The organism is Sphingomonas soli NBRC 100801 (genome assembly GCF_001591025.1).
GTDB lineage: Bacteria > Pseudomonadota > Alphaproteobacteria > Sphingomonadales > Sphingomonadaceae > Sphingomonas > Sphingomonas soli.
Window position 1 is genome coordinate 1 of record NZ_BCTZ01000020.1, and the last position, 107,883, is coordinate 107,883.

The following is a 107,883-nucleotide window of genomic DNA, read 5'->3' on the forward strand; positions in this document are numbered from 1 at the left end:
AATCGATTTGGCGTGATCCGAAAGCGCTTCGCTGGTGCTGACTGCGGCACCCGCCTGCCCCGATGCGCGCGTCGCAATTTCCGCCGCGGCCTCGACTTCCTGGCGAGCATCCTCGATCGCCCGGATCAGGCCCGCTGCGGTCTGCGCCGCTTCGCGCATCGCGACGGCGGACTGCTCGGCCGCGGCGGCGACTTCGCTCGCCTTGCCCAGCATGCCGCGAGCGGAAGCCGAGGTGTGGACCGCCTGCACCCGCAGCGCATCGCCCTCGCGCGATGCACGCTCGACGGTGGCGCCGATCGAGTCGCGGAAATCGGCGGTGAGCAGGTCGCGCGCGGTCTGCGCGCTATACTCGCGGTACATGTTATAGATCTCGACCGTGATATCGCCTTCAAGCGCGGACAGCCGCATCAGCGTGTCGATCAGCGTGGGCAACCTGGGATCGTCGGTGCCCAGACGGCGCATCAGCACCTCAAGCGCGGCGCGGTCGCTCGCGCTGATCATCGACAGCAGCGCCATCGGCGGCACGCTCTTGGCATAGGCCGCAGCGACCGATCTCTCGATCGACTCGATCCAGGCCGTGCCCGAAGTGTCGAGGAAGCGATTCTTGAGGAAAACCGCGCCCACATCGATCATCTTCTGGGTGTCGTCGGGTGCCCAATTGCTTTCATCGGCGAAGCAGCGCAGCCATTGCTGCCAGTAAGCCTCTGAAACCGCGTGAATCTCCGGCTCCAGAATGTTCCACGCCTCGCGGCTGCTGGCAATCAGCGATCCTTCGAAATCAAAGATTCGCAGCCGCGACCGAACGTCGATGCGGGCGGTCATCGCGCCGGGCGCCGGGCTGGTATTGGAAGCGCTATTCGTCACTGGTGTCCCCTTCGCACGAGCGGCAAACCACTCGATCCGTTGCGGAAAGCTATGCGCCGAACTGGTTAAGACGCGGTTAGCCAAAGCGCGTTGGCGAGCATCCCGGCTTGCATCCATCGAGCGCGTGACTAAGGAAGCGGCAACACGCCCGAAAGGAACGCCGTTTTGGCCGATATCCGAAACCCATCGCGACCCTTGTCGCCGCACCTCACCATCTGGAAGTGGGGGCCTGGAATGGCCGTCTCGATCCTCCACCGCGCCACCGGCAGCGGCATGGCGACTCTGGGAACGATCCTCTTCGTCTGGTGGCTGGTGGCGCTCGCGTCCGGCCCGGCTTCGTATGAAGCGTTCCTGTCGTGGTTCACCGGTTCCTGGGCGCCGCTCGGCTATATCGTCGGCGTAGGGATGAGCTGGGCATTCTTTCAACACATGGCATCGGGCGTGCGCCACCTGTTCCTCGATCAGGGCACGAATTTCGAGCTGAAGGGCAACAAGCGCACCGCAGTCTCGACCTTCATCGTCTCGGCCATCGCCACGGCAGCCTTCTGGATCTGGATTCTGGAGAAGAGCAATGGGTAACGGCACCAGCATCGGTCGCGTGCGCGGGCTCGGCTCAGCGCATGAAGGCACGCATCATTGGTGGCACCAGCGGCTGACCGCAGGATCGAACCTGATCCTCGTCCTCTGGTTCGTGCTGAGCATCGCGCTGCTCCCCGCTTATGATTGGGAGACGATTCACGCATGGGTCTCGCAGACCAGCGTCGCGGTTCCGCTGATCCTGCTCATCGTCTCGACCTTCTATCACTTCCGCCTGGGCCTCCAGGTGGTGATCGAGGACTATCAGCATGACGAGACTCGCATCGTCGCGTTGGTCGCCCTGAATTTCTTCACCCTCGCCGCCTCCGCGACCGCGATCTTCGCGGTGCTCAAGACTGCGTTCACTGCCGGAGCGATCTAATGGCCACGGCCGCTTACAAGATTATCGATCATACCTATGACGCCGTAATCGTCGGCGCGGGCGGCTCCGGCCTGCGCGCCACGATGGGTTGCGCCGAAGCGGGCCTCAAGACCGCGTGCATCACCAAGGTTTTCCCGACCCGGAGCCATACGGTGGCGGCACAGGGCGGTATCGCCGCCTCGCTCGGCAACAACACGCCGGACCATTGGTCGTGGCACATGTACGATACCGTCAAGGGTTCCGACTGGCTCGGCGATCAGGACGCGATCGAGTACATGGTCCGCGAAGCTCCCGCAGCGGTCTATGAGCTCGAGCATGCCGGCGTGCCATTCAGCCGCAACGAGAACGGCACCATCTATCAGCGCCCGTTCGGCGGCCATATGCAGAATATGGGCGAAGGCCCCCCCGTACAGCGCACCTGCGCGGCTGCTGACCGTACCGGCCACGCGATGCTCCACGCTCTCTATCAGCAGAGCCTGAAGTATGACGCGGACTTCTACATCGAGTATTTCGCGCTCGATCTGATCATGGAAAATGGTCAGTGCCGCGGCGTTATCGCGCTGTGCATGGAAGACGGCTCGATCCATCGCTTCCGCAGCCATGCGGTGGTGCTCGCCACCGGCGGCGGCGGCCGCATCTATCAGTCGGCCACCTCGGCGCACACCTGCACCGGCGACGGCAACGGCATGGCCCTGCGCGCAGGGATCGCGCTGCAGGACATGGAGTTCGTTCAGTTCCACCCGACCGGCATCTACGGCGCAGGCGTGCTCATCACCGAAGGTGCACGCGGCGAAGGCGGATACCTGACCAATTCCGAGGGCGAGCGCTTCATGGAGCGCTATGCCCCCTCGGCCAAGGACCTCGCCTCGCGCGACGTCGTCTCGCGCTCGATGGCGATGGAAATCCGCGAAGGCCGCGGCGTGGGCAAGGAGAAGGATCATATCTTCCTTCACCTCAACCATATCGATCCGAAGATCCTGGCAGAGCGCCTGCCCGGCATCACCGAGACCGGCAAGGTCTTTGCCGGCGTCGATCTGACCCGCCAGCCGCTACCGGTGGTTCCAACCGTCCATTACAATATGGGCGGCGTCCCGACCAATTATCACGGCGAAGTCGTCATCAATAAGGATGGCAACCCGGATACGGTTGTCCCCGGCCTGTTCGCGGTTGGCGAAGCGGCCTGCGTTTCGGTGCACGGCGCAAACCGCCTTGGCTCCAACTCGCTGATCGACCTGGTGGTGTTCGGCCGTGCGACGGGCCTGCGCCTGAAGGAGATCCTGAAGCCCGGCACGCCCCACAACGCGTTGCCCGCAAACTCGGAAGAGCTCTCGCTCACGCGTCTCGACTATTTCCGCAACGCCAAGGGCTCCGCGCCGACCGCGCAGATCCGCGCGGACATGCAGAAGACGATGCAGCGCAACTGCGCCGTGTTCCGCGACAGCGCGCTGCTGGCCGAAGGCGTCGAGAAGATCGGCAAGGTCTATCAGAGCTTCCAGGACGTGGGCATCACCGATCGCTCGCTGATCTGGAACACCGATCTGGTAGAGACGCTCGAGCTCGACAATCTGATCAGCCAGGCTGTCGTCACCATGGAATGCGCCGCCAACCGCAAGGAATCGCGCGGCGCTCACATGCACGAAGACTTCCCGGATCGCGACGACGCGACGTGGATGAAGCACACCGTCGCCAACTTCGAAGGCTGGGGCGGCAAGGGCGGCAAGACCCAGATCGATTACCGCCCGGTGCATGATTACACGCTCACCGACGCAATCGAGTATATCAAGCCGAAGAAGCGGGTTTACTGAGGGCGGGCTTGGCCCCGCCGGGGGAGATGGCGTAATGAGATGGGGATTGATCACGTCGTGTCTGGGCGTCGCGATCCCCGCTCTAGCCGTACCTATCGCTTTAATATCGGCTCCTCCAGCCTGCGCCGATTCGTGGATGCCACCGTCCACCCAGACATACTTCTCGCGAAATCAGGCCTGCCGCCTCACCGTCGTTCCGCGCGAGATTGATACCCAGCTCAAATATTTCGAGGACAAGTTGGCCGGCGCGGACAAAGCCGGGCAGCGGCGAGGCGGCATTCAAGCATCAAACGCCACGCTTGAACGCCGCAGTGCCGACGGCAAATGGACGACGGTATGGACGCGCCTGCTCGTTAACGACGTCGCGCCAGCCTCTGCCCTAATCAGCGACGATGGCCGTTACGTCGTCACCTTCGACAATTGGCATTCGATCGGATGGGGAGACGATTCCATCGTCATCTACGATGTCGCGGGAGGCGGTGAGCGCCGGCTTTCGGTGGAGAAGCTGCTGGGCGGACCTTATTTCGAGGCGCTCCCGCATTCGGTCAGTTCCGTGCAATGGAGCAATGACGCGCGCTTTGAAGGCGGGCAATTGGTGATCGATATCCTGGTGCCGAATGGTGAACCATTTGGGACGCACCAAACCGTCAAACTCATCATCGATCCCGAAACCGGAAGAGCATCGCGGCGAAACGCCGCTGCATGGCGAAAGGCGCATGCTGCTGCGGGAAGCGTGAACGAAGCGACACGTCGCTACGAAGCAAAGGTTCGTGCCGACCGCGCTGCGCCGTTGCTCGGCGCAAAGGAAGAGTCCGACTCGCACGACTATCTTCGGGAAGCTTTCTGGCGCGTCGACCCCGACTGGATCAACGCGTACCCCGCCACCAACGTGCTGCGTTCGCCGAGCGCACCCGACTTTGCCGCTTCGGTTCAGTGGGTGAAAGATGCGCTACGTGAGGAGCATGACGTCATCATGTTTGCCGGCATTGATGAAAGCGCACTTCTGACACTGTTAGAGCGTGAGCTTTCCAGCCTTCCGGCCCGATCGCTGGGCACGACCCGAGTGTATGTGGCCGTATCCTCAGCTGCACGTGCGCGCGTGGAGGCTATGTTCGCCGGTAAAGGTGGCAAGCTGATACTGCTCGACCCGGCCAAGGGAATCCCGCAACGTCCAGAACGCTTGCCACGATCCGATGGCTCGCTGCCTTCCATATATGACTTTCGCGAGGACTAAAGGTCCCGCAATTGAACGCCCCCGGCCCTCCCGCGCTTGACACCACCCAAACACGCGCGAGACTGCGTTAACTAATCCGGGGGGCCGTTTTACCATGCGTAGCCTGTTTGCGTTGCTTGCCGCGTCCCTCCTCGCGCTGCCCGCTACCGCGCAGGTCGCGCCCGCGGACAAATCGGCGAAGTGGCCTGGCATCGTCACCGGCTACGGCCCGGTTGAAGGCTTTCCAGCCGGTCCCGAGCTTCAGCGCGGGCGCACCGCAAAATGGATGCTGGAAGACAGCCGTCGCATGAGCAAAGCGCTTGCCGCGCTCGCGCCGCAGCGCAAGGGCGTGGTGGACGCCTATGTGATCTCGGTGGGACTGGACAGTGACCCGGTGTTTGGCCGCGAAGCGCGTGAAGCGGGCAAGGTGCTGGCGCGCCGTTACGATGCAGCGGGGCGTACGCTCGTTCTCGCTGGAAGCGACGGCTCGGGGGCAAGCAATCTGCCCAATGGGAGCCTTACCAGCCTCACCCTCGGCCTCGCCCGCGTCGCCGAATTGATGGACAAGAACCAGGACGTGCTGGTGCTCTACACCACCAGCCACGGCGCGAAGGTCGGCATCGCCTATCATGACGGCAATAATGGCTATGGCATCCTTGCGCCCGAACGGCTCGCCGCCCTGCTGGATGAGCTCGGCATCAAGAATCGCGTGCTGATCCTGTCGGCCTGCTATTCCGGCATCTTCGTGCCCGCTCTGCAAAGCGATACGACTGCGCTCTTCACCGCTGCATCGTCGGATCGCCCCTCCTTTGGATGCCGGGCGGAGAATGACTGGACTTTCTTCGGCGACGCCATGATCAACCGTGCGCTGCGCAAGCCGCTGCCGCTCGACAACGCATCCGCGGAAGCGCGCGCCCTGATCGACGAATGGGAAGGCGGGGCGAGCCTGCCCCCGTCGAACCCGCAGGTCAGCATCGGCGGTAAGGTCTCGACCTGGCTGACCCCGCTGGAGGCCCGCATGCCGAAGCTGGCGACCCAACCCGTGGGCGCACCGGCCACCGACGCACTCAAGGGCGGATAGCGCCGTGGCCGACCGCCAGGAAACGCTGATCGAGCGGCTGATCCCGGGCGACCTGGAGCATCAGATCCCCGCCGCGGTACAAAAGGTCCTCCCGGGCGGTTTTCGCAATCGCCTGGTCCAGCTCTTCCTCGGCGCATTGATTACCTTCGGCTTTGCCTTTGTCGTGCGGCGCATGGTGGAAAAGCGTGAGGCATTGGCGCGAGGCCGACGCGCAGAACCGATTCCTCCGCCAATTTTGGCGGAACCTCCGCAGCTTGCGCCAGTTGCGCAGGCCATGACCGAACCAGTCCCCAGCCTCAGCGCACCCGAGCCCAGCGCCAGCCCTGCCTATTCCAGCGCGCTTTCGGGCCGCGCCACGCGTTATCCTTTGCTCGACAAACCGCACATCAACCTCGGTGGCAGCGTCGATCAGGATATGTACCGCAGCTTCCGCGACCAACTCGCGCGCGCGCCGCACGACGGCCCGCTCGTCGTCGCGATCTCGACGCTGGGCGGCGATCCAGAGATCGCGCGGCTGATGGGCGACGAACTTCGCCTGATGCGCGAATATAGCGGGCGCGAAATGCTGTTCCTGGGCAAGGTAGCAGTCTATTCGGCCGGGGCTACCTTCATGGCCAGCTTCCCCGTGGACAAGCGCTTCCTCACGCGTGGATCGCGGCTGATGCTGCACGAGCGCCAGATGACGGCGACGGTCGAACTGTCCGGTCCGCTCAGGATGCAGGTCGCAAGCCTCAAGGCAAAGTTGCACGAGATCGAGGAATCGGTGCGCATTGAGGAAGAAGGCTTCCGCGCGATCGTCACGGGCTCCCGCGTGCCGTTTGAGGAAGTCTGCAAGCGTGCCCCGGCCAACTGGTATATCGAGGCCGAGGAAGCGCGCTCCCTCGGGCTGGTGCTGGACGTAATCTGAGCCTGAGGGGGCTTTGTAGCGGCTAGGCGGTCGCGCCGCCGTCGATGTCGATCGTCGTACCGGTGATGAAAGACGCATCGTCACTCGCGAGGAAGGATGCGACCGCGGCAACCTCGTCCGGGCGGCCATATCGGCCCAACGGAATATTAGGCAGCATGATCTGTGCGAGATCACCATCGACCGGGTTCATATCGGTGTTGATCGGGCCGGGCTGGATCACGTTCACCAGAATGCCGCGTGGTGCCAGATCGCGCGCCCATCCACGGGCCAATCCCTGTACTGCGGACTTGCTGGCGGCATAGGCGGCCATGCCGGTGAACATGGAAACATCGCCCGCAACGCTGCCGACGATCACGATTCGGCCGCCATCCGGCAGGTGAGGAACGGCGGCGATCGTGCCCGCAGCCACACCATCGACATTCACCGACTGAACGCGATGGAAATCCTCATAACCGCCCTGATCGACAGGGGTGCCGCCGAACACACCTGCATTGTGCACCAATATATCGATCCCGCCCAATTCTGCTGCGGCTTCGTCGACGGCGCGCTTGACCGCATCCGGATCAGCCGCGTCAGCCTGGATCGCCTTCCCCTTCACGCCTTCGGCCTCGATCGCGGCGACACTGGCCGTGGCGGCCTCGCTATTGCCTGCATAGGTTATCACGACATCGGCACCATCCGCCGCCAGCCGCCTTGCGATCGCGGCGCCGATCCCGCGCGAGCCGCCGGTTACCAAAGCGCGCTTTCCTGAGAGTTTCTTGGGCATGGAATCTAAATCTCCCGTTCCCGCCCAATGCGAATCGCGGGCCGCCGGAACAGGCGAGTATCTGGCCCCTGGCATCTATAGTTCAATGGTTCCGAACTATGGAAATGATAAAGCGTTTCTATATGGGGGCCATGGATCGCTTGCTGCACCCGAACCTCAAGGACGTCAGTCTTGCCGCCGCGCTGCACGCGCTCGCGGATCCGCTCCGCCTGGAAATGATCCAGCGACTCAGCGAAACGGATTGCCTCAGTTCGGGGGCCGCTTGCCCGAACGACACGCCCAAAAGCACGATCTCGAATCATTTTGCGGTCTTGCGGGCCGCGGGGCTGGTCGAAACAACCGCCGATGGCCGCGAGCGGCGCAACCGGCTTCGGCGCGCCGATTTCGACGCCCGCTTCCCCGGCTTGCTCGATACTGTGCTCGCCAACCGAAGCTGAGACGCCTTACAGGCTTGCGCTGCGGATGCGAAAGGCATAGCCCGCGCTCGATAACTGGTTGCCACAAGGACCGTTGGTAATGGCCGAATTCGCCCTGCCCAAGAACAGCAAGATCCAGAAGAACGGCAAGGAGCATAAAGCCGGCCCCGGCGCCAAGCGCACCAAGACGTTCAAGATCTATCGCTACGATCCCGATACCGGCGAGAATCCGCGCTACGACAAGTTCGAGATCGATCTCGACGAATGCGGCCCGATGGTCCTCGACGCACTCATCAAGATCAAGTCGGAGGTCGATTCGACGCTAACCTTCCGCCGTTCCTGCCGCGAGGGCATCTGCGGATCCTGCTCGATGAACATGGACGGCCGCAACGGACTCGCGTGCACCACCGCGATCGAGGATATCAAGGGCGACATCCGCATCACGCCGCTGCCGCACATGGACGTGATCAAGGATCTGGTCCCCGATTTCACGCACTTCTACGCGCAGTACAGCTCGATCAAGCCGTGGCTGCAAACCGTCAGCACCACGCCTTCGGGCAAGGAGCGCCTGCAGAGCCCCGAACAGCGCGAAAAGCTCGACGGCCTCTATGAGTGCATCCTGTGCGCCTGCTGCTCGACCTCGTGCCCAAGCTATTGGTGGAACTCCGACAAGTTCCTGGGCCCCGCGATTCTGCTCCAGGCGTATCGCTGGCTCGCCGACAGCCGCGACGAGATGACCGGTGAGCGGCTCGATCAGCTTGAGGATCCCTTCCGCCTCTATCGCTGCCACACGATCATGAACTGCGCGAACGTCTGCCCGAAGGGGCTTAACCCGGCCAAGGCGATCGCCGAGATCAAGAAGATGGAAGCCGGGCGGACGCTTTGAGCGACCACCGGTTCGTATTCGAGGACGATCCCGATCTTCCCGGCTGGAAGCGCTGGTCGCTGACCGATCAGACTCGGTTCAATTCGGTCTTCGGCCCGTTGTCGGTTCTGGTCGAGGATGGCATTGCCCGCGTCCGCTTCTCGCCGCAACATATCCATTCAAACCTGCGCGGCGACGTTCATGGCGGCGCGTTGCTCGCATTCATGGACATGGCTTTGTTCGCTGCGGGCCGCAGCTTCGGCGTGCTGACCGCAGGCACTGCCGCGACGCTCGACCTCTCGGCGCAGTTCATAGCGGGTGCGCCGGTGCCAACCGGGGCGATCGAGGCCCGGATGGAGCTGCTACGCGAGACGCGGCGCTTCCTCTTCATGCGCGGACTGATCGTGCAGGGAGGCGCGACCATCGCCAACTTCTCCGGCACGGTTCGCAAACCGGCGTCATGAGCCGGGTTCTCGAACGCTATCGCGAGTTGGTGGCAGCGAATGAGCTGCGCCCCGACGCCGAACAGGAAGCAGCGGCGCACCGCCTGAACATCCTTGCGTCACAACTCGAAGCGGTGCCGAAAAAGGGCAGCATCCTGTGGCGCGCGCTGGGCCGGACTCCCGAATCTCCGCGCGGCGTCTATCTTTGGGGCGGGGTCGGACGCGGCAAATCCATGCTGATGGACCTGCTGTTCGAATGCGTTGAAATCCGCCGGAAGCGCCGCGTCCATTTCCACGAGTTCATGCTCGAGGTTCACGCCCGCCTCAACGAGGAGCGCAAGAAAAACACCGCCGATCCCGTCATCGCGGTTGCCGCAGCGATGGTCGAGGATATCCGCCTGCTCGCCTTTGACGAGATGGTGGTCAACAACGCTGCAGACGCGATGATTCTGTCGCGCCTGTTCACCGAGATGATGCGTCACGGTCTGACCATCGTCGCCACATCGAACCGGGTGCCTGGCGATCTCTACAAGGACGGGCTCAACCGAGAGCTCTTCCTGCCCTTCATCGCGCTGATCGAAGAGCGGATGGACGTGCTGGCTCTGAACGGACCCGTGGATTACCGGCTCGATCGCCTCGGCAGCATGGACACTTGGCTCGTTCCCAACGGCCCGGAAGCGACGAATCAGCTTTCCGCCGCTTTCTTCCGGCTGACCGATTACCCGCCCGAAGACCGCGCGCATGTTCCGGCGTGCGACCTTCCCGTTCAGGGCGGCCGCGAGATTCATGTGCCGAAATGCCTGAAAGGCGTCGCCGTCTTTTCGTTCAAGCGGCTGTGCGGCGACGCCCGCGGCGCGGCGGACTATCTCGCCATCGCCCGGCGCTTTCACACGGTGATCGTTGTCGGCATTCCCCGCCTCGGCCCCGAGAACCGAAACGAGGCCGCTCGCTTCGTCACGCTGATCGACGCGCTCTATGAGCACAAGGTCAAGCTGCTGGCCGCCGCCGACGCCCAGCCCGAGCACCTCTATGAGAGCGGCGACGGCCGCTTCGAATTTGATCGCACCGTCAGCCGCCTGATGGAAATGCGCTCCGACGAATATCTGGCGGAAGGACATGGCGAACGCTGAGCGGGCAATAGGGCACCAATCCCTTTTATTGCTTTTGCGAATTATTTGCAAATATAGACGGGCACTTGCATCCTTCTGAGGTTGCGGACCGCGCACAATCGGCCTAAGCCGCCCGCGAAAATCGCGGCGGGTGCGTCCGCGCGCGTGCTCTGAGCCAGCAAGGGAGATACCATTGGCCCGCAAGAAGATCGCGCTTATCGGCGCCGGTAACATCGGCGGCACGCTCGCCCATCTCGCAGCACTGAAGGGCCTGGGCGACATCGTCTTGTTTGACGTGGTCGAGGGCATTCCCCAGGGCAAGGCGCTCGACCTGTCGCAGTGCGGCCCGGTCGAAGGCTTTGACGCCAAGATCACCGGCACCAATGATTATGCCGATATTGCAGGCGCGGACGTGATCATCGTCACCGCCGGCGTTGCCCGCAAGCCCGGCATGAGCCGTGACGACCTGCTCGGCATCAACCTGAAGGTGATGAAGGCCGTCGGCGAAGGCATCGCCGCCAACGCACCTGACGCATTCGTGATCTGCATCACCAACCCGCTCGACGCGATGGTCTGGGCGCTGCGCGAATTCTCAGGGCTCCCGCACCAGAAGGTCGTCGGCATGGCCGGCGTGCTCGATTCGGCGCGCTTCAGCCACTTCATCGCAGACGAGTTCAACGTCTCGGTCAAGGATGTGAACACCTTCGTGCTCGGCGGCCACGGCGACACGATGGTCCCCGTCCTCGAATATTCGACGATCTCGGGCATTCCGGTCGCCGACCTTATCGAAATGGGCCTGTCGACCAAGGAGCGCATCGACGCGATCGTGCAGCGCACCCGTTCGGGCGGCGGCGAGATCGTCGGCCTGCTCAAGACCGGCTCGGCATTCTATGCGCCCGCCACCTCGGCGATCGCGATGGCCGAAGCCTATCTCTACGACCAGAAGCGCATCCTCCCGGCAGCCGCGCACCTCACCGGCCAATATGGTGTCGACAACCTCTATGTCGGCGTGCCGGTCCTGTTCGGTGCCGGCGGCGTCGAGAAGGTGATCGAGGTCAAGCTCTCGGACGAAGCCAAGGGCAATCTCCAGGTCTCGGTTGACGCGGTCAAGGAACTGCTCGTGGCCTGCAAGGGTATCGATTCGAGCCTGAATTAAGTGAGATGAAATGAACCACCCCGGCGAAGGCCGGGCCCAGTTGCGGAGCGCCCGCGTTGGAAGATCAAGGCTTCGTCTATATTATGGCAAGCCGGCGAAACGGGACGATCTATATCGGCTCGGCGCATGCTCTTCCGAAGCGCGCATGGGAGCATCGCAACGGCGTCGTCGAAGGAATCAAGAAGAAATACGGCTGCAACCTGCTGGTCTGGTACGAAGCGCATGAAAGCCTCGATGCGGCCAGGCTTCGCGAACGGCAGATGAAGGAATGGAGGCGGGCCTGGAAGATCCGCGAGATCGAAGGCCTCAATCCCGAGTGGAACGATTTGTACAACGCGGTGGCTCGCCCCTGAGCGCATCGCAACTGGGCCCCGGCCTCCGCCGGGGTGGTTGCTAAAGGAACGGGAACGAGAATGAGCATCCTCGTCAACAAGAACACCAAGGTCATCACCCAGGGCATGACCGGCGAGACCGGCAGCTTCCATACCAAGGCGGCGCTCGATTACGGCACGCAGATGGTCGGCGGCGTCACCCCGGGCAAGGGCGGCACCGAGCATCTCGGCCTGCCGGTGTTCGACACCGTTGCCGAAGCCAAGTCGAAGACCGGCGCCGACGCCAGCGTGATCTACGTGCCCCCCCCCTTCGCAGCCGATTCGATCCTCGAGGCGATCGACGCCGAGATCCCGCTGATCGTCGCGATCACCGAAGGCATTCCCGTGCTCGACATGGTCCGCGTGAAGCGCGCGCTTTCGGGCTCCAAGTCGCGCCTGATCGGCCCGAACTGCCCCGGCGTGCTGACCCCGGGCGAGTGCAAGATCGGCATCATGCCGGGCAACATCTTCTCCAAGGGTTCGGTCGGCGTGGTCTCGCGCTCGGGCACGCTCACCTATGAGGCGGTGTTCCAGACGACCAATGCGGGCCTCGGCCAGACCACCGCAGTCGGCATCGGCGGCGATCCGGTCAACGGCACCAACTTCATCGACGTGCTTGAGCTGTTCCTGGCCGACGACGCGACCAAGTCGATCATCATGATCGGCGAAATCGGCGGCGATGCGGAGGAGCAGGCTGCGCAGTTCCTGATTGATGAGGCCAAGCGTGGTCGCAAGAAGCCGATGGCCGGCTTCATCGCAGGCCGCACGGCGCCTCCGGGCCGCCGCATGGGCCATGCCGGTGCGATCGTCTCGGGCGGCAAGGGCGACGCCGAGAGCAAGATCGCAGCGATGGAAGCCGCCGGCATCCGCGTTTCGGCCAGCCCCTCGCTGCTCGGCGAGACGCTGCTGGAAGTTCTGAAGGGTTAACCCCAATTATCTATAGCCGTGGTCCCGGCGAGAGCCGGGATGATACGCGGCAGATACCCCGGCCCTTCTCCGGGGTGACGAAGGAAGAACGTGATGGGCTATGAGGGCCTCGACTTTGACGACATCGCCGGCGGCGTAAGCCCCGCCTTCGTCGAGACGCTGTACAAGCGCTACAAGGCCGATCCGGGCTCCATTGAGGCCGGTTGGCGAACCTGGTTCGAGGGTCTCGAAAATACGGCGCAGGGCCCGAGCTGGAAGCAGGCCAACTGGCCGTTGACGGAAACGGACGCGCTCACGGCCGCGCTCGATCCCACGCAGATGGAGCCTGCGCCGAAGCCCGCAAAGGGCGGCGCGCCCGCACCTGCGGCCAAGGCCGCGGTTTCCGAAGCCGATATCGCAAAGGCGGCCGGCGATTCGATCCGTGCGATGCTGCTGATCCGCACGTATCGCGTGCGCGGGCATCTTGCCGCCAATCTCGATCCGCTGGGCCTGGCCCGGCAGGACCTGCCCGAGGATCTCAAGACCGAGTATCACGGCTTCACCGACGATCAGATCGATACGCCGATCTATTTGGGCGGCGTGCTTGGTCTGCAATGGGGCACTGTCCGCGAGATCGTCGACATCCTTCGCCGCAATTACTGCGGCAATGTCGGCCTCGAATATATGCACATTGCGGACGTCGAGGAGCGCCGCTTCCTCCAGGACCGGATGGAAGGCAAGGACAAGGCGATCACCTTCACCGCCGATGGCAAGAAGGCGATTCTGTCCAAGGTGATCGAGGCGGAGCAGTGGGAACGCTTCTGCGCCAAGAAATATGTCGGCACCAAGCGCTTTGGCCTCGATGGCGGCGAAGCGATGATCCCGGCGATGGAAGCGATCATCAAATATGGCGGCCAGCAGGGCGTCCGCGAGATCGTGTATGGCATGGCCCATCGCGGCCGCCTGAACATGCTCGCCAACGTCATGTCAAAGCCGTTCCGCGTTATCTTCCACGAATTTGGCGGCGGTTCGTCCAACCCCGATGACGTGGCCGGTTCGGGCGACGTGAAATATCACCTCGGCACCAGCACGGACCGCGAGTTTGACGGCGTCAACGTCCATATGTCGCTGGTCGCAAATCCGTCGCACCTCGAAGCCGCCGACCCGGTCGTGCTCGGCAAGGTGCGCGCGCTGCAGACCGTCCGCGGCGATCTGGAGAAGCACGAGCAGGTACTGCCGGTGCTGATCCATGGCGACGCGGCCTTTGCGGGCCAGGGCATCGTCTGGGAATGCCTCGGTTTCTCGGGCATCCGCGGCTATAATACCGGCGGCTGCATCCACTTCGTCATCAATAACCAGATCGGCTTCACCACCAGCCCGCAATTCGCGCGCTCCTCGCCCTATCCGAGCGACGTGGCGAAGGGCGTGATGGCGCCGATCCTGCACGTCAATGGCGACGATCCCGAAGCCGTCACCTTCGCCTGCAAGGTCGCGATCGAATATCGCCAGACCTTCAAGCGCGACATTGTGATCGACATGTGGTGCTATCGCCGCAACGGCCATAACGAAGGCGACGAGCCGAGCTTCACCCAGCCGCTGATGTACGCCAAGATCAAAAACCATCCCGGCGTCAGCGAAGTCTATGCCCAGCGCCTGATCGCGCAGGGTGTGATCGACGATGGCTTTGCCGCCCAGAAGGTCGCCCAGTTCACCGAGCTGCTCGAAGGCGAGTTCGAAGCGGGCAAATCCTATCTGGCAAACAAGGCGGACTGGTTCGCCGGCCGCTGGTCGGGCCTGAGCGCTCCCGGCGACGCCGAAAGCGCCCGCCGCAGCGTCGAGACCGGGATCGAGAAGAAATTGTTCGACAGCCTCGGTCGCACCCTCACCGAGGTTCCGGGCGATCTGGCGATCCACAAGACGCTGGGGCGCGTGCTCGATGCGAAGCGCGAGATGTTCAAGTCGGGCACGAATTTCGACTGGGCGACCGGCGAGGCGCTGGCCTTCGGCTCGCTGCTCTCGGAAGGCTATGGCGTCCGCCTGTCGGGCCAGGATTCGGGCCGCGGCACGTTCAGCCAGCGCCACGCCGTCTGGATCGATCAGATGGACGAGCACAGGTACGTACCGCTCCAGACGATCCCGCACGGCAATTTCGAAGTGCTCGATTCGCCGCTTTCCGAATATGGCGTGCTCGGCTTCGAGTATGGCTATGCCGGCGCCGACCCCAAGACGCTGGTGCTTTGGGAAGCGCAGTTCGGCGATTTCGCCAATGGCGCGCAGATCATGATCGATCAGTTCGTCGCCTCGGGCGAGGCCAAGTGGCTGCGCGCCAACGGGCTCGTGATGCTGCTGCCGCATGGCTATGAAGGCCAGGGGCCCGAACATAGCTCGGCCCGCCCGGAGCGCTTCCTCCAGCTCTGCGCGCAGGACAATATGCAGGTGGTCAACATCACGACCCCGGCGAATTATTTCCACCTTCTGCGTCGCCAGATGCACCGCAATTTCCGTAAACCGCTGGTGCAAATGACGCCGAAGTCGCTGCTCCGCCACAAGATGGCGGTGAGCACGGCTGCGGAGTTCCAAGGCGACAGCCAGTTCCGCCGTATCCTCTCCGATCCCTCGGCCCCCGCCGACAAGGACGTGAAGCGCCTGGTGCTCTGCACCGGCAAGGTCGCCTATGACCTGATCGAGGCGCGCGACGCGGCGGGCGACAAGAACACCGCGATCGTCCGCATCGAGCAGCTCTATCCCTTCCCGGGCGACCCGCTGACGGTCCGCCTCAAGCGCATGACCAATGTGGAAGAAGTGGTCTGGGCGCAGGAGGAACCGAAGAACAATGGCTATTGGTTCTTCGTCGAATCGCTGATCGAACAGTGCCTGATCGATGCCGATGTCGCGCCGAAGCGTCCGCGCTATGCCGGCCGCGCCGCCGCCGCATCGCCCGCAACGGGCCTGATGAAGCGCCACCAGATGGAACAGGCCGCGCTCGTCGCCGACGCGCTCGGCCATAATGTCCGCGAAGAAATCCGCCGTACTCGGAAGGCCTGAAAATGAGCGACGTAACCGTGCCCGTGCTGGGCGAATCGATCACCGAAGCGACGCTGGGCGAATGGCTCAAGCAGCCGGGCGATCCCGTGAAGGCCGATGAGCCGATCGCCTCGCTCGAAACCGACAAGGTTTCGGTCGAGGTCCCCTCCCCCGTCGCGGGCGTGATGGGCGATCATCTGGTCCAGGTCGGCGACACCGTCTCGGTCGGCGCCGTGATCGCTACGGTCACAGAGGGCGCGGCCGCTGCTGCCCCTGCCTCCGCTCCAGCTGCGCCTGCGCCCGCCACGGACGGCACGCAAACCGGCCCGGGCGAACAGGTTCGCGAAGTCGAGGCTGCCGCGCTTTCGCCGTCGGTGCGCCGCGCCGTGCTGGAGCATGGCGTCGATCCCGCGACCGTGCAGGGCACCGGCAAGGACGGCCGCATCACCAAGGAAGACGTGGTCGCCGCCGCCAGCAGCAAGCCGGCTGCCCCCGCGCCGGCACCTGCACCCGCCGCATCGCCCGTCCCCGCCTCCACGGCCGGTGGCCGCAAGGAAGAGCGCGTGCGTATGACGCGCCTGCGCCAGACCATCGCGACCCGCCTCAAGGATGCGCAGAACACCGCCGCGCTCCTCACCACCTTCAACGATGTCGACATGACCGCGGTCATGGAAGCGCGCGCCAAGTACAAGGATCTGTTCGAGAAGAAGCACGGCGTCCGCCTCGGCTTCATGGGCTTCTTCGTGAAGGCCGCCGTAATGGCGCTCAAAGACATCCCCGCCGTCAATGCTAGCATCGAAGGCGACGAGATCGTCTATCACGATTACGCCGATATCTCGGTCGCGGTCTCAGCACCGCAGGGTCTCGTCGTCCCGGTCATCCGCGACGCGCAGGACCTCTCGGTCGCCGGCATCGAAAAGACGATCGGCGATTTCGGCAAGCGCGCCAAGGAAGGCACGCTCAAGATGGACGAGATGAAGGGCGGCACCTTCACCATCTCGAACGGCGGCGTGTTCGGCTCGCTGATGTCGACTCCGATCATCAATCCGCCCCAGTCGGCAGTGCTCGGCCTGCATCGCATCGAGGAACGCCCGGTCGTCCGCGACGGCCAGATCGTGATCCGCCCGATGATGTACCTGGCACTCAGCTACGACCACCGCCTGATCGACGGCCGGGAAGCGGTCACCTTCCTCGTCGCGCTAAAGAACGCGATCGAAGACCCGACCCGTCTGCTGATCGACCTGTGATTTAACCCGTCACCCCAGCGAAAGCTGGGGTCTCGCGCGGCACACGAGCGTTTTCCGCCGCATGAGATGCCAGCTTTTGCTGGCATGACGTTGGAGAAGAAAAATGGCTGAATACGACTTCGACGTCCTGGTGATCGGTGCCGGCCCCGGCGGCTATGTCGCCGCGATCCGCGCGGCGCAGCTCGGGCTCAAGACCGCCTGTGCGGAATCGCGCGAGACGCTGGGCGGCACCTGCCTCAACGTTGGCTGCATCCCGTCCAAGGCGCTGCTCCACGCTTCCGAGCTGTTCGAGGAAGCCGCCAGCGGCAAGCTCGCCAAGCTGGGCGTCAAGACTGCCGGCGTCGAGCTCGATCTCGAAGCGATGCAGGGCCAGCGCAAGGACGCGGTCAAGGGCCTGACCGGCGGCATCGAGTTCCTGTTCAAGAAGAACAAGGTCGAGTGGCTGAAGGGCCGCGCGTCATTCACCGGCAAGGACACCGTCGAAGTCGCCGGCCGCACCGTGCGGGCGAAGAACATCGTCATCGCCACCGGCTCGTCGGTCACCCCGCTGCCGGGCGTCGAGGTCGATAATGACAAGCAGGTGATCGTCGATTCGACCGGCGCGCTCGAGCTCAACAAGGTCCCCGGCCACCTCGTCGTGATCGGCGGCGGCGTGATCGGGCTCGAGCTCGGCTCGGTCTGGCGCCGTGTCGGCGCCAAGGTCACCGTGGTCGAATATCTCGATCAATTGCTCCCCGGCATGGACGGCGACATCCGCAAGGAAGCGAGCCGCCTGTTCAAGAAGCAGGGCATGGAATTGAAGCTCGGCACCAAGGTGACCGGTGCCACCGTCAACGGCGGCAAGGCCACCCTGACGCTCGAGCCCGCCAAGGGCGGTGCTGCGGAAACCCTTGAGGCAGACGCCGTGCTCGTCTCGATCGGCCGCCGTCCCAACACCGATGGCCTCAACCTCGAAGCCGCCGGCCTGACCACCAACCAGCGTGGCCAGATCGAGATCGATCACAGCTTCAAGACCGCCACGCCGGGCATCTGGGCGATCGGCGACGTCGTCCCCGGCCCGATGCTCGCGCACAAGGCCGAGGATGAGGGCATCGCGGTGGCAGAGAACATCGCCGGCCTCACCGGCATCGTGAACCACGATGTCATCCCGAGCGTCGTCTATACCTGGCCAGAAATCGCCGGCGTCGGGCTGACCGAAGAGCAGGCCAGGGAACGCGGCGAGGTCAAGGTCGGCAAGTTCCCGATGGCTGCCAACAGCCGCGCCAAAACCAACCACGAGCCCGATGGCTGGGTGAAGGTGATTGCCGACGCCAAGACCGATCGTGTGCTCGGCGCCTGGATGATCGCCGTGCCCGCCGGCACGATGATCGCGCAGGTCGCACAGGCGATGGAATTCGGCGCGACCAGCGAAGACATCGCCTATACCTGCCACGCGCATCCGACGCACAGCGAGGCGATCAAGGAAGCCTCGATGGCGGTTCTCGGGAAACCCATCCACGTCTAGTTCGTCCCGTCATCCGGGCGAAAGCCCGGATCTCAGGCATTTCGGAGCGGGACGGAGCCGCATGAAGTCCCGGTTTTCGCCGGGATGACGGCTGAGCCGCGATCGTTGCCCGGCTCTTCCATGCGTGTTATGCATATAACACACAGGGAGAGATAACATGCGTCATTTCATCATCGCCATCGCGGCGGTCACGCTCGCCACCCCCGCCTTCGCGCAGGATGTGTCGCGAATGGACACCATCGTCCGCGCCGACGCGGACAAGGGCGAGTTCATGGGTTCCGTGCTCGTCGCGAAGGACGGCAAGATCCTGCTCGACAAGGGGTACGGGTCCGCGAATCTCGAATGGAAGATCCCCAATGACGGCGACACCAAGTTCCGCCTGGGTTCGGTCACCAAGCAATTCACCGCCGTCGCGATCATGCTGCTCGTGGAGCGCGGCAAGGTAACGCTCGATGCGCCGGTGAAGACCTATCTGCCCGACGCGCCCGCCGCGTGGGACAAGGTCACCGTCTTCCATCTGCTCACCCACAGCTCGGGCATCCCCAATCTCACGGCGTTCGACGATTTCCAGAAGACCAAGACGCTTCCCGCCACGCTTCCGTCGCTCATCGCTCGTTTCAGCGGCAAACCGCTCGAATTCGCGCCGGGCGAGAAGATGAGCTATTCGAATTCGGGATATATCCTGCTCACGCAGATCATCGAGCAAGCGGGCGGACAGCCCTATATTGCCTTTGTCGGGGACAATATCCTCAAGCCGCTGGGCATGGCGGATACCGGTTATGACAGCCATGCGCAGGTCCTGCCGCGCCGCGCGTCGGGCTACGCGCCGTCCGCCAAGGGTGTGGTCAACGCCGACTATGTGGATATGTCGGTGCCCCAGGGCGCAGGCGCGCTCTATTCCACCACGCGCGATCTGCTCAAATGGGAACAGGGCCTGTTTGGCGGCAAATTGCTCAAGCCCGAATCGCTCAAGATGCTGACCACACCGTTCAAGAACGATTACGCGCTGGGCGTTTCCGTCGGCACGAAGGATGGGCAGACGCTGATATCGCATGGCGGCGGGATCGAAGGGTTCAATACCTGGCTCGGCTATGATCCGTCATCGAAGCTGACCGTCGTCGTGCTGGGCAATCTCAACGGCGGCGCGCCGACGCGGCTCGGCCAGTCACTGATGACGCTCGCACGCGGCGGCACGGTGACGCTCTCCAGCGAGCGCAAGGCGATCACGCTCGCCCCTGCATCGCTCCAGACCTATGTTGGCACCTATGACGTCAGCCCAAGCTTCGGCTTCGTCACCCGCGTCGAAGGCGGAAAGCTGATTGTCCAGGCGACGCGGCAAGGTCCGCTCGAGCTACATGCCGAAAGCCCGGATCATTTCTTCTTCAAGGAAGTCGACGCCCAGATCGTCTTTACCCGCGACGCTTCGGGCAAGGTCGATGGCGCAGTGCTCCACCAGAACGGTCGAGAGATGAAGGCTCCGAAGACCAAATAGGTCCGCGGATGGGTCGGGCGCGCGTTATCCGGCGCGCACGCGGCGCAATGCGTAGGTGAGCACTGCGGCCGCCACCGGCGCCGCCCAGAGCGCGTTCCAGCTCCAGCGGAACTGGCTGGCGGCGCCCATCACCACGCCGGCGACGAAGCCCAGCCACAGCGTCAGATAAGGCACCCAGCCCCAGCGGTCCTTGTCACCCATCAGCGCATTCGCCGCCTTCTGGCCGACACGCACCAGCGTTCCGCTGAGATAGGTCACTCCGAATGCGGGGGCGCCGTCGCGATTGAACACGCCGTTTTCGCATCCCATCGCCATGGCGAGAAATACCAGCACCAACGGCCCGGGATGGAGCGTCGCGAGCACCGCGGCGACGGTGAGCAGCAGGGTCACCACCACCATGGTGGCCTCGCGGGCATTCGCGGCGTAAGCGCGCGAAACCACGGCGGCGAGCATCACGCCGCAGACGAAGCTCATTATCAGCGCGAGCGCCATGCTCGCTTCATACATGCCGCCGCCGCCCAGCCCGACCCCGAGCCGCGTCGAATTGCCGCTCATAAAGCTTGCGAAGAAGCCGCCCAGGCTGGTGAAGGCGATCGCATCAACGAAGCCTGCAAGCGCGGCCAGGAGGATGGCAATGGCGATGAGCGGCGGCGGTGTGCGATCCATTTCCGCCTTCTAGCGTTTGACGGGGGCACGCCAAAGCCTGAAAAGCAGGCGATGGACCCTATTGCCGCAGCCGAACGTCTCGGACCCATCCTGCCCTGGCTCGACTTGTTCGGCATCGCCGTATTCGCGGCGACGGGTGCGCTCGCGGCGGCCCGGCGCGGGCAGACCCTCGTCACGCTCACCTTCTTCGCGCTGATCACCGGCGTTGGCGGCGGCACGACGCGCGATCTGCTGATCGGCGCGCCGGTATTCTGGGTCCATGATCCCAGCGTCGCGGGGCTTTGCCTGGGTATCGCGCTGGCGATGTGGTTCACCCCGCATCGCTGGTGGACGAGCAACGTGTTCGACTGGCTCGACGCCGCAGGCCTCGCCGCCTATGCCGCATTCGGCGCGGCCAAGGCGCTCAGCTATGGCATTCCGCCGATTCCGGCAGTGCTGATGGGCACGCTGACCGCCTGCGCGGGCGGCATCATCCGCGATTTGCTCGCGGGCGAACCTTCGATCCTGATGCGCCCTGAGCTATATGTGACCGCCGGAGCCTTGGCCGCCGTCCTCCAGGTCGCGCTGACGCTTGCCGGCATGCCGACCTTCATCGCCGGGCTGATCGCGGCCACCGCCGGTTTCTCGCTGCGCGGCGCCGCCATTTACTGGAAGCTCGGCCTGCCAGCGTATCGCACGCCCACCTAGCGGCTTCAGTTCAGCAGCCAGTCGATCGCGCTTTTGCGGTCGTCGAATATGCCGATATCTGGCCGCACCTCGCGCAGGCGCTGCGCCTGCAGCCGCGTCAGCGCGGTGCCGACGACGAACGCAATCTTGCGCGCCCAGATCTGGCGCACCGTGGGGTTCGCGAAGGTCTGCTGCAGCAATTCGATCGTCGCAGGCGGCACCACGGGCACGTCGCTGGTGTCGTAGAGCGTCAGGTGCTGGCCGATATCATCGCCGAAGGAGCGCACCGCTTCGCGCACCTGCTCGCCGAGCCAGCTTGCATCTTCCGGGGTGACAAACCCGCCGATGCGCACCTCGATCAGCTTGTGAGCGCGATCGACGCGGATACTCTGCTCGACTTCCATGCCCCGGCGCTACTGCAATCTGTTTGAGAAATGGTTGCGACATCCGCCCGGGCAGAGTCAGTCGCGCACCACCCCCACATCGCTGAACTTGCGCGGCTCCACCGGCGGCACGCTCGGCTCGTTCAGTTCGGCCTGCCAGATGCCCACGTCGATCCAGCGGCCATGCTTGAACCCCACTTCGCGGTACACGCCCGCACGGCGGAAGCCGACCGATTCGTGCAACTTGATCGATCCTTCGTTGGGCAGCGCGATCGCGCCGATCGCATGAACGAACCCCTGCGCACGCAGCGTATCGATCAGCGCGTCGTAGAGCAGCCGCCCTGCCCCCTGCCCCTGCGCCACATCGGCCATATAGATGGAGGTCTCGCAGACATAGCGGTACGCTGGCCGGTCGCGGAACCGCGTGGCATAGGCATAGCCGATCACCCCGCCGGTCGGATCGCCGTTCGTCGCGACGATCCAGGGATACAGCCCCTCGCTCGCGCCCATTCGCGTGCGCATCGCGCGCGCGTCGGGCGGCTCGGTCTCGAACGAGACGGTCCCCGTCAGCACGTGCGGCGCATAGATCGCCGCGATCGCACCCGCATCTTCCGGCGTCGCCGCCCGTATCGCGATCATCCGGTGATCTTCGCCAGGAGCAGCTCGAACAGGCTGCGGTCCTCGGCCCGGACCGCGACCGGGCCAAGCCCCGCGCATTCCAGGCAGCGCGCCTGCACCGAGCCGCCCCGCGCCATCCGTCGCGCATCACCGAGCGCCTGCATCACCGTCGCGCGTTGACCGGTCGCGATCCGCGCAAAGGCATCCTCGCCGCCCGGCGCATCGGTCCAGTCATTGTCCTTCCGCTCCTCGCGGGTCATGTCGTTGAAGAACTTGACCCAGCCCGAAGGCTCCTTCTCCAGATATACCGGCCGGACCTTGGCAGGATCCAGCTTGGCGCGCCGCGCGGCTTCCTCGATCGCTGCCGCAAGCCCGCCAAACCGGTCCACTAGACCCAATTGGTGCGCGACGCCGCCAATCCAGACGCGCCCCTGCCCGATCTCATCCACCCGTTGCGGCGTCATCTTGCGCGCGCCCGCGACCAGACTGATGAAGCGCTGATAGCCCTGCTCAATCGCCGATTGCAGGATACGATCGGTCACCGCGTTGGTCCCGCCCATCACGTTGGGCTGGCCCGAAAGCGGCGTGGTCTGCACGCCGTCGGTGGTCACGCCGATCTTGGCTAGGCTCTTCTCGAAGGTCGGCAGCACGCCGAATATGCCGATCGAACCGGTGATCGTGTCCGGTTCTGCAAAGATCGTGTCGCCCGCCGTCGATACCCAATAGCCGCCGCTCGCGGCCAGGCTGCCCATCGAGACCACCACCGGTAGCCCCTGCTCCTTGGCCTGGAGCACCGCCTGGCGAATCTGCTCGGAAGCCATTGCCGATCCGCCCGGCGAATCGACGCGCACCACAAGCGCTTTCAGGTTCCTTGTGGCCAACCCCTTCAGCAGCAGCGCGGATACGGTGTCGCCACCCGCCGTTCCCGGCCCGGCCTTGCCATCGACGATCTCCCCCGCAACCGTGATCACGCCGATTTCGTCGCCCCCGCGCGGTACCGGATTGGCCGCGACGAAATCGGCGAACCGGATCGCGTTGAAATTGCCCGCCGGCTTGCCCGATGGCGCGCCGGCGATTTCCGCCACGCGTTTGCCAAAGGCCAGCCGGTCACCCAATTTGTCCACCAGCCCCGCCGCCAGATTGGCCTGCGAGATATCGCCGCGCGCCGCCGCCACGGCTTCGTCGGGCTTGCTCAGGAAGTCCGCCAGCTTTGCCTTGGGCCGCGCCTTCGCAATCGCCGCCTTCCATTGGTCGAAGAGCGATCCGTACAGCGCCTCGTTCGCTTCGCGCGCCTCGGGCGACATGCCGGTCAACATGTAGGGCTCGACCGCCGACTTGAACTTGCCGACCTTGTAGATGTGCGCGTTGACGCCGAGCTTGTCGATCAGGCCCTTGTAGTAAAGGCTGGTGCCGCCCGGTCCGGCAAACAGCGCCCCGCCCATCGGATGCACCCAGATCTCGCTGGCATTGGCCGCGATCGCATAGGCGTCGTCGCTATAGCCGGTGGCATAGGCCAGTACCGGCTTGTTCGCCGCGCGCACCTTGCCCACCGCTTCGGCGACCTCGCTCACCGCAGCCGGATAGCCGCCCAGGAAGCGGTCCATATCGAGCACGACGGCCTTTACCCGGTCATCGGTCCGCGCCACGTCGAGCGCGCGCAGCACGTCGCGCAGGCGCAGTTCCTTCGTCACGCTGCCGGTGCCGCCGATGCCGGCAAAGGGATCGGGCTCGCGTGGCTGCTCGGCCAGCACGCCGTCAAACGCCACGACGAGCGCTCCATCGCGCACGCCTGCGCTGTTAGGCTTGTGCGACAGCGCCGCGAACAGCGCCGTGAAGAACAAGAGCATGAAGACCAGGACGAGGAAGTCCTTGATCCCCACCAGGATATTCCAGGCGCCACGAACCAGCTTCACTTCGGTCTCCTCGTCCCGGCAGAGGCCGGTCCTGCCGTCATAGCGGCCAGTGTCCTGTCCCGGCAATACGGATGCGGGTGCTGCATTTCCCTTTCCGGGCCGAACGTTCTAACCGCGCCGTCATGTCTTCCTCCATCCCGTCCACTGCCGTCACCGCCCCCGCGCCCGCCACCCTGAAGGCCGAGCTGCGCGCGCTGGCCTGGCTCGCCGGGCCGCTGGTCGGCGCGAACCTGCTCCAGATGGCCGTCTCCGCAGTCGATGTGATCTTCGTCGCGCGACTTGGCACGGTCGAGCTTGCCGCCGCGACGCTCGGCGTCTTCCTGTTCAACATCCTGCTCTATTCGCTGATCGGCCTCACCAGCGCCGCTGCACCGATCATCGCCGCCGAGCTCGGCCGCCGCGCCCATGCAGTGCGCGAAGTGCGCCGCAGCTTTCGCATGGCCTTGTGGGTCGCCGCCGCGGGATCGGTCCCGGTCATTCTGATCCTCGCGCATGGCGAGACGTTGCTGCTGCTCGCCGGGCAGAATCCCGAGGTCGCCGACCGCGCGGGAGCCTTCCTCGACATCATCCTGTTCGCGGTCGTGCCCGGCGTGGCGGCGGGCGTGATGCGCACGACCGCTGCGGCGCTCGGCCGGCCCTTCTGGGTCTTTGGCGTCACGGCGGTGGCGCTCGGCGTCGCCGTCCTGACAAACTGGCTGCTGGTCTTCGGCAATTGGGGCTTCCCCGCACTCGGGCTCGAAGGGTCGGCGCTCGCCAGCGTGATCACGATGACGGCGATGATGCTCGCTTACGCGTTGATCCTCGTCACCGATCGCCGCCTGCGGCGTTTCCGCCTGTTCGGTCGCTGGTGGCGCACCGAATGGTCGCGATTCCGCGACATTATCCGGATCGGGACGCCGATCATGTTCACCTGGTTCTTCGAAGGTGCGCTGTTCGGCGGTGCTGCCGTCCTGATGGGGCTGATCGGCGTGGCGGAGGTCGCGGCGCACGCCGTCGCACTCAACATCGCCGCCGTCGCCTTCCAGATCCCCTTCGGCATCGCCCAGGCGGCTACGATCCGCGTCGGCATGGCCTATGGTGCCGCCGATCACGCATGGATCGCGCGCGCCGGGCGCGCCGCCCTGTTCCTCGGCATCGGCGTGATGGCCGTCACCGCCACCGCGATCTGGCTCAGCCCCAGGCTGCTGATTTCGGCCTATATCGATGTGAACGCGCCGGAGAATGCCCGGGTCGTGGCGCTGGCGATGCAATATCTCGTGCTCGCCGCGATCTTCCAGCTTGTAGATGGCGCGCAGGCGGTCGGCGCCGGGATCCTGCGCGGGCTCCAGGATACGCGCGTACCGATGGTCATCGCCGGGCTAGGTTATTGGATCGGCGGCTTCGGCACGGCGATCGCGCTTGGCTTTGGCCTTGGGTGGCAGGGCGTCGGCATCTGGACCGGCCTTGCCGTGGGATTGCTGTGCGTATCGGTGCTGCTGCTCTGGCGCTGGCATTGGCGCGCGCGGCTGGGCATGCTCCCGGATTAAATTTTGTTCCTTGCGCGGTTGACGCTCCCCTGCGGGCTTCACATATGCGGGCTGCTGGCACTCGACTCCGGTGAGTGCCAAACCATCATTTTGAGAGGGAACCACAGCAATGAACTTCCGTCCGTTGCACGACCGCGTGCTGGTACGCCGCGTCGAAGCCGAGCAGAAGACCGCCGGCGGCATCATCATCCCCGACACCGCCCAGGAAAAGCCGCAGGAAGGTGAAGTCGTCGCCGCCGGCGCCGGCGCCAAGAACGACAAGGGCGAGATCACCCCGCTCGACGTCAAGGCCGGGGACCGCATCCTGTTCGGCAAGTGGTCGGGCACCGAGGTCAAGATCAACGGCGAAGACCTGCTGATCATGAAGGAAAGCGACATCCTCGGGATCGTCGGCTGACGATCCCGTCATCCTGACAAAAGTCAGGATCTCAGGCCTCAAGCGCGGCACCGAGCCGCACCAGATCCCGGCTTTCGCCGGGATGACGAATGGAGATTTTAAATGGCAGCCAAAGACGTAAAATTCGGCCGCGACGCGCGTGAGCGCATCCTGCGCGGCGTCGATATCCTCGCCGATGCGGTCAAGGTCACGCTGGGCCCGAAGGGCCGCAACGTCGTGATCGACAAGTCGTTCGGTGCGCCCCGCATCACCAAGGACGGCGTGAGCGTCGCCAAGGAAATCGAGCTCAAGGACAAGTTCGAGAATATGGGCGCGCAGATGGTCCGCGAAGTCGCTTCGAAGACCAACGACGTTGCCGGTGACGGCACCACCACCGCCACCGTGCTGGCCCAGGCGATCGTTCGCGAGGGCATGAAGTCGGTTGCTGCCGGCATGAACCCGATGGATCTGAAGCGCGGCATCGATCTCGCCGTCGCCAAGGTCGTCGAGGACGTGAAGGCCCGTTCGAAGCCGGTTTCGGGTTCGTCGGAAGTCGCACAGGTTGGCATCATCTCGGCCAATGGCGACACCGAAGTCGGCCAGAAGATCGCAGAAGCGATGGAGAAGGTCGGCAAGGAAGGCGTCATCACCGTCGAGGAAGCCAAGGGTCTCGAATTCGAGCTCGACGTGGTTGAGGGCATGCAGTTCGACCGCGGCTATCTGTCGCCCTACTTCATCACCAATCCGGAGAAGATGACGGTCGAGCTCGCCGATCCGTACATCCTGATCCATGAGAAGAAGCTGTCGAACCTGCAGGCGATGCTCCCGATCCTGGAAGCAGTCGTCCAGACCGGCCGTCCGCTCCTGATCATCGCGGAAGACATTGAGGGCGAGGCTCTGGCCACGCTCGTCGTCAACAAGCTGCGCGGCGGCCTCAAGGTCGCGGCGGTCAAGGCTCCCGGCTTCGGCGATCGCCGCAAGGCGATGCTCGAAGACATCGCGATCCTCACCAAGGGCGAAGTCATCTCGGAAGACCTCGGCATCAAGCTCGAGTCCGTCACCCTCGGCATGCTCGGCACGGCCAAGCGCGTCTCGATCGACAAGGATAACACCACCATCGTCGATGGTGCGGGTGAAGCCGATGCGATTCGGGGCCGCACCGATGCGATCCGCCAGCAGATCGAAGTCACCACCAGCGATTATGACCGTGAGAAGCTCCAGGAGCGTCTCGCCAAGCTCGCCGGCGGCGTGGCCGTGATCAAGGTCGGCGGCGCTTCGGAAGTCGAAGTGAAGGAGCGCAAGGACCGCGTCGACGACGCGCTGCACGCAACCCGCGCAGCCGTTGAAGAAGGCATCGTCCCCGGCGGCGGCACGGCTCTGCTGTACGCCACCAAGGCGATCGAGGGCCTGACCGGAGCGAACGAAGATCAGACCCGCGGCGTGGACATCGTCCGCAAGTCGCTGACCGCTCTGGTGCGCCAGATCGCGGCAAACGCTGGCCATGACGGTGCCGTGGTCTCGGGCAAGCTGCTCGACGGCAACGATCCGACGCTCGGCTTCAACGCCGCGACCGACACCTATGAGAACCTGGTCTCGGCCGGCGTGATCGACCCAACCAAGGTCGTCCGCACCGCGCTGCAGAACGCAGCCTCGGTCGCCGGCCTGCTCATCACGACCGAGGCGGCCGTGAGTGAGCTGCCGGAAGACAAGCCCGCAATGCCCATGGGCGGCGGCGGCATGGGCGGCATGGGCGGCATGGATTTCTGATCCGCTAACGGCCTGCGGTTGTCGGGCCGACCGGCGAGTCCCGGCTTTGCCGGGACCGCATCCAGACCGCCCAGCCTCTGGCTGGCAATCAAGGAAGGGCCGGGATTCGTTCCCGGCCCTTTCTACATGCTCAAAATGGCAGATACGCGCTTGACCCGGTGCGGCAATTACCCGAACCTTCCGCCAGCTGGGGGAGACAATGGTGTTTCAGTGGATTACCGGGCGGTTCCGCTGCCTCGCTGGCAAGCATGAGCGCTCTTACCGGCACGTCCGCAAGGATGAGGAAGGAAATTATACCAGCATCTGCGTATATTGCCGTGCCCCGATGCAGCGCCGCGCCAAGCGGGACTGGGTCGTGGCCCCCAGACGCTGAACCTCCCGGTGTATTGGCGTAACAAAACGCTTTCCTTGGCGGCGATCCCGCGACAGATTACCGGCTTCAACCCGCGCTGAGCCTACCGGCGCCTTCCCAGGGGAAGCCGAATGACCGAAGTCACGCGCCGCGAAGCGCTCACCACCGCCGCGCTCCTCACCCTCGCCACCGCAGCGCCCGCCTGGGCCCAGGAAGCGGGCGGCACCGGTCCGATGTGGGACCTCACCGAAATCTTCCCCAACGAAGCGGCATGGGAAGCCGCCCGCCAGGCCGCGCTCGCCGCCATCCCGGGCATCACCCGATATAAGGGCCGGCTGGGCGAGAGCGCCGATGTCCTCGCCGAGGCGATGGTCCTCCAGTCCGATCTCGGCCGCCAGATCGGCCGGATCTACACCTATGCGTCGCTCAAGGGCGACGAGGATGTCCGCGTCGCGACCAATCAGGAAAAGCTCGCCCAGGCGCGCGATCTCTACACCGCGTTCGGCGAGGCATCGTCCTGGGCGACGCCCGAATTGCTGACGCTCGGCAAGGACAAGATCGAGCGCTTCATCGCCGCCAACGCGACGCTCAAGTCGCGCTTTGACTTCGATTTGCGCGACACCATCCGCCAGGCCGAGCATACGCTGACGCCCGAGGGCGAATCGATCCTCGCATCGGTCGGCTCGCCGCTTTCCGGCCCCAGCGAGATCAGCGGCCAGCTCCGCTCGTCCGATATCCCCTGGCCCACCATCAAGCTCTCCACCGGCAAGGAAGTCCGGCTCGACAGCCAGGGCTATACGCTCAACCGGGACGCGCCGAACCGCGACGATCGCAAGGCCGTCTTCGCCGCCTTCTGGCAGGCGCATGGCCAGTTCAAGAACTCGTTCGGCGCAAGCTATGCCGCCAAGCTCAAGAGCGACATCTTCTACGCCAAGGCGCGCAAATATCCGTCCTCGCTTGCGCGTGCCCTGTCAGGCAGCAACGTGCCGGAATCGGTCTATCGCACGCTTGTTGCCGAGACCAACAAGGGACTGCCCCAGCTCCATCGCTATTTCGAGTTGCGTCGCCGGATGCTCGGCCTGCCCGACATTGCCTATTACGACATCTATCCCCCGCTCGTGTCGCTGGACCGGACCTTCACCCTCGATCAGATGCGCACGCTGACGCTGGAGGCGGTCAGGCCGCTCGGCCCCGATTATCAGTCCCGCATCGCCCAGGCGACCGCGGCGAAATGGCAGGATCCCTGGCCCCGTCCCGGCAAGCGCCCCGGCGCCTATATGAGCCCCGGCGCCTATGACGTGCACCCCTATCTGCTGCTCAACCTGTCGAACAAATATGACGGGCTCAGCACCTATGCCCATGAATGGGGCCATGCGCTGCACACGGTGCTGGCCAAGCTGGCCCAGCCCTATGACAAATCGGGCTATCCGATCTTCCTCGCGGAGATCGCCTCGACGATCAATGAACAGCTCCTCGTCGCGCACATGCTCAAGAACGCCAAGACCAAGGAAGAGAAGCTCTTCTATCTCGGCCAGCAGATGGAGAATTATCGCGGCACCTTCTACCGCCAGACGATGTTCGCAGAGTTCGAGCTGATCGCGCATGACAAGGCCGAAGCCGGCGAGGGCATGTCGGGCGCGAAGTTCAACGCGATCTATTTCGATCTGCTCAAGCGCTACCACGGCCCCAGGCTCGGGCTCGAGGCGGATTACGCCAACGAATGGGCGTTCATCCCGCACTTCTACAACAGCTTCTACGTCTATCAGTACGCCACCTGCATCTCGGCAGCGACCTTCTTCACCCAGTCGATCCTCAAGGGCGGCGCGAAGGAGCGCGACAATTTCCTGTCGGTGCTGAAGGCCGGCGGATCGGATTATCCGGTGGATATCCTGAAGCGCGCGGGCCTCGATATGACCAGCCCGGCACCGTATCAGGCGCTGGTCGCGGACTTCAAATCGGTGCTCGATCAGGCCGAGGCGCTGATCGGCTAGCGTTTGATCCATCCGGATCGAATAGCGGTCATCCCCGCGAAAGCGGGGAACCGGAGCCAAGCAGGGTGCCGCCGGGCATGCCGCTTCGGCGTGCGAAAATCCCCTACTTCTCCATCGCAGCCAGGATCGTCTTCACGTCCTGGCTGCGGCCGCGCGGCAGGATCAATATGTCGTCGCCATCCGCCACCACGATCAGGTCGGTAACCCCGACCAGCGCCACGCGCTTCCCGCCCTCGGCCCGCACCATGCAATTGGCGGTGTCGATCGCCACCACGTCGCCGCGCAGCACATTGCCGCCTGCGTCCGGGTCGCTGATCGCGTGCAGCGCATCCCAGCTGCCCACATCGTTCCAGCCCATCTCGACCGGCACGACCGCCACCTGAGGCGCCTTTTCCATCACGGCATAGTCGATCGAGTCGGACGGGCTGGCGGCAAAGGCTTCCGCGGCCGGCCAGATCCGTGCTCCCTCGCTCCTGCCCCTGGCCATCGCATCCTGCGCGGCGGCCAGCATTTCGGGCGCATAGGCGGCCAGCGCTTCCAGATAGCTGTCTGCGCGGAACAGGAAGATACCGCCGTTCCAGGCATGGTCGCCCGACGCCAGCATCGCTTCCGCCGCCTCACGCGGCGGCTTCTCAACGAAGCGATCGACGCGGTGCACGCCCTCTCCGATCGCCTCGCCGATCTTGATATAGCCATAGCCGGTCTCGGGCGCGTCGGGCGCGATGCCGAAGGTTACCAGCCAGCCCTGCTCGACCAAAGGCAGCGCCGCCTGGATCGCGCGGTGGAACGCCGCGACATCGGCGATGACATGGTCTGACGGCATCACCAGCAGCGGGTTCGCACCGCCGCCCGCCGCGATTGCCGCCAGCGCGATGGCCGGCGCGGTATTGCGCCCCATCGGCTCCAGGATCAGCGCCTCGGCCGCCGCCCCGGCTGCAGCCAGCTGCTCATCGACCAGATCGGCATGCGCGGCGTTGGCGACCACGATCGGCTTCGCGAAGCGCTCGCCCGCCGCGCGCTGCGCGGTAAGCTGGAGCATCGTCTGCTCCGCGGTCAGCGCCAGCATCTGCTTGGGCCGTTCGGCGCGCGACATCGGCCACAAGCGCGTACCCGATCCCCCTGACAGGATTACTGGGATGATCGGCTTCGAATCCGGCATGTTGGGCGCTCTCCTATGAAGTTTCAGCAGTGATGGTGTTTCTGCCGGGCGTCAAACACCTGAGTACGCGAAGGGCTTCACAGGACGCAGGAATTTGCGCGAACGGCGTCCTCGAACGCCTTGAGCGCCAGCCTATGGGGGAACGGGCCATGGCTGATTCGGGCGATGCCGGTTGCCGCCACCGCCTTCGCATCCGGAGCCCCGGGAAAGGCCATGAAGTTCACCGGCAGCGGCACAGCGTCGCAGATCCTCTCCAGCAGGCGGAGATCGGCGAGGCCGGGCACGAAGAAGCCGTGCGCACCCGCATCGGCATAGGCCTTGCCCCGCTCGATCGCGGCATCGGCCATCGCATCGTCATGCGTGCCGGGCTTGGCGATCAGGAAGATGTCGGTGCGGGCGTTGACGAAGAAATCGGGCACAAAGGCGGTGATCGCCGCGATGCGCGCGGCCTGATCGCCAATGCTGTGCATCGTGCGGCCCTGCGTGCCGTGCGTCGCGATGATCTGATCCTCGATATTGCAGCCGATCGCGCCCGTATCGGCCAGCGCGGATACATTCGTCGCGGTCTGTTGCGGATCGGTCGAATAGCCGCCTTCGAAATCTATGCTGACCGGCAGCGAGGTCGCGCGGGCCACCCGTGCTGCGTTGGCCAGCACGAGATCGAGAGGCATTTCCTCCGCGTCGCTATAGCCATGCGCCGCCGCGACAGCCGCGCTGCCGGTGGCGATCGCCTTGGCTCCCGCCTGTTCCGCCACCCGGGCGCTGCCTGCATCCCATATGTTCGACAGGATAAGGGGCTCGCCGGGCACATGAAGCGAGGCGAAGGTCTCGAACTTGGTCACGGGCGCTCCTCCTACGCCAATGTCCATATTCGCTCTACACGGTCAATGCACCCGACCCGCGCGATGGCATGGGGAAATAGTGGCCCTTCCGGTCAGTGGACGAAACGCGCCACCACGTCGCGATACGAGCGCGAGACCTTCACCGATGCGCCCGAATCGAGCACCAGGAAACACTCGCCATTGGTGTGCGGCTTTACCTGCTTGACCAGATCGAGATTGACGATGGTCGAGCGATGCACCCGCTGGAATCGCCGCGGATCGAGGCGCTTCTCCAGATCCTTCATCGTCTCGCGCAGGATCAGCGTATTGTCGCCGGTATAGATGCACATGTAGTCGCCGGCGGCGTCGATCCGCTCGATCGTATCGACATCGACGCGGAAGATCTGTCCGCGATCCTTGATGTTGATGAGCTTCTCGAAGCGGTTGGAAGCCATTTCGCCGCCATCGGCAGCCGCCATCTCGTCGGCCGCGTCGGGTGCCACTTCGGCGAGCACTTCCTTCAGCTTCTCGACTTCCTCCACGCCGCGCTTTTCGGTCAGGCGCTGGCGGACCCGATCAAGCGTATCAGCAAGCCGCGCGGGCTCGACCGGCTTCATCAGATAATCCATCGCCTGCGCCTCAAAGGCGCGGATGGCGTGATCGCTATAGGCAGTTACGAACACGAAGAGCGGCGGCTCGACCTCCATCAGCCCCTGAACGACCGAGAAGCCGTCGAAACCGGGCATCTGGATGTCGAGGAAGACAAGGTCGGGCTTATGCGTCTTGATCGCCCGGATGGCCTCGCGGCCGTTCGAGCATTTGTCGATGATCTCCACGTCTTCATGCTCTTGAAGGCGGAGTTCCAGGCCCTGGATGGCCAGTGGTTCGTCGTCGACCAGGATGGTTCGGATGGTCATGCGGCCTCTCGGTTCGGTTCCTCGATCTGGAACGGGATTTCGATCTCAACGCTGAACCCCTGCCCCGGGTTCGAATGCGAATCGAAACGGTGGTCCGCCCCGAAGGACTGCGCCAGCCGTTCCTTTATATTGGCGAGCCCCACGCCAGTTGAAAGGGTCGGCCTCGGCTGGCGTTCGATCAATCCGGGTCCGGTGTCGGATACGCTGATCTGCACCCGTTCTCCGGCGAGCCGAGCCGTGACGGTGATATCGGCGCCCTCTTCCTGCGGCGTCACCGCATATTTGATCGCGTTTTCCACCAAAGGTTGGAGCAGCAGCGAAGGGAGCCGCGCCTTCGCAACGCGCGGGTCGATGTCGAAATGCGGCCGCAGCCGCTCGTCGAAGCGCATCTTCTCGATCTCGAGATAGAGCTGGAGCGTTTCCACCTCCTGCGCGAGCGTGACATGCGCGGTCGGCTCGTTCGCCAGCGTATAGCGCAGGAACGCCGATAGCCGGCTGAGCATGACGTTGGCGCGCTCGGTCTGTTTCAGCAGCACCAGCGTCGAGATCGAATTGAGCGTGTTGAACAGGAAATGCGGATTGAGCTGGTAGCGCAGCATCGCAAGCTGGGCGTGGCTGGCCTGCATCTCCAGCGCCTGCATCTGATCGATCTGCTGCTCGACGATCAGATAGAAATTGATCCCGAAATAGAGCGCCGACCAGCCCGCGAGCACGGTGAAGTTCAGGAACAGCGAAGCGATGACGAGCGGAACGCTGATTCCCGGCTCGGCCAGCTTGATGAAGCTGAAGGTGAACGCATCGAGAACTGCATAGATCACCGTTGCCAGCGCCAGCGTCGCGAGCGTCAGCAGGATGCCGGTGATGCGCGGCATCCGCCGGTAATAGCCGTAGAGCGTCGAGAGCAGGAGCGTCAGGCAATAGCCGACGATCGATTCGATGATCGCGGCGATCACGCCTTCCACGGTGATCCCGCCGGAGATCGACGAGACGGTGCGGAGCAACAGATAACCGCTCCAGCCGATCGCCTGCAGCATCCAGAAGGCCCGCGCCTTGTCCTCGAAGAAGGGACGCGAGAGCAGGCTGGGATCGCGGATCGGGGCCGGCATCAATTGCCGCGCGGAATGGACTGGGTTCGCCACATCGCTCCTCTAACACCGCTGACAAAGCGCAGCAAAGAGGGTTAGGTTCACGCAAAGACAGGAGAGGCCCGATGCAGGACAAGGTCGAAGGTGGGAGCGAACGCGCGCGCTTCACGGCGATGGCGGAGGGCACGCAGGAGGATTGGAACATCATCGGCGGCCAGTTCGCGGGCTTTGCCGGGGGCCTGGCCGATCGGGTGCTCGCCCATTTGAGACTGCTCGACGGCGATTTCGGGGGCTTCCCGATCGATCGTCTCCAGCATTCGCTCCAGACCGCGACGCGTGCGCACCGCGATGGGCGCGGCGAGGATTATGTCGTGATGGCGCTGCTCCACGATATCGGAGATACGCTGGGCAGCTATAATCACCCCGATATCGCCGCCGCGATCCTGCGCCCCTTCGTCAGCGAGGAATTGCACTGGATCTGCGAGAAGCACGGCGCATTCCAGGGCTATTATTTCTTCCACTATCTCGGGCTGGATCGCGACGCGCGGGAGGCATTTCGCGGGCATCCGCATTTCGACGCGTGCCGCGAATTTTGCGAGAAATACGATCAGGCCGCCTTTGATCCGGATTATCGAAGCGAGCCGCTGGAATTCTTCGAGCCGATGGTGCGCCGCATCTTCGCGCGGCCGATCAACTCGATCTACGCCAAGCGCCGCCCCGCCGCCTGAGCAAACGAAAACCGCCGCCCCATCGCTGGGGCGGCGGCTTCGTACTGCCCGAAGGTCGTTGCTTAGAAAGCGACGACGAGCGTGCCGCTGACCGTGCGCGGCGCGCCGATCTGCACGAAGGGCGGGCTGCCCGACTGCACCAGGCCACCGCTGAACCCGCCGACATAGAACTGGTCGAACAGGTTGTAGACGTTGAGCTGGAGATAGGTCTTGTCGTTCAGACCAGCCCATTCCAGGCCGACGCGGGCGTCGAGGTTGACCAGCCAGTAAGCCGGGGTCTTCGCCGGATAGACGACGCGGTTGGTCGCCGACGTGCACACCGTCGGCGTAGCGGCGGCGGGCGCCCCGCTGCAGACCGGAAGGTTGGTGTCGTACACATAGCGCTCACCGGTGCGCTTGGCGGTGAAGCCGATCTCGAAGACATCGAAATTACCGCGCGCCATCACGCCGTAATTGTAGATCGGCGAACCCGATTCACGCTTGCCCGCAGTCGGAGCGAAGGTCGCCGCACCGGTCTGCACATTGTCGCGAATCTCGCTCTTGTTCCACGAACCGAAGGCATACAGCGCGATCTGATCGATCGGCTGGAAGGCGATCGAGCCATCGATGCCGTACTTCTTCACTTCGCCCAGGTTACGATAGACGGTTTCGTTGGCAACCGGATCGTACGCCGAGGCCAGACGGTTGTGGTACTGCGTGTACCAGCCCGAGAGCTGCGCCTGGACCTTGCTGGAACGGTAGCGCAGGCCGCCGTCGAAGCTGTCGGTCGTTTCCGGCTTCGGCTGGGTGCCGGGGGCGCCCGCCGCCAGATAGAGCGAGTTGTACAGCGGATCGGTGCCCGGGACCGAGAGGCCCTGCGCGAAGCTGGCGAACGCGCTGACCTGCGGGGTGATGCGATACACCACGCCGGCATTCGGCAGCACCTTGCTGTAGTTATAGACGCGGCGCTGCGGCAGAGCCCAGGTCGGGTTGAGCGCGGCAATCGTCGGGATCAGCGCCGAGCCGCGGCCCGGGCATTCGACGAAGCCCGAAGCCGAGCTGGTGAAGCAATACTGGTTCAGGTCGCGCTTGTAGAACGGCGCGGCGATGCCGAGGTTGACCGTCAGATCACCGAATTCGCCGCGATATTCGCCCGAAACCTTGTCCAGGATCGCGAACGACTGACGATCGCGCTTCTGCGGAGCAACGCCGTTCGCGCCGAGCAGCGGATTGTTCACCGGGAAAACGTCCGCGGGCTCGCCGTTGATCAGCACCTGACCGACTTCGCCGGTCTGGCGATGGTTGCCATAGTCATGCGTGAAGCTGACACGAACCGTGTGATCGTCGGCGATATCCCAGCGCAGGCCGGCAATCACGCCCCAGCGGCGCGTACGGGTCTGGCTCGGGGCGATCGCGATCACCTGATCGAGAATGTCACCGTCGCCGTTCAGGTCGCGGCCGAAATAGGGCGAACCGCCCCAATATCCGGGCTGGCAGTTGACACCAGCGCCGCTCACCACGGTGGTGCAGTTTGCAGCGCCGCCGGTCGGGTTGACGTCACGGCCCGCTTCGCGCGCGGTGACCGTGCCGCCGCCGTTTGCCTTCACATACTGGAAGCTCGGATCGACGGTGAGGACGAGGCCATCCGCCAGCGTGAAGCGCGAGTTGATGCGGACGTTGCCGGTGTTCGACGGGTTGTAGCGGCGATCAAACTCGGTGCCGCAAGCGTTCGTCGTATCGGCGACGCCGGGACGACCCGCTGCGATCGTGCACGGATAGTTGATCAGATATTCGCGCTCGTCGGCATTTGCCGGGAAACGGTTGCCGGAGAGCGCACCAACCGTGCGGGGGGCAGTGTTGGTCACGCTCTGCGTGGTGTCGTTGCGCAGCGGCAGCGAGCCGAAGAAGTTGTTGCGGTTCTCGTTATAATGGCCCGAGAGCGCGATGAAGTCGCCGCTGCTGCCGATCGGCTGATAGATCTTGCCGTTATACTGCTGCTTCTTGACCTTGCCGTAATTGTTGAACGGGTTCTTGTTCGAAGCGGTCGAGGCCGAGAAGAATGCGCGGGTGCCCCACGAGGTGAACTCGCCGGTTTCGACCTTGCCGAAGATGCGCATGAAATCGAACTGGCCAACCGAGCCCGAGAGCATCGGGCTGAACTGCTTGTCCGGGGTCTTGGTGCGATAGTTGACCGTGCCGCCGACTGCCGAAGCGGTGGGGCTGTCGACGTCGCCCGAACCCAGGTTCACGTTGACCTGCTCGATCAGCTCCGGATCGATCTGCTGGTTCGAATAGATCGCATAGTTGCCCGTGTCGTTCAGCGGAACGCCATCGAAGGTCAGCGAGATGCGATCGCTGGTGAAGCCACGGATCGTGAGCGTGCCGCCCGACGAACCATATGCGTCGTTGTTCTGGAAGCTCACACCCGGCACCGTGTTGATCGTGTCGAGGATGGTCTGGCCCGGGTTCTGGCGCGCGATATATTCCTGCGTCAGCACTGCCTTGGCCTTCGACGAATCAGGCGCTTCGATGCCGGCCACGCCAACCGTGCGAACGCCGGTCACGACGATTTCCGAACCCTCGTCAAAGTCGATCGAGCCGGTCGATTGCGCGAAGGCGCTCGCCGGAATCATCAGCGCGGCAAAAGCCACGCCTGCAAAAAGCTTGGTGCGCATTTGGTAGTCCCCTTAGGTGCCTTGGTGCACGTAATTCACGCGGTGCGGTTCACCGTCGTGCCGCCCATGAAATGCTTTTATGGCAGAGCGATGACAGGTCAATCGGACTCGCTGCGGAAGCTGTTGCTAACCAGCGATTCAAATTTGCTGCGTTGCAAAAAAGCATCACCGGATTATCCCGTAGCCGCAGCCACGATATCGGCCCAATCCCTTTCAGAAATAACGCGAATTCCAAGATCGGCGGCCTTTTTCAGCTTCGATCCGGCCCCCGGCCCCGCAATCACCAGATCGGTCTTCGCGGAAACCGATCCAGCCACCCGCGCGCCGAGCGATTCGGCCTGCGCTTTGGCTTCGTCGCGGCTGAGCGACTCGAGGCTGCCGGTGAAGACAAGCGTCATGCCGGTGACTTCGGATGCAAGCGCCTCCACCACGAAGGGGGGCGGCGCGACTTCGTCGAGCAGATCGCTCCATGCTGCGCGATTGTGCGGCTCGTGGAAGAAGTCGGCCAGCGCATGGCCAACGGCCGCGCCGACATTTTCGACGCCGATATACTCGGCAATGGCCTTGTCGAGCCGCGCCTGGAACTTCTGCGGCTCCTCGCCGATCGCGGGCGACAGGCCGGCGCGCAAGGCGATGATCTCGTCCGCAAGCGTTTGCAGCCCGGGCAAGGTCACATAGCGCTTCAGCAGGTCGCGCGCGGTGACCGCGCCGATGTGCCGGATGCCAAGGCCGAAGAGCAGGCGCGCCGCATCGGGCGTGCGCTTCGCCTCGATCGCCTCCAGCAGGTTATCGACCGATTTCTCCTTCCAGCCCTCGCGCCCCAGCAGCGCCTCGCGATGCGGCGAAAGGCGAAAGATATCGGCGGGCTCGGCAATCCAGCCGAGCTCGAGGAATTCGATCAGGGTCTTTTCGCCCAGCCCCTCGATATCGAGCGCTCCCCGGCTGACGAAATGCTTGAGCCGCTCAAGCCGCTGCGCGGGACAGATCAGCCCGCCGGTGCAGCGAACATCGACTTCGCCTTCTTCGGCCACGGCTTCGGAATCGCAGATCGGGCAGCGTGCAGGGAAATTCCAATCGGGGCGCTCCACCGCACGGGTGAGGTTCTCGACGATCTGCGGAATCACGTCGCCGGCACGCTGCAGGACGACGCGGTCGCCCGGACGAACGCCAAGCCGTGCGATCTCATCGGCATTGTGCAACGTCGCATTGCGCACAACGACGCCGCCTACGGTTACCGGTTCAAGCTTGGCGACAGGCGTAAGCTTGCCGGTGCGCCCGACCTGAATCTCGATATCGTTGAGCGTCGTCTCGGCGCGCTCGGCGGGGAATTTGTGGGCGATCGCCCAGCGCGGCGCGCGGCCGACAAAGCCAAGCCGCGCCTGCCAATCGAGCCGGTCGAGCTTGTAAACCACGCCATCGATATCGAACGGCAGGTCCGCGCGCTGCTTCTCGATGCGGCGATAATGCGCCAGCGCCGGCTCGACCTGAACGCATTCGACGAGCAGCGGCGATACCGGGATGCCCCAGTCCCGGATCGCTTCCATCACGCCGAACTGGGTTTCCGCCGGCAGCGAGGCCACTTCCCCCCAGCCATGCGCCAGGAAACGCAGCGGGCGGGCACGCGCGACTTCGGCGTCCTTCTGGCGAAGTGATCCGGCGGCAGCGTTGCGGGGATTGGCGAACTGGCGCGCCTTTTCCGGATCGGGCGCCTCGGCCAGCAGGCGGGCGTTGAGCGCGGCGAAATCGTCCTTCGCCATATAGACTTCGCCCCGCACCTCGAACAGGTCGGGCGCGCCTTCGGGCAGGGTCCAGGGAATGTCCGCGATCGTGCGCGCGTTGGCGGTCACGTCTTCGCCCACCTGCCCGTCGCCGCGCGTTGCCGCGAGCACGAGGCGGCGATTCTCATAGCGCAGCGAGCAGGAAAGCCCGTCGATCTTCGGCTCGGCTGTAAGCGCCACGCGATCGCTTTCGCCAAGCGACAGGAAGCGGCGAACGCGCAGGACGAACTCGATCACGTCCGAATCGGAAAAGGCGTTGTCCAGGCTGTACATCGGCCGGGCGTGGGGCACCTTGGCCAGGTTTCCGGCGGGCGCGGCGCCGACCAGCCGGGCAGGCGAATCGGCGCGGACAAGATCGGGATAGGCCGCCTCGATCGCCGCGTTGCGGCGCATCAGCGCATCATAGTCGGCGTCCGTGATCTCGGGCGAATCTTCGGTGTGATAGAGCCGGTTATGGCGCGCGATCTCGGCAGCCAGCCGTTCCAGTTCGGCGGCGGCGATCTCGGGCGTTTCGGGCAGAGGCGCGGTCATGGCCCGGGTTAGCGATGGATCGCGCTTGATCGCAAGGGCCGCCTCGCCGACATATCGCAAATGCGCGTCATCCGGGCCGGGCTGGCCATCCTTCTATGGACCATGGTGGCGGCATGCCTGACGATCACAGCCGTCCCGCATTTCCTCGACCGGGTCTATTATCGGGGCCCCGTCACCGGGCATTTCGACGGAGCGCGCTTCTTCAATCCCGATGGCGAAGAAATTCGGCTTCCGACAGGCGGGCCCGCCGGTTTCATCGCTCGGCAGATATTCGGCGACCCGGACAAGCCGGTATGGCCGGATGCTGTGGTGGTGCAGCGATCCAGGCCGCCCGCGCGCGTCTCGGACGGGCGGATGCTCGCCACCTGGGTGGGGCATGCAACCCTGCTGGTGCAGGCAGACGGCGTGAACATATTGACCGATCCCATCTGGAGCGAGCGCGCCGGGCCGCTGGGCATGGGGCCGAAGCGGGTGGCGGAACCGGGGGTGGCATTCGACGATCTGCCGAAGATCGATCTGATCCTGGTGAGCCACAATCATTACGACCATATGGATCTGGCGACGCTCAAGCGGCTGTGGGACCGGGATCGGCCGCAAATCGTGACCTCGCTCGGCAATGATTCGGTGATCGCGGGCGCGGGCATCCCTTCGCGCGCGCTGGATTGGGGCCAGCAAAGCGAAATCCGGCCCGGCGTGACGGTGAACGTGACGCGTAACCACCATTGGGACAGCCGCTGGTTCGCCGATCGAAACCGGGCGCTCTGGTCCAGCTTCGTGGTGCAGATGCCCGGCGGCAATTTCTTCTTCGCGGGCGACACTGGCCTTGGCGACGGCAAATGGCCCGCGGAAGCGGCGGCGCTGGGCCCGGTGCGGCTGGCCGGGATCCCGATCGGCGCGTTCCGCTTCGAAGCCGGTCAGATGGCCAGCGGCAGCCATATCGGGCCGCGCGACGCGGTGAAGGTGTGGGACGGGTTGGGGCGGCCCTTCGCTATCCCGATCCATTGGGGCACGTTCCGGCTGTCACGAGAAGCCTATGCAACCCCGCCCGCAATGCTGCGGGCGGCGCTGGATTGCGCGCGGGCCGATGCCGGGCGCTTCGCCGCCGCGCGGATCGGGCAAAGCGTGGAAGTCCCGGCATTGGCCGAGCCGCCGCCCGCGCCCGATCTCAGGGCGATGGCGGCTTGCGAGGCGGCGGGGCGCTTCGCCGCCTTCCCTTGAGGCGTGCCAAAACGGCAAAGCGCGCGCGAGTCGCTGCGTTGCCAGCAAGATATTGTTAGGCATATATTTCCCGCGCTGGGGCTGGGGAGCTTGACCACGTGAACGATCGCGCCATGCGCGCACCGCGCCGTTATGAAATGTCGATCGACCGCGCCGGGCTTGCGCTCGCCACGGGCAGCATGCTCGCCGGCGGGATCGTGCTCGGGCTGCTGATGCTCGGCGGGAAGCGCGATCCGCTGACGCTGGCCAGCGGATGGATGATCGGCAGCGTTTTCGCCGGGCTTGCGATCACGGCCGTGGGCGGCCCCTTGTGGCTGGTGATGCACGTGGCCGGGCTGCGCAAGCCGCGCCATGCCGCGCTGGTCGGTGCCGTGACGGCGCTGTCGATCTTCGTGGGCGCGCAGACCTATGGCTTCGGGCTGTTCCAGATGCCGCCGATGGATAATGGCGCGTGGTTCTATCGCTGGATGAGCGCGCTCGCCTCCAGCGCGATTCTGGCGCTGATCGCGGCATTTATCGGCCTGGTGATGTGGCGCGTGGCCTATCGGCGCTGCCGGGATTTTTGAGCCCGCCCGCGCACGGCGGTAGCATCCATGGAACCATCTGTTAGGTAAGCGCATCCTCCCGGGAGAGCCTGGATGCGACTTCTACACCTAATGCTTGGAGCCTTGCTGATGCCCCTATCCGCGCACGCGCAGGACAAGCCGAGATGGACGCTGGTGATCCATGGCGGCGCGGGAATCATCGAGAAGGACAAGCTGACGCCGGAGCAGGAAGCGGGCGTGCGCGCGGGGCTCGAGGCGGCGCTGACGGCGGGATCGACGGTGCTCGATCAGGGCGGAGCCGCGCTAGACGCCGTCGAAGCCGCGGTGCGGGTGCTGGAAGACGATCCGCATTTCAACGCCGGGCGCGGCGCGGTGTTCACCTGGGACGGGCGGAACGAGCTTGACGCGGCGATCATGGATGGCGCGACGCGCAAGGCGGGCGCGGTCGCGGGCACGACGATGACGCGCCATCCGGTCGCGCTCGCCCGTAAGGTGATGGAAGAGAGCCCGCACGTGATGCTCTCCGGCCCGGGGGCCGATCAATTCTCCCGCGAGCAGGGGCTGGAGCAGGTCGATAATGGCTGGTTCGCCACGCCCGAGCGGCGGCGGCAGCTCGAAAAGATGAAGGCCAATGACAAGCTGGGCTGGTTCGATGTCGACCTCAAATACGGAACGGTCGGCGCGGTCGCGATGGACGCCAACGGCCATGTCGCCGCCGCCACCTCTACCGGCGGGCTCACCGGAAAACGCTGGGGCCGCATCGGCGATACGCCCCTGATCGGCGCCGGAACCTATGCCGACGACCGTTCCTGCGCCGTTTCAGCCACCGGCGCAGGCGAGTTCTTTATCCGCACAGGCGTAGCCCACGAAATCTGCGCGCGCGTGCGCTTCAAGGGCGAGAGCCTGAAGACTGCAGCCGACGTGGTTATGGCCGAGACGAAGGCGCTTGGCGGCACCGGCGGCGTCATCGTAACGGACCCCGGCGGCGAAATGGCCTGGAGTTTCAACACGCCGGGCATGTATCGCGGCCGCGCATCCTCTAACGGCGAACGCATCGTGGCTTTCTACGGAGACGATAAATGAAGCGCCTGCTGGTCCTTTTTGCTGCGCTGATCGGCTTCGCATCTCCCTCGCACGCTTATTGGGAATGGGGGCACGAGACGGTGGCCGCGATCGCCTATCGCAACGTCACGCCCCAGGTGCGCGCGTCGATCGACCGGCTGCTCCGGAACTCCGCACTGCTGGAGACAGCGGGCTGCCCGGCCAGGACGATTGAGGAAGCAAGCGTCTGGGCGGATTGCATCAAGAAATTCGGCCCGCGCTTCAGCTATGCCTATAACTGGCACTACCAGAACGTGAATATCTGCAAGCCGTTTGACGTGACGGCTAACTGCCCGGATGGCAATTGCGTGTCGGCGCAGATCGATCGGGATGTGAAGCTGCTCAAGGATCATGGCGTGCCGCTACGCGAACGCGTGATGGCTCTGGCGTTCCTGGTCCATTTCGTCGGCGATCTGCACCAGCCGCTGCACGCGGGCGACCATGCCGATCTGGGCGGCAACCGCGCACGTTCGAACTACGGGCTCTATTCCACCGAAAGGCTCAACCTGCACACCATCTGGGACGGCCACCTCGCCGAGCGCGCCATCTCGACCCCGCCCTCAATGGTCCGGCTCTATTCGCGAGAGGAACGCGAAGCGATCTGGGGCGGCACCACCGAGGATTGGAGCCGCGAGAATTGGCAGGTGGCGAAGGACTTTGCCTATGCTAGCGCCTTTGGCGGCGATGCCTGCGCGCCGGATGCGCCCAAGCGGGGGACGCTGACCCCTGAGGCGATCGACAAGCTGGTCCCGTCCGCGCGCCAGCAGATCGTGCATGGCGGGCTAAGGCTTGCCCGCCTGCTCAACGAGGCCCTGGGTTAGCGCGGCGCGGTGACGAAGCCAGCGATGGTTTCCACAACTCCGGGCGCGAGGGGCAGCGACGGATCGACATAAGTTGCCAGATTCGCGGCCCTTTCCTCGCTCGCGACCGCCTTCAGCACGTGATTGACGTTCGGCAGCACCGCCAGCGTCGACCCCTTTGCGGCATCGGCGAGCATTTTCGCGTCCTCAACCGCAACCTGAATGTCGCGGTCGCCCTGCACCACCAGCAACGGCACTTTGAGGCTTGCCGCCAGCTCAGCGGGGCGGTGGGAGAAGAGATCGATGATGAACCCCTGCACCTGCGGGGCGAATAACGCCTTCAACGGGCCCGGTAGCGTGCCAGAATCGACGCGCCTACCGGCCTCGAGCGAATCGATCGCGGAGAGCGCGGCATCCAGGATCGGCGCATTGGCGGGATTGGCGCGCAGCTGTTCGCGCATCACCCCGGCGAGCGGACGCCCCGGCGACGCGACGAGGATTACCCCGCAAATGCCTTCGGAGAGATGCGCGGTGGTCATCGCGACGAGCCCGCCCTCGCTATGTCCGAGCAGCCATACGCATGCCCGCCCCGAGCGCTTGCGCAGCATATCGACCCAGGCGCGGGCATCGTTTGCATAGTCGCTGATCGTGACGGCATTGGGGTCCGTGGCCGCAGCCTTGCTGCCAAACGAGCCGCGCTTGTCGATCCGCAGCGTGGCGATGCCGCGTTCGGCCAGCCCCTCGGCGAGCAATCGATAGGATGCGGCGGCCACACCGAGCGGATTGTTGCCGTCTCGATCGGTCGGCCCGGAACCCGGCAGGATCAGTATCGCAGGCGCAGGCGCGCCCGGATCGAGCAGCGTTCCCGCAAGCGGCCCATCGGGGCCTGGCGCGGTGACTTCGACCGGCGCAACCTTGTCAGACGAGGCCTGAAGCGGCGCGGCGACAGCCGCTGCCAGAAGTGCCAGGCGCATCATTTCTCGTTCTCGCCGTAACCCCAACGCCAACGCCAGCCACCATCGGTCTTGGCCCGGGACAGCCCGATAAAGCCGAGGATCAACGGTATCAGCAGGATGATCCAGATGTCGGAGCGATGCTCGGCGAGCATGGCGATGACGACGGCAAGGGCGACGAAGACCAACGTCGCTGCCCAGCCCTGCCATGTTACCGGAACCGCACCCAAGCCGAACATCTTCGGCGCGAACCAATAGCCCGGCCGGACCCGGTACCGCTCACGAAGCCGAGCCAAACCTTTCATCTCCGCGCTCCCTGACAGCCGATGGCGGCGGAACGCGCCAAGCCATCAAGCGTCAGCATCCTCAATCCAGCCCCACGCTGCGAATTCCTGCGGCCATCGCTGGCGCGATGAGGTGCGAGCTCCATCATGTTTCATCTCCTGCATTCTTGGGCGGACGACCGCGCTTGGCGCGAACCGGATCGCTGAGCTTCACGCCGCGACGCGCCAGCGCCTCACGCAACAGGCATTCCACTTCCGCATTGACGCTGCGCAGGTCGCTCGCCGCCGCGCGCTCGATCGCGGCATAAAGCGCGGTATCGAGACGCAGCGGAAACGCCTTCTTTGGAGGAGCAGCCATCGCGCGCCGCCTATTGGTACAACGAGCCTGCGTTGACGATCGGCTGGGTGTCGCGCTCACCGCACAGCACCACCATCAGGTTCGACACCATCGCCGCGCGGCGTTCGTCGTCGAGCTCGACGACATTCTTGGCGCTGAGTTGGTCGAGCGCCATCTCGACCATGCCGACCGCACCCTCGACGAGCGTCTGGCGCGCAGCGACCACCGCCTGCGCCTGCTGACGGCGAAGCATCGCACCGGCGATCTCCTGCGCATAGGCCAGATGGGTGAAGCCGCATTCGTCGACCGTGATGCCCGCCACGGTCAGCCGGGCGATCAACTCTGCCCGCAATTCGCTGCCGACCTGATCGTGATTTCCGCGCAGCGTGACTTCCTGGTGCTCGAAATCGTCATAGGGATAGCGCGAGCCGATCGTGCGCACCGCAGCTTCGATCTGGACGTTCACGAACGCCTTGTAATCATCGACGTCGAACAGCGCCTGCGCGGTATCTGTGACGCGCCACACGACCTGCGCGGCCATCTCGATCGGGTTTCCGCGCAGATCGTTCACCTTGATCCGCTCGGAAATGATGTTGTTGGCGCGGGCCGAAACCTTCTTCTTCATCATCCACGGCCAGGTCCAGCGCAGACCCGTGGTGCGATCGGTACCCTTATAATCGCCAAACAGGGTGATCACCGCCGCCTGATTGGGCTGCAGCAGATAGAAGCCGCACGAGACGAACAGGAACACGAAGATCGCCGAGGCCAGCCACAAGACGATCACGAGATCGGCCATCCGATCGATCTGGGTGATCGCCGCGACGCCCGCGACGATCGAAAGCAGAAGTATCAGGAGCATCCCATAGCCGCTGCTGGTGGTCGCGGCATGCTCTCGGCTCTGCCTCAGCGCGTGGGTTGCGGAGCGGTCATCGGTCATCATTGCCTCCCAATAATTATGATATCTTATTTATATCGATTCAACGGGCAGTGCAAGAGGCACGAAAAGGCCGCCGGAGCGGGATGCTCCGACGGCCTTCTAACGGGTTTCCGCTCCGTTTCAGGGAGAGGAAATAAGGCTCAGCTGATGACGATCGTCACCGCGCGGCGGTTCTGCGCCCAGCTCGAATCATCCGAGCCGAGGGCAACCGGGCGTTCCTTGCCATAGCTGATCGTGTTGATCTGGCTGGCGGGGATGCCGCGCGCCGCGAGATAGTTCTTCGCAGCGTTCGCGCGGCGATCGCCCAGCGCAAGGTTATACTCGCGGGTGCCGCGCTCGTCGCAATGGCCTTCGATGGTGATCCGCACGCCCGGATGGGCGAGCAGCCAGCGCGCCTGGCTGTCAAGGATCGCGCGCGCTTCGGGATCGATATCATATTGATCGAACGAGAAGTGGATCGTGTTGCTCGACACTTCGCGCTTGAACTGTTCGTTGAGCGCGCTCGACTGCTCCTCGCCCGAGCTATTGTCGATACCGCCGCCACCGCTGTTGTCGGTGATCGGGCCCGGGGGCACATCGGCGATGCGCTTTTTCGTGCAGCCCGCGGTTGCCACCAGCGCCAGGCCCAGCACCACGCTGGTCATCACTTTAGCCATCGTCTTCTCCTCCATTTTCACAAACGATACCCGCTTCGGGGCCAAAAACCACCCATATGCGTAACGATTTACGGGCGGATAGGTCCCCAACTGGGATCGGAACCGTCAAGCGGGGTTGAAATCTTGCGTGCATTGACGCCAGTCAGATCGACCGACCAGAGGTCCGGCCGGCCGGATCCCTGCGCCGAGCGGAAGAACATCAGCACGCGTCCGTTTGGCGACCAGGTGGGGCCTTCGTCGCCCCAGCTATTGGTCAGCAGCTTCTCGCCACCGCCGCTGGGCGACATCACGCCGATGCGAAAAGCACCGCCGCCAAAGCGGGTGAACGCTATCAGATCGCCGCGCGGGCTCCAGACCGGAGTAGCGTAGCGCCCCCCGCCGAAGCTGATCCGGCGCTGATTGCCGCCATCCGCATCCATCACGTAAAGCTGCTGAGTGCCGCCGCGATCGCTTTCGAAGACGATCTTCGAGCCGTCGGGCGAATAGCTGCCACCGGTATCGATGCCGGGTGCGTTGGTCAGGCGCTGCGGTGCGCCGCCGGCTGCGGGCACGCGATAGAGATCGGTATTCCCGGCCACCGACATCGAGAACAGGACGTAGCGCCCATCGGGAGAGAAACGTGGCGCGAAGGTGAGGCTCGCATTGTCGACAAGCGGCCGGGTGGTGCGCTGGCCGATATCGTAGATGCGGATCGAGGGCCGCTTATTCTCATAGCTCATGAACACGATCTGGTTCTGCTTCGGCGAAAGCCGGGGGGTCAGAACGATGGACTGGCCGTTGGTGAGGAACCGGTGGCTCGCGCCATCCTGATCCATGATCGCGATCTGCTTGCGGCGGCGATTCTTGGGACCCTGCTCGGCCACATAGACGAGCTGGCTGTCGAAATAGGGCCCTTCGCCGGTGAGCCGCGTATAGATTGCGTCGGCGCATTTGTGCGCGGCGCGGCGCCAGTCTGCGGGCGCAACGACAAAGCCTTCGCGGATCAGTTCGGCGCGCGAGGCGATGTCATAAAGGTAGCAGCCGACCGTGAGGCTGCCATTGGCGTTTGCCCGCACATACCCCTGGACCAGCGCCTGGGCACCGGTGGCTCCCCAATTGTCATAGGCCGGGGCGGTGACTTCGGAATATGCCACGGGGATCAGTCGATCCTGCGACAGTGGGGTGAACAGGCCCGAATTGCGCAGATCGTTGGTGATGATGTCCGCGAGCTGACGGCCAAGCACGTCGGTCGAGCCCGCTGCCGTGCTCGCCACCGCCGAGGTGGGCATTACGGGAATCGCGATCGGCATGGGCGCGGAGATGCCGCCCACCACGTCGATGACAGGGTCCTCCTCCGCGACCTGCGGCGGTGCCGTGATCGGCGGAGGAGTCTGGGCATATGCCGTCCCGCCAGCGAGGCTGAAGGCGAGGGCAAGGGTTCGAATAATTTTCATCAGCATCCTCATCCAGGCAATTTGTAGCGCAGGCGCACGGTCTTCCAACCACGGGGTACATCGTAGAGTTCTGCGGGCAGGCCGGTGATCGGCGAACAGCCCTTGAACACGGCCCGCGCGAGATCGCGGACACGTGGGACATAACGGCGATTGTCTTCGTCATCGCCATCCACGGCGGTGATCTGCGGGTCGGCCGCCAGCGAGCCATCCCGGTTGAGCTGGAGCGCGACCGTCACACGGATGCGCTCGGCACCCGGACCGGGCGTCACCTGCCGATTGGCGCAGGGCTGAACCTGACGGAGGATCGCAGCAGTGTAGCTCGCGACGTCCGCACCCGTCGCCGAGGCCGGCGGCTTGGTCGAGTTGCTCGTCGTCGGCTTGTTCCCCTGCCCCAGCTCCTTGGCGTAATCGGGCAGGCCGCCGCTCGGCTTGCGCGGCTGGTTCGATGGCGGGGCGGTCGTCTTGTTGGGCGCAGGCTTTTGCGGCGGCTGCGGTTTGGCGACCGGCGTGGGCACGGGCGCGGGCTTGGGAGGTGTCGGCTCAGACTTGGCGACGGGCTCGGGCTCGGGCTCCGGCTCGGGAGGCGCGGTGTCCGGTTCGACCGGCGCGTCGAGCGGAGAGAGCTTGGCCGCCATCTCTTCCTGGCTGATCTCAGGCGCAGTGGTCTCCAACCCGATATCGTCGGAAAGCGAGACTTCGATCGGCGCGGGCTCGATCTTTGGCGCATCGTCCTTTTCGAGAAATGCGGCGGACAGGAAGCCGAGCAGGGCCACATGGCCCAGCACGGCTACAGTCAGCCCGGTTCCCTCGAAACGGTCCATCAGGGGCGGCTGCCCGGGGTTGAGCTGCTCGCATTGGTGAGCAGCGACACGCGGTTGAGGCCGGCGGCATTGAGCTCGCCCATCACGCGCATGACCTTGCCATAAGCGAGCGCCTGATCAGCGCGGAGGAATATCTGGGCGGGCTTGCCATCGGGGCCGGGCGCACGCCCCGCAATTGCCTGAAGCTTGGAGGTGAGCGCGGAATCGCTGACTTCCTCATTGTCGATGAAGACCTTGCCGGTCTCATCGATCGCGATCTGCACCGGCTTCTGCTCCTGCTCGAGCGGCTTTGCGCGGCTCTCGGGCAGGTTCACCGGAACGCCTGCGGTGAGCAAGGGCGCGGTAACCATGAAGATGATCAGCAGCACCAGCATCACGTCGACAAGGGGCGTGACGTTGATATCCGCCATCGGCGAACGCCGTCCCCGGCCCTTGCCCGAAGGGAGGTGCATCGCCACCGCCTCAGGCCTCCATTTCCAGGCGGCGGCTGAGCGTCGCGTGGAAGCCGTCGGCGAAGCGGTTCAGCCGCTGCTCGACGCGGTTGATGCCGTGCGAATAGCGGTTGTACGCGATCAGCGCGGGGATGGCGGCGAACAGGCCGATCGCGGTGGCGAACAACGCCTCGGCGATGCCGGGCGCGACCACGGCGAGCGACGAACTCTGCTCCTTGGCGATATTGGTGAAGCTCCGCATGATCCCCCAGACCGTCCCGAACAGGCCGACGAACGGTGCGGACGATGCCACGGTGGCGAGGAAATTGAGGCGGTCCGCCAGGCGATCAATCTCCTGCGCGATCGTGGCTCCCATCGCGGTGCCAAGCCGCTCACGCGTGCCCTCGCGATCGATCGCCTTGCCTGCGGTCGAGCGCCGCCATTCGGTGACGCCGGCCGAAAAGACGCGGCTGATCGGCTGGTCGCGACCGGCGACGCGCCGGTGAAACTCGTCGATATCGTCGGCTTCGCGATATTCGGCTTCGAACTTGTCGATCGCCTTTTTGACACCGCCGATCTTGAAGCCGAAGCTCAGGATGATCGTCCAGGTCCACAGACTTGCGATCAGCAAGCCCGCCATCACGGCGCGCACCACCCAGTCCGCCTGGAGGAACAGGCCGACGGGGGACATGGTCGCGGGATCGGTGCTCAGGAACTCCACTTTATTCTTTCCCCTTCCAGATCAACGGTTCGAACGCGCCTGCCCAGGATGCGGGCTGGCGGCGCGGCCGTCCGTTCGGTGCGACGAATGCCGCCTCGACGTCTGCTTCCGTCAGTATGTCATTGTGACGCATGACTCGTTGATGAATATCCACTGAAGCGGCGCGAAGACGCACGAGGCGGCTTACCACGGTGAGTTCGTCGCCAAGCCGCGCCGGCGCGCGATAGCGGATCGCAAGATTGCTGATGGCATAGGCTCCCACCCCCGCTTCCTGCACCTGACGCTGATCGATCCCGGCAGCGAGCAGCATATCGGAGCGGGCGCGCTCCATGAACCGCAGATAATTGGCGTGATAAACCACCCCGGTCAGGTCGGTGTCCTCGAAATAGACACGCAGGACGAAATGATGCTCCTGGCCCAGGAAACGGCCGACGGGTGGCAAGGCGTCCATACCCAGGCCCTAACCCACGAGACTCGCGAGCGGAACCCCTGCGGTCAGTCGAACAGCCCTTCCTGCGCGGTGGACGGCGGCTCGATCCCGAGATGCTTCCAGGCCGCGGGATTGAGGCAGCGGCCCCGTGCGGTGCGCGCGATCATCCCGATCTGGATCAGATAGGGCTCGATGACCTCCTCGATCGTGTCGCGCGGTTCGCTCAGCCCCGCTGCGAGCGTCTCCACCCCAACCGGTCCGCCCTTATAGATATCGGCGATCATGCCGAGATAGCGGCGATCCATATTGTCGAGCCCCAGCTTGTCGACCTCCAGCCGGGTGAGCGCCGCGTCGGCCACCTGAGCATGCACCGTCTCCTCCCCCGCCACATTGGCGAAGTCGCGGACGCGTCGCAGCAGCCGCCCGGCGATGCGCGGCGTTCCGCGCGAACGCTTGGCGATCTCATGCGCGCCGTCTGCTGCGACATGGAGATCGAGCAGCGAGGCAGCCCGCGTCACGACGCGCTCCAGCTCGTCCACCGTATAGAATTGCAGGCGGACCGGGATGCCGAAACGATCGCGCAGCGGCTGGGTGAGCAGGCCCTGCCGCGTCGTGGCACCAACCAAGGTGAAGCGCGGCAGATCAATGCGCACACTCCTCGCGGACGGCCCCTCCCCAATCATCAGGTCGAGCGCACGATCCTCCATGGCGGGGTAGAGGACCTCCTCCACCGCGGGATTGAGCCGGTGAATCTCGTCGATGAACAGCACGTCGCCATCTTCGAGATTGGTAAGCAAGGCGGCCAGATCGCCTGGCTTGGCGATCACCGGCCCCGATGTGGCGCGGAAGCCCACCCCCATCTCACGCGCGACGATCTGCGCCAGCGTGGTCTTGCCGAGGCCGGGCGGCCCGAAGAACAGCACATGATCGAGCGCCTCGCCGCGCGAGCGGGCAGCCTGGACGAACACCCGCAGATTCTCGCGCGCAGCCTTTTGGCCGACAAACTCGTCGAGCGACCTGGGCCGCAGCGCGGCATCGACATCCTCGGGCTTGCGCCCGGGAGCGAGAATGCGATTGGCGTCAGTCATGTCCGCGCCCTAGCGGCCGAGCGCCCGCGCTGTCGAGCATACGCAAATCCCCTTACCCGCGCTAACCCGGATGCGGGTTCGCACGGATGGGAGGGGTAAACACCTGCATACCCTGCGCGCGGCAAACAGGGGCCATGAACACGGGCATCCTTTCGCAGCTTTATGAGCATCAGTCCGCTGTGAAAGTGGAGATAGCCGCGGCGCATGCGGTGCTTGCCGCCGATCCGGTCGACCCGCTGGATCTCGTTTCGAGGCGCTGGGCCCTGACCCGGCTGCTTACCGGCTATCAGGGGTTCAAGCACCAGCAGATTTTCGATCCGCTTGCGCGCCACGGCACGCCGGACGATGCCTATGCGGCGCGGCATATGAAGATTCAGTGCGTGGCCATGGGCGAGACCTTCCGCGCCTATCTCGCGCGCTGGACGGAGAGCGGGATCGAAGGCCGCGAGCATGAATATCGCCGGGAGGCCAAGGGCATGATGGCCCTGCTTGAGCGCCACATCCTTCACGAGCGACGCGGTATCGAGGCGCTGCTGGCGCCGGAGACCAAGGCGGCCTGATTTCATTTCGCCGCCTTGCGCAGCGCAAGGCGGACCAGCGCGTCAAGCGTCGCTGCGGCGCCCAGTTCGTCATTGGCCGCAGCAACCGCGCTCGATGCCTCCGCCGGCTTGAATCCGAGATTGAGCAGCGCCGAAACCGCGTCTGCGGCCGCGCCGTCCTTGGGCGCCGCCACACCAGCACCACCAAGCGCTACGCCGCCCGCCTTGTCCTTCAATTCGTTGACAATGCGCTGGGCCAGCTTCGGCCCCACCCCATTGGCCCGCGCGATCATCGCGCTGTCAGCCCGGGCAACGGCAGTCTGCACCTCCTCGGGGCTCAGGATCGAAAGGATCGCCAGCGCGACCTTCGCGCCGACGCCCTGAACCGAGGTCAGCAGGCGGAACCAATCCCGCTCGGCCGCCGAGGCAAAGCCCATCAGTCGCAAGGAATCCTCCGAAACGAGCATCTCGGTATGGATGGTCACGAGATTGTCGATCGGACCAAGCGCATCCAGCGTGCGCGCCGAAGCCCCAACCAGATAACCGACACCGTTCACGTCTATCACCGCGTGATCCACGCCGGTCGCGGCGAGCCTGCCTTTGAGATGCGCGATCATGCGACGGTACATAAGCGGAACAAGCCCGCCGGGCAAAGCGAAATCGGGTCAGTTCTGTGTCGCGCAGGCAGTGCTCCACGGATCGACGATCGGAACGCCGTTGGCCCGCCGGTTTTCCTCCAGGTTGAAATAGACCGCGGGCGCGCCGCTATTGTCCGCGCGCAACTCTCCCACCGCACCCGCATAGAAGCCCGAGGTGAGGCGGATGCGGTTGCCCGACACGGTATAGGCACCGCTCGCATTGCGCGTGCGATACGTGCCCCCCGCCAGCGTGAGCGACACCATCGACGACGGGCGGCTCTGATAGGTCGGCAGATCACCTGCGACATTGCCCCCGACCCGCTCACGATATGCGCACATTAGCTTGGCCGTGGGAACAATACCGGTTGCGGCGGGCTTCGCGGCAGCCTTGCCCCAGCGCAGCGTGCCGCTGAACTCACCGTTGAACGAACGGTCGCGATCGAAATAGCCGCTGATCGTCCCCGGACCGAAGCGGGTGGGGCTGCATTTGCCGCTCAGCTCGAAGCGGTTGCGGCCATTCTCGCCCTTCACGATGCAATTGCCATTCTCGTGAAAGGCGTTCTTGAGCGTGACCGACATCGGTTTGCCGCCGAGCACCATATCGAGCGTACCGGTAAATGCGCCGCCGCTCAGCGTGGCGCTGAGCTTCCACGTGCCGCTATTGCCGTCATGATCGTTGAGCACGCCTTCGCCGGTGACCGGGCCGGCATTGGGATTGAGCTGTGCCGCAGCGGGCGAGGCAAGAACGAACGTTGCAGCGGCAAGGATCAGGCGCATGAATCTCTCCCTTTGCGAGCAGGTTATGGTGCAAAGGTAAGACGTGCAAGATCAGCCCATCCGGCGCGCGCTGGCCAGATGGTGCGCGTGGCAGATCGCGACTGCCAGCGCGTCCGCCGCGTCGGGACCGTCGATCTTCACCCCGGGCAGCAGGCGGGAGACCATCGCATGGACCTGCGCCTTTTCAGCATTGCCGTTGCCGACCACCGATTTCTTGACGAGCCGCGCAGCATATTCGCCGACATCGAGCCCCGCGCGCGCAGCGGCACAGATGACGACGCCGCGCGCCTGTCCGAGCTTGAGCGTCGATTGCGGATTGGCGTTGACGAACACTTCCTCGCACGCCGCGGCCTGTGGATTGTGATCGGCGATCAGCGCGCCGAGCATCGCGTCCAGATGCGCGAGGCGGCGCGGGAGCGGCGCGGCGCTATCGGTCCTGAGCCTGCCATTCGCCAAGTGGCTCAGGCGATTGCCCTCGGCGCGGATCAACCCCCAGCCGGTGGTGCCAAGGCCGGGATCAAGACCGAGGAGAATCAAATTCCCTCTCCCGGCGGGAGAGGGAGGGAGCAGCATAGCTGCGGAAGGGTGAGGACGATGTGGCAAGGGTTGTCGCCCTCACCCTTCCCACTTGCTTCGCAAGCGGGCCCCTTCCCTCTCCCGTCAGGAGAGGGAGCAAGGTTCAACCCAATTTCTCCATCACCTCGTCGGATATCTCGTAATTGCCCCACACCGTCTGGACGTCGTCATCGTCGTCGAGCACGTCGAGCAGCTTGAGCAAGGTCGCGGCGTCGGCTTCATTGACTTCGACCATGGTCTGCGGCTTCCAGGCAAGCTTGGCGCTTTCCGCCTCGCCGAGCACCGGCTCAAGCGCCTTGGCGACTTCGTGGAGGTCGCCCACTGCGGTCCAGATCTCATGGCCGTCCTCGGACGAGGTGACGTCCTCGGCGCCCGCGTCCAGCGCAGCTTCGAAGACCTTGTCGGCGTCGCCGGCCTTGACGGGATAGGTGATCAGGCCGACCCGGTCGAAACCATGGCTGACCGAGCCGGGCGCGCCGAGATTGCCGCCATTCTTGCTCATGCCCGTGCGAACATTGGTGACCGTGCGGTTGCGATTGTCGGTGAGGGTTTCGATGATCAGCGAAACGCCGCCCGGGCCGAAGCCTTCATAGCGGATTTCCTCGTAATTCTCGCCATCCCCGCGGCTGGCCTTGTCGATCGCGCGGGCAATATTGTCCTTGGGCATGGACTGCGCCTTGGCGGCGTTGACCGCTGCGCGCAGACGCGGATTCATGTCGGGATCCGGCAAGCCCATCTTGGCCGCGACGGTGATTTCGCGGCTGAGCTTTGAGAACATGCCCGAGCGCTTCTTATCCTGCGCGCCCTTGCGGTGCATGATGTTCTTGAATTTGGAATGGCCTGCCATGGGTTCCCCTCTCGCCCGCGCTTCTTAGTGGAGCCCGAGCGCGTTGCGATAGGTTTCGAGCAACGCGTCCGCCTCGTCGCGGTGGTGCTTTTCCATCTTACGCAGCCGCACGATGGTGCGCATCGTCTTGACGTCGAAGCCGGTCGACTTGGCCTCGGCATAGACGTCCTTGATGTCGTCGGCGATGCCCTTCTTCTCTTCCTCGAGCCGTTCGATGCGCTCAATGAACAGGCGCAGTTGTTCGGCGGAAACAGAGTCGGACATTTTTGGCTCCTGATGGGATGAAGCGCGGGCGATAGAGAAGCCCGGCGCATGCCTCAAGCCCTATCGGTTCGGCGCGGTCATCGAGGGCGGATCGCTGGCCGGAAAGCTGTCGGCGAGCGCATTGTCCAGCGCTTCATCGTTCCTGCGCAGGCTCTCTTCCATGCGCGCGAGTTGCTCGGAAGTGGCATCTCCCTGATGCTTCGCCTTCCATTCGCTAAAGGGCATGCCGTAGATGATCCGACGCGCCTCTTCCTTCGAGAGGCGTCCATCGGCTTCGGCGACCCAATCCGCGAGGCAGTTCCGGCAGAAGCCGGCAAGGCCCATCAGATCTATATTCTCCGCGTCCTTGCGATGGCGCAGATGGCGGACGAGACGGCGAAACGCCTTCGCTGCGGTGGCATCGTCCAGCATGTCGAGATCGTCCATCTTCGTCTCCGGGTTGATCGGTTTGCATTTGGGGCTAGAGCCGGGCGCATACAACCGCCACAGATGGCCGAGGATGACAGCGATGACAAAGGCCATAAGCCCCCGCTCCCGGAAGGTGCGGATCCTTGCGACCCTCGGCCCGGCCAGTTCCACCCCCGAGATGATCGAGCGACTGTTCGACGCGGGTGCCGACGCGTTTCGCATCAATATGAGCCATGGCGACCAGCAATCGAAAGTCGCGGTGTTCGCGGCGATACGCGGGTTGGAAAAGAAGCTGGGGCGGCCATCGACGATCCTGGCCGATCTTCAGGGACCAAAGCTGCGCGTCGGCAAGTTCGCCGAGGGCAAGGTGATGTTGCAGGCGGGGCACGAATTCGTGCTCGACCGCGATTCCACACCCGGCGACGCTACGCGCGTCGAGCTTCCGCATCGCGAGATTTTCGAAGCGGCGCATCCCGACGCCCGGTTGCTGCTTGATGATGGCAAGCTGGTGCTGCGCGTGATCGGCGTGCAGCCGGACCGGCTAACCACCGTGATCGAAGTGGGCGGCTCGCTTTCGAACAATAAGGGCCTGAACGTTCCCGATATGGTGCTGCCGCTGGCGGCGCTGACCGAAAAGGACCGCAGCGACCTGGCCTTCGCCGTCGAGATGGGGGCCGACTGGATTGCGCTCAGCTTCGTCCAGCGGCCCGAAGACCTGATGGAGGCGCGGCGCCTGATCGGCGGCAGGGCGGCGCTGCTGGCTAAGATCGAGAAGCCGAGCGCAATCGCCCGCCTGGAGGAGATTGTCGAGCAGTGTGACGGCGTGATGGTTGCGCGCGGCGATCTGGGCGTCGAACTTCCGCCACAGACCGTCCCTCCTTTGCAGAAGCGCATCGTCGAGACCGCGCGGCGCATGGGCCGCCCGGTGATCGTCGCGACGCAGATGCTGGAGTCGATGATCGAATCGCCCTCGCCCACCCGCGCCGAAGTCTCCGACGTCGCCACCGCGGTCTATGACGGCGCGGACGCGATCATGCTCTCGGCGGAAAGCGCGGCGGGCAAATGGCCGATCGAATCGGTCGCGATGATGAACTCGATCGCGGATGCGGTGGAGCGCGACCCGACGCATGGCGATCGCGTGCATTTCACGATCACCCGCCCCGACCCCACAACCGCCGACGCGCTCTCCGAAGCCGCGAAGAACATCGCGGCGACGGTATCGGCATCGGCCATCCTGTGCTTCACCACCTCGGGCTCGACCGCGCGGCGGATCGCGCGCGAGCGGCCTTCGGTGCCGATCATGGTGCTCACCCCCAAGGTTGAGACGGCGCGGCGGCTGGGGCTGCTATGGGGCGTCCATGCCGTGCACACGCGCGACGTGGATTCGTTCGAGGAAATGGTCGCCAAGTCCAAGCGGATGGCGATGCGGCATCATATCGCGGCGGCGGGCGACCGGCTGATTCTGTGCGCGGGCGTGCCGTTCCGCACGCCGGGATCGACCAATGTGCTGCACGTGGTCACGCTCGTCGGGGACGAACTGAAGACCTATAAGGGCGATCAGGACGCCTGAAAACGAAACGGCGCCGGACGGGATACCCATCCGGCGCCGCTTTCAGATGGCCTATGGCCTGACGGCTTAGGGGCTGTCGGGCGACTGCCGCGCGATGACCACGGTGCCGACGATCACGCCAACGACCAGAACGCTCGCGAGAACGGGGGGGATCACCGGCACGGCGTCCGACTTGTTCTTCGACGCAGTCGCGGCGCGAAGCGAGAGCTTCGAAGCGTTGCCCGCCGAAGCGACGGCCGGCGCGGCAGCGAGAGCAAGGGTGGCAGCGCCGACAAGGGCGCCTCGAATGAGCTTCATCGAAAATCTCCAAGCAGATAAGGCATCAACGCCCAGCCAAACATCGGCACACCCCACCCTAAGACAGCGTTTTGTTACGGGAATACGAAATTCGCGCACGGGCGCTGCGAACCAAGCGGAATACGAAACGAGCGTTGCCGCAATGCAACATATTCGCACCTAGACCGGCAGGCCGAGCGCCCTGAGGTCGGTGCGGAGCAATTCTGCACCAGTGAAGCGAATCGCGTGAATCCCGAGTCGCGCCGCGCTTTCGACATTGGCCAGATTGTCATCGATGAAGACCGCCTGCGCCGGTTCGAGACCGAAGCGCGAGAGCGCGAGGCGATAGATCGCCGGATCGGGCTTGATCAGCTTCTCGTCACCCGAGACGACGATATCGCGGAACCGACCGAAGATCTGGGAATGCCCCGGCGCCCAGTCGCGCCAGAATTCGCTCGAGAAATTGGTGATGCCAAACAGCGGCACGCCGGCCGCATCGAGCTCGAAGACGATTTCGCGCATGCCGGGAATCGGATCGCCGAGTGTTTCGTTGAAGCGCGGCCCCCATGCGCGAATCAGCGAATCATGCTCGGGAAACTGCGCGATCAGCTCGGCCGACGTCTCAGCGAACGGTCGCCCTGCGTCGTGCTGAAAATGCCATTCATGGGTGACGACATCGCGCAGAAACGCGTCGAGCGCCCGATCGTCGTGGATCAGGCGCTCGTAAAGCCACCGCGGATTCCAGGGGAAAAGGACGTTGCCGACATCGAAAATGACGGCAGACGGGCCTTCCACCCCGAATTAGCCCTGGCGGGCTTTGAACCGGCGATTGGTCTTGTTGATGACGTAGATGCGCCCGCGACGACGAATCACGCGGTTGTCGCGGTGACGTCCCTTGAGCGACTTCAATGAATTCACGATCTTCATGACCGATTCGCTTCTCGAATATTGGTGTCTGGAAAAGAGGGGGTCGCCTAGAGGCCGGTGCCGCCCAAGTCAAGGCGCTGCGGGCGTGGAACCGACTCGGCGCGACTCTTGTTTGATGCAGCAGGAGCCGTTGCGCCCGCGAAACCATGGAGATCCCCGTGACCAAGCCCCTCACCCTCGCCCTGCTCGCTGGTGGCGCCCTGCTTGGCGGTTGCACCGCCACCACGCGCGGAGCCCCGATCGACGTGACGCGCTATCATCTGGGCCAGCCCATGACCGAGCGCACCACCGTGGCGATCGAACCGGCCGGGACCGATCCGGTGAGCCCTGAATATAATCTCTACGCCGATGCCGTCAGAATGGAACTGGAGCGGCTGGGCTATGTGAAGGGCGGTGTGGACATGGCCTCCGGCTATATCGCCGCCGTGGGCTTCCGGCGGACCGCCGCGGGGAGCTACCGTGAGGCCCCGCCCGTTTCGATCGGGCTTGGCGGCGGCAGCTATGGCGGGCGGCGCGGCGGCGTGGGGGTCGGCGGCGGGCTCTCGTTCGGAATCGGCGGCAAGACCCGCAACCTCTATGTCTCCGAACTGTCGGTCCAGCTGCGCCGCCGCAGCGACAACAGCACGATGTGGGAAGGACGCGCGATCACCCAAACCGCCGGAGACCAGCCAGCCGGGACTGCCGCGAGGCTCGCCAGCGCGTTGTTCAAGGGCTTCCCCGGCGAGTCAGGGGTGACTATCACCGTGAAATGAGCATCCAGATCAACGCCGCTTTCGACAGCGGCAATATCCGCGTCGTGAACATCGATGGCGATCGCGCCGATCTCGAGATCGTCACCGATCACCTTTCCGACTTCTTCCAATGGTTTCATTTCCGGGTGAGCGGCGCGGAGGGGCGCACGATCACCTTCCGCATCCTCAACGCCGGCGGATCGGCTTACCCCGATGGCTGGCCAGGCTATGGCGCGCGCGTGTCGAACGACCGCGAGTCATGGCGGCTGGCGGACACCCATTACGCCGATGGCGTGCTGAGCTTCGCCTACAGCTTCGACACCGACATCGCCTGGTTCGCCTATTTCGCGCCCTATTCGATGGAGCGGCATCACGATCTGGTCAGCCGCATCGCGCTGATGCCGGGCGTGACACACCGCGAGATCGGCCAGACACTCGATGGACAGCCGCTCGACGTGCTGACGATGGGCACCGGCCCCAAGCAGGTATGGCTCTATGCCCGCCAGCATCCCGGCGAGAGCATGGCGGAATGGTGGGCCGAAGGCGCGCTTGAATTCCTCACCTCGGGCAACGCCGCCGCGACCGCCCTGCGCGACAAGGCCACGTTCCACGTCGTGCCCAACATGAACCCGGACGGATCGCGCCGGGGGCATCTGCGAACCAACGCGGCGGGGGTGAACCTCAACCGCGAATGGCATGCGCCGTCGATGGAAAAGAGCCCTGAAGTCTATCTCGTGCGCGCCGCGATGGACGAGACCGGCTGCGCCTTCGCGATGGATGTGCATGGCGACGAGGCGATCCCCGCGAACTTCCTGGCGGGCTTCGAAGGCATCCCAAGCTGGACCGACGCGCATGGCGAGAAATTCTACGAATTCGGCCGCAGGCTCGCGGCGCGGACGCCCGATTTCCAGACCGAACTGGGCTATGCGAAGTCCGCGCCGGGCACCGCCAACCTTTCCATGTCGACCAACCAGCTGGCCGAGCGCTTCGGCGCGGTTTCCATGACGCTGGAGATGCCGTTCAAGGATCACGACGCCAATCCCGACCCGGAATCCGCATGGAGTCCGGAGCGGTCGAAGCGGCTGGCGCACGCCTGCCTGGAAACGCTCGCCGGCATGATCGACGAGATCTGAGTGGATATTCGCGAAGGCGGGCTGGACGACCCGCAAGTGATCGACCTGCTCCGGCTGCACGCACAGGGGATGCTCGCCAACTCACCGGCGGAGAGCTGTCATTTCCTCGATCTTTCGGGCCTGAAGACGCCGGACATCCGCTTCTGGTCAGCCTGGGATGGTGAGACGCTGGCCGGGATCGGCGCGCTCAAGCGGCTGGCGGGCGACGAAGGCGAGATCAAGTCGATGCGCACCGCGCCGGGCCTGCTGCGCAGTGGCACCGGTGCGGCGATCCTGTCGCATATCCTCGGTGCCGCGCGCGGCATGGGCCTGAAACGGCTGAGCCTTGAGACCGGCTCGGGCGAGGCGTTCGAGCCCGCGATCGCGCTCTACCGCAAGTTCGGCTTCAGCGATTGCGGCGCGTTTGGCGACTATCCGGCGGACGATCCGTCCAGCCGCTTCATGACGCGGGTGCTGTAAGACGAACCGCTCAGCCGAACAGTTCGGCCAGGAAATTCTCCATCGCCTGCCAGCTGCGGCGGTCTGCCGCCACGTCATAGCCGAAGCCTGGACGCTGACCGACCGGCATCGCGCGATCCGTGAAGGCGTGACCGGCATTGCCATAGACATGGAGCTGCCAGTCGGCACCGGCTTCGGTGAGTTCTGCGGCCAGCGCGGTCACCGTCACGGGGTCGCCTAGCGGGTCGTCCCAGCCGTGACAGATCAGCAGCTTGGGCGCGATTGGCACATTGCTGGGATAATCGGGCCGGTCATAGACGCCGTGGAAGCTGACACCGCCGAGGATCGCGCCGCCCGAGCGGGCAAGATCGAGCACGCACTTGCCGCCGAAGCAGAAGCCGATCGCGGCCAACTTCGCGGCGTCGACCTGGGGATGCGCCGCCAGCGTGGCGAGCGCGCCGTGCAGGCGTTCGCGCATCAAGGCGCGGTCCGCGTTGAGCTGGTTCATATAGAGCGCCGGATCGGGCGATTCGCGGGTGGTGCGCTTGCCCTGCCCATAGATGTCCGCCGCAAGGGCGACATAGCCGAGCGCCGCCAGCGCCTCCGCCTTTTCGAGATCGGCTTCCTTCAACCCCAGCACGTTGGGAAAGAGCAGCACGCCGGGGCGCGGGCCGGACAGGGCGCCGTCCCAAGCGACGATGCTCTCGAAGACGCCGCCGGGGCCGTCATACACCAAAGTTTCGCGCCGAATCGCCATAGGTCATCTTCCTTGTTCCGGCCGCGCAGGGCGCTAAGGACGCATCCGACCGGTTAGAAGGAGTCCACATGCCCACTCTCGTCCTGATCCGCCACGGCCAATCCGCCTGGAACCTTGAGAACCGCTTCACCGGCTGGTGGGACGTTAACCTCACCGATCAGGGCGTCGAGGAAGCCAAGGCCGCCGGCCGGCTGCTCGCCGAAAAGGGCTTCGACTTCGACCAATGCTATACCAGCCTGCAGACCCGCGCGATCAAGACACTCAATCTGGCGCTGGAGGAAATGGGCCGGCTGTGGCTGCCCGTCACCAAGGACTGGGCGCTGAACGAGCGGCATTATGGCGGGCTGACCGGCCTCAACAAGGCCGAGACCGCGAAGATCCATGGCGACGAGCAGGTCCGCATCTGGCGCCGCGCCTTCGACATTCCGCCGCCCGCGCAGGAAGCCGGCAGCGAATTCGATCTGACCAAGGATCGCCGCTATGCCGGGATCGCCATCCCTTCGACCGAGAGCCTGAAGGATACGATCGAGCGCGTGCAGCCTTATTGGGAAAGCAAGATCGCGCCGGATCTGAAGGCTGGCAAGCGCGTGATCGTCTCCGCGCACGGCAATTCGCTGCGCGCGCTGGTCAAGCACCTCTCCGGCATCGCCGATGACGAGATCGTCAATCTGGAGATCCCGACCGGCCAGCCGATCGTCTATGAACTGGACGAAGCGCTGAACGCGACGGATCGCTATTATCTGAGCGAACGCTGAGACCTTAGCTTGTCACCCCGGCCCTGTGCCGGGGTCCACTCCTCCGCCTGGCGAGTTGCCCGAGGCGCCAGCCCATCCACCGTTACACGGTGAACCCGGAGCAAGTCGGGGGTGACGGCGTGGGTGTTGCCTCCCGGAAATCCCCTCACTAACAGGCGGTCTCCGCACCACGGGGCAGATATGACCAACCCACTTGTCGGCATCATCATGGGCAGCACCTCCGATTGGGAGACGATGCGCCATGCTGCAGAAATGCTCGATGCACTGGGCGTGGCGCATGAGACCAAGGTGGTCTCCGCGCATCGCACGCCGAAGCGGCTCTATGATTACGCGACCAGCGCTGCCGATCGCGGTCTGAAGGTGGTGATCGCCGGCGCGGGCGGGGCGGCGCATCTACCCGGCATGGCGGCGTCGATGACGCATCTGCCGGTGCTGGGCGTGCCGGTCGAATCCAAGGCGCTGAAAGGCATGGATAGCCTGCTCTCGATCGCGCAGATGCCGGGCGGCATTCCGGTGGGCACGCTGGCGATCGGCCAGCCCGGCGCGATCAACGCCGGGCTGCTCGCCGCCGCGATCCTTGCCACGGCCGACGAAGCGCTCGCCGAGCGGCTCAAGTATTGGCGCGCCGCGCAGACCGACTCCGTGGCGGACAGCCCCGAATGAGCGCGCTGCCGCCCGGATCGACCATCGGCATATTGGGCGGCGGCCAGCTTGGCCGGATGCTGGCGAGCGCGGCCGCGCAGCTCGGCTATCGCACGCATATCCTCGCCCCCGATGCGGAGAGTGTCGCTGCGCAGACCGCTTCCACCTTCACCCGCGCCGATTATCACAGCCGGATCGTACTCGACGATCTGGCCGCGCATGCCGATGTCGTCACCTACGAGTTCGAGAATATCGCGCTCGCGCCCGTGGAATATCTGAGCACCAGGGTGCCGGTGCGGCCCGGCCCCAGGAGCCTGGAGATCGCGCAGGACCGTGCGCGCGAGAAGACGTTCGTTGGCGAACTGGGCGGGCGGACGGCACCCTGGGCGCTGGTCACCACGCTCGACGAACTGCGTTCGGCAATCGCCCGGATCGGCGCCCCTGCCATCCTCAAGACGCTGCGACTCGGCTACGACGGCAAGGGGCAGGTGCGCATCCATAACGCCGCCGACGCCGAAGCGGCCTGGATAGAGATCGGCGAGCGCCCAGCGATCCTCGAAGGATTTGTGGAATTCACCCACGAATTTTCGATCATCACGGTGCGCGGGCTGGATGGCGCGCTCGCCAGCTATCCGCCGCCGTGGAACGAGCACAAGGATGGCATCCTTGCGCGCTCGACGCTGCCCGCCCCCCACGAGATCGCGGTACATTGGGCGCAGGCGGCCGCCTTGTCCGCGCGCGTTGCAGAGGCGCTCGATCATGTCGGCGTGCTGACGCTCGAATTCTTCGCGACACCGGATGGCCCCGTGTTCAACGAAATGGCCCCGCGCGTGCACAATTCGGGGCATTGGACGATCGAAGGCGCGGAATGCTCGCAATTCGAGAACCATATCCGCGCAATCTGCGGCCTGCCCCTGGGATCGACCGCGCTGACCGGAAGCCGGGTCGAGATGGTCAACCTGATCGGCAATGAAGGCGATGCCTGGGAGGGCTTCCTCGCCGAGCCGGGCACCCATCTGCACCTCTATGGCAAGGGCAACGCCCGCCCGGGCCGCAAGATGGGCCATCTGACGCGGGTGAAACGGGGTTAGCGCCTTGTCCTCCCCCGCCAAAGCGAGGGAGGAAAAGGTGAATTACGCCCGCGTGCCGGTGAGCGGGAATGCGCCGAATGCGCCCGCCGTCACGGTACCGGTCATCGTGTCGCCGTCGACGGTCACATCGCCGGTCAGCGTCATCGGCATCGGCACGGTGATGTCGATCGCGAAGGTCAGGCGGTCGCCATCGACCTTGCCGTCCTTCACTTCGCTATTGCCCATCGCGCCCGAAAAGGCGCCGGTGAAGGTGTCACCGTTCGAATTCACCGTCAGCACCGCCGCCTGATCGCCCATCGGGGTCTTCGCCACGGTGTTCCAGCTGCCGTCCACATTCGCCATTTGGTCTCTCCTTGAAATTGCTGGATCACAACTCGGCACCGCGAGCGGACCTGTCAAGCGGCGCGCCGGGTCGCGCGAGGGACAAAGCCAGCGTTCCGCAGCGTCAAGCAGATAGGATATTTTTGCGCGCTTGCGGGCGTGAAATTTTCGACTAGCGTTCGGGCTTCCTTCGACCTCCCAGTGGAGCTCCTTTCCGATGCGCTCGTTCCTGTTTCTTACCGCGGCTTCGCTTGCTCTCGCATCTCCCGCTTTCGCTCAGAACGCCGGCGAACCGGTTTTCAGCGCGGACGAAGTGCGCGCGACCGTGACCTTCCTGGCGGACGATCTGCTCGAGGGCCGCAACGCGGGAACCCGCGGCTATGATGTGGCGGCGCGCTATGTCGCGACGCGGTTTGCGGCGCTGGGGCTCAAGCCCGGCGGCACTGACGGAAGCTGGTACCAGCAGGTTCCGCTCGCCGAATTTGTGCTCGACACCAGCAAGCCCGCGACGGTTACGATCGGCACCAAGAAATTCTCCAATGGCGCCGAAGCGCTGATCTCGGCGAGCCCGCGCTACGGCACGCAGGAGCAATTGGTGAGCGGCGACGCGGTGTTCGTCGGCTACGGCTTGGAATCGGACTATGCCGGCCTGGATGTGCGCGGCAAATTCGTGGTGACGCTGATCGGCACGCCCAAGGGGATGACCCCCGATCAGGTCAAGGCAGCAGGTGGCAGCGACAAGCCCAAAATCGCGGGCGCGCACGGCGCGATCGGCGCGCTCTACCTCATCACGCCGGACAATCTGAAGGGCCAGTTCCCCTGGCCGCAGGTCATGAGCTATTTCGCCCGCCCGCAGACCAGCTGGCTGAACGCGGACGGCGCGCCTGGGGGCGACGATAACGGCCTGAAGATCGCGGCCTATGTCAACCCCACCGCCGGCGCTGCGCTGTTCGAAGGCGCACCGATGACTGCGGACCAGATCTTCGCCGCAGCCGCGCAGCCCGGGGCAATCAAGGGCTTCGCGCTCACGCAGAAGGTGACGACCGCGCGGACCAGCAAGGTGAAGAGCTACACCAGCCCCAACGTGATCGGGCTGCTGCCGGGCTCAGATCCCAAGCTGGCCGCAGAGCATGTCCTGCTTTCCGCGCATCTCGATCATGATGGCGTGGATCCCAAGCTGACCGGTGACCAGATCTATAACGGCGCGATGGACAATGCGGCGGGCGTCGCGACGATGCTCGAGGCGGCACGCGCCTTCAAGCAGAGCGGCAAGCCGCCCAAGCGCTCGATCCTGTTTGTCGCGCTCACCGCCGAGGAAGACGGCCTGCTCGGCTCCGATTATCTCGCCCGCTATCCCGTGACCGGCGCGGGCAAGGTCGTCGCCAACGTCAATCTCGACATGCCGATCCTGCTCTATGATTTCCAGGACGTCGTGGCGTTCGGCGCGGAGCATTCGACGCTGGGCCCGATCGTGGAAGCCGCTGGCGCGAAGATGGGCGTGACGCTGTCGCCCGATCCGATGCCGCAGGAAAACCTGTTCGTCCGCTCGGACCATTACAGCTTCGTCAAGCAGGGCGTGCCTTCGGTCTTCCTCGTCACCGGCTTCAAGAATGGCGGCGAGAAGATCTTCAAGGATTTCCTCGCGACCAATTACCACAAGGTCTCCGATCAGGTGACGCTGCCCTTCAACTGGGACGCAGGCGCCAAGTTTGCGCGGATGAACTATCTGATCGCGCGCGAAATCGCCGACGGCAAGGCAGCGCCGCTTTGGTATGAGGGCAACACCTATGGCGACCGCTACGCCAAGGACGCCCCAAAGGCGAAGCGCCCCGCCACCGGAATCGGAGCACCCGCGGCTGAAGCCCCAAAGCCCGCCAACTGAGCCTTTCCGCCCCTCCCGCTCAACGGGAGGGGCCTGATTTGCCTAAGGCCGGTAGCTCCGCCCGGCATTCGCCTTGAGCTCTTTCGGATCGAACCACACCGGCTTGAGCTTGTGCTGGACGAAGAGCTGCGCCTGGTCGGTATAGTGCGGCGAATCCGGGCGCGTGCTGGCTGATCCGAAGGGCTGGATCGATTCGGATCGGACCTTGCCCGCTTTGTCCCAGGTGATGAACATCACAAAGCTGTCGCCATGCTTGATCGCGAGGCGTCCGTCCGGAAGCTCGTCATAGCTGGTCGAAGCGCGCAGCGCGTCCGGGCCGCCGTCCAGCGGCAGATCCACCTTGCCCTGCTTGAGCCGGATGAAGTCGCCAAGCGGCACGTCTAGCCGGCCGAAATGCTTCTGGAGGTAGCCCGCCGCCTCCGCGAGCACGGCGCGGGGATCGGGCTTGGGCTTGCGCTCATAATGCCAGCGATTGGGCACGCGCATGATCGAGAAGGCCAGCGAATCCGCTGGGCCCTTCCCATCCCAGTTATAGTCCCAGTGCGACAGCAATTCCCGCGCCTCGGCCAGCAATTTGTCGCCCTTGGGGTCCACAGCCGCCAGTTCCTTGAACCAAGCGTAGAGGAAGCTGTACTGGCTCACGCCACTGTCGAATTTGATGCGGTACATATCCTCGGCGGAGAGCGACCCGTCGGCCCCCAGCAGCTCCAGCGATCGCGTGCCTCGGTTGGTGGTATCGGTCTCGATGCCGAGCAGGGGCGACCAGTCTTCGGGCTTCATCTCCGATCCGGCACCCGCCGCCTGGAAAGGCGAATTATTGGCGTTGATCAGGAAACCCGACGCCGGATTGATGTTCCGCGGAACCATCTCCCACGGCACCGTGCCCGGCTGGTAGTTCGCCGATGTGTCGCCCGCCAGCACCTGGCGATAATCGAAGCCCGGTTTCCGGTTGGGGAAGCTGGCATTGTAGAAATAGGCGATATTGCCGGCCGCATCGCCATAGATGAAATTGGTGCCGGGGATCGCGTGCTGCGCGAGCGCCCGTTGCCATTGCTCGAAATTCTGTGCCCGGTTCAGCCGGTAATATTCCTCGACCATGCCGAGCTGATCCTTGCCGCCATAATTGATGGCGAACGCGCCTTCCTTGTTGATCAGCACCGGCCCCTGCACGGCGCGGTACACGGTCCTCGGCACTGGCAGCACGAAGGGGCCCCAGAGCTTCACCGGCAGCCAGACGCGCTTCGCCTCCAGCTTTCTCCACTGCCCGTCATAGCGATACTGGTCGCCCGCCGGGTTGCGCACGAGCTTGTAGATATCCACCATGTCCGGCCGGTTGACCGTGTTGGTCCACCCCAGATGCTCGTTATGCCCGAGCAGAGGATAGGGCGCGCCGGGGAAGGTCGCGCCCGCGAAGTTCCAGCCCTGCTGCGAATGGACGACCAGTTCGTACCATGCCGCCGCACCGCGCCATCCCTGATGCGAATTGGAGATCAGCCGGGTAAAGCCGTCCGCCGATCGCTTGGGCGCCACCGCGAAGGCGTTCGAGCCGTTCGCCTCCGCATTCGGCCCCAGCGGGGTGACGTTGGGCGCGTCGGGAGCATCGGGCTTGTCGAAGCCCTTCTCGATCGGCAGCGGCTTGTCCCCCGACAGCGCCCCCAGCACCCCCTCCAGCCCGAAGAAGAAGGGCGAGCGAACGACGAAGCCTACCGCGACATCCTGGCCGTTGACCGGAAACAGCTTCGACAGCTTCACCTCTTCCGGATGGCGCTCTGCATAGCGATTGAGGCCGGTGGCATAAGCATCAAGCAGAGCGCGGACGTCCGCCGGCTGCTTCATGTAATCGCGGTCCACCGTCGCGCGCGCGCCGAGCAGATGGACGACGAAATCGGTCTTCGCCCCATCCTGCCCGTTGATCGCGCCCAGCCGGCCGCGCGTCATCGCGATCACTTCCTGGAGCGTCGAGAAATCGTCCTCGGCATGGGCATAAGCGATGCCATAGGAGACATCGGCATCGGTCTTGCCAAAGATGTGCGGCACCCCGAATTTATCGCGGGTGATCGTCGCGTCATATATATGGGCGGGCGGCGGCGCGGCGCGCGCGGCGAACAAAGGCTCCCAGGTGCCGAGCCCGATCGCGGCCACCAGCAAGACCAGCGCCAGCCCGATTCCACCACGCATCAGCCATCGCCGCATCCACGCCCTCCCTCTCCGCTTTTCGCCGACATAGCGCGGCTCAGGGATCGAGTCGCCCAGGATTTGGTGACAAAACGGCACGCCAGCGAGCCGATATGGGAAAATCAACGATCAGAATATTTCAAACACTGCAAAAGCTCGCGGACATCATCTTACCAAACATGTGAACCAATATGGCGTATTTCGGACACACCTTGATTGATACTTGAGACAATCGTAACAAATTCATCGAATGCGTTGATCGCGGATCACGGAGATTCCATGCCGGAACATGCGCAAATCGATCATGCTCCGCGCGCACAGCGCGCGTCCGATCCCGTCGCAGCTTCGAATTTCCTGCATGAGAGCCCCCGCGTCCGGCAGCTTGCCGATTCCGGGCGGATGCTCAACACGGCCCCCGCGGTCGCCGCGCAACGCATGCTCGCCGGGCAGATTTCGCAGCGATCGGCGGTCAACCCCACGCGGCTGCCCGACGCGCTCAAATCCGGGATCGAGAGTCTGTCGGGCCTGGCGATGGACGATGTGCGGGTGCATCGCAATTCAAGCCGCCCGGCGCAGCTTCACGCGCAAGCGTTCGCGCAAGGGGCCGATATCCATCTCGCGCCGGGACAGGATCGCCATCTGGCCCATGAGGCATGGCATGTCGTGCAGCAAAAGCAGGGGCGGGTCCCCGCCACGGCGCAGCTTGCCAGATCGGGCGCGAGTGCAAGCACGGGCAAGGTGGTCCAGTTCGCCGGGCATGTCAGGTTTGCCAACCTCTCGACCGATGCGAGGTATCAGCAGAAGGGGCAGGCGATCATCGATGCCCTGCTCGCGACGCCCAGCATCGTCGCCTATCTCGGCACCCGCGACGCGCTGATAACCCTCGAATATGAACCGCAGCTCGCATCGGTCATCGAGATTGGCGATCAGGTCCAGATCAAGCTTTCGCCCTGGTTCTTCGAGCAGGAAAGCCGGGGCCGCATCGTCGGCATGCTCGCGCACGAATTCGGCGTGCATCCGCTAGCCAGAGCCGCGATGACCGGGCCCGAACTGACAGCGGAGGACACCGCCGTCGGTGCCAACACCGCCTATCCGACCGGCCTGCACGGCCTCAGCATCAATGCGGGCGAGGCCGGACAGCGCGACCATGTCTTCGCTGCGGTCAGTACCGAGCCCCGCTTCGGTCATTACCGCCAGACGGTCCTCGATCTGGCGAAGGCGCTGCACGCACAGGAGCAGGCGGGCCAGAACGGAGTGACGGCGGCACATGTCACCGATCTGATCATGACCTATCTTTCCGATCTGGCGATGATTCTGGCGACCAACGATCATCGCGGGCGCATTCTCCTCAATTCGGATCGGACCGCCGACATCTTCAATCTGGAACTGACCCGCTGGCAGAACGCGCTGAACCTGGGCGACCCGGTTCAAGCCGCGCTTCATGGACTCGCCCCGGGAATCAAGACCGGTGCCGATGTGCGGGGCGAAGTGAAGAGCCTGATGGGCAGCTTCTTGCTGGCACCGTTCCGCAAGAGCACGTCGGACGCCAACTATGCGACCGCCGCTGGCGGTGCGGCGCTGGCCGGCGGGACCCGCATTCAGAACGATGTGATTGCCGACCACGGGCTGGCACCGGTGGGTCCCGACTCCACCCTGTTCGAAGCGATCGACAACGCGGGCGGATTCGGCGATTCGCGAACCATCGTGCGAACTGGCCTTGCCGCCATGGCCGATCCGACCCTCAGCGAACGGTTGATACGGAGGCAGCTTGGTGCTGCAGCCTATAATTCCCAGGTTGACTGGAAAACGCTCAACCTGGTCGGGTGGCAGCTCAATCGGACCATTCGGGTCCTCCAGCCCGACGGCAAGATGACGCAGGTCGACTATGCAGGCCCCACCATCTCGCTAGCCTGGGTGAAGCAACCGACGCCGCATTATAAAATGCTGGTGTAGGATCGGCCGCCGTGGGCAGGACGCGAACGGACAAGGCAAGCGAAAAGGCGGCCTCAAACCTGCTTCTTGCGTACCGACCAGACGAACGAATCGTACCAGAAATGGAGCAGGGAGCAGGCGATGAAGGGCGCGACGAAGAGCGTCGGCTTGCCCGAAACCGCCGCTGCATAGGCTAGCCCAAACAGCGCGCAGCCGAGAGCGAAGAGCAAGGCTGCGCGCAGCGTGGTGCCCTTACCCCGCATCCGGTCGCCTTCCTTGACCCAGACGAGCGCAAAATATTGGACGGCGTGATAGAGGTTGATCGCGGCCAGCGCGACGAGCGGCGGCGAGAAGCCCCAGGCCAGGACCGAGACCGCACCCGTCACCATGATCGTAGCCAGCTTGTGCGCGGGAAGCGTGTAGCCCGCCCGCATCGCCCGGGCATAATCGATCACCGCCCAGCCGATCACCCCGGCATAAGCGAGGGTCGCAGCGAGACGCACACCTTCATGGCTGTTTGCGAGCACGCCAGGCACGCTGGTAAGCGCGCCCAGCATCGTCCCCTCGAACTGCCGGAAATAGACGGTATGGACCGCGAGCGCCGCGCCTGCCCCGAGCGGCCCGACATAGAGCGTCCAGTTGAGCCGCAAATCGGTGGTCCGGAGCACGTTCGGCGCGTTCCCGGCCTTCATGTCGTAGATGCGGGTGAAGCCGAAATTCTGCATCGCCGAATGGTGAACGTCCCAGAACACCGCGACCACGGCCGCCGCGACCAGCACGGTGTGCGACAGGAAGAGCGCTGCGAGCAGCAATATGGGGACGATGGTGAGGCGCAGCCGATAGGCGGCGAACACCTCCGGGTTCATGTAAGCGCGCGGCACGACCGCGATCAGATGCGCCCAGGTCAGGATCGATACGCAGCCGAACAGCGCGATCACTGCCTGGCTGGAGATCGCGGCAGGGGCAAAACTGTCCCATCCCCGCAGCCAGAGCTGGACGAAAAGGAAAGCGGCGAGCGGCGCTCCCCAAAACAGCAGCGCATCGCGCTTTGGCCCCAGGATTGCGCGCGATGGATCGCCGAGCGAACCCGATATCGGCGCGGCAGGCGCGGCGAGCTGGCTGGAAAACTGCGTGGCCACACATTCCCCCGGATGGCGTGTTGGGGAAAGTTCTAAACAGGTAGCGTTAACGGGAGGCTACTGGGAGGGAGACAATCCGCTTACTCCCGAGAACGCCATACATCTCTAGCCTATGCGGGATGACGGTCCTCGAAGATCGCTATACATTCGATCGGGCACCCCCTTGTGTTGCCTAAATGCAACACCATCTCTCGGGCACAGGCTAACAGGGATAGACATGAACCTCGAGAAATTTACTGACCGCGCCAAGGGCTTTCTCCAGTCGGCGCAGACCGTCGCGATCCGCATGAGCCATCAGCGGATTGGATCCGAACATCTGCTGAAAGCACTCCTCGAAGACGAGCAGGGCATGGCCTCCGGGCTGATCGCGGCCGCCGGGGGCGATGCGAAGCGCGCGCTTTCCGAGATCGACGCCGCGCTGGCCAAGGTGCCCGCCGTCTCCGGCAGCGGCGCCCAGCAGACGCCCGGCCTCGATAACGATGCCGTGCGCGTGCTCGACCAGGCCGAGCAGGTCGCGCAAAAGGCGGGCGACAGCTTCGTCACCGTCGAGCGCTTGCTTCTCGCGCTCACGCTGGCGGCGACCACCCCGGCGGGCAAGGCGCTCGCCGCGGCCGGCGTCACCCCGAACAATCTCAACGCCGCGATCGAAAAGCTGCGCAATGGCCGCACCGCCGACACGGCCGGCGCGGAGGATCGCTATGACGCGCTCAAGAAGTTCGCGCGCGATCTCACCGCCGATGCACGCGCGGGCAAGCTCGATCCGGTGATCGGCCGAGACGAGGAAATCCGCCGCACCATCCAGATCCTCGCCCGCCGCACCAAGAACAATCCGGTGCTGATCGGCGAACCCGGCGTCGGCAAAACCGCGATCGCCGAGGGGCTGGCGCTGCGCATCGTCAACGGCGACGTGCCCGATACGCTCAAGGATCGCACGCTGATGGCGCTCGACATGGGCAGCCTGATCGCGGGCGCGAAATATCGCGGCGAGTTCGAGGAGCGGCTCAAGGGCGTGCTCGACGAGGTCAAGGCCGGCGAAGGCGACATCATCCTCTTCATCGACGAGATGCACACGCTGATCGGCGCGGGTAAATCCGAAGGTGCGATGGACGCCGGGAATCTGCTGAAGCCCGCGCTTGCCCGCGGCGAGCTGCACTGCATCGGCGCTACCACGCTCGATGAATATCGCAAATATGTCGAGAAGGACCCCGCGCTCCAGCGGCGGTTCCAGCCGGTGTTCGTCGGCGAGCCGACCGTGGAAGACACGATCTCGATCCTGCGCGGCATCAAGGACAAGTACGAGCTGCACCACGGCGTGCGCATCACCGACGCCGCGATCGTCGCGGCGGCGACGCTGTCCAACCGCTACATCACCGATCGCTCCCTGCCCGACAAGGCGATCGACCTGATGGACGAGGCGGCCAGCCGCATCCGCATGGAAGTGGAATCCAAGCCCGAGGAAATCGAGAATCTCGACCGCCGCATCATCCAGCTCAAGATCGAGCGCGAGGCGCTGAAGAAGGAGAGCGATGCCGCGTCGAAGGACCGTCTCGCCAATCTCGAGTCCGAACTCGCCAATCTCGAGCAGCAGTCGAGCGAGCTGACCGGCCGCTGGCAGGCGGAGAAAGACAAGATCGGCGCCGAGGCCAAGCTGAAGGAGCAGCTCGATGCCGCGCGCGTCGAGCTGGAGCAGGCGCAGCGCTCGGGCGATCTCGGCAAGATGGCCGAGCTCAATTATGGCACCATCCCCGCGCTCACCCGCCAGCTGGAGGAGGCACAGACCACCACCCAGGGCGCGATGTTGCGCGAGGAAGTGACCGCCGAGGATATCGGCAATGTCGTCAGCCGCTGGACCGGCATCCCGATGGAACGGATGATGGAAGGCGAGCGCGAGAAATTGCTCCATATGGAGGAGGCGCTCGGCAAGCGCGTGATCGGCCAGTCCGATGCGGTGAAGGCCGTGGCCACCGCCGTGCGCCGCAGCCGCGCCGGGCTTCAGGATCCGAACCGGCCCCTGGGCTCGTTCCTGTTCCTGGGGCCAACCGGCGTCGGCAAGACCGAGCTGACCAAGGCGCTCGCCGAATTCCTGTTCGATGACGCATCCGCGATGGTCCGCATCGACATGAGCGAGTTCATGGAGAAGCATTCGGTCGCCCGGCTGATCGGCGCCCCTCCCGGCTATGTCGGTTATGAGGAAGGCGGCGTTCTAACCGAAGCGGTTCGCCGTCGCCCCTATCAGGTGATTCTGTTCGACGAGGTCGAGAAGGCGCATGGCGATGTCTTCAACATCCTGCTCCAAGTGCTCGATGACGGTCGCCTGACCGATGGGCAAGGCCGCACGGTCGATTTCGCCAACACGATCATCATCCTGACCTCGAATCTCGGCAGCCAGTATCTCGCCAATCTGGGCGAGGGCGAGAGCACCGAGAGCGTCGAGCCGCAGGTGATGGAGATCGTCCGCGCGCATTTCCGCCCGGAATTCCTCAACCGGCTGGACGAGATCATTCTGTTCCACCGGCTGGCGGCGGATCACATGGCGCCGATCGTCGACATCCAGGTCGCGCGGCTGGGCAAGCTGCTTGCGGATCGCAAGATCCGCGTCGAGCTTTCCGATGCGGCCCGGGCGTGGCTCGGGCGGGTCGGCTATGACCCGGTCTATGGCGCACGGCCTTTGAAGCGCGCGGTCCAGCGCTATTTGCAGGACCCGCTGGCAGACAAGATCCTGCGCGGCGAGGTCCGCGACGGATCGCTGGTGACGGTCGACGAAGGTGACGGCGCGCTCAAGCTCGACGTCGCCTGAAGCAGCAGCCGTTTTGCCAAAACGTGCGGCGGCGGTAGAGGGGAAGGCATGGCGACTTCCCCAAAACCCCTCACCCTCCAGGCGATCGATGCACTTCAGGCGGGCGAGCGGAGACAGGGCGCCCGCCTGCTCGAGACCGAGCTTCGCACCGGGCCCGGCTCGGGCGAGCGGTGGCGCAGCGTGGCGAAGCTCGCGGCACATATCGGCGAGATCGAGATGTCGCTCGCCGCGTCGCAGCGCGTGGCGCGGACGGCGCCGCTCAGTCCGGAGCGCTTGCTGTATTACTGGGGCGAGCTCGCCAGCTATGGCCGCACCCAGATAGCGCTGGACGAGATCGCCCGGCTGCCGGCGGGCGCGCGCAATCATCCCGGCATCCTCCACTTTCTAGGCACGATCGCGGGGCAGCGCGGCGATTTTGCCGGCGCTGAGGATTGCTATCGCCGCGTGCTGGCCACCTCGCCGATGCAGCCCCAGACCTGGTTCGCGCTGGCGATGATCAAGCGCTTCTCGGCGGGCGATCCTGATATTTCCGCGATGGAAAAGCATCGCGCGGCATTCCGTCGGGCCGAACCCGACCTCGCCGCACGCTTCCTCTACGGGCTCGCCAAGGCATATTACGACACCGGCGATCATGATCGCGCCTTCGCTCTTTATGCCGAGGGCGCCGATCTGCGCCGGGGCATCGAGCAGTTCGATCGCGCGGCGCTCAGCGCGCAGGTCGATCAGATCATCGCGACCTTCACCCCCGAGGCACTGGCGAAGCTCACCCCATCTGGCGCGCGGAAGTCGCGAGCGATCTTCGTCAACGGACTGCCGCGCTCGGGTACGACGTTGGTCGAGCAGATCCTTGTCAGCCATTCGCGCGTGACCGAGGGTGGTGAGGTCAATGCGCTGCATCCCGCGCTGATCCCGACGGGCGACTATACGCTGGAGGGCGCACGCCGCTACGATCAGCGGGCGACGAGCGGCGATCCCTGGGGCGAAGTGGCCGAGGATTATCACCGTACCCTGGGCATGTGGTTCGGCGGCGACGGGTTGATCGTGGACAAGACGCTAACCCAGGCGCGGCTGATGGGGCTGCTGCTGCATGCGCTGCCCACCGCGCCGGTCATATGGATGCGGCGCAATCCGGAAGACACGGCGCTTTCCGCCTATCGCAGCTACTTTACCGCCAGCGTGCCGTGGAGCTGGTCCTTCACCGATATCGGGCATTATTACCGCGAAGAGGATCGCCTGTTCGCGCATTGGACGCAGCATTTCGGCGACCGGATTCTCACCGTGTATTATGAGGATCTGGTGCGGGCCCCGAGCGAATGGATCCCCCGCATTCTGGAACGCTGCGGTCTGGCCGACGAGCCGCAGGTTCATCAGCCGCACACCGTCAAGCGCGACGTGCGCACGGCGAGCGTGCAACAAGTCCGCGCGCCGATCTCCGCGGACCGGATTGGCAGCGCCGAGGCCATCAAGCCGTATATGGACGCCTTCCGCGCAGCCTATTTCGACTAGGAACGTTTTCGGCGGGCTGGCCTTGCCCGCCGACTACACTCCCCCAACGGCACGATCTCGCGACGGTGCGTATGTGCGCGCGTCGAATGCGTGTGCGCTCCGGCGTCTGAGACCCGGCGCGGGGGCACAAAAAAAGAGGCGGGCCGAAGCCCGCCTCTCCCTTGGTTCGATACGCTCTGATCAGATCAGAAAGCGATATCCAGACCCAGACGAACGTAGCGCGGCGCCTGATAGGACGTCGGCAGGTTGTAGTTCGGGTTCTTAACGTTGATGTCCAGTTCGCCAATCTCGTTGCGGCCCTGGACCGACTGCGAGTTGAGCAGGTTGAACACGTCTGCACGCAGCGTGACAGTCTGGTCACCGAACTCGACATTGTAGCGAGCCGACAGATCGATCGACGAGAACCAATCGGTCTTGCTGGCCGTGCCGCGCGGCGAGAGCTTGCCACCGCAATAGTGCGATGCTGCGCCATAGGCGTTGCCGAAGTCCGAATATGCCGGCCCCGACGGGTCGAAATAGTTCGGGTTCGGGTTGAAGCCGAAGCAGCTCATCGGACGCTCCGATTCGACGCGAATGTTCGTGCCGACGGTGAAGGCGTCAGTGACGGCCAGAGCACCCTGCAGCTTGAAGCGATGCGTACGATCGTTCGGTAGGCGGCCATAGGCACCCTGCGTGAAGCCCGGCTGGTCGAAGTCCTGCGTGATGCCCGAATCCGACTGCTCGAAGTCCGACTGCACGAAGCCTTCGGAGTTACCCTTGCTCTTCGACCAAGTGTAGCTGCCGTTCAGGCTCCACTTGCCGTCCCACTTGCGGTTGAACGTGAATTCCACCGCGTCATAGGTACGGGTCGCCTTCGGATACTTGAGATCCGCAGCCGAGATGGTGACCGTGCGCCCATCCTTGCCGGCAAGGGCGAAGGTCGCCGACGAACCCGGGTTCAGAAGGACGTACTGGTGGAAACCAGTCCAGGTGTTGGCGCAACCAGCAATACCGTTGGCGGAGCAATAAGCCAGAACCGCAGCGTCAACCGCCACGTCTTCTGCGCTGACGTCCATGTTGCGATGGGTGTAGTTCAGACCCAGCGTGACATCACCGAACTCATGCTCGTAACCAACGATCCACTCGGTCTCGCGGGTCGCCTTGAGCGTCGTCGAGAGGCTCTCAGCGGTCGACTTCACGGTACCGTCGCCGGTCACGTTGCAGTTGTTGCCGCTCGAGAACGGGGTCAGACCCTGCGGGATCATCGTAGGGCACTTCGCGGCGTAAGCAGCGAGGGTGGTGACCTGCGTGAGACCGGTCGGAAGACCGTTCGCGCCGAAGCCGGTGTAGTTGAAGCGCTCACGGACGTAGATTTCCGGGCTCGCCTGACGGAACGCCGTGTTGCTGGCGACCGGCAGGAAGTAGCGGCCGAACGAACCGTAGACACGGCCGGTCTCGCCTTCCCAGAGATCATAGCTGGCCGCAATGCGCGGAGCATAGTTCTCAGGCAGATCGATGTAGGTCGAGCCGCCCGGCTTATCGAGCTTGAAATCGTCGCGGCGCAGACCCAGGTTGACCGTCAGACGATCACCGAGCTTCCACTCGTCCTGAATGTAGAACGCCTTGTTCTGCGCCTTAAATGCGCCACCCGAGTTGAAGTAGTTGACTTCAACCACGTTGCCAGCGCGCAGGATGAGTGCTGCACCAGCACCGCCCAGGTTCGCGTTGAACGCTTCCGGACGCAGCCAGCCTGCAGCCACCAGAGCCGCACCGCCGGTACGGACCGACACGTGCTCGAGCGTGTTGTTCTCAACGTCGAAACCAGCACGGATGTGGTGGTCGCCGAACGCGTTGAAGAACAGATCGACGTCGCCGCGATAGAACTTACGCTCGGTGTTGTACGGGAAACCGCGCGAGCTTGCCGTCTGGCCGGTGTAGAGACCGCCCTGGGGCTGACCGTTGACTGCAGCACCCGAGGCATTCTGGAAGAAGTAGCCCGACGAACCTGCATCGACGCCAAGAACTTCGAAGTTGTCACGGACCCGGCCATAGGCACCCGAAACCGTCAGCCAGTCGGCGAAGGTGCCGGTGTACTGACCCACGAAGTTGAAGCCGCCGGCCTTGTTCTTCACCTGGCTCTTCGAAGCGCCGAGCGACGCAACGCCACCGGCTTCGAGATAGGAGAAGTTGGTCTGCAGCTCGGTCTGGCGCGTATCGAACGCGGTGAACTCGAGGTGATGGCCGTCGATCGGATAGGCATCGACCTTGAACGCATAGAACGGATCGTTCTGGACGCGCTCGGTGCCGGTGCCGGTCGTGCGGCTGTTACGCAGCGTTTCGGAACGGCGGAACTCGGCGAGACCGTAGACGAACAGGCGGTCGCGGATGATCGGGCCGCCGGCTTCGACGATTGCCGAATACGACTTGGTGCGATCGAACGCGCGGTTCGTGACGTTGGTGCAGACGCCAGCGGCGGTGCAGTTCTGCAGGTTCTTCGAGTTCGAACGGAAAGCGTCCGGCTCGTAGTTCAGGTGGATCGCCGCGGTGAAATCGTTGCTGCCCGACTTCGACACAGCGTTGATGATGCCGCCGGTGGCGCGACCGAACTCGGCCGAGTAGCCGCCCGACTTGATGTCGACGGAACGATAGAACTCGAACGGCACGCGAGCCGAACCGAGATAGTTATCGAAGTTCGTCGTGTTCAGACCGTTGATGTAATAGGCGTTCTCAGCGACCGACGAACCGCCGATCGAAGCGAGGTTGCCGAAGCCGTCATCGCCCAGCGAGGTGCCGGGAGCGAGCAGGACGACCGAGGTGAGGTCGCGGTTGATCGGGTTCGTCTTGACGAACTGATCGAGGTCGACGGTCAGGCCGGTGGTCGAGCCGCCGGTCTTCGAAGCAGCGGCAGCGCCGGTGACGACGATTTCCTCGGCGCCGAGGGCGATATCGAGCGAGGACGTCTGCGACGCGGTAACCGTGACGCCTTCAGCGCGGTAGCCGGGAACGCCATCGGCCGAGACGGCGACGTCGTACGCACCGGGAGCCAGACCAGCGAAGCGGAAAGCGCCGCTCGACGAGGTGGTGGCGGTGCGGGTGAAGCCCCGGCTCTTCGACGTGATGGTCACGGTGGCGCCGGCAACGGCCTCACCGGTTTCGTTCGTCACGGTACCGGACATGGCGCCCGACACATAGTCCTGCGCAGCGGCCGGAGCTGCGAACGCGACAGCGCCGACGCTGGCGCCGATCAGCGCCAGAGCCTGCATCGCCGTACCTGCGCGCAGCTTCAAGATGTGATTGCTCTTCATAAGTTCCCTCGCTTTTCCGAGGCGCATGGACTGCGCCTCGGGTGTCTCCCCGCTTCACGGGACGCACGCCGGGCGCACGTCGGGCAAAGCTTGGTTACGCTCGATGAAGATGGAGTGCGGCGCTGTAAAGCCTGCGTTCAGATTGCTGCGCCCGCTTTTGGGGCACCTGTATCTAAAATGACACAATACTGCGCATTTTGTTGCGCAAACGCCGCTCAAGATGTTCGTTTATGTTGCAGCGCGAGAGCAAGATGTAGCGCTATTCTGCGACCGGCATGGGTCCCGCAAGCAAAAGCGGGTCGATGCGGGAATCGCGCCACTTCAGACTCCAGTGAAGGTGCGGACCGGTCGCCCGCCCTGTCATGCCCACGGCTCCGATCGGTTGCCCGCGCCTTACATGTTCCCCTACGCGCACGTTGATCTTGGACAGGTGCATGAAGGCGCTATTGAGCCCCGCGCCATGATCCACCATCAGCAGATTGCCCTCCAACGTGAAGGGCTTGGCGGCGGCCAGGACAACGACGCCGTCTGCTGGTGCCAGCACGACGGTACCGGTGGGCCGCGCGATATCTATTCCCGAATGATAGGAACCCGGCTCGCCCGCATAAATGCGCTGCGACCCGAACAAGGTGGAGATGCGCCCGACGACCGGCCACAGCATCGCCTGGCGCCATCCGGTCGAATCGCTCTGCATCCGGCGCGCCGCATTGATCTGGGCCAATTCGCCCGGGCGGACCCGCTCGAATTCGGGGCGCGGTACCGGATATTTGGGGAGCGTGTTGAGCCGCGAAATATCCCAGGCGCGGGGCGCGATGGTGAGCTGCTTTCGCACCTGCTGGCCATTGCCCAGCGTCGCCACCAGCGTAGCCGACGGCCCGGCGTCGCGATCGAAAGCGATCAGGAAGCGGCGGTCCAGAGCGATCGGCACTGAAGCGCCGTCCAGCGTGAGCAGCGTAGCCCCCTTCGGCGCGACGCCGATCACTGCGCCGCCCTGGATCATCTGGCCTTCAAAGGCGAAGCGCGATGCCGGATCGGCTTGCGGCGCCTGAGGCAGTGCGCCCGTAGCATAAGCATCCGCCGCACCGGCCCTGGGAAGATCGACGCAGGTTCCGAGCAGCACCCATAGAGCGGCAGCGGCGGGCAGGCGTGCGGCGAGACTCATCAGGGGTGCATCACGCGCGCAGCGATCTCAGCCCCCGCATAGGGCTCCTGCCGCGCCACGCTCCAATAGCGCAGCGCCTCGATCTGGATCCGCTCGCCGGTTCCGGCGCAGACGACATGGTCGCCGGGCACCAGCACGCGAAAGCCGTTCGCCATATAATGAAGCCGCGCAGGGCGGCTGTTCGCCATCAGCATTCCACTCTCCCGACCGTCACAACAGGCTTGGTTGCTCGGGTTTGCCGGCTGCATAGGGTTTGCCACCCGGCCGCTCAACCTTTGCATCTACTGCACCGTCGATGAACCGCAGCGTTACAGCCCCCGCCGCGCGCGCGGCATCGGCGGTGCCTATCACCTTGCCCGTGGCCCGCGCCTCCACCCAGGCATAGCCGCGCTCAAGCGGCCGATTGGGGTGGACAAGGTCGAGATGCCGCCCAGCCCCAGTGAGCTTATGGCGCGCAGCTTCGAGCCGCTGAGACAGCATCGCCGGGCGAAGCGCGCCGGTGGAGCGATCGAGCTGACCGCGTGCCATCGTCACGCGCCGCTCCAGCGCGCGATCCAGCCGCCCCCCCAGATCATCCATCCTCTGGCGCTGCGGACCGAGCAGGGCATCGCGACGCGGAAGCACGCGGACCAGGGCCGCAAGCCGTTCCCTGCCGCGATCATGATAACGTCGCGCACAGCGTTCGGCGCGCAGCGCCAGGCTGGCGATCGTGTTGGCCACCTCCGCGCGCACCGGCACCGCCATTTCGGCGGCGGCGGTGGGCGTCGGCGCGCGCAAGTCTGCGGCGAAATCCGAAAGGCTGGTGTCGGTCTCATGCCCCACAGCCGAGATCAGCGGGATCGAGCAGGCCGCGATCGCGCGGACAACCGCCTCTTCGTTGAACGCCCACAGATCCTCGATCGAACCGCCGCCGCGAGCGACGATGATCAGGTCGGGCCGTTTGACCGCGCCGTCAGCGGGCAACGCATCGAAGCCGCGGATCGCCGCCGCGACTTCGGCCGCCGCGCCATCGCCCTGCACCTTGACGGGCCAGACGATGACATGGGTGGGGAAACGATCCTCGAGCCGGTGCAGGATGTCGCGGATCACCGCGCCGGTGGGCGAAGTCACCACCCCGATCGTGCGGGGCATATAAGGCAGCGGCTTCTTGCGGCTGCGATCGAACAGGCCCTCCGCCGCCAGGCTCGCCTTCAATTTCTCGAACAGCGCCATCAGCGCGCCTTCGCCCGCCAATTCCATCCGCTCGATCACGATCTGGTATTTGGAGCGCCCCGGATAGGTGGTGAGCTTGCCGGTCGCGACGACCTCCAGCCCGTCCTGCGGGTTGAACGGGATTTGCGAGGCCTCGCCGCGCCAGATCACCCCGTCGATCACCGCATCGGCATCTTTCAGGCAAAGATAGGCATGCCCGGAAGCCGCGCGCTTCCACCCCGAAATCTCGCCGCGCAGGCGGACATGGCCGAACTCGCCTTCGACCATGCGCTTGAGCTTCGACGAAAGCTCGCTGACGCTCATCGCGCTTGCGTTGTCCCCGGGCACCTCCTCGGGTACCAGCCGCCCAAGTCTATTTTCAGAAACGCTTTCTTCGAAAAAGGGGTCGGGCATGAACGTCCTGTTGCTTGGGTCTGGTGGCCGTGAACATGCGCTCGCGTGGAAGCTGGCGCAATCACCGGCACTCGAAAAGCTATGGGCCGCGCCCGGAAATCCGGGGATAGCCGAGTTTGCCGAACTGGCCGACATCGCCGTGAGCGACCATCGCTCAATCATCGATTTCTGCCTGCGCCATTCGATAAACTTCGTGGTGATCGGACCCGAAGCGCCGCTCGTCGCCGGGCTGGGTGACAATCTGCGCACGATGGGAATCTTGGTGTTCGGACCGAACAAGGCCGCCGCACAACTTGAGGGCTCGAAGAGCTTCACCAAGGATCTGTGCGCGCGCGAGAACATCCCTACCGCCGCTTTCGCCAAGGCCGAATCGCGCGATGGCGCTCTCGCCGCGCTGGACGATTTCGGCATTCCAGTAGTGATCAAGGCCGATGGCCTGGCGGCCGGCAAGGGCGTGACGGTCGCCATGACGCGCGAAGAGGCCGAGGAAGCGATCCTCGCGATCTTCTCAGATGCGGGCGCGAGCGTGGTGATCGAGGAATTCCTGGAGGGCGAAGAAGCCAGCCTGTTCCTGCTGACCGACGGCACGACGATCCTGCCGTTCGGATCGGCGCAGGATCACAAGCGCGTCGGCGACGGCGATGTCGGGCCGAACACCGGCGGCATGGGCGCCTATAGTCCCGCGCGCGTCCTCACCCCCGAACTCGAGGCACGCGCGATCGAGACGATCGTGCGCCCCACGATCGAGGCGATGGCGCGGATGGGCGCGCCCTATTCCGGGATACTCTATGCCGGGTTGATGCTGACCGCCGACGGCCCCAAGCTGATCGAATATAATGCGCGCTTCGGCGATCCCGAATGCCAGGTGCTGATGCTGCGGCTAGAGGAAGATCTGCTCGAGCTGATGGCCGCGACCGCGAAGGGCGAACTTGCCGGTCGCGCCGCGCCGCACTTCTCGAACGACACCGCGCTCACCGTGGTGATGGCCGCAAGGGGCTATCCGGGCACGCCGGAAAGCGGCGGCGCGATCTGCGGCATCGCCGCAGCCGAGGTAGGCGGCGCGCTCGTGTTCCAGGCAGGCACGCGGATGGAGGGCGACGCTTTGATCGCGAACGGCGGGCGCGTGCTCAACGTTACCGCATCGGGCAAGAATGTCCGCGAGGCCCAGGCTGCGGCATACCAAGCGGTGGACGCGATCGACTTCCCCACGGGTTTTTTCCGCCGCGACATCGGCTGGCGCGAAGTGGTGCGCGAAGCCCCGTAAAACGCGCCGTGCCCGCCCGCTCTGTTTCGCTGTCCGGACGTGCTTGGCCCCAAAATGATACAAGATATCATCTCGTTCATCGGGCAGTCATACACACGCCGTGAACATGCGAGAACAATTAGGGGAGAGTAATGATGTCGCGTTCCAGCTTGCTGCTTGGTTGTTCCGCCCTGCTCCTTACATCGGCTGCGCCACCGCCCCTGCCTGCCGCCGCCTCGCCGGGCGCAAGCCAGGATCGCCGTTCGCCGGTGCGCTGCACGCCCCGCGAGCGCGAAGAGCGCTCCAGTCGGCAGTGGCGCAACCGGCCCGCGCCCACGGCGATGCCGATGCCGATGGCACCACCCTCCCCACCGCCCCCTCCGCCTCCTCCGATAGCGATGGCGGCCCCCGCCATCATGCCAAGCCAGGCCATGCGGAGCACCGGCACTGCCGCGGCCAGGGCCACGCCCGAATATGGCTCGCGCGAGAATACCGAGCGCTATGACGGCAAGGCAGTCGCCTCGATTCTCTCGGTCGCCGACCAGCCCGTCTCCACCTTCTCGGTCGATGTCGATACCGGGGCCTACGCCAATGTACGGCGGATGCTCACCCAGGGACTGAACGTGGCTGAGGACGCGGTCAGGACCGAGGAAATGATCAATTATTTCCGCTACGATTATCCGCGCCCGGCGGATCGCGCGGTGCCCTTCAGCGTCACCACGGATGTTTCGACCACACCGTGGAACCCGGGCACACGGCTGATGCGGATCGGGCTGCGCGGCTATGACGTGGACGCACGCGGGCGCCCGCCCGCCAACCTCGTCTTCCTCGTCGACGTGTCGGGATCGATGGACGAGGACGACAAGCTCCCGCTGGTCAAGAAATCGCTGTCCATGCTCGCCGATCGGCTAGGCCCGAAGGATCGCGTCTCGATCATCGCCTATTCGGGCATGGTCCAGACCGTGCTCGAGCCGACGAACAACACGAATTACATCCGCCAGGCGCTCGACTGCCTCTACGCCGAGGGCTCGACCGCAGGCGGCACTGCGATGAAATCGGCCTACGCCCTCGCCCGCGCCAACTATATCGAAGGCGGGATAAACCGCATCGTGATGGCCACCGATGGCGACTTCAACGTCGGCGTGAGCGACAACAAGGCGCTGATCGATATGGTCAAGCGCGAGCGCGACAGCGGCATCACGCTCACCACGCTCGGCTTTGGCGCTGGCAATTACAACGAAGCGATGATGGAGCAGGTCGCCGACGCCGGAAACGGCAATTACGCCTATATCGACAGCGCGATGGAAGCGCAGAAGGTGCTGGAGGACGAGCTTTCCGCGACACTGCTGACCATCGCCAAGGACGTGAAGGTCCAGGTGGAATTCAACCCCGCTCAGGTGAAGCAATATCGCCTGATCGGATATGAAAACCGCGCGCTGGCCGAGGAAGATTTCACCAACGATTCGGTCGATGCAGGCGACATGGGCGCAGGGCATCAGGTGACCGCACTGTATGAAATCGTGCCGGCGGGCAGCGCGGGCTGGCTGCCCGAGCGGCGCTATGAAGGCAACCGCCCCGCGACGCCCGCGAACACCGGCGGCGAGCTGGCATTCGTGAAGCTGCGCTACAAGCTTCCGGGCGAGAGCGCGTCGCGGCTGATCGAGCGCCCGGTTCCCGCCGCGCTGATCCACAGCGCCCGCGCGCCGCAGGGCGACATGGCCTTCGTCACCGCGGTGGCGGCGTTCGGCCAGAAACTGCGCGGCGACAAATATCTGGGCGGATTCGGCTATCGCGAGATCGGCGCGCTGGCCCCGGCGTCGAACGATTATTGGCGCAGCGAATTCACGCGGCTGGTCCGCCTGGCCGAATCGGGACAGCCAAGGCGCGCGGCGCGCGATTAGCGCCCGCGATTAGGGTGTTGCTCGCCGCAGCCCGGCGCTATGCAGTTGTACGGAATCAACTGCCTGGCGTCGGGAGGCGCATATGAACGACCAGATCCAGCAGCTTTTGGCCAATGCCCCGCCCTGGGCGCGCGAACCCGCCGTACAGATCGGCGCGGGCGTGGTGGTGGCGCTGCTGCTGCTCTGGCTGCTCAGCCGGTTGTTCCGGAGCCGCCCCCAGGCCGAAGAGATCGTCGAGCCGGTCTATCAGGAGGAGGTCCCGGTCACCCGGCCGATCTCGCCGCCGCCAGTCTCCCCTCCGCCGCCGCCGATTGCCGAAGAGCCGGTCATCGTGCCGCAACCGCTGCCGCCGGTGATCCATGTCGCGCCCGAGCCTGAGCCCCAGCCGCAAGCCATGGTGGAGCCTGCGCCGGAGCCAGAGCCGGTGGTGGAACCCGAACCCGCTCCGGCACCCGAACCAGCCCCGGAACCCGAACCGGCCCCTGCGCCTGAACCCGTCGCGCCCTACGCGCCGCAGGAAGTTCCCGCGCCTGCGCCGATCGCCGACGAGCCGATCGCAGCCGCCGCGCCGTTCGACGCTTCACCCGCCAGCATCGCGGCGGACGAGCCCCAAGAACAGACCCCCGCGCCCGCCCCCGAACCCCAGCCCGCAGCAACAGCACCGGCCGCCGCCGACGAGCTTACCCGGATGAAGGGGGTCGGCCCCCGGCTCGCGGACCGGCTCAACAGCGTTGGGGTGACCAGCTTTGCCCAGATCGCGGCGCTGACGCCGGAGGACGCGGACGCGCTCGACGCCAAGCTCGGCGATTTCCAGGGCCGCATCCACCGCGACCGCTGGATCGAGCAGGCCGGCTATCTGGCGCAGGGCGACATTGTCGGCTTCGAAGCGGTGTTCGGGAAGCTTTAGCCCTCGCGCTTGGCGATCTGGCTCACCAGCAGCTTGTCGATCTTGCGGCCGTCGAGATCGACGATCTCGAAATTCCAGCCCTGCTCGGTGAACTGCTCACCCTCGGCCGGCAGATGCTTGAGCACCGCGAGCGCGAGGCCCGCCACGGTCGCGTAATCGCGGTCCTCGGGCAGATCCATGCCGAGCCGTTCGGCCAGCGCATCCGCAGGCATAGCGCCGGAGACGAGCAACGAGCCATCCTCGCGCACCACAACATGGGGATTGTCGCCCGGATCGCTGTACGACACGAAATCGCCGGCGATCGCCGCGAGCAGATTGGCCGGCGTGACGATGCCTTCGAAATGGCCATATTCGTCATGGACCAGGCCCATCGGCACTTCGGCGCGGCGCAGCGCGCCCAGCGCGTCCATCGCATCGACCTGATCGGGGAGCACCGGCGCGGTGCGCATCAGCCTGCGCAGATTGAGATCTTCGCTGCGGAACAGCGCACCCGCAATATCGCGCGCCTGGACCACGCCGATCACCGAATCGACCGATCCTTCCGCCACCGGCAGGCGGGTATGCGGCGTGGCGAGCAGTGCCTCGCGGATGCCGTCGGGATCGAGATCGACATCGAGCCAATCGACTTCGGTGCGCGGCGTCATCACTTCGCGCACGGGGCGATCGGCAAGACGGACCACGCCCGAAATGATCGAGCGCTCATGCTCCTCGATCACGCCCGATTTGCTGGCCTCGGCGACGATCAGGTGGAGTTCCTCCGCCGTGACGCGGTTCTCCGATTCGCGCTTCAGCCCGACAAGGCGGAAGATCAGCGCGCTCGATTGATCGAGCAGCCACACGACCGGTGCGGTGATCCGGCTGAGCCAGAGCATCGGAATGGCCATCACTGCGGCGATCGGCTCGGGCGAGCGCAGCGCGAACTGCTTGGGCACCAGCTCGCCGATGATCAGCGAGGCATAGGTGGTGATCGCGATCACCAGGCCGAACCCCAGCGTCTGCGCCGTCTCGGGCGACAGACCCAGCCATTCGAGCCGGTGCGCGACCGGCATGCCCAGGCTCGATCCCGAATATGCGCCCGCGACGATGCCGATCAGAGTGATGCCGATCTGGACGGTCGAAAGGAATTTGCCCGGGTCCGAGGCGAGCAGGATGGCGGCCTTCGCGCCGCGCTTGCCCACGCGCGCCAGCGCCTCCATCCGGGCCGGGCGCGCCGAGACGATGGCAAGTTCGGACATGGCGAAAACGCCGTTCACAGCGATCAGCACGAGGATGATCGCAACATCGATCCAGGGAAAGGGGGCGTTCATGGTGTGCCCCCCTCATATCCGCAGTGCCCCGGCCAGTACAACCGCCCGCAGCTGCTCCGCCGAAACGACGGGCCCTGGGAGGTGGACGCGCGGCCTGGTTGCGCAGGTTTCACGCGAATCGTGAAACTTCGTAATCGGCGAGCGCAATTTTACTAGCGGAGCCGCGCGATAGTAATCGGTGATCCGGGACGTGAGCCGTTAAACGAGCCGTCGGGCAATGGGGCGGAACGTCTCAATCTGGGTGTTTACCTGCCGTCCGCTGGACTGAGGCGCACGACCAGCGGTTGTGCGGTCGCTGCCACGTCGAAGTGCGCCTCCATACAACTGGTGACCCAATGTCGTAACTCGGGAGCCTGAGCGAGGTTTTCAAACTCGCCGCCCATCATCGCGATGTAGTCTGGCGACGCATGAGACTCGCTCTTGACCCATCCCAGAAACGGGCTCTCGGTACCAACCTCAGAAATTGTCGAGGTGCTAGGCGCTCCTGTGGGGAATGGGTCTCCTCTGACTGCGAAGCAGACGACCACTGGCCAGCTTATCTGATAAATGCTGTCGTTTGACGAAGGGACAATCTCGCTAGAGGTAAAGCCCAAGTCGAAAGGATCAGCCTCCGGACCTAGCCTGCTCCGCTCTTGCAGTATGATTTGGAGGCTCCGGTCATCCAATACCTCGTGCGATACTAAGAACGCCGGATGTGAGATCGTCGGTAGCTCCATGTATTGTCAGTACGTGCGGGCGGCACCGTGTTCAATGTCCGCTAGTGGGTCGCTAGCCGACCGACCGCTTTCAGGCTCGCGCCCTTCACGTGAGGAAGCGTCGGCAGGTAGAAAGCTGGCAGCGAATATTGCCCCGTTTCCCCCGTCACCCCGGGCTTGCCCCGGGGTCCCGCTATTTCTTGCGGGCTATCGCTCGGGCGAGATGCGCCAGCCGGGCAAGCGCTGACGGTGTGCAAGAAGCGGGACCCCGGGGCAAGCCCGGGGTGACAAGGGGATGCCTGGCTGGAAGGACAAGATGTGCGGGTTTGCCGCATTGCTGCGCACGAGGTGCTGGCGGATGTGGGTGCGGTCGTGCGCCACATCATCGATGCGGTACGCGGCGACTACCCCTCCACCGCCTTCGGCGGTCCCCCTCCCCCTCCGGGGGAGGAATAGGGAGTGAGATCGACGGTCGCTACTGGCAGTCAGCCGTCTGGCGGCGGCGACGAGATACCCCCTAGTCGCGGCGCTCGCGGAAGAAAGCGCGGAGCATCTCCCCCGCCTCTTCCTCTCCGATGCCCGGATAGATTTCGGGGCGGTGATGGCAGGTCGGCTGCGTAAAGAAGCGTGGGCCGTGCTCGACCGCGCCGCCCTTGGGATCGGAGGCGCCGTAATAGAGGCGGGCGATGCGGGCATGGGCGATCGCCCCGGCGCACATCGCGCAGGGCTCGAGCGTGACCCACAGGTCGCAATCCTCGAGCCGGTCGCGCCCCAATAAAGCGGCGGCCTCACGGATCGCGCGGATTTCGGCATGGGCGGTGGGATCGTGGAGCTTGCGCGGCGCATTGGCGGCGGTGGCGATAACCTCGCCGTTGCGCAGGATCACCGCCCCCACCGGCACCTCCCCTGCATCGGCGGCGGCGCGGGCCGCATCGAGCGCGCGGCGCATGGGGGCAGGAAGCGGGAACATGCGTGCTGGGTAGCGATGTACGTTCGCGCCGTCACCCCGCGGCGGCGACGCGCGAACGCATTCGTGACCCCGGCACGCCCAGTCCGCAGGCTATCAGGAATCGCGCCCCAGGCCGCGATGCGAGCCCGGGGCTGCGGGCTGGTTATTTCGCGGCGGGCGTCGCGCCAGCGTCCGGAGCCTTCTTCACTTCGATGGTGGGCAAGGTCACCGTGGTGTTCTTCAGCTCAACCGTCGGCACGGCGACCGTCGCATTGGTGCTTCCGATCCCGACCGAGCCGGTTTCCGCCTTGATCTCGGGCAGCTTGCCGCCCTTCATGTCGAATGCGACGCTCGGCAGCGCGCCCGGCGCCGACTGCGTGATCTTGAGCATGCCCAGCGACATCATCACCACCACCGCAATCGCGATCAGACCGATCAGCACCAACAATCCACGCATCGTCATTCTCCCCTGAATTTGAATCGCTTGCGTAATTAACGTTTATCAACCACGTGGGTTGCGTTCGTACAAGGCTTTCCTTGGGCGAATCAGTTGACGCACCGTCCCATTGCGGGTATCGGCGCGGCCTTTCCGGCACACTGCCACGAACCAGGATTAAAGCGATGTCGCGCATTTGCGAGCTGACCGGCAAGGGCCGGCTGGTGGGGAACAACGTTTCCCACGCCAACAACAAGACCAAGCGTACCTTCCTGCCCAACCTGCAGAACGTCACGCTGATCTCGGACGCGCTGGGCAAGAGCGTGCGTCTGCGCGTCTCGACGCACGGCCTGCGTTCGGTCGAGCATAATGGCGGCCTCGACAACTGGCTGCTCAAGACCAGCGACGAAGATCTCTCGCTGCGCGCCCGCCGCCTGAAGCGCGATGTGCGCAAGGCATCGGCCGAGAAGACCGCCGCCTAAACTTTCCTTTTGAGGAAAAAGCGTCAGCCCGTTCTCCCCCGCGGAGAGCGGGTTTTTCGCGTTCCTGCGCGCGTCGTGCGGGATTACAGCTCCAGCCTGAACTTGAGCAGCAGCGAGCGTTCCCAGAATTGCAGATTGTCGTCGGACGCGATCCAGACAATCGTCGCGCCTGCTTCCTGCGTGACCGCGAGCGCTTCGAAATTGTCGTGGAGCAGCGGCGCGGCGAAATGCGCGATCTCTCGGCCCTGGACTGCTGCACCGGGGCGGATCGAGCGCGGATCGACCAAAGTAAGCTTGGCGGTGAACAGCGCGCGAAGCGAAAAGTGCCGGTTGAGAACCAGCAGCCGCCCATCTGGCAGCTCGGCCATGTCGCTGGGATCGAAGCCGGGCGGAGGAATATAGGTGAAGCGAAAGCCGCGATCGGGCGCTTCGGTGGGGTCGCCCGTGAACATCAGGCCGATGCGGCCGGTCTGGGCCAGCGGCCCTTTCGGGCGCGATGTCTCGCTGATCACGATGAACCGGCCACTGCGGAGGCGCACCATGGATTCGGCGCCGCCATTGGGGGACCAGTCGCGCATCGCGGGCGGGCGCACCGAGCGTTCGGCGCGCGTCAGCGTCGCATCGTAGCGCCAGATCGCATTGTCGCGCTCGAAGCCCAGCCATATCCGGCCCGTTGCGGGATCATGGGCCAGCGACTCCACGTCGCGCTCCTTCTTCAGATAGCCGGTGCCCGGGCCTGCCGCGACGTCGCCGAACTGCGCCTCCGACAAGCGGAAGTCCGCATCCAGCCGGAAGCGGACGACATTGCCCGAATCGCTGACGAGCAGGAAACGGTCGCCCGACACGTGCATCGCCGAAAAGCCGCCGAACACCCGGTCGGGACTGCGCAGATGCACCCCGCCCAGATAGGTGAGCGCACCGGCGCGCCGTGCGGCGGGGTCGCGCGAATCGAGCTGCACGGGCGTCGCCGTGATCCGCGGATCCGCGCCGAGCCGCTCGCGCTGATTTTCCTCGGATGGCCCGGCGAGAACGCAAAACAGCAGGGAAAATAGCAAGGCGAGACGACGCATCCTGCCCTCATAGCCATTCGCGCGGGCGGGGCCAGCCGGATGGCGCGAGGATTAACCGCCGCTAACCAAGCCGTTCAGCAAGCCGTCAATGGAACCCTGCTAGGCAGCAAGTGTTGTTCGCGTAACGTTTCCCTCGCGTAGCGTATCGAGGGATGGGGGCCGGTTCCATGCGAGCCGGCCCCCTTCGTATCGTCAACCGGCGCTCTTCGCCCCGGTGTTGACCCCCATCGACTGGAGATATTTCTTCACGTTGCGCGCCGCCTGGCGCAGGCGCTGCTCGTTCTCGACCATGGCGATGCGGACAAAGCCTTCGCCATTCTCGCCATAGCCAACGCCGGGTGCGACCGCGACCTTGGCATGGCTGAGCAACTGCTTCGAAAACTCCAGGCTGCCGAGATGCGCGAGCGCGGGCGGCAGCGGTGCCCAGGCGAACATCGACGCGGGCGGGGCGGGAATGTCCCAGCCGGCGCGGCCGAAGCTCTCGACCAGCACGTCGCGGCGCTTGTGGTAAAGCTCGCGGTTGCGCTCCACGATATCCTGCGGGCCGTTGAGCGCGGCGCAGGCTGCGGCCTGGATCGGGGTGAAGGCGCCGTAATCGAGATAGGATTTCACCCGCGTCATCGCGGCGATCAGCGTCTTGTTGCCGACCGCGAAGCCCATCCGCCAGCCGGCCATGGAATAGGTTTTGGAAAGCGAGGTGAACTCGATCGCCACATCCTTCGCGCCCGGCACCTGGAGGATCGAGACGGTAGGCTTGCCGTCGAAATACAGCTCCGAATAGGCAAGATCGGAGATGATCCAGACCTGATTCTCCTTCGCCCAGGCGACGAGCCGCTCGTAAAAGCTGATGTCCACCGTCTCGGCGGTGGGGTTCGACGGATAATTGACCACGAGGATCGAGGGCCGCGGCACCGTGAAGGCAATCGCACGCTCCAGGCTCTCGAAATAATGCTCGTCCGGCGTGGTCGGCACCGCCCGGATCGTCGCACCCGCGAGGATGAAGCCGAAAGTGTGGATCGGATAGCTCGGATTGGGCGCAAGCACGACATCGCCGGGCGCGGTGATCGCGGTGGCGAGGCTGGCGAGACCCTCCTTCGAACCCATCGTCACGACGACCTCGGTCTCGGGATCGACATCGACCCCGAAGCGGCGGCCGTAATAATTGGCCTGGGCACGGCGCAGGCCCGGAATCCCCTTCGACTGCGAATAGCCATGCGCATTGGGCTTTTGCGCCACCTCGACCAGCTTTTCGATCACGTGCGGCGGCGGCGGCAGATCGGGGTTGCCCATGCCGAGATCGATAATGTCCTCTCCCGCCGCTCGCGCCGCCGCCCGCATCGCATTGACTTCGGCGATGACATAGGGTGGCAGGCGCTTCATGCGGTAGAATTCTTCGGACATAACCTCGTCTCGTGAATTGAAAGGGCGGCACGTCTGTGTACCGTGCTACGGCTGATAGGGCATAAGCGGCGCGCGTGGAAAGCAGTTACGCTTTGCAGCGCCGAGGAGTGGATTGATGCCGGATACGCCGACCCCAAGCCTCGAAGATCTCCAGCACTGGACCTGGGTGCTGGGCAAGGCGCAGCAGATGATGCTGGAGCAGGGGCTGGACGTGATGGACCAGGCACCGGCCAATCCGGCGTTCGGGGCGATGCTCGATCCTACCGCAGCCCTTCGCGCCACCGCCGATTTCTGGGCGGACACGATGCAATTGTGGCAGCGCTTCCTCGACCCCGCCCACGCCACGCCGTTTGAGGAAACGCCCGAGCAGGCGCGCGACAAGCGCTTCAAGGCGCCGCAATGGCGCGAGGAACCGGTGTTCGACTTCCTCCGCCAGAGCTATTTCGTGATCGCCGATCATCTGCTGAAGGGCGTGGACGCGCTGGACGGCGTGGAGCCGCGCCAGAAGGAGCAGATCCGCTTCGCGACCAAGGGCTTTATCGACGCGATCAGCCCGACCAACTTTCCCGCGACCAATCCGCTGGTGCTGGAGAAGATCGTCGAGACCAAGGGAGAGAGCCTGCTCAAGGGGCTCCAGCACATGCTGGCCGATATCCAGAAGGGCCAGATGACCCAGACTGCCGAAGGCGCGTTCGAGCTGGGGCGCAACCTGGCAATGACCCCGGGCAAGGTCGTCAAGCGCACGCCGCTCTACGAGCTGATCCAATATGCCCCGGTGACCGAACAGGTTTACAAGACCCCGCTGATCATCTTCCCGCCCTGGATCAACCGCTTCTACATCCTCGATCTGACGCCCGAGAAGAGCTTTATCGCCTGGGCGGTGAGCCAGGGGCTGACCGTGTTCGTCGTATCGTGGAAGTCCGCCGACGCGAGCATGAAGGATGTGCGCTGGGACGATTATGTCGAGCATGGCCAGATCGACGCTATCGATACGGTGCGCGATCTGCTGCGCGTCGATAGCGTGCATGCCATCGGCTATTGCGTGGCGGGGACGACGCTGGCGGCGACTCTGGCGGTGCTCTCGGCACGGGGCGAGCAGGGCAAGGTCGCCAGCGCCACCTTCTTCACGGCCCAGGTCGACTTCTCCGAAGCGGGCGACCTATCCATGTTCGTCGATGACGATCAGCTGGCGTTGATCCAGTCGCTGGGCGGAGAGGGATTCCTCGACGGGCGCTATATGGCGACGACGTTCAACCTGCTGCGCGGCCGCGACCTGATCTGGAGCTACGTCACCAATAATTACCTGTTGGGCCAGGACTATGCGCCCTTCGATCTGCTCCACTGGAATTCGGACGTGACCAACCTGCCCGCAGGCTGGCACCTGGACTATCTGCGCGACCTCTACCGCGACAACAAGCTGGTCCAGGCGGGCGCGCTGGCGATCGGCGGCACGCCGCTGGACCTCTCCAGGGTGACCGTGCCGACCTATGTGCAGGCGGGGCGCGAAGATCATATCGCACCCGCCGCCAGCGTCTGGAAGATTACGCACCACTTCAAGGGGCCGATCCGGTTCGTGCTCGCGGGATCCGGGCACATCGCGGGTGTGGTGAACCCGCCCAGTGCCGGCAAATATCAATATTGGACCACTGATGCGCGCGTCGAGACGCTCGCCGAGTTCGTCGCAGGCGCACAAGAGACCAAGGGCAGCTGGTGGCCCGACTGGATCGACTGGATTGACAGCCTGGACGCCGCCAAGGTGCCGGCAAAGGGCGCGCGGATACCGGGAAAAGGCAAGCTCAAGCCGCTGGCGGAAGCGCCGGGCACCTATGTCCGGGCGCGCTGAAAGGCCCGTTTCCCTAGCGTAGATTGCACATTTGTTGCACTGCACAAAAATCTCTTGCATTGCAGCAGGGGCACGCATATATGCCGCATTGCAGCAATGAAGCAGGGAACCGTCTGATGGCTAGCAAGGGACCGAAGAACGGCACGGTGAAGACCGCCGCTTCCAAGCCCGCCGCGCGCCGCAAGCCGACCGCGCCCAAGGCGATTGTTGCTGCACCCGTGGCTGAGAAGCCCGTCCAGGCCGCGCCCGTCGAGCCCGTGATCGCGACCCCCGTCGCAGAAGCGGTCGCCGAAACGCTCCCCGAGACGGTCCCGGTCGTGGAAGCAGCACCGCAGGAAGTCATCGAAACCGTCACCGAAACCACCGAGAGTGTCGAAGCTGTGATCGAGCCCGTTCTGGAGGCCATCGCCGAAATCGCCGCTCCGGTAACCGAGAAAGTCGAAACCATGATCGAGACCAACACCGCCAAGGCGCAGGCCCTGTTCGCCGACTTCAACGATCGCACCAAGGCTGCCGTCGAAAAGTCGACCAAGCTGATCGAGGAAGCCAATGACTTCGCCAAGGGCAATGTCGAGGCGATCGTCGAATCGGGCAAGATCGCGGCCAAGGGCCTCGAGACGCTGGGCCAGGACGCCGCGGACTATGGCCGCAAGTCGTTCGAGAGCACGACCGCCGCGCTCAAGACCTTCGCCACCGTGAAGTCGCCGGCCGAACTGTTCAAGCTCCAGAGCGATTTCTTCCGCACCGCGTTCGATTCGTACGTCGCCGAAGCGTCGAAGAACACCGAAGCCTTTATCAAGCTGGCGGGCGACACCGTGCAGCCGCTGTCGAGCCGCTTCGCGGTCGCAGCCGAGAAGGTGAAGGCGGCGGCATAAGCCACCCGCGTTCATAGCAAGGTAGAAAGGGCGGTCATCCGGAAGGATGGCCGCCCTTTTCCTTTGCGAACCGCGCCCTTGCCCTTCCCCCCGCAAAATCATATTTTTGGGCGCGATGCAGCACATCTCCGATTTCCAGATCCGCATGACCGAAGACGGTGATGACGATCGCAGCGACGATCCTTCGGTCGGCCTCGCGACGCGCACCCGCACGCGCACCAAGCAACCGACGCCCTATCGGGTGCTGATGCTCAACGACGATTACACGCCAATGGAATTCGTCGTGCTGGTGCTCCAGCGCTTCTTCAAGATGGATATGGAGGCCGCCACCCGCGTGATGCTGGCGGTCCATCAGCGCGGCGTGGGCGTGTGCGGCGTGTTCAGCTACGAGGTCGCCGAGACCAAGGTGAGCCAGGTGATCGATTTCGCCCGGCAGAACCAGCATCCGCTGCAATGCACGATGGAAAAGGCCTGAGAGCGGGCCCAGCTACGGATTTCCTCGTAGCTGAAACATATTTGCGTTCCTGCTAGCCACGCTAATCCCCGCATCCCACCCCCCCTCGGGGTCTCAGGAAAAGTCGGCCGGATTGCGCAGATCCTCCCTCCGCGCAATCCGGCCGCACCCCCTCAATGCTGCCTGGGCAGCCAGTTGAGGCTCAGCCCCTCATAGCGATTGACGTAATTGGCCGCGCGGCCCAGCGCGCGCTCGTCGAGCAGGGTGACGCGGCCGCCCTCTCGCGCGATCATCTTTTCCTCCTCCAACTGGCGCAGCATCCGGTTGACGTGCACCGCGGTGAGGCCGGTCGCGTCGCCCACTTCTTCCTGTGTCAGCCCGAGGACGAAGACATTGCTGATGCTCTTGTCCGTCGCGCGCAGCCGGTTGCGAAGATCGAGCAGCAGCGATGCGATGCGCGCCTTGGCCGAAGTGCGGCCGAGCGCGGCCAGCCGATCGGTCAGCGCAACCCGTTCGATCTGCGAATAAACCAGCACCATCGCGGCAAGGCGCGGATGGCCGGTCATCATTTCGGACAGGGCCGCGCGATCGAATGGGCTCACCACGCAATCGGAGAGCGCCGCAAGCGTTTCCGGCGCTTCGCGATACACGGCCGAGGAAATGGCGAGCATGTCGCCGGGAAACAGGAAGCGCAGAATCTGCCGGCTGCCATCGTCGAGCAGCACATAGCTCATCATCAATCCGCTGCGGAGGATGAAGAGCTCGTTGCAGACTTCGTTCTCACGCTGAAGCACCGCCCCGCGGCGCACCGGCCGCTGGCGTTCCTCCAGTTTCTCGAGCGCACGACGTTCGACTTCCGTCAGATCGATCAGCTCACTCAATACTTCGGCAAAACAACTACCGGACACGCGCCGCTTCTCCCCCACGGCACGTTGTGAAGCAGTGCTTTTGAATCAATGCATTAACGTCGATCAAGCGGCGCAAATTGCACCGCGCTTGCGCACGTCCCGCGAGCGGCTAGAAGCCACACCATGGACCGCATTATCATCCGGGGCGGAAACCGCCTTTCAGGGCAGATCCCGATCTCCGGCGCGAAGAACGCCGCGCTTACGCTCATGCCCTGCGCGCTCCTTACCGATGAGCCGCTGACGCTGCGCAATCTGCCGCGCCTCGCCGATGTCGACAGCTTCGGGCACCTGCTGAACGAGCTGGGCGCATCCACCGCGATCGAAGGCACGCGCCCCAGCGATTTCGGCCGGGTGATGACGATGCGCGCGGGCAATCTAAGCTCCACGATCGCGCCCTATGATATCGTCCGCAAGATGCGCGCCTCGATCCTGGTGCTCGGGCCGCTGCTCGGCCGTGCGGGCGAGGCGACGGTCTCGCTGCCCGGCGGCTGCGCGATCGGCAACCGCCCGATCGACCTGCACCTGAAGGCGCTGGAAGCGATCGGCGCCGAGATCGAGGTGGCGGCGGGCTATGTGAAGGCCAGTGCGCCGAAGGGCGGCAGGCTGACCGGCGGACGCTATCGCTTCCCGGTGGTATCGGTGGGCGCGACCGAGAATGTGCTGATGGCCGCCGTGCTCGCCAACGGCACGACGATCATCGAGAATGCGGCGCGCGAGCCCGAGATCGTCGATCTGTGCAACCTGCTGGTCGCGATGGGCGCGACGATCCACGGCATCGGCAGCGACCGGCTCGAGATCGAAGGCTGCGAGCGCCTGCACGGCGCGACCTATGGCGTGATGCCCGATCGTATCGAGGCGGGCAGCTATGCCTGCGCCGCGGCGATCACCGGCGGCGATGTCGAGCTGACCGGTGCCTGCGCGGAAGACATGCGCGCTACTCTCGATGCGCTGGTCGAAGCCGGCGTCACGGTCGAGGAAAAGAAGAGCGGCATCCGCATCGCCGCCAATGGCCCGCTCAGGCCGCTTACGCTCAGCACCGCACCCTTCCCCGGCTTCGCGACCGACATGCAGGCGCAGTTCATGGCGATGCAGTGCCTGACCGAGGGCACCAGCGTATTCACCGAGACCATTTTCGAAAACCGCTACATGCATGTGCCGGAGCTGGCGCGGATGGGTGCGCATATCGAAGTGCATGGCCGCATCGCAATGGTCCGCGGCGTCGAGAAGCTGACCGGCGCGCCGGTGATGGCGACCGATCTGCGCGCGTCGATGAGCCTGATCATCGCGGGGCTGATGGCCAAAGGCGAGACGCAGGTGAACCGCGTCTATCACCTCGATCGCGGCTATGAGCGGCTTGAGGAAAAGCTCCAGGCCGTAGGCGCCGATATCGAGCGCGTCGGCGACGGCTGAACGGCCCGTCGCACTTTCGTCGCACGGGCCGATGTGCCCCCATGCGCCTTCGTGTATTGCCGCAGTAATACAGGGAGGACGGGTCCATGAAGAAGCTTGTGTTCGCGGCATTGCTCGCCGCATCGCCTGCGGTCGCGCAAACCGCGCCTCCGGCTCCGCCCGCGCCCGTCTGGGACGCGGCGCCCTGGCTGGCCGACCTCGCACAATATCGCGACGCCCTGCTGACCAAATATGCCAATCTCGAATGGCTGACCGAGGAGCGCGGCCTGCCGATCGATCGCGCGCTCGATCAGGCGAAGGCGGCGATGGCGCGGGCCGGCAGCGATGCCGAAGCGCGTCGGCTGCTCGATCGGATGACCGCCCAGATCGGCGACGGGCATGTGAAGCTACGCTGGCCCGCCGGCGCGGCCGCTTCGGGACCCGCCGGGCCAAAGCCCGCCAATTGCGGAGCGCTCGGCTATAATGGCCGCTCGGCGCGCGCGGGCACGGCAGCCGCGCTCCCGGGATATCGCAAGCTCGAAGGCGCTCCCTTCCCCGCCGGGCTGGTCGAAAATGGCGGCACCAGGATCGGCGTGATGCGGATCGGGGTTTTCGATCCGCACGGATATCCGGCTTTATGCGAAGCGGCGTTCGCTGCGATCACCCTGCCCGCAGGCGCAGGCTGCGACGATTCGTGCGAGGATCAGGTGCTCACCCGCTCCTATCGCGCGATGACCTCCGGGCTGGCGGACACGCTGAAGCGGCTCAAGGCCGAAGGCGCGCAGGTGCTGCTGCTCGATATCTCCGACAATGGCGGCGGCTCGGAATGGGCCGAGGCGGCGGCGCGGATGCTGAGCGCCCGCACGCTGAGTTCGGCGAAGACCGGCTTCGTGCGCGGGGCGCATTGGGCGAAGATCTGGAGCGGCACCGCCGAACGGCTGCGCGGGCATGCTGCGAAGGCCAAGGGTGCCGAGCGCGCGCAACTTCTTGCTTGGGCCGCCGAGGCCGAAGCCGCCGCGCGCGAGGCGTCCAAGCCGTGCGATCCCGCCACCGGCTGCACGCGCATCGCCCGCGCAGGGACCGCGACCGGGCTGGTGGGCAGCGCTCCCGCAGGCGCCTTCGATGGCAAGCCCTGGGCCAATGACGTCTTCACCATCGCCCAGCATCCCTATGTGCAGGGCGCATGGGATGGGCCGGTGATCCTGCTAGTCGATAACGAAACCTGGTCGGCAGCCGAGGAAGTCGCGGCGATGCTGGCGGACAATAAGGCGGCGCTGGTGATGGGCGCGCGCACCGGCGGCGCGGGCTGCGGCTATAGCTGGGGCGGCACCCCTACCAAGCTCGCTTATTCGGGTGCGACGCTCGAAGTGCCGGATTGCGTCCGTTACCGCGCCGATGGCTCGAACGAAGTGCGCGGGGTGATCCCCGAGGTGCTCACCGGCGTGCGCGCCAATGACGGGCCGAAGCTGCGCGCCGAACTGACCGCCGCCAAGCTGGGCGAAGCGATCGCCCGGGCGCAGGCGCTATACGCGGCTCAGCGATAGGGGCTCATCGAAAAGGGCCGCGCGGCTTTGCCCGTGGCCCATTTCCGGTTGGGCTTCGCCTGCATCGTGAAGCGCAGTTCGCCGCCCGCCGCGACCTCGTCATGCCGAATGTACGAGCGCGGCAGCGGCCTACCGTTCAGCGTCACCGCGCCGATATAGGGGTTCGCGTCGGATAGCCCCTCCGCCACCACCGAAAAGCGCTTGCCGTTCGGCAGATTGAGCACTGCCTTGTCGAGGAACGGGCGGCCGATCGCATATTCGTTGGAGCCCGGCGCGACGGGGTAGAATCCCAGCGTGGTGAAGACGAACCAGGCCGACATCTGCCCCAGATCATCATTGCCCGATAAGCCCTGGGGCGTCGGCTGATACTGGCTCTCGACGATCTGCTTCAGCCGCTCCTGCGTGCGCCATGGCTGGCCGGCATAATTGTAGAGATAGGCGACGTGGTGGCTCGGCTCGTTGCCATGGATGTACTGGCCGATCAGCCCGGCGATGTCCTCGGCATGGCTGTAGTCGATCTTCGAATTGTCGAAATCGAACATCGCGTCGAGCTTCTTCACCGCCGCCGCATCGCCGCCCAGCATCGCGAACATGCCCGCCTGATCCTGCGGCACGAACCAGGAATATTGCCAGGCATTGCCCTCGGTATAATCCGATCCATAGTTGATCGCGGTGGGATCGAACGGGGTACGGAAGCTGCCGTCCGCCTTGCGCGCGCGCAGGAAGCCGCTGGCCTTGTCGAAACTGTTGCGCCAGTTGCCCGCTCGCTTCTCGAACGCGGCGGCGACATCGCCCTTCCCCATCGCCGCCGCCATGCGCGCGATGGTCCAGTCGTCATAGGCATATTCGACCGTCTTGGATGCCGCTTCCGGCTCCTTGTCGATCGGCACATAGCCAAGCTTCATATAGTGATCGAGCCCGCCATAGGGTCCGTAGCTTGCGCTCGCGACCATCGCGTCGAGCGCCGCTTTCTCGTCAAACCCGCGCAGCCCCTTCAGATACGCATCGGCGATCACCGGCACGGCGTGATAGCCGATCATCGTCCAGGTTTCGCGGCCATGATATTGCCAGACCGGCAGGATGCCGAACGGGCTGACTCGCTGGCTGGCGAGGAGCGACTGGACGAAATCCAGATTGCGGCGGTCGGGCTGAGTCAGCAGCAGCAGCGGATGTTCGGCGCGGAACGTGTCCCACAGCGAAAAGGTCGAGTGGAAGGTGAAGTCCTTGCCCTGGTGCACCTGATCGTCGGGTCCACGGTAGCGCCCATCGGCATCGGCGAATACGCTGGGCGCAATCATCGAATGATACAGCGCCGTCGCCGTCATCTTCTTCATCGGCGCGGGCGCATCAATCTCGATCGCCGACAGCACCTTGGTCCAGGCGTCTCGCGATTTGGCGCGGATCGCATCGAAATCGCCGGCTTCGCTATCCAGATTGGCGATCGCGCCATCCTCATCGACGCTCGAAATCGCGACCTTCAGCTCCAGCGGCTTGCCGAGCTGGCCGAAATCGAGCGTGGCGACCAGCGACCGGCCCGCAAGCTGCGCGGCATTTTCGGCACCCCGGCTCGGCCCCTGGAAACCGCGATACGGCACCTTGCCCTCGCGATCGAGAAAGGCATGCGCCTTGAGCGGCGCATTGGGCCGGATCGCGAAATAGAGCTTGCGCGCGGGCGCCCATCCGCGCGTCTCGCGCATGCCGGTGATCGTCCCGTCGCTGCGGACCCGGACCGAAGACCAGAGGATCTTGCCCGGATAATCATATAGCGAACTGCGCAGATCGAGCACGACGCGCGCCGGCCCGGACTGGAACGCATAACGCTGGACGCCCACGCGCGTGCTGGCCGTCAGCTCCGCGCGCACGCCGGGCTTGTCGAGCGTCACCGCATAATAGCCGGGCTGGGCCTGTTCGGTCGCATGGCTGAACGGCGAGCGATAGGCATCCGGCTCCAGCGCGGTATCGGCGCCGATCGCCATGATCAGGAAATCGCCCAGATCCGAATGCCCCGCACCCGAAAAATGGGTCATCGAGAAGCCCTGGATCGTCGTGTCTTCGTAGCGATAGCCCGCCGCATGGCTGTAGCACTTGCGGATCTCGCAGGTCGCGTCGGTATCCGGGCTAAGCTGGATCATCCCGAACGGCGCGACCGCGCCCGGAAAGGTATGCCCCTCCCCGCCCGTCCCGATAAAGGGATCGACCGCCTCGTAATTGGTCTGGGCGGCAAGCGGGCTGGCGGCGAGCGCCAGGAGCGCGAGGGCGGTGCGGAATGATCTCATCATGTGCGCAGATAGAGCATGAGTTCTAGCGCTTGAGCAAATCCCGCGCCGCGAGAACCAGTGCGATATAGTTCGCGCTCATATCCACGACATATTCGTTCTCGCCCCAGAAGAAGGGCCAGGTCTCGCTATTCTCGGGAAAATCGGGCTTGAGGATCAGCGCGCCGGGCACGACCCCGCCCGCGATGAACGAGAAATCGGCGCGGTTGGCACCATAAGCGACTTCCTTCGAAACCGTGCCCACGCCCGATACGAACGAAATATCCGATCCCGGATGCGTGCCGTGGAGATAATCGAGCGCACGGAACACCGCCTTGCCGTCGCTGATCGCCGGAAAGGCCTTGTGGATCGCATAATCGACAAGCCCGGTGTGGATCACCGCGCCATTGCCGGCCCAGCCGCCCTCGGTGATGGGGACGCCATAGGGGTTCTTCACCTCCGGCCGCGCCTGCCACGCGCGCGCAGCCGCCTCCACCGCGGCGCGATAGCCCGCCGGCATATCGGGGAGCGCGGCAATCGCCGTTTGCGCATAGAAGCCGAAGCGCTTCGAAACCTCGGGCCACAGCGCTTCGATCCGCCCCGCATATTTCGCGTCGCGCGTGGCGCGCAGCAGCTCGACCGCGGCGGTGAATTCCTCGCCCGGCAGCCAGCCGCCGGTTGTGTTGCCGTGGCTGAAAGTGTTTGGCGCGTGGCTCTGCTCCTCTGCCCACACGCCTTCCGCCAGCTTGAGCGCCTTTGCCGCCAGCGCGTCGTCATGCCCCTTCAGCGCGCGGCTCGCCGCCGCCAGCGCCGCCGCCGAGCCAAGGTTAAGCGCGGAGGATCTGCTCGTGAATACCCAGCGATCGTCGGGCGTGCCGCTCTTGCCGTCCTTGCGCTCGCCGCGCTTTAGCGCGGGATCATAGACCAGCCCGTCCGTCTTGGACGCGGCATCGCCCAGATGGGTATATTGCGCGACATCGGGCTCGACGACGCCGTGCACGGCATAGCCGACCGCGTCATACATGGATGCGAGATAGAGCACGCCATGCCTGATCTGCTGGATCACATCGGGCGCGCCATCGGGCACGTGCATCTCGACGTGGCGCAGATCCCAGTCGATCAGCGTCTGATCGCGTCCAGGCCGGTGCCGCTCCCACACATCGACGAGGCCGCGGATCACCGCATATTGGGTCTGGGTCCGGATATCGAAATCGCCCGCATCGAGCCAGCCGCCCACGTTCAGGCCGGGAATATGCTCGCCCGGCGCGAACTTGGTGTCGGTCGTCGGCCCCTGCCGGTAGAGATCGATATGCTCGTGATCGAGCGGCGCCTGCCGGGCATCGTCACGGTGGCTGTCGCCGTGCCAGACGCGATAGGCTTCATTGACCGCCATGTGATCCATCTGGACCGGCAGATAGACGTCGAGGCTCGGGTGCCAGGCCTTGTCATAGACGTCCGCCGCGATGCGGAACGGCGCGGTGCGCCTGCCCGCATATTCGAGCATGTAGATGCCGGGTTCGAGCACCTTGCTGAAATCGAAGCTGCGATAGCGGTAGCGCAGATATTTGCCCCATTCGGGCGCTGGGCCGGCCAGCGCCTCGATCGTCTCGCCCTTGGCCGTCACGCGCAGCAGCCGGGCGGTCTCCGCGCCGGGATCCTTCGCGTCGAGTTCGATCACTGCGCGCTTCGCCTGTTCGGGCGCGTAGCCGAGCTGCGAATGGCCGATCACCGGCGCGCGCTTCCAGCCCGGCACGCTGTTTGGCGTGACGGTCCATTCGATCACCCGCCCGGTCTTGCCCGCGGGGATCAGGGTGCGCGCGACGAACCAGCCATTCTGCGCCTGGTCTCTCCCGTCATAAAGCTGCACGCCGGCGCTGGACGTGATCGTCACGCGGCGCGCCGGGTCTTCGGGAGCGAGCACCAGCGTCTTGCCGCCCGCGAAGGGAAGCGGCTCGGCGCCCGGCCCGATATCGCGTCCGCTCGCGGCGTTGCGCGCGCCGCCCGCCACCATGTCGCTCGACGGGTGGAGCGGAAATACCCCGCTCGCGCCATCCGCCATCCAGCTCTTGCGGAAATAAGCGGAAGGCAGGAACTCCAGGTTCAGCCCCGCCTTGCCCGCCAGCGCGGCCGGCAGCGGTGCATCGAGCACCACCGCAAGCACCACCGACGCGCCCCTGGGCTCGGCAATGATCCGGTAGCGGAACTGATGCTCGGGATATTCGAGCGCGGCTTCGAGCGCGCCGGTTTCCGGATTCACGCTGCGCACACTCATCCGCCCGATCGGATCCCACTGCCCCGGCGTCGCGGAAAGGCGGACATCGCCGTTGGTGGCGATGCGCTCGCCCTGCTGGATGATCTCCACGCCGCTGATCTTCGAATCGGCGAACAGCCCGTCATACCAGTTGGAAAACACCAGCAGATTGACGCCGTCCGCTTCGAAATAGCCCGCATCGCCCAATCGCATCTCCTGCGCCGCGGCGGGCAGGGCCGCCCCGGCAAGCAGGCATGCGCAGATCATTCGAAAGGCCTGGGCTTTCACATCACTCTCCATCGTGGCAGGCTGAATCCCGCACTTTGCGTTAGCGCTAACACAAAGCCCGGGGGCGGGCAAAACGGGGGTGGCGAATGACGGGGACCTTGGCCGATCGTCGCGGAGCATGGGCATTCGCGCTGGGCTGCGTCGCGGTCACGATCGGCGTACTGATGCACCTCCCGATGTTCTGGATGGCGCGCGACATGCATTTCATGCTCGCCGGCATGGCGATGGGCTGGGACATGGTGGTGGGCATGGCGCTCATCATCGGCGGCTGCGTGATCGCGGCCTATGGCCTGTTGCCGCGCGATCTGGCCGCGCAGCGCGCCGCGAGCGCTGGCATCACCGTCGCCGCGCCGGAAGATGCCACGCTCGGGCGCGCGCATTGGGGTCTGATGACCGTGCTGGTCGTCGCGCTGATCATCGATACGATGAAGCCCGCCGCCCTGGGCTTCACGATCGACGGGATGAAGCACGAATATATGGTCGATCAGTCGGTCGCCTCGCTCGTCCCCTTCTTCGCGCTGGTGGGCACGGTGACCGGATCCGTGCTGTGGGGCGTGCTTGCCGATATCTATGGGCGCAAGGCGACGATCCTGCTTTCGGCGGTGATGTTCGTCGGCACCTCGATCTGCGGAGCAATGCCGTCGCTCGGCTGGAATATCGTGATGTGCTTCATGATGGGCGCCGCCGCCGGGGGCATGCTGCCGGTGACCTATGCGCTGCTCGCGGAGATGATGCCCAGCAAGCATCGCGGCTGGAGCCTGGTGCTGGTGGGCGGGCTGGGCGCGGGCGGCGGATATCTGGCCGCCAGTGCTGCGGCGACCTGGCTGGTGCCGCTGCTGAGCTGGCGCATCCTGTGGCTGCTCAACCTGCCCACCGGGCTGGCACTCGTCCTGCTGGGCCGGTTCATTCCGGAAAGCGCCAAATTCCTCCTCGCGCACGGCCGCTCGCTCGAGGCGCAAAAGGTGATGGCCAGGTTCGGCGCGGTGGTGAAGACCGCCGCCCCGCCCGCCAGGGCGCAGTCGAGCCACGGCGCGCTCAAGGGCTTTCATCTCTATGGCAAGCTCACGGCGTTGTCGCTCACCGCGCTCACCTGGGGGTTCGTCAATTTCGGGCTGCTGCTCTGGCTTCCGGCGCATCTGCGCGATCAGGGCTATTCGCTTGCCGTCGCCAACGGGCTGCTCGCAAAATCGGCGCTGATCGCCATCCCGATGGCCTTTGCCTGCGCGCTGATCTACTCGCTTTGGAGCACCAAATGGTCGCTGGTATCGGCGATCGGCATCCTCGCTTTGGGGCTGCTGGGCGTGCTCAGGCTCGAACTGTTCGGCGGCGGCGATCCCGTGCTGCCGTTCGCGCTGCTGATCGTCGGGCTGAACGGGATCATCGCGATCGTGCTGCCTTATACGGCGGAGAGTTTTCCCCTGCGCGTGCGCGGCCGGGCGACTGGCTGGGTGGCGGCATGCACCAAAGGCGGCGGAGTGATCGCGCAGGGGCTTTCGATCACCAAGCTGGTGCCGCCGATCGGGATCGTCGCGGGTGCGGTGATCGTGCCCGTGGCCGCCGCGCTGATCCTGATCGCATGGTTCGGACGCGAGACGCGCGGCGGCGACCTGCGCCTGCTCGACGGCGAAGCGGAAGCCCGAGATTCGACCTGATCCATATTAGCCGACCGGACCAAACCGGAACCTCTCGCCCGCCTGTCGGGTTGGTCTTTCCTGAACAGGAGAGAGCGACCAATGGCCACTCGAGCCCCCAATTTTTCGAATGACCGCGAATCACAGTTTCTGACCGACAGTTTCCAGCGCGGTCTCGCCCACTGGAATCGCGAACGTCTCCAGCCCGGCTTCCCCGACGACTGGCAGCATCGCTTCGAGCGCGACGTGAAGATGCAGCGGCTGGAAGGCGGTTTCCTTGAGGAACTGCGCGCCGAGGTGATCGACGAGGCCGCGCGTGTGCCCACCGACGCGGACGGCTTCATCCACTGGTTCGAGGGGCTGAAGGCGCACGGCCCCGGCCAGGGCGATCCACTCTTCCCGTGGCTCGCGCAGGAGGCGGACAAGGACCAGCTTCGATGGTTCTTCGAACAGGAAGCCGCCGGAGAGGCGGGGTTCGACGATCTGGTCGCGATGACGCAGGTGAAGCTGCCGGTGGAACCCAAGCTGGAGCTTGCCCGCAACTATTGGGACGAGATGGGCCATGGCGCCGCCAAGGGCATGCATGGGCCGATGCTAGATGCGCTGGTCGAGACGCTGAAGGTGCGTCCGGTGATCGAGAATACGGTGTGGCAGAGCCTGGCCCTGGCCAATGCGATGACCGCGATGGCGGTGAACCGCCGCTATGCCTGGCATTCGGTGGGCGCGCTGGGCGTGGTCGAGCTGACCGCGCCGGGCCGTTCGCAGCAAGTCGCCGACGGCCTCCTCCGCGTCGGCCTCAGCCCCAAGGAAGCGCGCTATTTCTCGGTGCACGCGGTGCTCGACGTGAAGCACAGCATCGAATGGAACCGGAACGCCATCCGCCCGGCGGTCGAGCAGGATCCGCGCACCGCCACCGCGATGGCGGAGGGCGCGCTGATCCGCCTGAAATGCGGCGCGCGCTGCTTCGATGCGTATCGCGCGCATCTCTGGGGCTGAGCAACCAGCGCTGCGGTAGCCGCTTCTCGCGGGGGCCGAAGCGGGTTAGCCTCGGGCCATGAAGAGCCTGCTCGCGCTGCCGCTGCTGCTCATCGCCTTCCCGGATCGCATGCCGATCCCGGCGCACGCACCGGGCCGGGTGAGCACCGATGGCCGGTTCGGCTGGCCCGGCGTCTATTTCGAAGGGCGCTTCAAGGGCGCGGACGTAACTGTTCGGGTCGAGACCGGCGGCGAGCCGGTGCGCGTTCTGGTCGATGGCGCGGTGCGCGCGACGCTGGCGGAGGCCAAGCCGAGCGAATTCAGTGTGACCGGCCTCGCGCCCGGCGAGCATATCGTGCGGCTGGAAAAGGTGACCGAGAGCCAGTCGGGCGGCCCGCGCTTCCTGGGCTTTTCGACCAAGGGCAATGCGATGCCCGCCCGGCCCCGCGCGCGGCAGATCGAGTTCATCGGCGATTCGCACAGCGTCGGCTATGGCAACACCTCGCCCACGCGCGAGTGCGACGCCGACAGGGTACGCGCGACGACGGACACGCAATTGGCGTTCGGCCCGCTCGCCGCGCGGGCGCTGAATGCCGATTACCGGGTGATCGCTTATTCGGGCTACGGGATCGTGCGCAATTATTCGGGCAGGATGCCGGGTGAAAATCTGCCCTTTCTCTATCCCCGCGCGGTGCCCGGGGATGCGGCTGCCGCTGCACCAGACCCGGCATGGCGGCCGCGCGTGATCGTCATCAATCTCGGCACCAACGATTTCTCGACCGCGCTCAAGCCGGGCGAGGCATGGCCAGACGAAGGGGCGCTGCACGCGGATTACCGCGCGAAATATGCGGACTTCATCCGCGCGCTGAAGCACGTCCAGCCGCAAGCCCGGTTCGTGCTGATGGCCCCCGATCGCTTCGCCGCCGATGTGGCTGCCGTCGCGAAGGTCACCGGCGCCAGCCTGCTCAACGTACCGGCGCTCGAGCTGACGGGGTGCAATTGGCACCCGTCGCTCAAGGATCACCGCGCAATGGCGGACTTGGTGGAAAAGGCCGCCGCACCGCTCTTCTAGATCGAGGTCCGGATCCATTGAT

98 protein-coding genes and 1 pseudogene are annotated in these 107,883 nt (G+C 64.8%); 51 read left to right on the forward strand and 48 right to left on the reverse strand.

Features of this window, described 5'->3' with window-relative positions:
• Positions 1-864: pseudogene (locus SSO01S_RS14700) on the reverse strand (methyl-accepting chemotaxis protein); the annotation flags it as partial.
• A gap of 165 nt (positions 865-1,029) precedes the next feature.
• Here SSO01S_RS14700 and sdhC point away from each other — a divergent pair.
• The 6 genes from sdhC to SSO01S_RS14730 all read left to right on the forward strand — a co-directional run bounded on the left by sdhC (position 1,030) and on the right by SSO01S_RS14730 (position 6,828).
• A complete protein-coding gene (sdhC, locus tag SSO01S_RS14705; RefSeq protein WP_066800241.1) occupies positions 1,030-1,443 on the forward strand; it encodes a succinate dehydrogenase, cytochrome b556 subunit in 414 nt (137 codons plus the stop codon).
• A complete protein-coding gene (sdhD, locus tag SSO01S_RS14710) occupies positions 1,436-1,822 on the forward strand; it encodes a succinate dehydrogenase, hydrophobic membrane anchor protein (RefSeq protein ID WP_066800244.1) in 387 nt (128 codons plus the stop codon). Before sdhC ends, sdhD begins: the two co-directional genes overlap by 8 nt.
• On the forward strand, positions 1,822-3,627 hold the full coding sequence (sdhA, locus tag SSO01S_RS14715) for a succinate dehydrogenase flavoprotein subunit (RefSeq protein ID WP_066800250.1): 1,806 nt from the start codon (positions 1,822-1,824) through the stop codon (positions 3,625-3,627). Before sdhD ends, sdhA begins: the two co-directional genes overlap by 1 nt.
• Before the next feature lie 136 nt (positions 3,628-3,763).
• Positions 3,764-4,861 (forward strand): hypothetical protein, encoded by a 1,098-nt coding sequence (locus SSO01S_RS14720; protein ID WP_066800252.1) that lies wholly within the window; start codon positions 3,764-3,766, stop codon positions 4,859-4,861.
• A 94-nt stretch (positions 4,862-4,955) separates the two neighbouring features.
• The gene (locus tag SSO01S_RS14725; protein WP_066800255.1) at positions 4,956-5,921 is read left to right on the forward strand and encodes a C13 family peptidase; all 966 of its coding nucleotides are present in this window, start codon (positions 4,956-4,958) and stop codon (positions 5,919-5,921) included.
• 274 nt (positions 5,922-6,195) lie between these two features.
• Positions 6,196-6,828: an ATP-dependent Clp protease proteolytic subunit gene (locus tag SSO01S_RS14730; RefSeq protein WP_083943144.1), complete on the forward strand. Its 633-nt coding sequence runs from the start codon at positions 6,196-6,198 to the stop codon at positions 6,826-6,828.
• Between the two features lie 22 nt (positions 6,829-6,850).
• Here SSO01S_RS14730 and SSO01S_RS14735 read toward each other — a convergent pair whose 3' ends face one another.
• The gene (locus tag SSO01S_RS14735) at positions 6,851-7,594 is read right to left on the reverse strand and encodes an SDR family NAD(P)-dependent oxidoreductase (RefSeq protein WP_066800262.1); all 744 of its coding nucleotides are present in this window, start codon (positions 7,592-7,594) and stop codon (positions 6,851-6,853) included.
• Between the two features lie 104 nt (positions 7,595-7,698).
• On the opposite strand from SSO01S_RS14735, the gene SSO01S_RS14740 reads away from it, so the two are divergent.
• From SSO01S_RS14740 to SSO01S_RS14790, 11 genes are all read left to right on the forward strand, one after another.
• A complete protein-coding gene (locus SSO01S_RS14740) occupies positions 7,699-8,031 on the forward strand; it encodes an ArsR/SmtB family transcription factor (protein WP_245646809.1) in 333 nt (110 codons plus the stop codon).
• A gap of 79 nt (positions 8,032-8,110) precedes the next feature.
• Positions 8,111-8,896 (forward strand): succinate dehydrogenase iron-sulfur subunit, encoded by a 786-nt coding sequence (locus SSO01S_RS14745; RefSeq protein ID WP_066800264.1) that lies wholly within the window; start codon positions 8,111-8,113, stop codon positions 8,894-8,896.
• Positions 8,893-9,339, forward strand: coding sequence for a PaaI family thioesterase (locus tag SSO01S_RS14750; RefSeq protein WP_066800266.1), 447 nt, complete (start codon positions 8,893-8,895; stop codon positions 9,337-9,339). The genes SSO01S_RS14745 and SSO01S_RS14750 overlap by 4 nt, the downstream gene beginning before the upstream one ends.
• On the forward strand, positions 9,336-10,448 hold the full coding sequence (gene zapE, locus SSO01S_RS14755; RefSeq protein ID WP_066800268.1) for a cell division protein ZapE: 1,113 nt from the start codon (positions 9,336-9,338) through the stop codon (positions 10,446-10,448). Before SSO01S_RS14750 ends, zapE begins: the two co-directional genes overlap by 4 nt.
• Positions 10,449-10,620: 172 nt before the next feature.
• On the forward strand, positions 10,621-11,583 hold the full coding sequence (gene mdh, locus SSO01S_RS14760) for a malate dehydrogenase (RefSeq protein ID WP_066800270.1): 963 nt from the start codon (positions 10,621-10,623) through the stop codon (positions 11,581-11,583).
• Between the two features lie 56 nt (positions 11,584-11,639).
• Complete coding sequence (locus SSO01S_RS14765; RefSeq protein ID WP_157073795.1) at positions 11,640-11,936, forward strand: GIY-YIG nuclease family protein; 297 nt, start codon at positions 11,640-11,642, stop codon at positions 11,934-11,936.
• A 60-nt stretch (positions 11,937-11,996) separates the two neighbouring features.
• Positions 11,997-12,881, forward strand: coding sequence for a succinate--CoA ligase subunit alpha (gene sucD / locus SSO01S_RS14770; RefSeq protein ID WP_066800276.1), 885 nt, complete (start codon positions 11,997-11,999; stop codon positions 12,879-12,881).
• Between the two features lie 93 nt (positions 12,882-12,974).
• Complete coding sequence (locus SSO01S_RS14775; RefSeq protein ID WP_066800279.1) at positions 12,975-15,905, forward strand: 2-oxoglutarate dehydrogenase E1 component; 2,931 nt, start codon at positions 12,975-12,977, stop codon at positions 15,903-15,905.
• 2 nt (positions 15,906-15,907) lie between these two features.
• A complete protein-coding gene (odhB, locus tag SSO01S_RS14780; protein WP_066800280.1) occupies positions 15,908-17,131 on the forward strand; it encodes a 2-oxoglutarate dehydrogenase complex dihydrolipoyllysine-residue succinyltransferase in 1,224 nt (407 codons plus the stop codon).
• 103 nt (positions 17,132-17,234) lie between these two features.
• On the forward strand, positions 17,235-18,635 hold the full coding sequence (gene lpdA, locus SSO01S_RS14785) for a dihydrolipoyl dehydrogenase (protein ID WP_066800283.1): 1,401 nt from the start codon (positions 17,235-17,237) through the stop codon (positions 18,633-18,635).
• A gap of 157 nt (positions 18,636-18,792) precedes the next feature.
• Positions 18,793-20,127, forward strand: a complete 1,335-nt coding sequence (locus SSO01S_RS14790; RefSeq protein ID WP_066800291.1) for a serine hydrolase — start codon at positions 18,793-18,795, stop codon at positions 20,125-20,127.
• Positions 20,128-20,151: 24 nt separating this feature from the next.
• Here the strand turns inward: SSO01S_RS14790 and SSO01S_RS14795 are convergent, their stop codons facing one another.
• A complete protein-coding gene (locus SSO01S_RS14795) occupies positions 20,152-20,793 on the reverse strand; it encodes a YoaK family protein (RefSeq protein WP_066800294.1) in 642 nt (213 codons plus the stop codon).
• Between the two features lie 51 nt (positions 20,794-20,844).
• Between SSO01S_RS14795 and SSO01S_RS14800 the strand changes: the two genes are divergently transcribed.
• Positions 20,845-21,480: a trimeric intracellular cation channel family protein gene (locus tag SSO01S_RS14800; RefSeq protein ID WP_066800297.1), complete on the forward strand. Its 636-nt coding sequence runs from the start codon at positions 20,845-20,847 to the stop codon at positions 21,478-21,480.
• A 5-nt stretch (positions 21,481-21,485) separates the two neighbouring features.
• On the opposite strand, the gene SSO01S_RS14805 is transcribed toward SSO01S_RS14800, so the two are convergent.
• Genes SSO01S_RS14805 through sppA form a run of 3 tightly spaced genes read right to left on the reverse strand, consistent with a single transcriptional unit; the run spans position 21,486 to position 24,373 of the window.
• Complete coding sequence (locus SSO01S_RS14805) at positions 21,486-21,863, reverse strand: hypothetical protein (RefSeq protein WP_066800299.1); 378 nt, start codon at positions 21,861-21,863, stop codon at positions 21,486-21,488.
• A gap of 57 nt (positions 21,864-21,920) precedes the next feature.
• On the reverse strand, positions 21,921-22,481 hold the full coding sequence (locus SSO01S_RS14810) for a GNAT family N-acetyltransferase (RefSeq protein ID WP_066800301.1): 561 nt from the start codon (positions 22,479-22,481) through the stop codon (positions 21,921-21,923).
• Positions 22,478-24,373: a signal peptide peptidase SppA gene (gene sppA / locus SSO01S_RS14815; protein ID WP_066800501.1), complete on the reverse strand. Its 1,896-nt coding sequence runs from the start codon at positions 24,371-24,373 to the stop codon at positions 22,478-22,480. The genes SSO01S_RS14810 and sppA overlap by 4 nt, the downstream gene beginning before the upstream one ends.
• Before the next feature lie 122 nt (positions 24,374-24,495).
• Here sppA and SSO01S_RS14820 point away from each other — a divergent pair, with 122 nt between their 5' ends.
• The 4 genes from SSO01S_RS14820 (at position 24,496) to pepF (ending at position 30,385) form a co-directional block, all read left to right on the forward strand.
• A complete protein-coding gene (locus tag SSO01S_RS14820) occupies positions 24,496-25,899 on the forward strand; it encodes an MATE family efflux transporter (RefSeq protein WP_066800502.1) in 1,404 nt (467 codons plus the stop codon).
• A gap of 109 nt (positions 25,900-26,008) precedes the next feature.
• Positions 26,009-26,296 carry a co-chaperone GroES gene (gene groES, locus SSO01S_RS14825; protein WP_066800304.1) on the forward strand — a complete coding sequence of 96 codons (288 nt, stop codon included), beginning with the start codon at positions 26,009-26,011 and terminating at the stop codon, positions 26,294-26,296.
• A gap of 102 nt (positions 26,297-26,398) precedes the next feature.
• Positions 26,399-28,042 (forward strand): chaperonin GroEL, encoded by a 1,644-nt coding sequence (groL, locus tag SSO01S_RS14830; protein WP_066800307.1) that lies wholly within the window; start codon positions 26,399-26,401, stop codon positions 28,040-28,042.
• Positions 28,043-28,525: 483 nt separating this feature from the next.
• Complete coding sequence (gene pepF / locus SSO01S_RS14835) at positions 28,526-30,385, forward strand: oligoendopeptidase F (protein ID WP_066800310.1); 1,860 nt, start codon at positions 28,526-28,528, stop codon at positions 30,383-30,385.
• Positions 30,386-30,488: 103 nt separating this feature from the next.
• Here the strand turns inward: pepF and SSO01S_RS14840 are convergent, their stop codons facing one another.
• The 4 genes from SSO01S_RS14840 to SSO01S_RS14855 form a co-directional block, all read right to left on the reverse strand.
• Positions 30,489-31,544: a mannose-1-phosphate guanylyltransferase/mannose-6-phosphate isomerase gene (locus tag SSO01S_RS14840; RefSeq protein WP_083943134.1), complete on the reverse strand. Its 1,056-nt coding sequence runs from the start codon at positions 31,542-31,544 to the stop codon at positions 30,489-30,491.
• Between the two features lie 77 nt (positions 31,545-31,621).
• On the reverse strand, positions 31,622-32,386 hold the full coding sequence (locus SSO01S_RS14845; RefSeq protein ID WP_066800505.1) for an isocitrate lyase/PEP mutase family protein: 765 nt from the start codon (positions 32,384-32,386) through the stop codon (positions 31,622-31,624).
• A 92-nt stretch (positions 32,387-32,478) separates the two neighbouring features.
• On the reverse strand, positions 32,479-33,282 hold the full coding sequence (locus SSO01S_RS14850) for a LytR/AlgR family response regulator transcription factor (RefSeq protein WP_066800314.1): 804 nt from the start codon (positions 33,280-33,282) through the stop codon (positions 32,479-32,481).
• Positions 33,279-34,388, reverse strand: coding sequence for a sensor histidine kinase (locus SSO01S_RS14855; protein ID WP_066800316.1), 1,110 nt, complete (start codon positions 34,386-34,388; stop codon positions 33,279-33,281). The genes SSO01S_RS14850 and SSO01S_RS14855 overlap by 4 nt, the downstream gene beginning before the upstream one ends.
• Before the next feature lie 104 nt (positions 34,389-34,492).
• On the opposite strand from SSO01S_RS14855, the gene SSO01S_RS14860 reads away from it, so the two are divergent.
• Positions 34,493-35,095: an HD domain-containing protein gene (locus SSO01S_RS14860; RefSeq protein ID WP_066800318.1), complete on the forward strand. Its 603-nt coding sequence runs from the start codon at positions 34,493-34,495 to the stop codon at positions 35,093-35,095.
• Positions 35,096-35,157: 62 nt separating this feature from the next.
• On the opposite strand, the gene SSO01S_RS14865 is transcribed toward SSO01S_RS14860, so the two are convergent.
• On the reverse strand, positions 35,158-37,749 hold the full coding sequence (locus SSO01S_RS14865; RefSeq protein ID WP_066800322.1) for a TonB-dependent receptor: 2,592 nt from the start codon (positions 37,747-37,749) through the stop codon (positions 35,158-35,160).
• A 173-nt stretch (positions 37,750-37,922) separates the two neighbouring features.
• Entirely contained in the window at positions 37,923-40,058 is a 2,136-nt protein-coding gene (gene ligA, locus SSO01S_RS14870; RefSeq protein WP_066800508.1) for an NAD-dependent DNA ligase LigA, read from the reverse strand.
• 60 nt (positions 40,059-40,118) lie between these two features.
• Between ligA and SSO01S_RS14875 the strand changes: the two genes are divergently transcribed.
• The 4 genes from SSO01S_RS14875 to SSO01S_RS14890 all read left to right on the forward strand — a co-directional run bounded on the left by SSO01S_RS14875 (position 40,119) and on the right by SSO01S_RS14890 (position 43,743).
• Complete coding sequence (locus SSO01S_RS14875; RefSeq protein ID WP_066800324.1) at positions 40,119-41,276, forward strand: MBL fold metallo-hydrolase; 1,158 nt, start codon at positions 40,119-40,121, stop codon at positions 41,274-41,276.
• A 98-nt stretch (positions 41,277-41,374) separates the two neighbouring features.
• The gene (locus SSO01S_RS14880; RefSeq protein WP_245646811.1) at positions 41,375-41,842 is read left to right on the forward strand and encodes a hypothetical protein; all 468 of its coding nucleotides are present in this window, start codon (positions 41,375-41,377) and stop codon (positions 41,840-41,842) included.
• Positions 41,843-41,950: 108 nt separating this feature from the next.
• Positions 41,951-42,904, forward strand: coding sequence for an isoaspartyl peptidase/L-asparaginase family protein (locus SSO01S_RS14885; protein ID WP_066800513.1), 954 nt, complete (start codon positions 41,951-41,953; stop codon positions 42,902-42,904).
• Positions 42,901-43,743, forward strand: coding sequence for a S1/P1 nuclease (locus SSO01S_RS14890; protein ID WP_066800327.1), 843 nt, complete (start codon positions 42,901-42,903; stop codon positions 43,741-43,743). The genes SSO01S_RS14885 and SSO01S_RS14890 overlap by 4 nt, the downstream gene beginning before the upstream one ends.
• On the opposite strand, the gene SSO01S_RS14895 is transcribed toward SSO01S_RS14890, so the two are convergent.
• The 11 genes from SSO01S_RS14895 to ruvB all read right to left on the reverse strand — a co-directional run bounded on the left by SSO01S_RS14895 (position 43,740) and on the right by ruvB (position 51,813).
• Complete coding sequence (locus tag SSO01S_RS14895; RefSeq protein WP_066800330.1) at positions 43,740-44,699, reverse strand: alpha/beta hydrolase; 960 nt, start codon at positions 44,697-44,699, stop codon at positions 43,740-43,742. The two genes, SSO01S_RS14890 and SSO01S_RS14895, sit on opposite strands and share 4 nt — an antisense overlap.
• Entirely contained in the window at positions 44,696-44,980 is a 285-nt protein-coding gene (locus SSO01S_RS14900) for a hypothetical protein (RefSeq protein ID WP_066800333.1), read from the reverse strand. The genes SSO01S_RS14895 and SSO01S_RS14900 overlap by 4 nt, the downstream gene beginning before the upstream one ends.
• Before the next feature lie 124 nt (positions 44,981-45,104).
• Positions 45,105-45,317 carry a type II toxin-antitoxin system antitoxin gene (locus tag SSO01S_RS14905; RefSeq protein ID WP_066800336.1) on the reverse strand — a complete coding sequence of 71 codons (213 nt, stop codon included), beginning with the start codon at positions 45,315-45,317 and terminating at the stop codon, positions 45,105-45,107.
• 10 nt (positions 45,318-45,327) lie between these two features.
• Positions 45,328-46,233 (reverse strand): SPFH domain-containing protein, encoded by a 906-nt coding sequence (locus tag SSO01S_RS14910; protein WP_066800516.1) that lies wholly within the window; start codon positions 46,231-46,233, stop codon positions 45,328-45,330.
• A gap of 140 nt (positions 46,234-46,373) precedes the next feature.
• Positions 46,374-46,889, reverse strand: coding sequence for a peptidoglycan-associated lipoprotein Pal (gene pal / locus SSO01S_RS14915; RefSeq protein WP_066800519.1), 516 nt, complete (start codon positions 46,887-46,889; stop codon positions 46,374-46,376).
• A 68-nt stretch (positions 46,890-46,957) separates the two neighbouring features.
• Positions 46,958-48,322 (reverse strand): Tol-Pal system beta propeller repeat protein TolB, encoded by a 1,365-nt coding sequence (gene tolB / locus SSO01S_RS14920; RefSeq protein ID WP_066800527.1) that lies wholly within the window; start codon positions 48,320-48,322, stop codon positions 46,958-46,960.
• Positions 48,323-48,330: 8 nt separating this feature from the next.
• On the reverse strand, positions 48,331-49,143 hold the full coding sequence (gene tolA, locus SSO01S_RS14925) for a cell envelope integrity protein TolA (RefSeq protein ID WP_066800339.1): 813 nt from the start codon (positions 49,141-49,143) through the stop codon (positions 48,331-48,333).
• A complete protein-coding gene (tolR, locus tag SSO01S_RS14930) occupies positions 49,143-49,601 on the reverse strand; it encodes a protein TolR (protein ID WP_066800341.1) in 459 nt (152 codons plus the stop codon). The genes tolA and tolR overlap by 1 nt, the downstream gene beginning before the upstream one ends.
• A gap of 4 nt (positions 49,602-49,605) precedes the next feature.
• On the reverse strand, positions 49,606-50,265 hold the full coding sequence (gene tolQ / locus SSO01S_RS14935; RefSeq protein ID WP_066800528.1) for a protein TolQ: 660 nt from the start codon (positions 50,263-50,265) through the stop codon (positions 49,606-49,608).
• Between the two features lie 31 nt (positions 50,266-50,296).
• Positions 50,297-50,746 carry a YbgC/FadM family acyl-CoA thioesterase gene (locus tag SSO01S_RS14940; RefSeq protein WP_066800344.1) on the reverse strand — a complete coding sequence of 150 codons (450 nt, stop codon included), beginning with the start codon at positions 50,744-50,746 and terminating at the stop codon, positions 50,297-50,299.
• A gap of 44 nt (positions 50,747-50,790) precedes the next feature.
• Positions 50,791-51,813, reverse strand: coding sequence for a Holliday junction branch migration DNA helicase RuvB (ruvB, locus tag SSO01S_RS14945; protein WP_066800356.1), 1,023 nt, complete (start codon positions 51,811-51,813; stop codon positions 50,791-50,793).
• Between the two features lie 134 nt (positions 51,814-51,947).
• Between ruvB and SSO01S_RS14950 the strand changes: the two genes are divergently transcribed.
• On the forward strand, positions 51,948-52,373 hold the full coding sequence (locus tag SSO01S_RS14950; RefSeq protein ID WP_066800359.1) for a hypothetical protein: 426 nt from the start codon (positions 51,948-51,950) through the stop codon (positions 52,371-52,373).
• Between the two features lie 2 nt (positions 52,374-52,375).
• Here the strand turns inward: SSO01S_RS14950 and ruvA are convergent, their stop codons facing one another.
• From ruvA to SSO01S_RS14980, 6 genes are all read right to left on the reverse strand, one after another.
• Positions 52,376-52,969, reverse strand: coding sequence for a Holliday junction branch migration protein RuvA (gene ruvA / locus SSO01S_RS14955; protein WP_066800362.1), 594 nt, complete (start codon positions 52,967-52,969; stop codon positions 52,376-52,378).
• Between the two features lie 48 nt (positions 52,970-53,017).
• Positions 53,018-53,767 carry a hypothetical protein gene (locus tag SSO01S_RS14960; RefSeq protein WP_066800365.1) on the reverse strand — a complete coding sequence of 250 codons (750 nt, stop codon included), beginning with the start codon at positions 53,765-53,767 and terminating at the stop codon, positions 53,018-53,020.
• Positions 53,768-53,818: 51 nt separating this feature from the next.
• Positions 53,819-54,304 carry a crossover junction endodeoxyribonuclease RuvC gene (gene ruvC / locus SSO01S_RS14965; protein ID WP_066800367.1) on the reverse strand — a complete coding sequence of 162 codons (486 nt, stop codon included), beginning with the start codon at positions 54,302-54,304 and terminating at the stop codon, positions 53,819-53,821.
• 142 nt (positions 54,305-54,446) lie between these two features.
• The gene (locus SSO01S_RS14970; protein ID WP_066800369.1) at positions 54,447-55,190 is read right to left on the reverse strand and encodes a YebC/PmpR family DNA-binding transcriptional regulator; all 744 of its coding nucleotides are present in this window, start codon (positions 55,188-55,190) and stop codon (positions 54,447-54,449) included.
• A 24-nt stretch (positions 55,191-55,214) separates the two neighbouring features.
• A complete protein-coding gene (locus SSO01S_RS14975) occupies positions 55,215-55,454 on the reverse strand; it encodes a DUF2312 domain-containing protein (RefSeq protein WP_066800372.1) in 240 nt (79 codons plus the stop codon).
• A gap of 60 nt (positions 55,455-55,514) precedes the next feature.
• Positions 55,515-55,976, reverse strand: coding sequence for a DUF1244 domain-containing protein (locus SSO01S_RS14980; RefSeq protein ID WP_245646813.1), 462 nt, complete (start codon positions 55,974-55,976; stop codon positions 55,515-55,517).
• Between SSO01S_RS14980 and pyk the strand changes: the two genes are divergently transcribed.
• Entirely contained in the window at positions 55,963-57,432 is a 1,470-nt protein-coding gene (gene pyk, locus SSO01S_RS14985; RefSeq protein WP_066800375.1) for a pyruvate kinase, read from the forward strand. The two genes, SSO01S_RS14980 and pyk, sit on opposite strands and share 14 nt — an antisense overlap.
• Before the next feature lie 66 nt (positions 57,433-57,498).
• On the opposite strand, the gene SSO01S_RS14990 is transcribed toward pyk, so the two are convergent.
• From SSO01S_RS14990 to ykgO, 3 genes are all read right to left on the reverse strand, one after another.
• Complete coding sequence (locus SSO01S_RS14990; RefSeq protein ID WP_066800378.1) at positions 57,499-57,729, reverse strand: hypothetical protein; 231 nt, start codon at positions 57,727-57,729, stop codon at positions 57,499-57,501.
• Between the two features lie 159 nt (positions 57,730-57,888).
• Positions 57,889-58,503, reverse strand: coding sequence for an HAD family hydrolase (locus SSO01S_RS14995; protein ID WP_066800381.1), 615 nt, complete (start codon positions 58,501-58,503; stop codon positions 57,889-57,891).
• Between the two features lie 6 nt (positions 58,504-58,509).
• Positions 58,510-58,635 carry a type B 50S ribosomal protein L36 gene (gene ykgO / locus SSO01S_RS15000; protein ID WP_066482602.1) on the reverse strand — a complete coding sequence of 42 codons (126 nt, stop codon included), beginning with the start codon at positions 58,633-58,635 and terminating at the stop codon, positions 58,510-58,512.
• A gap of 158 nt (positions 58,636-58,793) precedes the next feature.
• On the opposite strand from ykgO, the gene SSO01S_RS15005 reads away from it, so the two are divergent.
• The 3 genes from SSO01S_RS15005 to SSO01S_RS15015 are packed head-to-tail and all read left to right on the forward strand — an operon-like array spanning position 58,794 to position 60,958.
• On the forward strand, positions 58,794-59,387 hold the full coding sequence (locus SSO01S_RS15005; protein ID WP_369404253.1) for a hypothetical protein: 594 nt from the start codon (positions 58,794-58,796) through the stop codon (positions 59,385-59,387).
• A complete protein-coding gene (locus SSO01S_RS15010) occupies positions 59,384-60,499 on the forward strand; it encodes a M14 family metallopeptidase (RefSeq protein WP_066800386.1) in 1,116 nt (371 codons plus the stop codon). Before SSO01S_RS15005 ends, SSO01S_RS15010 begins: the two co-directional genes overlap by 4 nt.
• Positions 60,500-60,958, forward strand: coding sequence for a GNAT family N-acetyltransferase (locus SSO01S_RS15015; RefSeq protein ID WP_066800389.1), 459 nt, complete (start codon positions 60,500-60,502; stop codon positions 60,956-60,958).
• A gap of 10 nt (positions 60,959-60,968) precedes the next feature.
• Here the strand turns inward: SSO01S_RS15015 and SSO01S_RS15020 are convergent, their stop codons facing one another.
• Positions 60,969-61,694 (reverse strand): dienelactone hydrolase family protein, encoded by a 726-nt coding sequence (locus tag SSO01S_RS15020; RefSeq protein ID WP_066800391.1) that lies wholly within the window; start codon positions 61,692-61,694, stop codon positions 60,969-60,971.
• Between the two features lie 68 nt (positions 61,695-61,762).
• Between SSO01S_RS15020 and gpmA the strand changes: the two genes are divergently transcribed.
• The 3 genes from gpmA to SSO01S_RS15035 all read left to right on the forward strand — a co-directional run bounded on the left by gpmA (position 61,763) and on the right by SSO01S_RS15035 (position 64,182).
• A complete protein-coding gene (gene gpmA / locus SSO01S_RS15025; protein ID WP_066800393.1) occupies positions 61,763-62,449 on the forward strand; it encodes a 2,3-diphosphoglycerate-dependent phosphoglycerate mutase in 687 nt (228 codons plus the stop codon).
• A gap of 180 nt (positions 62,450-62,629) precedes the next feature.
• The gene (gene purE / locus SSO01S_RS15030) at positions 62,630-63,112 is read left to right on the forward strand and encodes a 5-(carboxyamino)imidazole ribonucleotide mutase (RefSeq protein WP_066800395.1); all 483 of its coding nucleotides are present in this window, start codon (positions 62,630-62,632) and stop codon (positions 63,110-63,112) included.
• Positions 63,109-64,182, forward strand: a complete 1,074-nt coding sequence (locus tag SSO01S_RS15035) for a 5-(carboxyamino)imidazole ribonucleotide synthase (protein ID WP_066800398.1) — start codon at positions 63,109-63,111, stop codon at positions 64,180-64,182. Before purE ends, SSO01S_RS15035 begins: the two co-directional genes overlap by 4 nt.
• A 42-nt stretch (positions 64,183-64,224) precedes the next feature.
• Here SSO01S_RS15035 and SSO01S_RS15040 read toward each other — a convergent pair whose 3' ends face one another.
• Entirely contained in the window at positions 64,225-64,524 is a 300-nt protein-coding gene (locus SSO01S_RS15040; RefSeq protein ID WP_066800401.1) for a hypothetical protein, read from the reverse strand.
• A 292-nt stretch (positions 64,525-64,816) separates the two neighbouring features.
• Between SSO01S_RS15040 and SSO01S_RS15045 the strand changes: the two genes are divergently transcribed.
• Positions 64,817-66,385 carry a M20/M25/M40 family metallo-hydrolase gene (locus SSO01S_RS15045; protein ID WP_369404254.1) on the forward strand — a complete coding sequence of 523 codons (1,569 nt, stop codon included), beginning with the start codon at positions 64,817-64,819 and terminating at the stop codon, positions 66,383-66,385.
• A gap of 42 nt (positions 66,386-66,427) precedes the next feature.
• Here SSO01S_RS15045 and SSO01S_RS15050 read toward each other — a convergent pair whose 3' ends face one another.
• The gene (locus SSO01S_RS15050; protein WP_174520799.1) at positions 66,428-68,578 is read right to left on the reverse strand and encodes a penicillin acylase family protein; all 2,151 of its coding nucleotides are present in this window, start codon (positions 68,576-68,578) and stop codon (positions 66,428-66,430) included.
• 261 nt (positions 68,579-68,839) lie between these two features.
• Here SSO01S_RS15050 and SSO01S_RS15055 point away from each other — a divergent pair, with 261 nt between their 5' ends.
• Positions 68,840-70,513, forward strand: coding sequence for an eCIS core domain-containing protein (locus tag SSO01S_RS15055; protein WP_083943148.1), 1,674 nt, complete (start codon positions 68,840-68,842; stop codon positions 70,511-70,513).
• Positions 70,514-70,566: 53 nt separating this feature from the next.
• On the opposite strand, the gene SSO01S_RS15060 is transcribed toward SSO01S_RS15055, so the two are convergent.
• Positions 70,567-71,631, reverse strand: coding sequence for a hypothetical protein (locus SSO01S_RS15060; RefSeq protein ID WP_066800410.1), 1,065 nt, complete (start codon positions 71,629-71,631; stop codon positions 70,567-70,569).
• Positions 71,632-71,848: 217 nt separating this feature from the next.
• Between SSO01S_RS15060 and clpB the strand changes: the two genes are divergently transcribed.
• Together clpB and SSO01S_RS15070 are read left to right on the forward strand one after the other, a co-directional pair.
• Positions 71,849-74,428, forward strand: a complete 2,580-nt coding sequence (clpB, locus tag SSO01S_RS15065) for an ATP-dependent chaperone ClpB (protein ID WP_066800412.1) — start codon at positions 71,849-71,851, stop codon at positions 74,426-74,428.
• Positions 74,429-74,476: 48 nt separating this feature from the next.
• Positions 74,477-75,934, forward strand: coding sequence for a tetratricopeptide repeat-containing sulfotransferase family protein (locus SSO01S_RS15070; protein WP_066800415.1), 1,458 nt, complete (start codon positions 74,477-74,479; stop codon positions 75,932-75,934).
• A 185-nt stretch (positions 75,935-76,119) separates the two neighbouring features.
• On the opposite strand, the gene SSO01S_RS15075 is transcribed toward SSO01S_RS15070, so the two are convergent.
• From SSO01S_RS15075 to xseA, 4 genes are all read right to left on the reverse strand, one after another.
• Complete coding sequence (locus SSO01S_RS15075) at positions 76,120-79,218, reverse strand: TonB-dependent receptor (protein ID WP_066800418.1); 3,099 nt, start codon at positions 79,216-79,218, stop codon at positions 76,120-76,122.
• 259 nt (positions 79,219-79,477) lie between these two features.
• Entirely contained in the window at positions 79,478-80,380 is a 903-nt protein-coding gene (locus SSO01S_RS15080) for a M23 family metallopeptidase (RefSeq protein ID WP_245646815.1), read from the reverse strand.
• On the reverse strand, positions 80,380-80,574 hold the full coding sequence (locus SSO01S_RS15085; RefSeq protein ID WP_066800421.1) for a DUF2093 domain-containing protein: 195 nt from the start codon (positions 80,572-80,574) through the stop codon (positions 80,380-80,382). Before SSO01S_RS15085 ends, SSO01S_RS15080 begins: the two co-directional genes overlap by 1 nt.
• Before the next feature lie 16 nt (positions 80,575-80,590).
• A complete protein-coding gene (gene xseA / locus SSO01S_RS15090) occupies positions 80,591-81,985 on the reverse strand; it encodes an exodeoxyribonuclease VII large subunit (protein WP_066800424.1) in 1,395 nt (464 codons plus the stop codon).
• Here xseA and purD point away from each other — a divergent pair.
• From purD to SSO01S_RS15105, 3 genes are all read left to right on the forward strand, one after another.
• Positions 81,984-83,249, forward strand: coding sequence for a phosphoribosylamine--glycine ligase (purD, locus tag SSO01S_RS15095; protein ID WP_066800427.1), 1,266 nt, complete (start codon positions 81,984-81,986; stop codon positions 83,247-83,249). The two genes, xseA and purD, sit on opposite strands and share 2 nt — an antisense overlap.
• Before the next feature lie 395 nt (positions 83,250-83,644).
• Positions 83,645-85,129: a vWA domain-containing protein gene (locus tag SSO01S_RS15100; protein ID WP_245646819.1), complete on the forward strand. Its 1,485-nt coding sequence runs from the start codon at positions 83,645-83,647 to the stop codon at positions 85,127-85,129.
• Positions 85,130-85,211: 82 nt separating this feature from the next.
• Positions 85,212-86,036: a helix-hairpin-helix domain-containing protein gene (locus tag SSO01S_RS15105; protein ID WP_066800436.1), complete on the forward strand. Its 825-nt coding sequence runs from the start codon at positions 85,212-85,214 to the stop codon at positions 86,034-86,036.
• Here the strand turns inward: SSO01S_RS15105 and SSO01S_RS15110 are convergent.
• The 3 genes from SSO01S_RS15110 to SSO01S_RS15125 form a co-directional block, all read right to left on the reverse strand.
• A complete protein-coding gene (locus SSO01S_RS15110; RefSeq protein WP_066800442.1) occupies positions 86,033-87,343 on the reverse strand; it encodes a hemolysin family protein in 1,311 nt (436 codons plus the stop codon). The two genes, SSO01S_RS15105 and SSO01S_RS15110, sit on opposite strands and share 4 nt — an antisense overlap.
• 1,212 nt (positions 87,344-88,555) lie before the next feature.
• Complete coding sequence (locus SSO01S_RS15120) at positions 88,556-88,987, reverse strand: nucleoside deaminase (protein ID WP_066800448.1); 432 nt, start codon at positions 88,985-88,987, stop codon at positions 88,556-88,558.
• 163 nt (positions 88,988-89,150) lie between these two features.
• A complete protein-coding gene (locus SSO01S_RS15125; RefSeq protein WP_083943150.1) occupies positions 89,151-89,444 on the reverse strand; it encodes a hypothetical protein in 294 nt (97 codons plus the stop codon).
• 164 nt (positions 89,445-89,608) lie between these two features.
• Here SSO01S_RS15125 and rpmB point away from each other — a divergent pair, with 164 nt between their 5' ends.
• On the forward strand, positions 89,609-89,905 hold the full coding sequence (gene rpmB / locus SSO01S_RS15130; protein WP_066800454.1) for a 50S ribosomal protein L28: 297 nt from the start codon (positions 89,609-89,611) through the stop codon (positions 89,903-89,905).
• Between the two features lie 83 nt (positions 89,906-89,988).
• On the opposite strand, the gene SSO01S_RS15135 is transcribed toward rpmB, so the two are convergent.
• Positions 89,989-90,975, reverse strand: a complete 987-nt coding sequence (locus SSO01S_RS15135) for an esterase-like activity of phytase family protein (protein ID WP_066800457.1) — start codon at positions 90,973-90,975, stop codon at positions 89,989-89,991.
• Positions 90,976-91,167: 192 nt separating this feature from the next.
• On the reverse strand, positions 91,168-92,376 hold the full coding sequence (locus SSO01S_RS15140) for an LL-diaminopimelate aminotransferase (protein WP_066800459.1): 1,209 nt from the start codon (positions 92,374-92,376) through the stop codon (positions 91,168-91,170).
• A gap of 115 nt (positions 92,377-92,491) precedes the next feature.
• On the opposite strand from SSO01S_RS15140, the gene SSO01S_RS15145 reads away from it, so the two are divergent.
• The 3 genes from SSO01S_RS15145 to clpS all read left to right on the forward strand — a co-directional run bounded on the left by SSO01S_RS15145 (position 92,492) and on the right by clpS (position 95,569).
• On the forward strand, positions 92,492-94,219 hold the full coding sequence (locus SSO01S_RS15145; protein WP_066800461.1) for a PHA/PHB synthase family protein: 1,728 nt from the start codon (positions 92,492-92,494) through the stop codon (positions 94,217-94,219).
• A gap of 116 nt (positions 94,220-94,335) precedes the next feature.
• Complete coding sequence (locus SSO01S_RS15150) at positions 94,336-95,094, forward strand: phasin family protein (RefSeq protein ID WP_066800463.1); 759 nt, start codon at positions 94,336-94,338, stop codon at positions 95,092-95,094.
• A 145-nt stretch (positions 95,095-95,239) separates the two neighbouring features.
• Entirely contained in the window at positions 95,240-95,569 is a 330-nt protein-coding gene (clpS, locus tag SSO01S_RS15155) for an ATP-dependent Clp protease adapter ClpS (RefSeq protein ID WP_083943152.1), read from the forward strand.
• A 152-nt stretch (positions 95,570-95,721) separates the two neighbouring features.
• Here the strand turns inward: clpS and SSO01S_RS15160 are convergent, their stop codons facing one another.
• Positions 95,722-96,429, reverse strand: coding sequence for a Crp/Fnr family transcriptional regulator (locus SSO01S_RS15160; protein ID WP_066800468.1), 708 nt, complete (start codon positions 96,427-96,429; stop codon positions 95,722-95,724).
• A gap of 150 nt (positions 96,430-96,579) precedes the next feature.
• Between SSO01S_RS15160 and murA the strand changes: the two genes are divergently transcribed.
• Positions 96,580-97,866 carry a UDP-N-acetylglucosamine 1-carboxyvinyltransferase gene (gene murA, locus SSO01S_RS15165; protein WP_066800471.1) on the forward strand — a complete coding sequence of 429 codons (1,287 nt, stop codon included), beginning with the start codon at positions 96,580-96,582 and terminating at the stop codon, positions 97,864-97,866.
• Positions 97,867-97,952: 86 nt separating this feature from the next.
• Complete coding sequence (locus tag SSO01S_RS15170) at positions 97,953-99,389, forward strand: S41 family peptidase (protein WP_066800473.1); 1,437 nt, start codon at positions 97,953-97,955, stop codon at positions 99,387-99,389.
• On the opposite strand, the gene SSO01S_RS15175 is transcribed toward SSO01S_RS15170, so the two are convergent.
• Together SSO01S_RS15175 and SSO01S_RS15180 are read right to left on the reverse strand one after the other, a co-directional pair.
• The gene (locus SSO01S_RS15175) at positions 99,380-101,665 is read right to left on the reverse strand and encodes a GH92 family glycosyl hydrolase (protein ID WP_066800539.1); all 2,286 of its coding nucleotides are present in this window, start codon (positions 101,663-101,665) and stop codon (positions 99,380-99,382) included. The two genes, SSO01S_RS15170 and SSO01S_RS15175, sit on opposite strands and share 10 nt — an antisense overlap.
• A 25-nt stretch (positions 101,666-101,690) precedes the next feature.
• Entirely contained in the window at positions 101,691-104,183 is a 2,493-nt protein-coding gene (locus SSO01S_RS15180) for a glycoside hydrolase family 9 protein (protein ID WP_245646821.1), read from the reverse strand.
• Positions 104,184-104,269: 86 nt separating this feature from the next.
• Here SSO01S_RS15180 and SSO01S_RS15185 point away from each other — a divergent pair, with 86 nt between their 5' ends.
• The 3 genes from SSO01S_RS15185 (at position 104,270) to SSO01S_RS15195 (ending at position 107,861) form a co-directional block, all read left to right on the forward strand.
• Positions 104,270-105,835: an MFS transporter gene (locus tag SSO01S_RS15185; RefSeq protein ID WP_066800480.1), complete on the forward strand. Its 1,566-nt coding sequence runs from the start codon at positions 104,270-104,272 to the stop codon at positions 105,833-105,835.
• An 81-nt stretch (positions 105,836-105,916) separates the two neighbouring features.
• Positions 105,917-106,810, forward strand: a complete 894-nt coding sequence (locus SSO01S_RS15190) for an iron-containing redox enzyme family protein (RefSeq protein ID WP_066800483.1) — start codon at positions 105,917-105,919, stop codon at positions 106,808-106,810.
• A 58-nt stretch (positions 106,811-106,868) separates the two neighbouring features.
• Positions 106,869-107,861, forward strand: coding sequence for an SGNH/GDSL hydrolase family protein (locus SSO01S_RS15195; protein WP_066800486.1), 993 nt, complete (start codon positions 106,869-106,871; stop codon positions 107,859-107,861).
• Positions 107,862-107,883: the final 22 nt, after the last annotated feature.

What these genes read in the sequence shown, in the direction of transcription:
- sdhD (WP_066800244.1), top strand. Translation starts at nt 1,436, where the DNA reads ATGGGTAACGGCACCAGCATCGGTCGCGTGCGCGGGCTCGGCTCAGCG.
- sdhA (WP_066800250.1), top strand. Translation starts at nt 1,822, where the DNA reads ATGGCCACGGCCGCTTACAAGATTATCGATCATACCTATGACGCCGTA.
- SSO01S_RS14720 (WP_066800252.1), top strand. Translation starts at nt 3,764, where the DNA reads ATGCCACCGTCCACCCAGACATACTTCTCGCGAAATCAGGCCTGCCGC.
- SSO01S_RS14725 (WP_066800255.1), top strand. Translation starts at nt 4,956, where the DNA reads ATGCGTAGCCTGTTTGCGTTGCTTGCCGCGTCCCTCCTCGCGCTGCCC.
- SSO01S_RS14730 (WP_083943144.1), top strand. Translation starts at nt 6,196, where the DNA reads ATGACCGAACCAGTCCCCAGCCTCAGCGCACCCGAGCCCAGCGCCAGC.
- SSO01S_RS14735 (WP_066800262.1), bottom strand. Translation starts at nt 7,594, where the DNA reads ATGCCCAAGAAACTCTCAGGAAAGCGCGCTTTGGTAACCGGCGGCTCG.
- SSO01S_RS14740 (WP_245646809.1), top strand. Translation starts at nt 7,699, where the DNA reads ATGATAAAGCGTTTCTATATGGGGGCCATGGATCGCTTGCTGCACCCG.
- SSO01S_RS14745 (WP_066800264.1), top strand. Translation starts at nt 8,111, where the DNA reads ATGGCCGAATTCGCCCTGCCCAAGAACAGCAAGATCCAGAAGAACGGC.
- zapE (WP_066800268.1), top strand. Translation starts at nt 9,336, where the DNA reads ATGAGCCGGGTTCTCGAACGCTATCGCGAGTTGGTGGCAGCGAATGAG.
- sucD (WP_066800276.1), top strand. Translation starts at nt 11,997, where the DNA reads ATGAGCATCCTCGTCAACAAGAACACCAAGGTCATCACCCAGGGCATG.
- SSO01S_RS14775 (WP_066800279.1), top strand. Translation starts at nt 12,975, where the DNA reads ATGGGCTATGAGGGCCTCGACTTTGACGACATCGCCGGCGGCGTAAGC.
- odhB (WP_066800280.1), top strand. Translation starts at nt 15,908, where the DNA reads ATGAGCGACGTAACCGTGCCCGTGCTGGGCGAATCGATCACCGAAGCG.
- lpdA (WP_066800283.1), top strand. Translation starts at nt 17,235, where the DNA reads ATGGCTGAATACGACTTCGACGTCCTGGTGATCGGTGCCGGCCCCGGC.
- SSO01S_RS14790 (WP_066800291.1), top strand. Translation starts at nt 18,793, where the DNA reads ATGCGTCATTTCATCATCGCCATCGCGGCGGTCACGCTCGCCACCCCC.
- SSO01S_RS14795 (WP_066800294.1), bottom strand. Translation starts at nt 20,793, where the DNA reads ATGGATCGCACACCGCCGCCGCTCATCGCCATTGCCATCCTCCTGGCC.
- SSO01S_RS14800 (WP_066800297.1), top strand. Translation starts at nt 20,845, where the DNA reads ATGGACCCTATTGCCGCAGCCGAACGTCTCGGACCCATCCTGCCCTGG.
- SSO01S_RS14805 (WP_066800299.1), bottom strand. Translation starts at nt 21,863, where the DNA reads ATGGAAGTCGAGCAGAGTATCCGCGTCGATCGCGCTCACAAGCTGATC.
- SSO01S_RS14810 (WP_066800301.1), bottom strand. Translation starts at nt 22,481, where the DNA reads ATGATCGCGATACGGGCGGCGACGCCGGAAGATGCGGGTGCGATCGCG.
- SSO01S_RS14820 (WP_066800502.1), top strand. Translation starts at nt 24,496, where the DNA reads ATGTCTTCCTCCATCCCGTCCACTGCCGTCACCGCCCCCGCGCCCGCC.
- groES (WP_066800304.1), top strand. Translation starts at nt 26,009, where the DNA reads ATGAACTTCCGTCCGTTGCACGACCGCGTGCTGGTACGCCGCGTCGAA.
- groL (WP_066800307.1), top strand. Translation starts at nt 26,399, where the DNA reads ATGGCAGCCAAAGACGTAAAATTCGGCCGCGACGCGCGTGAGCGCATC.
- pepF (WP_066800310.1), top strand. Translation starts at nt 28,526, where the DNA reads ATGACCGAAGTCACGCGCCGCGAAGCGCTCACCACCGCCGCGCTCCTC.
- SSO01S_RS14840 (WP_083943134.1), bottom strand. Translation starts at nt 31,544, where the DNA reads ATGCCGGATTCGAAGCCGATCATCCCAGTAATCCTGTCAGGGGGATCG.
- SSO01S_RS14850 (WP_066800314.1), bottom strand. Translation starts at nt 33,282, where the DNA reads ATGACCATCCGAACCATCCTGGTCGACGACGAACCACTGGCCATCCAG.
- SSO01S_RS14855 (WP_066800316.1), bottom strand. Translation starts at nt 34,388, where the DNA reads ATGCCGGCCCCGATCCGCGATCCCAGCCTGCTCTCGCGTCCCTTCTTC.
- SSO01S_RS14860 (WP_066800318.1), top strand. Translation starts at nt 34,493, where the DNA reads ATGCAGGACAAGGTCGAAGGTGGGAGCGAACGCGCGCGCTTCACGGCG.
- SSO01S_RS14865 (WP_066800322.1), bottom strand. Translation starts at nt 37,749, where the DNA reads ATGCGCACCAAGCTTTTTGCAGGCGTGGCTTTTGCCGCGCTGATGATT.
- ligA (WP_066800508.1), bottom strand. Translation starts at nt 40,058, where the DNA reads ATGACCGCGCCTCTGCCCGAAACGCCCGAGATCGCCGCCGCCGAACTG.
- SSO01S_RS14875 (WP_066800324.1), top strand. Translation starts at nt 40,119, where the DNA reads ATGCGCGTCATCCGGGCCGGGCTGGCCATCCTTCTATGGACCATGGTG.
- SSO01S_RS14885 (WP_066800513.1), top strand. Translation starts at nt 41,951, where the DNA reads ATGCCCCTATCCGCGCACGCGCAGGACAAGCCGAGATGGACGCTGGTG.
- SSO01S_RS14890 (WP_066800327.1), top strand. Translation starts at nt 42,901, where the DNA reads ATGAAGCGCCTGCTGGTCCTTTTTGCTGCGCTGATCGGCTTCGCATCT.
- SSO01S_RS14895 (WP_066800330.1), bottom strand. Translation starts at nt 44,699, where the DNA reads ATGATGCGCCTGGCACTTCTGGCAGCGGCTGTCGCCGCGCCGCTTCAG.
- SSO01S_RS14900 (WP_066800333.1), bottom strand. Translation starts at nt 44,980, where the DNA reads ATGAAAGGTTTGGCTCGGCTTCGTGAGCGGTACCGGGTCCGGCCGGGC.
- SSO01S_RS14905 (WP_066800336.1), bottom strand. Translation starts at nt 45,317, where the DNA reads ATGGCTGCTCCTCCAAAGAAGGCGTTTCCGCTGCGTCTCGATACCGCG.
- SSO01S_RS14910 (WP_066800516.1), bottom strand. Translation starts at nt 46,233, where the DNA reads ATGACCGATGACCGCTCCGCAACCCACGCGCTGAGGCAGAGCCGAGAG.
- pal (WP_066800519.1), bottom strand. Translation starts at nt 46,889, where the DNA reads ATGGCTAAAGTGATGACCAGCGTGGTGCTGGGCCTGGCGCTGGTGGCA.
- tolB (WP_066800527.1), bottom strand. Translation starts at nt 48,322, where the DNA reads ATGAAAATTATTCGAACCCTTGCCCTCGCCTTCAGCCTCGCTGGCGGG.
- tolA (WP_066800339.1), bottom strand. Translation starts at nt 49,143, where the DNA reads ATGGACCGTTTCGAGGGAACCGGGCTGACTGTAGCCGTGCTGGGCCAT.
- tolQ (WP_066800528.1), bottom strand. Translation starts at nt 50,265, where the DNA reads ATGTCCCCCGTCGGCCTGTTCCTCCAGGCGGACTGGGTGGTGCGCGCC.
- SSO01S_RS14940 (WP_066800344.1), bottom strand. Translation starts at nt 50,746, where the DNA reads ATGGACGCCTTGCCACCCGTCGGCCGTTTCCTGGGCCAGGAGCATCAT.
- ruvB (WP_066800356.1), bottom strand. Translation starts at nt 51,813, where the DNA reads ATGACTGACGCCAATCGCATTCTCGCTCCCGGGCGCAAGCCCGAGGAT.
- SSO01S_RS14950 (WP_066800359.1), top strand. Translation starts at nt 51,948, where the DNA reads ATGAACACGGGCATCCTTTCGCAGCTTTATGAGCATCAGTCCGCTGTG.
- ruvA (WP_066800362.1), bottom strand. Translation starts at nt 52,969, where the DNA reads ATGATCGCGCATCTCAAAGGCAGGCTCGCCGCGACCGGCGTGGATCAC.
- SSO01S_RS14960 (WP_066800365.1), bottom strand. Translation starts at nt 53,767, where the DNA reads ATGCGCCTGATCCTTGCCGCTGCAACGTTCGTTCTTGCCTCGCCCGCT.
- SSO01S_RS14970 (WP_066800369.1), bottom strand. Translation starts at nt 55,190, where the DNA reads ATGGCAGGCCATTCCAAATTCAAGAACATCATGCACCGCAAGGGCGCG.
- SSO01S_RS14975 (WP_066800372.1), bottom strand. Translation starts at nt 55,454, where the DNA reads ATGTCCGACTCTGTTTCCGCCGAACAACTGCGCCTGTTCATTGAGCGC.
- pyk (WP_066800375.1), top strand. Translation starts at nt 55,963, where the DNA reads ATGACAAAGGCCATAAGCCCCCGCTCCCGGAAGGTGCGGATCCTTGCG.
- SSO01S_RS14980 (WP_245646813.1), bottom strand. Translation starts at nt 55,976, where the DNA reads ATGGCCTTTGTCATCGCTGTCATCCTCGGCCATCTGTGGCGGTTGTAT.
- SSO01S_RS14990 (WP_066800378.1), bottom strand. Translation starts at nt 57,729, where the DNA reads ATGAAGCTCATTCGAGGCGCCCTTGTCGGCGCTGCCACCCTTGCTCTC.
- ykgO (WP_066482602.1), bottom strand. Translation starts at nt 58,635, where the DNA reads ATGAAGATCGTGAATTCATTGAAGTCGCTCAAGGGACGTCACCGCGAC.
- SSO01S_RS15010 (WP_066800386.1), top strand. Translation starts at nt 59,384, where the DNA reads ATGAGCATCCAGATCAACGCCGCTTTCGACAGCGGCAATATCCGCGTC.
- SSO01S_RS15020 (WP_066800391.1), bottom strand. Translation starts at nt 61,694, where the DNA reads ATGGCGATTCGGCGCGAAACTTTGGTGTATGACGGCCCCGGCGGCGTC.
- gpmA (WP_066800393.1), top strand. Translation starts at nt 61,763, where the DNA reads ATGCCCACTCTCGTCCTGATCCGCCACGGCCAATCCGCCTGGAACCTT.
- purE (WP_066800395.1), top strand. Translation starts at nt 62,630, where the DNA reads ATGACCAACCCACTTGTCGGCATCATCATGGGCAGCACCTCCGATTGG.
- SSO01S_RS15035 (WP_066800398.1), top strand. Translation starts at nt 63,109, where the DNA reads ATGAGCGCGCTGCCGCCCGGATCGACCATCGGCATATTGGGCGGCGGC.
- SSO01S_RS15040 (WP_066800401.1), bottom strand. Translation starts at nt 64,524, where the DNA reads ATGGCGAATGTGGACGGCAGCTGGAACACCGTGGCGAAGACCCCGATG.
- SSO01S_RS15050 (WP_174520799.1), bottom strand. Translation starts at nt 68,578, where the DNA reads ATGCGGCGATGGCTGATGCGTGGTGGAATCGGGCTGGCGCTGGTCTTG.
- SSO01S_RS15055 (WP_083943148.1), top strand. Translation starts at nt 68,840, where the DNA reads ATGCCGGAACATGCGCAAATCGATCATGCTCCGCGCGCACAGCGCGCG.
- clpB (WP_066800412.1), top strand. Translation starts at nt 71,849, where the DNA reads ATGAACCTCGAGAAATTTACTGACCGCGCCAAGGGCTTTCTCCAGTCG.
- SSO01S_RS15070 (WP_066800415.1), top strand. Translation starts at nt 74,477, where the DNA reads ATGGCGACTTCCCCAAAACCCCTCACCCTCCAGGCGATCGATGCACTT.
- SSO01S_RS15075 (WP_066800418.1), bottom strand. Translation starts at nt 79,218, where the DNA reads ATGAAGAGCAATCACATCTTGAAGCTGCGCGCAGGTACGGCGATGCAG.
- SSO01S_RS15080 (WP_245646815.1), bottom strand. Translation starts at nt 80,380, where the DNA reads ATGAGTCTCGCCGCACGCCTGCCCGCCGCTGCCGCTCTATGGGTGCTG.
- SSO01S_RS15085 (WP_066800421.1), bottom strand. Translation starts at nt 80,574, where the DNA reads ATGCTGATGGCGAACAGCCGCCCTGCGCGGCTTCATTATATGGCGAAC.
- purD (WP_066800427.1), top strand. Translation starts at nt 81,984, where the DNA reads ATGAACGTCCTGTTGCTTGGGTCTGGTGGCCGTGAACATGCGCTCGCG.
- xseA (WP_066800424.1), bottom strand. Translation starts at nt 81,985, where the DNA reads ATGCCCGACCCCTTTTTCGAAGAAAGCGTTTCTGAAAATAGACTTGGG.
- SSO01S_RS15100 (WP_245646819.1), top strand. Translation starts at nt 83,645, where the DNA reads ATGCCAAGCCAGGCCATGCGGAGCACCGGCACTGCCGCGGCCAGGGCC.
- SSO01S_RS15105 (WP_066800436.1), top strand. Translation starts at nt 85,212, where the DNA reads ATGAACGACCAGATCCAGCAGCTTTTGGCCAATGCCCCGCCCTGGGCG.
- SSO01S_RS15110 (WP_066800442.1), bottom strand. Translation starts at nt 87,343, where the DNA reads ATGAACGCCCCCTTTCCCTGGATCGATGTTGCGATCATCCTCGTGCTG.
- SSO01S_RS15120 (WP_066800448.1), bottom strand. Translation starts at nt 88,987, where the DNA reads ATGCGCCGCGCGCTCGATGCGGCCCGCGCCGCCGCCGATGCAGGGGAG.
- SSO01S_RS15125 (WP_083943150.1), bottom strand. Translation starts at nt 89,444, where the DNA reads ATGCGTGGATTGTTGGTGCTGATCGGTCTGATCGCGATTGCGGTGGTG.
- rpmB (WP_066800454.1), top strand. Translation starts at nt 89,609, where the DNA reads ATGTCGCGCATTTGCGAGCTGACCGGCAAGGGCCGGCTGGTGGGGAAC.
- SSO01S_RS15135 (WP_066800457.1), bottom strand. Translation starts at nt 90,975, where the DNA reads ATGCGTCGTCTCGCCTTGCTATTTTCCCTGCTGTTTTGCGTTCTCGCC.
- SSO01S_RS15140 (WP_066800459.1), bottom strand. Translation starts at nt 92,376, where the DNA reads ATGTCCGAAGAATTCTACCGCATGAAGCGCCTGCCACCCTATGTCATC.
- SSO01S_RS15145 (WP_066800461.1), top strand. Translation starts at nt 92,492, where the DNA reads ATGCCGGATACGCCGACCCCAAGCCTCGAAGATCTCCAGCACTGGACC.
- SSO01S_RS15150 (WP_066800463.1), top strand. Translation starts at nt 94,336, where the DNA reads ATGGCTAGCAAGGGACCGAAGAACGGCACGGTGAAGACCGCCGCTTCC.
- clpS (WP_083943152.1), top strand. Translation starts at nt 95,240, where the DNA reads ATGACCGAAGACGGTGATGACGATCGCAGCGACGATCCTTCGGTCGGC.
- murA (WP_066800471.1), top strand. Translation starts at nt 96,580, where the DNA reads ATGGACCGCATTATCATCCGGGGCGGAAACCGCCTTTCAGGGCAGATC.
- SSO01S_RS15170 (WP_066800473.1), top strand. Translation starts at nt 97,953, where the DNA reads ATGAAGAAGCTTGTGTTCGCGGCATTGCTCGCCGCATCGCCTGCGGTC.
- SSO01S_RS15175 (WP_066800539.1), bottom strand. Translation starts at nt 101,665, where the DNA reads ATGAGATCATTCCGCACCGCCCTCGCGCTCCTGGCGCTCGCCGCCAGC.
- SSO01S_RS15185 (WP_066800480.1), top strand. Translation starts at nt 104,270, where the DNA reads ATGACGGGGACCTTGGCCGATCGTCGCGGAGCATGGGCATTCGCGCTG.
- SSO01S_RS15190 (WP_066800483.1), top strand. Translation starts at nt 105,917, where the DNA reads ATGGCCACTCGAGCCCCCAATTTTTCGAATGACCGCGAATCACAGTTT.
- SSO01S_RS15195 (WP_066800486.1), top strand. Translation starts at nt 106,869, where the DNA reads ATGAAGAGCCTGCTCGCGCTGCCGCTGCTGCTCATCGCCTTCCCGGAT.